General features: G+C 71.7%; 88 protein-coding genes and 2 pseudogenes. 36 read left to right on the forward strand and 54 right to left on the reverse strand.

The features are described from left to right. From ABD371_RS17350 to ABD371_RS17360, 3 genes and pseudogenes are all read left to right on the forward strand, one after another. The coding region (locus ABD371_RS17350) for a type I polyketide synthase (protein ID WP_344477862.1) at nt 1-3599 on the forward strand (3599 nt) is incomplete at its 5' end. A gap of 5 nt (nt 3600-3604) precedes the next feature. Continuing rightward, nucleotides 3605-14413, forward strand: coding sequence for a type I polyketide synthase (locus ABD371_RS17355; protein ID WP_344477865.1), 10809 nt, complete (start codon nt 3605-3607; stop codon nt 14411-14413). A 38-nt stretch (nt 14414-14451) separates the two neighbouring features. Continuing rightward, nucleotides 14452-20982 (forward strand): annotated as a pseudogene (locus ABD371_RS17360) (thioester reductase domain-containing protein); the annotation flags it as partial. Between the two features lie 16 nt (nt 20983-20998). Here ABD371_RS17360 and ABD371_RS17365 read toward each other — a convergent pair. After that, nucleotides 20999-21958 (reverse strand): AraC family transcriptional regulator, encoded by a 960-nt coding sequence (locus ABD371_RS17365; protein WP_344477869.1) that lies wholly within the window; start codon nt 21956-21958, stop codon nt 20999-21001. Nucleotides 21959-22067: 109 nt separating this feature from the next. On the opposite strand from ABD371_RS17365, the gene ABD371_RS17370 reads away from it, so the two are divergent. Both ABD371_RS17370 and ABD371_RS17375 read left to right on the forward strand, forming a co-directional pair. After that, nucleotides 22068-22892, forward strand: a complete 825-nt coding sequence (locus tag ABD371_RS17370; protein ID WP_344477871.1) for an NAD(P)H-binding protein — start codon at nt 22068-22070, stop codon at nt 22890-22892. Between the two features lie 68 nt (nt 22893-22960). Then, entirely contained in the window at nt 22961-24595 is a 1635-nt protein-coding gene (locus ABD371_RS17375; RefSeq protein ID WP_344477873.1) for an MFS transporter, read from the forward strand. A 105-nt stretch (nt 24596-24700) separates the two neighbouring features. Here the strand turns inward: ABD371_RS17375 and ABD371_RS17380 are convergent, their stop codons facing one another. The 21 genes from ABD371_RS17380 to ABD371_RS17480 form a co-directional block, all read right to left on the reverse strand. Continuing rightward, a complete protein-coding gene (locus ABD371_RS17380; RefSeq protein ID WP_344477875.1) occupies nt 24701-25441 on the reverse strand; it encodes a 2-hydroxychromene-2-carboxylate isomerase in 741 nt (246 codons plus the stop codon). Next, entirely contained in the window at nt 25434-26183 is a 750-nt protein-coding gene (gene fabG / locus ABD371_RS17385; protein ID WP_344477877.1) for a 3-oxoacyl-[acyl-carrier-protein] reductase, read from the reverse strand. Before fabG ends, ABD371_RS17380 begins: the two co-directional genes overlap by 8 nt. Nucleotides 26184-26190: 7 nt before the next feature. Beyond that, a complete protein-coding gene (locus tag ABD371_RS17390) occupies nt 26191-27168 on the reverse strand; it encodes a 3-hydroxyacyl-ACP dehydratase FabZ family protein (protein WP_344477879.1) in 978 nt (325 codons plus the stop codon). After that, nucleotides 27168-27431: an acyl carrier protein gene (locus tag ABD371_RS17395; RefSeq protein ID WP_190123804.1), complete on the reverse strand. Its 264-nt coding sequence runs from the start codon at nt 27429-27431 to the stop codon at nt 27168-27170. Before ABD371_RS17395 ends, ABD371_RS17390 begins: the two co-directional genes overlap by 1 nt. Before the next feature lie 45 nt (nt 27432-27476). Beyond that, complete coding sequence (locus ABD371_RS17400; RefSeq protein ID WP_344477881.1) at nt 27477-28415, reverse strand: ACP S-malonyltransferase; 939 nt, start codon at nt 28413-28415, stop codon at nt 27477-27479. 48 nt (nt 28416-28463) lie between these two features. Beyond that, nucleotides 28464-29573, reverse strand: coding sequence for a beta-ketoacyl synthase N-terminal-like domain-containing protein (locus tag ABD371_RS17405; protein ID WP_344477883.1), 1110 nt, complete (start codon nt 29571-29573; stop codon nt 28464-28466). 65 nt (nt 29574-29638) lie between these two features. Continuing rightward, nucleotides 29639-30031, reverse strand: a complete 393-nt coding sequence (locus ABD371_RS17410; protein WP_344477885.1) for a hypothetical protein — start codon at nt 30029-30031, stop codon at nt 29639-29641. A gap of 2 nt (nt 30032-30033) precedes the next feature. Beyond that, nucleotides 30034-30453 carry a hypothetical protein gene (locus ABD371_RS17415; RefSeq protein ID WP_190123800.1) on the reverse strand — a complete coding sequence of 140 codons (420 nt, stop codon included), beginning with the start codon at nt 30451-30453 and terminating at the stop codon, nt 30034-30036. Beyond that, nucleotides 30453-30776: a hypothetical protein gene (locus ABD371_RS17420; protein WP_344477887.1), complete on the reverse strand. Its 324-nt coding sequence runs from the start codon at nt 30774-30776 to the stop codon at nt 30453-30455. Before ABD371_RS17420 ends, ABD371_RS17415 begins: the two co-directional genes overlap by 1 nt. Then, on the reverse strand, nt 30769-31782 hold the full coding sequence (locus tag ABD371_RS17425) for an alpha/beta hydrolase (protein WP_344477888.1): 1014 nt from the start codon (nt 31780-31782) through the stop codon (nt 30769-30771). The genes ABD371_RS17420 and ABD371_RS17425 overlap by 8 nt, the downstream gene beginning before the upstream one ends. Then, on the reverse strand, nt 31779-32576 hold the full coding sequence (locus ABD371_RS17430; protein WP_344477890.1) for an SDR family oxidoreductase: 798 nt from the start codon (nt 32574-32576) through the stop codon (nt 31779-31781). Before ABD371_RS17430 ends, ABD371_RS17425 begins: the two co-directional genes overlap by 4 nt. A 52-nt stretch (nt 32577-32628) precedes the next feature. Beyond that, nucleotides 32629-33666, reverse strand: a complete 1038-nt coding sequence (locus tag ABD371_RS17435; protein ID WP_344477892.1) for a beta-ketoacyl synthase N-terminal-like domain-containing protein — start codon at nt 33664-33666, stop codon at nt 32629-32631. Continuing rightward, the gene (locus ABD371_RS17440; protein ID WP_344477894.1) at nt 33663-34850 is read right to left on the reverse strand and encodes a beta-ketoacyl-[acyl-carrier-protein] synthase family protein; all 1188 of its coding nucleotides are present in this window, start codon (nt 34848-34850) and stop codon (nt 33663-33665) included. The genes ABD371_RS17435 and ABD371_RS17440 overlap by 4 nt, the downstream gene beginning before the upstream one ends. Nucleotides 34851-34918: 68 nt before the next feature. Then, entirely contained in the window at nt 34919-35926 is a 1008-nt protein-coding gene (locus ABD371_RS17445) for a hypothetical protein (protein WP_344477896.1), read from the reverse strand. A 17-nt stretch (nt 35927-35943) separates the two neighbouring features. Next, nucleotides 35944-36786 carry an alpha/beta fold hydrolase gene (locus ABD371_RS17450; RefSeq protein WP_344477898.1) on the reverse strand — a complete coding sequence of 281 codons (843 nt, stop codon included), beginning with the start codon at nt 36784-36786 and terminating at the stop codon, nt 35944-35946. Beyond that, a complete protein-coding gene (locus ABD371_RS17455) occupies nt 36786-37796 on the reverse strand; it encodes a beta-ketoacyl synthase N-terminal-like domain-containing protein (RefSeq protein WP_344477900.1) in 1011 nt (336 codons plus the stop codon). Before ABD371_RS17455 ends, ABD371_RS17450 begins: the two co-directional genes overlap by 1 nt. Next, the gene (locus ABD371_RS17460) at nt 37793-38992 is read right to left on the reverse strand and encodes a beta-ketoacyl-[acyl-carrier-protein] synthase family protein (RefSeq protein ID WP_344477902.1); all 1200 of its coding nucleotides are present in this window, start codon (nt 38990-38992) and stop codon (nt 37793-37795) included. The genes ABD371_RS17455 and ABD371_RS17460 overlap by 4 nt, the downstream gene beginning before the upstream one ends. Then, nucleotides 38989-40257: a beta-ketoacyl-[acyl-carrier-protein] synthase family protein gene (locus ABD371_RS17465; protein WP_344477904.1), complete on the reverse strand. Its 1269-nt coding sequence runs from the start codon at nt 40255-40257 to the stop codon at nt 38989-38991. The genes ABD371_RS17460 and ABD371_RS17465 overlap by 4 nt, the downstream gene beginning before the upstream one ends. 79 nt (nt 40258-40336) lie before the next feature. Further along, nucleotides 40337-40591, reverse strand: a complete 255-nt coding sequence (locus ABD371_RS17470; protein WP_190123790.1) for an acyl carrier protein — start codon at nt 40589-40591, stop codon at nt 40337-40339. Nucleotides 40592-40890: 299 nt separating this feature from the next. Next, complete coding sequence (locus ABD371_RS17475; protein WP_344477906.1) at nt 40891-41733, reverse strand: helix-turn-helix transcriptional regulator; 843 nt, start codon at nt 41731-41733, stop codon at nt 40891-40893. Between the two features lie 108 nt (nt 41734-41841). Next, on the reverse strand, nt 41842-42549 hold the full coding sequence (locus ABD371_RS17480; RefSeq protein ID WP_344477908.1) for a helix-turn-helix transcriptional regulator: 708 nt from the start codon (nt 42547-42549) through the stop codon (nt 41842-41844). A 653-nt stretch (nt 42550-43202) separates the two neighbouring features. Between ABD371_RS17480 and ABD371_RS17485 the strand changes: the two genes are divergently transcribed. Then, complete coding sequence (locus ABD371_RS17485; protein WP_344477910.1) at nt 43203-43973, forward strand: 4'-phosphopantetheinyl transferase family protein; 771 nt, start codon at nt 43203-43205, stop codon at nt 43971-43973. 196 nt (nt 43974-44169) lie between these two features. On the opposite strand, the gene ABD371_RS17490 is transcribed toward ABD371_RS17485, so the two are convergent. The 5 genes from ABD371_RS17490 to ABD371_RS17510 form a co-directional block, all read right to left on the reverse strand. Next, a complete protein-coding gene (locus ABD371_RS17490; RefSeq protein WP_344477912.1) occupies nt 44170-45624 on the reverse strand; it encodes an amidase in 1455 nt (484 codons plus the stop codon). Continuing rightward, complete coding sequence (locus ABD371_RS17495) at nt 45621-46826, reverse strand: MAB_1171c family putative transporter (protein WP_344477914.1); 1206 nt, start codon at nt 46824-46826, stop codon at nt 45621-45623. The genes ABD371_RS17490 and ABD371_RS17495 overlap by 4 nt, the downstream gene beginning before the upstream one ends. A gap of 5 nt (nt 46827-46831) precedes the next feature. Next, nucleotides 46832-47383: a hypothetical protein gene (locus ABD371_RS17500; RefSeq protein WP_344477916.1), complete on the reverse strand. Its 552-nt coding sequence runs from the start codon at nt 47381-47383 to the stop codon at nt 46832-46834. Nucleotides 47384-47392: 9 nt separating this feature from the next. Beyond that, on the reverse strand, nt 47393-47830 hold the full coding sequence (locus tag ABD371_RS17505) for an XRE family transcriptional regulator (protein WP_190123782.1): 438 nt from the start codon (nt 47828-47830) through the stop codon (nt 47393-47395). 407 nt (nt 47831-48237) lie between these two features. After that, on the reverse strand, nt 48238-48789 hold the full coding sequence (locus ABD371_RS17510) for an ATP-binding protein (protein WP_381733961.1): 552 nt from the start codon (nt 48787-48789) through the stop codon (nt 48238-48240). 207 nt (nt 48790-48996) lie between these two features. Between ABD371_RS17510 and ABD371_RS17515 the strand changes: the two genes are divergently transcribed. From ABD371_RS17515 to ABD371_RS17525, 3 genes are all read left to right on the forward strand, one after another. Beyond that, nucleotides 48997-49845 (forward strand): helix-turn-helix domain-containing protein, encoded by an 849-nt coding sequence (locus ABD371_RS17515; protein WP_344477920.1) that lies wholly within the window; start codon nt 48997-48999, stop codon nt 49843-49845. Beyond that, a complete protein-coding gene (locus tag ABD371_RS17520; protein WP_344477922.1) occupies nt 49845-50036 on the forward strand; it encodes a DUF397 domain-containing protein in 192 nt (63 codons plus the stop codon). The genes ABD371_RS17515 and ABD371_RS17520 overlap by 1 nt, the downstream gene beginning before the upstream one ends. A 101-nt stretch (nt 50037-50137) precedes the next feature. Then, nucleotides 50138-51019, forward strand: coding sequence for an NAD-dependent epimerase/dehydratase family protein (locus ABD371_RS17525; RefSeq protein ID WP_344477924.1), 882 nt, complete (start codon nt 50138-50140; stop codon nt 51017-51019). 48 nt (nt 51020-51067) lie between these two features. Here the strand turns inward: ABD371_RS17525 and ABD371_RS17530 are convergent, their stop codons facing one another. Genes ABD371_RS17530 through ABD371_RS17540 form a run of 3 tightly spaced genes read right to left on the reverse strand, consistent with a single transcriptional unit; the run spans nt 51068 to nt 53687 of the window. Then, on the reverse strand, nt 51068-51250 hold the full coding sequence (locus ABD371_RS17530; protein ID WP_344477926.1) for a hypothetical protein: 183 nt from the start codon (nt 51248-51250) through the stop codon (nt 51068-51070). Then, nucleotides 51247-51798, reverse strand: a complete 552-nt coding sequence (locus ABD371_RS17535; protein WP_344477928.1) for a hypothetical protein — start codon at nt 51796-51798, stop codon at nt 51247-51249. Before ABD371_RS17535 ends, ABD371_RS17530 begins: the two co-directional genes overlap by 4 nt. A 59-nt stretch (nt 51799-51857) precedes the next feature. After that, complete coding sequence (locus ABD371_RS17540) at nt 51858-53687, reverse strand: hypothetical protein (protein ID WP_344477930.1); 1830 nt, start codon at nt 53685-53687, stop codon at nt 51858-51860. 826 nt (nt 53688-54513) lie between these two features. Between ABD371_RS17540 and ABD371_RS17545 the strand changes: the two genes are divergently transcribed. Next, nucleotides 54514-56349 (forward strand): transglycosylase domain-containing protein, encoded by a 1836-nt coding sequence (locus ABD371_RS17545; RefSeq protein WP_344477931.1) that lies wholly within the window; start codon nt 54514-54516, stop codon nt 56347-56349. Here the strand turns inward: ABD371_RS17545 and ABD371_RS17550 are convergent. The 4 genes from ABD371_RS17550 to ABD371_RS17565 form a co-directional block, all read right to left on the reverse strand. Then, nucleotides 56343-57080, reverse strand: a complete 738-nt coding sequence (locus ABD371_RS17550) for an ABC transporter ATP-binding protein (RefSeq protein WP_344477933.1) — start codon at nt 57078-57080, stop codon at nt 56343-56345. The two genes, ABD371_RS17545 and ABD371_RS17550, sit on opposite strands and share 7 nt — an antisense overlap. Continuing rightward, nucleotides 57077-57661 carry a hypothetical protein gene (locus ABD371_RS17555; protein ID WP_344477935.1) on the reverse strand — a complete coding sequence of 195 codons (585 nt, stop codon included), beginning with the start codon at nt 57659-57661 and terminating at the stop codon, nt 57077-57079. Before ABD371_RS17555 ends, ABD371_RS17550 begins: the two co-directional genes overlap by 4 nt. After that, nucleotides 57658-58932: a hypothetical protein gene (locus tag ABD371_RS17560; RefSeq protein WP_344477937.1), complete on the reverse strand. Its 1275-nt coding sequence runs from the start codon at nt 58930-58932 to the stop codon at nt 57658-57660. The genes ABD371_RS17555 and ABD371_RS17560 overlap by 4 nt, the downstream gene beginning before the upstream one ends. Before the next feature lie 188 nt (nt 58933-59120). Continuing rightward, nucleotides 59121-59561: a hypothetical protein gene (locus ABD371_RS17565; RefSeq protein WP_344477939.1), complete on the reverse strand. Its 441-nt coding sequence runs from the start codon at nt 59559-59561 to the stop codon at nt 59121-59123. A 543-nt stretch (nt 59562-60104) separates the two neighbouring features. On the opposite strand from ABD371_RS17565, the pseudogene ABD371_RS35865 reads away from it, so the two are divergent. The 8 genes and pseudogenes from ABD371_RS35865 to ABD371_RS17600 all read left to right on the forward strand — a co-directional run. Beyond that, nucleotides 60105-60323: pseudogene (locus tag ABD371_RS35865) on the forward strand (ABC transporter); the annotation flags it as partial. A 141-nt stretch (nt 60324-60464) separates the two neighbouring features. Further along, nucleotides 60465-60632 carry a hypothetical protein gene (locus tag ABD371_RS17570; protein ID WP_344477940.1) on the forward strand — a complete coding sequence of 56 codons (168 nt, stop codon included), beginning with the start codon at nt 60465-60467 and terminating at the stop codon, nt 60630-60632. Nucleotides 60633-60829: 197 nt separating this feature from the next. Continuing rightward, nucleotides 60830-61525, forward strand: coding sequence for a TetR/AcrR family transcriptional regulator (locus tag ABD371_RS17575; protein ID WP_344477941.1), 696 nt, complete (start codon nt 60830-60832; stop codon nt 61523-61525). A 127-nt stretch (nt 61526-61652) separates the two neighbouring features. Then, nucleotides 61653-62510 carry a lipase family alpha/beta hydrolase gene (locus ABD371_RS17580; protein ID WP_344477942.1) on the forward strand — a complete coding sequence of 286 codons (858 nt, stop codon included), beginning with the start codon at nt 61653-61655 and terminating at the stop codon, nt 62508-62510. Between the two features lie 64 nt (nt 62511-62574). Further along, nucleotides 62575-64365: a sensor histidine kinase gene (locus tag ABD371_RS17585; protein WP_344477943.1), complete on the forward strand. Its 1791-nt coding sequence runs from the start codon at nt 62575-62577 to the stop codon at nt 64363-64365. Next, nucleotides 64362-65147, forward strand: a complete 786-nt coding sequence (locus tag ABD371_RS17590) for a response regulator (RefSeq protein ID WP_344477944.1) — start codon at nt 64362-64364, stop codon at nt 65145-65147. Before ABD371_RS17585 ends, ABD371_RS17590 begins: the two co-directional genes overlap by 4 nt. A gap of 197 nt (nt 65148-65344) precedes the next feature. Further along, entirely contained in the window at nt 65345-66112 is a 768-nt protein-coding gene (locus tag ABD371_RS17595) for an ABC transporter ATP-binding protein (protein WP_344477945.1), read from the forward strand. Between the two features lie 62 nt (nt 66113-66174). Beyond that, nucleotides 66175-68754 (forward strand): ABC transporter permease, encoded by a 2580-nt coding sequence (locus tag ABD371_RS17600; RefSeq protein WP_344477947.1) that lies wholly within the window; start codon nt 66175-66177, stop codon nt 68752-68754. A gap of 7 nt (nt 68755-68761) precedes the next feature. Here ABD371_RS17600 and ABD371_RS17605 read toward each other — a convergent pair whose 3' ends face one another. Continuing rightward, on the reverse strand, nt 68762-69202 hold the full coding sequence (locus tag ABD371_RS17605) for a hypothetical protein (protein WP_344477949.1): 441 nt from the start codon (nt 69200-69202) through the stop codon (nt 68762-68764). Between the two features lie 431 nt (nt 69203-69633). Between ABD371_RS17605 and ABD371_RS17610 the strand changes: the two genes are divergently transcribed. Further along, entirely contained in the window at nt 69634-69789 is a 156-nt protein-coding gene (locus ABD371_RS17610; RefSeq protein WP_344477951.1) for a hypothetical protein, read from the forward strand. Between the two features lie 90 nt (nt 69790-69879). On the opposite strand, the gene ABD371_RS17615 is transcribed toward ABD371_RS17610, so the two are convergent. Both ABD371_RS17615 and ABD371_RS17620 read right to left on the reverse strand, forming a co-directional pair. Then, a complete protein-coding gene (locus ABD371_RS17615; protein WP_344477953.1) occupies nt 69880-70053 on the reverse strand; it encodes a CsbD family protein in 174 nt (57 codons plus the stop codon). A 284-nt stretch (nt 70054-70337) separates the two neighbouring features. Next, complete coding sequence (locus ABD371_RS17620) at nt 70338-70976, reverse strand: TetR/AcrR family transcriptional regulator (RefSeq protein WP_344477955.1); 639 nt, start codon at nt 70974-70976, stop codon at nt 70338-70340. A gap of 236 nt (nt 70977-71212) precedes the next feature. On the opposite strand from ABD371_RS17620, the gene ABD371_RS17625 reads away from it, so the two are divergent. The 4 genes from ABD371_RS17625 to ABD371_RS17640 all read left to right on the forward strand — a co-directional run bounded on the left by ABD371_RS17625 (nt 71213) and on the right by ABD371_RS17640 (nt 77725). Then, a complete protein-coding gene (locus tag ABD371_RS17625) occupies nt 71213-72715 on the forward strand; it encodes an APC family permease (RefSeq protein ID WP_344477957.1) in 1503 nt (500 codons plus the stop codon). Further along, complete coding sequence (locus ABD371_RS17630; protein ID WP_344477959.1) at nt 72715-73815, forward strand: alcohol dehydrogenase catalytic domain-containing protein; 1101 nt, start codon at nt 72715-72717, stop codon at nt 73813-73815. Before ABD371_RS17625 ends, ABD371_RS17630 begins: the two co-directional genes overlap by 1 nt. Before the next feature lie 91 nt (nt 73816-73906). Then, nucleotides 73907-75250 carry an NAD-dependent succinate-semialdehyde dehydrogenase gene (locus ABD371_RS17635; RefSeq protein ID WP_381733952.1) on the forward strand — a complete coding sequence of 448 codons (1344 nt, stop codon included), beginning with the start codon at nt 73907-73909 and terminating at the stop codon, nt 75248-75250. 288 nt (nt 75251-75538) lie between these two features. Continuing rightward, on the forward strand, nt 75539-77725 hold the full coding sequence (locus tag ABD371_RS17640) for an IPT/TIG domain-containing protein (protein WP_344477961.1): 2187 nt from the start codon (nt 75539-75541) through the stop codon (nt 77723-77725). A 71-nt stretch (nt 77726-77796) separates the two neighbouring features. On the opposite strand, the gene ABD371_RS17645 is transcribed toward ABD371_RS17640, so the two are convergent. Genes ABD371_RS17645 through ABD371_RS17655 form a run of 3 tightly spaced genes read right to left on the reverse strand, consistent with a single transcriptional unit; the run spans nt 77797 to nt 83038 of the window. Then, a complete protein-coding gene (locus tag ABD371_RS17645; protein WP_344477963.1) occupies nt 77797-80013 on the reverse strand; it encodes a bifunctional serine/threonine-protein kinase/ABC transporter substrate-binding protein in 2217 nt (738 codons plus the stop codon). Nucleotide 80014: 1 nt separating this feature from the next. Further along, nucleotides 80015-82246 carry a bifunctional serine/threonine-protein kinase/ABC transporter substrate-binding protein gene (locus ABD371_RS17650; protein ID WP_344477965.1) on the reverse strand — a complete coding sequence of 744 codons (2232 nt, stop codon included), beginning with the start codon at nt 82244-82246 and terminating at the stop codon, nt 80015-80017. 9 nt (nt 82247-82255) lie between these two features. Continuing rightward, nucleotides 82256-83038 (reverse strand): hypothetical protein, encoded by a 783-nt coding sequence (locus ABD371_RS17655; protein ID WP_381733982.1) that lies wholly within the window; start codon nt 83036-83038, stop codon nt 82256-82258. A gap of 202 nt (nt 83039-83240) precedes the next feature. Here ABD371_RS17655 and ABD371_RS17660 point away from each other — a divergent pair, with 202 nt between their 5' ends. Both ABD371_RS17660 and ABD371_RS17665 read left to right on the forward strand, forming a co-directional pair. After that, nucleotides 83241-83624, forward strand: a complete 384-nt coding sequence (locus tag ABD371_RS17660) for a BlaI/MecI/CopY family transcriptional regulator (protein WP_344477967.1) — start codon at nt 83241-83243, stop codon at nt 83622-83624. 7 nt (nt 83625-83631) lie between these two features. Beyond that, complete coding sequence (locus tag ABD371_RS17665) at nt 83632-84570, forward strand: M56 family metallopeptidase (RefSeq protein WP_344477970.1); 939 nt, start codon at nt 83632-83634, stop codon at nt 84568-84570. 83 nt (nt 84571-84653) lie between these two features. On the opposite strand, the gene ABD371_RS17670 is transcribed toward ABD371_RS17665, so the two are convergent. Next, nucleotides 84654-85646: a sporulation protein gene (locus tag ABD371_RS17670; protein ID WP_344477972.1), complete on the reverse strand. Its 993-nt coding sequence runs from the start codon at nt 85644-85646 to the stop codon at nt 84654-84656. Between the two features lie 88 nt (nt 85647-85734). Continuing rightward, nucleotides 85735-85956: a hypothetical protein gene (locus ABD371_RS17675; RefSeq protein WP_344477974.1), complete on the reverse strand. Its 222-nt coding sequence runs from the start codon at nt 85954-85956 to the stop codon at nt 85735-85737. A gap of 437 nt (nt 85957-86393) precedes the next feature. Between ABD371_RS17675 and ABD371_RS17680 the strand changes: the two genes are divergently transcribed. The 4 genes from ABD371_RS17680 to ABD371_RS17695 all read left to right on the forward strand — a co-directional run bounded on the left by ABD371_RS17680 (nt 86394) and on the right by ABD371_RS17695 (nt 90892). Then, nucleotides 86394-87623, forward strand: a complete 1230-nt coding sequence (locus tag ABD371_RS17680; protein WP_344477976.1) for a cytochrome P450 family protein — start codon at nt 86394-86396, stop codon at nt 87621-87623. Nucleotides 87624-87987: 364 nt separating this feature from the next. After that, on the forward strand, nt 87988-88137 hold the full coding sequence (locus ABD371_RS17685) for a hypothetical protein (protein WP_190123751.1): 150 nt from the start codon (nt 87988-87990) through the stop codon (nt 88135-88137). Between the two features lie 25 nt (nt 88138-88162). Continuing rightward, nucleotides 88163-89356, forward strand: a complete 1194-nt coding sequence (locus ABD371_RS17690; protein ID WP_344477978.1) for a glycosyltransferase family 2 protein — start codon at nt 88163-88165, stop codon at nt 89354-89356. Nucleotides 89357-89653: 297 nt separating this feature from the next. Beyond that, on the forward strand, nt 89654-90892 hold the full coding sequence (locus ABD371_RS17695) for a nucleotide sugar dehydrogenase (RefSeq protein ID WP_425575810.1): 1239 nt from the start codon (nt 89654-89656) through the stop codon (nt 90890-90892). Nucleotides 90893-91067: 175 nt separating this feature from the next. On the opposite strand, the gene ABD371_RS17700 is transcribed toward ABD371_RS17695, so the two are convergent. Then, nucleotides 91068-91451, reverse strand: a complete 384-nt coding sequence (locus ABD371_RS17700; RefSeq protein ID WP_344477980.1) for a hypothetical protein — start codon at nt 91449-91451, stop codon at nt 91068-91070. 473 nt (nt 91452-91924) lie between these two features. On the opposite strand from ABD371_RS17700, the gene ABD371_RS17705 reads away from it, so the two are divergent. Then, nucleotides 91925-92911: a tyrosine-type recombinase/integrase gene (locus ABD371_RS17705; protein WP_344477982.1), complete on the forward strand. Its 987-nt coding sequence runs from the start codon at nt 91925-91927 to the stop codon at nt 92909-92911. Nucleotides 92912-93442: 531 nt separating this feature from the next. Here the strand turns inward: ABD371_RS17705 and ABD371_RS17710 are convergent. From ABD371_RS17710 to ABD371_RS17735, 6 genes are all read right to left on the reverse strand, one after another. Continuing rightward, a complete protein-coding gene (locus tag ABD371_RS17710; protein ID WP_344477984.1) occupies nt 93443-94330 on the reverse strand; it encodes an alpha/beta fold hydrolase in 888 nt (295 codons plus the stop codon). 761 nt (nt 94331-95091) lie between these two features. After that, nucleotides 95092-96546, reverse strand: coding sequence for a YVTN family beta-propeller repeat protein (locus tag ABD371_RS17715; RefSeq protein ID WP_344477986.1), 1455 nt, complete (start codon nt 96544-96546; stop codon nt 95092-95094). 373 nt (nt 96547-96919) lie between these two features. Continuing rightward, on the reverse strand, nt 96920-98263 hold the full coding sequence (gene allB, locus ABD371_RS17720; RefSeq protein WP_344477988.1) for an allantoinase AllB: 1344 nt from the start codon (nt 98261-98263) through the stop codon (nt 96920-96922). Between the two features lie 91 nt (nt 98264-98354). Next, nucleotides 98355-98828, reverse strand: coding sequence for a GNAT family N-acetyltransferase (locus ABD371_RS17725; protein WP_344477989.1), 474 nt, complete (start codon nt 98826-98828; stop codon nt 98355-98357). Continuing rightward, nucleotides 98828-99874 (reverse strand): malate dehydrogenase, encoded by a 1047-nt coding sequence (locus ABD371_RS17730; RefSeq protein WP_344477991.1) that lies wholly within the window; start codon nt 99872-99874, stop codon nt 98828-98830. Before ABD371_RS17730 ends, ABD371_RS17725 begins: the two co-directional genes overlap by 1 nt. Then, nucleotides 99871-101046: an FAD-dependent oxidoreductase gene (locus ABD371_RS17735; RefSeq protein ID WP_344477993.1), complete on the reverse strand. Its 1176-nt coding sequence runs from the start codon at nt 101044-101046 to the stop codon at nt 99871-99873. The genes ABD371_RS17730 and ABD371_RS17735 overlap by 4 nt, the downstream gene beginning before the upstream one ends. A 565-nt stretch (nt 101047-101611) precedes the next feature. Between ABD371_RS17735 and ABD371_RS17740 the strand changes: the two genes are divergently transcribed. Then, nucleotides 101612-101932 carry a thioredoxin family protein gene (locus tag ABD371_RS17740; protein ID WP_344477995.1) on the forward strand — a complete coding sequence of 107 codons (321 nt, stop codon included), beginning with the start codon at nt 101612-101614 and terminating at the stop codon, nt 101930-101932. Nucleotides 101933-102168: 236 nt separating this feature from the next. Here the strand turns inward: ABD371_RS17740 and ABD371_RS17745 are convergent, their stop codons facing one another. The 3 genes from ABD371_RS17745 to ABD371_RS17755 form a co-directional block, all read right to left on the reverse strand. Continuing rightward, on the reverse strand, nt 102169-103746 hold the full coding sequence (locus ABD371_RS17745; RefSeq protein ID WP_344477997.1) for an AMP-binding protein: 1578 nt from the start codon (nt 103744-103746) through the stop codon (nt 102169-102171). A gap of 376 nt (nt 103747-104122) precedes the next feature. Continuing rightward, nucleotides 104123-104662, reverse strand: coding sequence for a hypothetical protein (locus ABD371_RS17750; RefSeq protein WP_344477999.1), 540 nt, complete (start codon nt 104660-104662; stop codon nt 104123-104125). Continuing rightward, nucleotides 104659-105681 carry an amidohydrolase family protein gene (locus tag ABD371_RS17755; protein WP_344478001.1) on the reverse strand — a complete coding sequence of 341 codons (1023 nt, stop codon included), beginning with the start codon at nt 105679-105681 and terminating at the stop codon, nt 104659-104661. The genes ABD371_RS17750 and ABD371_RS17755 overlap by 4 nt, the downstream gene beginning before the upstream one ends. A gap of 343 nt (nt 105682-106024) precedes the next feature. Here ABD371_RS17755 and ABD371_RS17760 point away from each other — a divergent pair, with 343 nt between their 5' ends. From ABD371_RS17760 to ABD371_RS17770, 3 genes are all read left to right on the forward strand, one after another. Then, nucleotides 106025-107587: an alpha/beta fold hydrolase gene (locus ABD371_RS17760; protein WP_344478002.1), complete on the forward strand. Its 1563-nt coding sequence runs from the start codon at nt 106025-106027 to the stop codon at nt 107585-107587. 80 nt (nt 107588-107667) lie between these two features. After that, entirely contained in the window at nt 107668-108366 is a 699-nt protein-coding gene (locus tag ABD371_RS17765; RefSeq protein ID WP_344478004.1) for a response regulator transcription factor, read from the forward strand. Beyond that, nucleotides 108366-109766 carry a HAMP domain-containing sensor histidine kinase gene (locus tag ABD371_RS17770; protein ID WP_344478006.1) on the forward strand — a complete coding sequence of 467 codons (1401 nt, stop codon included), beginning with the start codon at nt 108366-108368 and terminating at the stop codon, nt 109764-109766. The genes ABD371_RS17765 and ABD371_RS17770 overlap by 1 nt, the downstream gene beginning before the upstream one ends. 419 nt (nt 109767-110185) lie before the next feature. On the opposite strand, the gene ABD371_RS17775 is transcribed toward ABD371_RS17770, so the two are convergent. Together ABD371_RS17775 and ABD371_RS17780 are read right to left on the reverse strand one after the other, a co-directional pair. Further along, nucleotides 110186-111523, reverse strand: a complete 1338-nt coding sequence (locus ABD371_RS17775; protein ID WP_344478009.1) for a class I SAM-dependent RNA methyltransferase — start codon at nt 111521-111523, stop codon at nt 110186-110188. Between the two features lie 135 nt (nt 111524-111658). Next, a complete protein-coding gene (locus tag ABD371_RS17780; RefSeq protein ID WP_344478011.1) occupies nt 111659-113707 on the reverse strand; it encodes an APC family permease in 2049 nt (682 codons plus the stop codon). Between the two features lie 210 nt (nt 113708-113917). Here ABD371_RS17780 and ABD371_RS17785 point away from each other — a divergent pair, with 210 nt between their 5' ends. Both ABD371_RS17785 and ABD371_RS17790 read left to right on the forward strand, forming a co-directional pair. Then, a complete protein-coding gene (locus tag ABD371_RS17785) occupies nt 113918-114586 on the forward strand; it encodes a potassium channel family protein (RefSeq protein WP_344478013.1) in 669 nt (222 codons plus the stop codon). Next, a complete protein-coding gene (locus ABD371_RS17790; RefSeq protein ID WP_190123745.1) occupies nt 114586-115254 on the forward strand; it encodes a potassium channel family protein in 669 nt (222 codons plus the stop codon). The genes ABD371_RS17785 and ABD371_RS17790 overlap by 1 nt, the downstream gene beginning before the upstream one ends. Nucleotides 115255-115343: the final 89 nt, after the last annotated feature.

The following is a 115343-nucleotide window of genomic DNA, read 5'->3' on the forward strand; positions in this document are numbered from 1 at the left end:
AGTCGCTGGGGGTGCGTCCGGCGGCGGTGGTGGGGCATTCCCAGGGTGAGATCGCGGCGGCGCATGTCGCCGGCGCGCTCAGTCTGGAGGACGCCGCCCGCGTCGTCGCCCTCCGCAGCCGAGCCCTCGCCGGACTCTCCGGCACCGGGGGAATGGCGTCCGTTCCGTTGCGCCACGACGAGGTGGCCCGGCGGCTCGCCGACCACGGCGGCGCCCTCTCCGTCGCCGCCGTCAACTCCCCGTCCTCCGTGGTCGTCGCGGGCGACACCGACGCCCTGGACAAGCTCCTCGCCGCCTACGCGGAGGAGGGCGTCCAGGCCCGGCGCATCCGGGTCGACTACGCCTCCCACTCGTCCCATGTGGAGGCGGTGCGCGCCGAGATCCTCACCCTGCTCGACGGGATCGCCCCCCGCGCGGGCGACGTCCCCTTCCACTCCACCGTCACCGGTGACGTCCTCGACACCACCGGACTCGACGCCGACTACTGGTACACCAACCTCCGGGAGACCGTCGGCTTCGAGAAGGCCGTCCGGGGCCTGGCCGAGCGGGGACACCGTGTCTTCCTGGAAGTCAGCCCCCACCCGGTGCTCACCTCAGGCATCGGCGAGACCCTGGAGGAGGACGGCGTCGACGGGGGAGCGGCCGTAGGCTCCCTCCGCCGCGAGGACGGCGGATCCGCCAGGCTCCTCGCCTCCGCGTCCGAGCTGTACGTGAGGGGCGTCCCGGTCGCCTGGCACGCCGCGCTCCCCGGCCGCCCGAAGCAGTGGCTGCGGCTGCCGACCTACGCCTTCCAGCACCGCCGCTACTGGCTGACCTCCCAGAGCACCACCGCGGACGTGAGCGACTTCGGCCTCGAAGGCGTCGAACACCCCCTGCTCGGCGCGGCCGTCGGCCTCGCCGGAGCGGACGGGATCCTCTTCACCGGCCGGCTCTCCCCGCACACCCGGCCCTGGCTGGCCGACCATGTGGTGCGGGACACGGCGGCCCTCCCCGCCGGCGGCCTGGTCGAACTCGCCCTGCGCGCCGGAGAGGAGGCAGGCGCGCCCGTCCTCGACACCTTCGAGGTCGTCGAGCCGCTCTACCTCGCGGAGGACACCGCCACCCTGGTCCAGGTGTCCGTGGACGCCGAGGCCGACGGCGGCCGGGCCGTCCGCGTCCACTCCCGCCCCGACACCGGCGACACCGCGTGGACCCTCCACGCCGAGGGCCGGCTGATCGCGGAGACCGGGACACCCGGCCCCGACCCGGAGGCCTGGCCGCCGAAGGACGCCACCGCCCTCGATGTGACCGACGCCTACCAGCGGCTCGCCCGTCGCGGACTCTCCTGCGGCCCCGGCTACCAGGGCCTCACCGCGGCATGGGAACGCGGGGGCGAGCTGTTCGCCGAGATCGGCCTCGCCGAGGAGTCCGCGGCCGACGCGGCCCTGTTCGGTATCCACCCCGCCCTCGCCGAGGCCGCGCTGCACCCCGCCGCGCTGGCCGCCCCCGACGACGGCACCCCCTTGATGGCCGCCTCCTGGCGCGGTGTGGAGCTGTACGCCACCGGGGCCACCGCCCTGCGGGTGACGCTGAGCCCCGCCGGCGAGGGCGCGGTGTCCGTACTGCTGGCGGACGAGAGCGGCCGTACGGTCGCCCGCGCCGCCTCGGTGGCCCTGCGGCCGGTGCCCGAACGCCGGGCCACCGCCCCGCGCACCCACCACGACACGCTGTTCCGGCCCGACTGGACGCCGCTGACCGTCGCCGAACCCCGTGAACCCCTCCGCTGGGGCGTGCTCGGCGCGGCCGAGGCCCCGGCCGGGATCCCCGGCGCCCGCCCGTTCCCCGACATCGCCGCCGTCGCGGCGGCCGTCGCGGCGGGCGAGCGGATCGACGCGGTGCTCCTGCCCCGCCCGCTCTCGCCCGACACCGGCTCCGGCACCGTCGAGAAGGTGTACGAGGCCGTCAACGGGACACTGGCGCCGCTCGTCGAGTGGATCGCCGAGGAACGCCTCGCCGACACCCGGCTGGTGGTCCTCACCGGCGGCGCGGTCGCCGCCGCCGGGGGCGACATCACCGATCTGGCCGGATCCGCCGTCTGGGGCCTGACCCGCTCCGCGCAGTCGGAGGCCCCCGGCCGCATCCAGCTCGTCGACGCCGACACCGTGACCCCGGCACTGCTCGCGGGCCTGGTGCACACCGACGAACCGCAGCTGATGATCCGTGAGGGCGGCGTCTTCGCGCCCCGCCTCGCCCGCGCCGCCGTGGCCGCCGCCGACGCGCCCCGGACCCCGGCCTGGAACCACGAGGGCACGGTCCTCATCACCGGCGGCACCGGCACCCTCGGCGGCTTCGTCGCCCGCCACCTCGTCACCGAGCACGGCATCAGGCATCTGCTGCTCACCAGCCGCCGGGGGCCGTCCGCCGAGGGCGCCGCCGAGCTCGCCGCCGAACTCACCGGGCTCGGGGCGCAGGTGCGGATCGTCGCCTGCGACACCGCCGACCGCGAGGAACTGGCCGCCCTGCTCGCCGGGATCCCGGCCGGCCACCCGCTCACCGGAGTGGTGCACGCGGCGGGCACCCATGCCCCCGGGCTGCTGTCCACGCTGACACCGGAGATGGTGGAGCGGGTGCTGAGGCCCAAGGTGGACGCCGCCTGGCATCTGCACGAACTGACCCGCGACGCCGACCTGGCCGCCTTTGTGGTGTTCTCCTCCATCGCCGCCGTCTTCGGCGGCCCCGGCCAGGCCAACTACGCGGCGGCCAATGTGTTCATGGAGGCGCTGGCCCAGCACCGCGCCGCCCACGGCCTGCCCGCCACCTCCCTCGCCTGGGGCCTGTGGGAGCAGCTGACCGGCATCACCAGCCAGCTCCAGGACGTCGACCTCGGCCGGATCGCCCGCGACGGATTCCGTCCCATGCCCACCGAACACGGCCTCGCCCTGTTCGACGCGGGACTCGTCTCCGACGAGCCGGTCCTCACCGGCACCCCGCTCGACCTCGCGGCGCTCCGGGCCTCCGGAGAGTTCTCCTCGCTGCTGCGCGGTCTGATCCGGCTCCCCGCGCGCCGCGCCGCCTCCCTGGCGGCGAAGGACGAGGGCGCCGGCGACACCCTCGGGCGGCGGCTGGCCGGGCGTACCCCGGCCGAGCAGCGCGAGATCCTGCTGGAACTGGTCCGGGGCGAGGTCGCCGCGGTCCTCGGACACTCCGGGGACCTCGCGGGAATCGGCGCCGAACAGCCCTTCCAGGGGCTCGGCTTCGACTCGCTGACCGCCGTCGAACTCCGGAACCGGCTCAAGAACACCACCGGGGTACGAGTGCCGACCACCCTGGTCTTCGACCACCCGACCCCCGGGGCGGTGGCCGAGTACCTCCGTACCGAACTCGCCCCCGACGACACCCTGACGGAACTCACCGTGCTGACGGAACTCGTGGCCCTGGAAGCCCGGCTGTCCGCGTTCGCCCAGGACGAGGACCAGAAGGCGCTGGTCGCCGGCCATCTGCGGGACCTCACCGCCCGATGGCGGGAGCCGCGGCCCGACGACGACGCCGATGCCTCCGAACTCGCAGCCGCCACCGACGACGAGCTCTTCGAGCTCCTGGACGCCAAGCAGAGGGACTGAACGACATGGCCAACGAGGACAAGCTCCGCGAATACCTGAAGCAGGCGATCGCCGACACCCGCCGCGCCGAGCGACGGCTGCGGGAGCACGAGGACGCCGCGGGAGAGCCCATCGCCGTCGTCGCCATGGGATGCCGCTACCCCGGCGGCGTCCGGTCCCCCGAGGACCTGTGGCGGCTGGTCGCGGACGGCCGGGACGCCGTCTCCGAGTTCCCCGAAGACCGCGGCTGGGACCTGGAGAGTCTCTACGACCCGGACCCCGAGCACCACGGCACCTCGTACACCCGGGAGGGCGGCTTCCTCTACGACGCCCCCCTGTTCGACCCGGCGTTCTTCGGGATATCCCCCCGTGAGGCGCTCGCCATGGACCCCCAGCAGCGGATCCTGCTGGAGACCTCCTGGGAGGTGTTCGAACGCGCCGGGATCGACCCGACCACGCTGAAGGGCGGCTCCACCGGCGTGTTCATCGGCGGCGGGGCCCACGGATACGGGCCGCGGCTGCACGAGTCCACCGAGGAGGTCGAGGGCTATCTGCTCGTCGGCGGCTCCCCGAGTGTGCTCTCCGGGCGGATCTCCTACTTCTACGGCTTCGAGGGCCCCGCGGTCACCGTCGACACCGCCTGCTCCTCCTCGCTCACCTCCCTGCACCTCGCCGTCCAGTCGCTCCGCAGCGGAGAGTCCTCCCTCGCGCTGAGCGGCGGCGTCCTGGTGATGCCGCTGCCCGGCACCTTCATCGAGTTCTCCCGGCAGCGGGGGCTGGCCGCCGACGGCCGCTGCAAGTCCTTCGCCGCGGCGGCCGACGGCACCGGCTGGTCCGAGGGCGTCGGCATGATCCTGCTGGAGCGCCTCTCCGACGCCCGCCGCAACGGGCACCCGGTGCTCGCCGTCGTCCGCGGCTCCGCCGTCAACCAGGACGGCGCGTCCAACGGCATCGCCGCGCCCAACGGCCCGTCCCAGCAGCGGGTCATCAGGAAGGCCCTGGCCAACGCCCGGCTCTCGCCGGGCGATGTGCACCTCATCGAGGCCCACGGCACCGGCACCCGGCTCGGCGACCCCATCGAGGCCCAGGCGCTCCTGGCCACCTACGGCCAGGACCGGCCCGAGGGCAGCGTCGCCCACCTCGGCTCGCTGAAGTCCAACATCGGCCACACCCAGGCCGCCGCCGGGGTCGGCGGCGTCATCAAGACCGTGATGGCCCTCCGCCACGGCCTGCTGCCGAAGACCCTCCACATCGACGAGCCCACCCCGCACGTCGACTGGTCGGAAGGCGCGGTCGAACTGCTCACCGAGGCCAGGCCCTGGCCGGAGACCGGAGCGCCCCGGCGGGCCGCCGTCTCCTCCTTCGGGGTCAGCGGCACCAACGCGCACGTCATCCTCGAAGCGGCCGGGGAACAGCCCGCGCCCGCGGGCGACGAACCGGTGAAAGCGCCGCCCGTCGCTCCCTGGCTGCTGTCCGCAGCCTCGCCCGCAGCACTCCGCGACCAGGCGGACCGGCTCCTCGCCCTCCTCGACGCCGACCCCGGCGCGGACCCCACCGACATCGCCTACTCGCTGGCCACCGGCAGGGCGAGGCTGGAGCACGGGGCCGCCGTCGTCGCCGACGGCCTCGAAGCCGCCCGGCGCGGGCTGCGCTCCCTCGCCGACGGCGGCACCCCGGCCGCCGTCGCCCCCGCCGACGGCCCCGGCAAAATCGCGTTCCTCTTCACCGGACAGGGCGCCCAGCGCATCGGGATGGGCCGCGAACTCCACGCGGGCTTCCCCGTGTTCGCCGACGCCTTCGACGCGGTCTGCGCCGAACTCGACCCGCACCTCGACCGGCCGCTGAGGGAGATCGTCTTCGCCGGCGCCGACAGCCCCGAGGCCGAGCTGCTCGACCGGACCGGATGGACCCAGCCCGCGCTCTTCGCCGTCGAGGTCGCCCTCTTCCGGCTGCTCGAACACTGGGGGGTGCGGCCCGACTACCTCCTCGGCCACTCCATCGGCGAACTCGCCGCCGCCCATGTCGCCGGAGTGCTCTCCCTCCCCGACGCCGCCAAGCTCGTCGCCGCCCGCGCCCGGCTGATGCAGGCGCTCCCGGCGGGCGGGGCCATGGTCGCCCTCCAGGCGGGCGAGGACGAGGTCCTCACGCTCCTCGCCGACCACGCCTCCTCGGCCGGCGTCGCCGCCGTCAACGCCCCCTCCTCCGTCGTCGTCTCCGGCGAGGAGGACGCCGTACTCGCCGTCGCCGAGCGGATCGCGGCCCAGGGCCGCAAGACGAAACGGCTCCAGGTCAGCCACGCCTTCCACTCCCCGCTGATGGACGGCATGCTCGCCGAGTTCGAGCGGGTCGCCGCCACCCTCACCTACCACGCCCCGGCCATCCCCGTGGTCTCCAACGTCACCGGCGCGCTCGCCGACCCCGCCCGGCTGGGCACCCCCGACTACTGGGTGCGCCATGTCCGGGAGGCCGTCCGGTTCGCCGACGGCCTCGACACCCTGCGCTCCCTCGGCGTCGGCGCTCTGGTCGAACTCGGACCCGGCGGGGTGCTGTCCGCGCTGGCCGCCCAGAACGCGCCGGACTCCGGCGACGAGGGGGCCGCGCTCGTCACCCCGCTGCTGAGGAACGACCGCACCGAGCCGGAGAGCCTGGTCGCCGCCGTGGCACGGCTCCACCACCACGGGGCGGACATCGCCTGGGACCGCTTCTTCGAAGGCAGCGGCGGCCACCGGGTCGCCCTCCCCACCTACGCCTTCCAGCGCGAACGGTACTGGCTCGACTCCGCCGCCCAGACACCCGACGCGGCGGGGCTCGGCCTCACCGCTGCCGACCACCCCATGCTCGGCGCGGCCGTCGAACTCGCCGGGACCGAGGGCCTCCTGCTGACCAGCCTGCTGTCGGTGCGCACCCACCCCTGGCTCGCCGACCACGTCGTCCTGGGCTCCGTCCTCGTCCCCGGCACCGCCCTGGTCGAGCTGGCCGTCCAGGCGGGCGACCACGTCGGCTGCCCCGTTCTGGACGAACTCGTCGTCCAGGCCCCGCTGGTGCTGCCCCCCGACGGCGGCGTACGGATACAGATCCGGGTCGGCGGCCCCGACGCGCTGAACCGCCGCGAGATCGGCGTCCACAGCCGCCGCCCCGGCTCCGACGGCCCGTGGACCCTCCACGCCCAGGGCTTCCTGGCCCCCGACGGAGCCGCCTCCGACTTCGACCTCACCGCCTGGCCGCCGCCCGGGGCCGAGGAGGTCGCGGTCGACGGCCTGTACGACCTGCTGACCGAGCAGGGGTACGGCTACGGGCCCATGTTCCAGGGACTGACCAGGGTCTGGCGCGCCGAGGGCGAGCTGTTCGCCGAGGTCCGGATGGCCGAGGGCGGCGAGACCGCCGGTTTTGGCCTGCATCCCGCGCTGCTGGACACCGCCCTGCACACGGTGGTCTTCTCCGAGGGCAACGACACCGCCGACCGGGGCACCCGCGCCCCGTTCGAGTGGCGCGGCGTCCGCCTCCACTCCACCGGCGCCACCGTGCTGCGCGTCCGGCTCGTACCCGACGGCAGGGACGCCCTGGCGCTCTGGCTCGCCGACGACACCGGCCGGCCCGTCGCCTCCGTCGAGGCGCTCGTCCTGCGGGAGATCTCCACCGGCCAGATCGACGCCGCCCGCCCCGAGCACGCCGACGCCCTCTTCACCGTCGACTGGAGCCCGGCGGCCCCGGCCCCCGAGACGGCGGACGCCCCGCCGAGGTGGGTCGTCATGGGAGCCGACCCCGGACTCGTGGCCCCCCGCCACACCGGAGCCGAAGAGGTGGCGGCGGCCCTCGCCGCCGGCGAACGCGTCGACGCCGTCCTCACCCGGCCCCTGCCGGCCCCGGCCGACGCCGACGACCCGGTCGCCGATGTCCATCTGGCCGCCCACCGCACCCTGGACCTCGTCCAGCGCTGGCTGGCCGACGACCGCCTCTCGGACGTCCGGCTCGTGGTCCTCACCGAGAACGCGGTCGCCGTCGACGGCACGGAGACCCCGGACCTGGCCGGCGCCGCCGTCTGGGGACTGCTCCGCGCCGTACAGCTCGAACAGCCCGGCCGCTTCGTGCTCATGGACACGGTCCCCGGCGACGCGACGGCCCTCGCCGCCGCCGTCCCCGCCGTACTCGCCTCCGGGGAACCGCAGACGGCCGTACGCGGCGATGCCGTGCTGACCCCCCGGCTGGCCCGCGCGGCCACCGCCCCGGACGAGACCGAGACGGACCGGGGCACGCCGTGGGAGTCCGGGGGCACCGTACTGATCACCGGCGGCACCGGCTCGCTCGGCTCGCTCGTCGCCCGCCATCTGGTCCGCGCCCACGGCGTCACCCGTCTCCTCCTCACCAGCAGGCGCGGCCCCGACGCCGAGGGAGCCGCCGAACTGGCCGCCGAACTCACCGGCCTCGGCGCGCACATCACCCTCGCCGCCTGCGACGCGGCGGACGCCGGCGCGCTGGCCGCGACCCTCGCCGCGATCCCCGCCGAGCACCCCCTGACGGCGGTGGTCCACACCGCGGGCATCGTCCAGGACGGCACCGTCACCGCACTGACCCCCGAGTCCACCTCCGCGGTGCTGCGCCCCAAGGCGGACGCGGCCTGGAACCTGCACCGGCTGACCCGGGACGCCGGGCTCACCCACTTCGTCCTCTTCTCCTCGGCCGCCGGCACCTTCGGCAGCCCCGGGCAGGCCAACTACGGCGCGGCGAACGCCTTCCTCGACGCGCTCGCCCGGCGGCGCGCCGCCCTCGGACTGCCCGCCACCTCCCTCGCCTGGGGCCTGTGGCGGCAGAGCGGCGGCATGGCTGGCCAGCTCGACGAGATCAACCTCCGGCGGCTCGCCCGCGACGGCTATCTGCCGATCTCCGAGGAGACCGGTACCTCCCTCCTCGACGCCGCCGGCCGTACGCCCCACTCCGCGCTGGTCGCCGCGCCCCTGGACCTGGCGGCCATCCGCGCCGGTCACCAGGTGCCGTGGCTGCTGCGCGGACTCGTCCGGGTCCCCGTGCGGCGCGCCGCCGAAGGTGGCGGGCAGGAGGGAGCCGGGTCCCTGGCCCAGCGGATCTCCGCCCTGCCCGAGGCCGACCGGCGGGGGTATGTGCTCGACGTCATCCGCAAGGAGGTCGCCGAGGTCCTGGGACACCAGAGCACCGGCGCGGTCAACACCGACCACCAGTTCCTCCAGCTGGGCTTCGACTCCCTCACCGGCGTCGAGTTCCGCAACCGCCTCACCCTGAGCAGCGGCGTCCGCCTCCCGGCCACACTGATCTTCGACCATCCGACGCCCGCCGCGCTGGCCGAGTATCTCCACACCCGGCTCGCCGACGCCCTGCCGGCCCCGGCCGCCGCTCCCGTCGCCGTCGCAGCCGGCGACGCGGGCCAGGACGACCCGATCGTCATCGTCGGCATGGCCTGCCGCTACCCCGGCGGCGTCACCTCCCCCGACGACCTGTGGGAACTGGTGCGGACCTCCGGCGACGGGATCTCCGCCTTCCCCACCGACCGCGGCTGGGACACCGAGGCGATCTACGACCCCGACCCGGAGCACCCCGGCACCTCCTACACCCGGCACGGCGGGTTCCTGCACGACGCGGCCCTCTTCGACCCCGACTTCTTCGGGATCTCACCCCGCGAGGCGCTGTCCATGGACCCCCAGCAGCGACTGCTCCTGGAGAACTCCTGGGAGGCGTTCGAGCACGCCGGGATCGACCCGACCACCCTCAAGGGCAGCGACACCGGTGTCTTCGTGGGCGTCATGTACCACGACTACGCCGCCCGGGTCCGCCACACCCCCGAGGAGCTGGAGGGCTACCTCGCCAACGGCAGCGCGGGCAGCATCGCCTCCGGCCGGATCGCCTACTCCTTCGGCTTCGAGGGCGCGGCGATGACCGTCGACACCGCCTGCTCCTCCTCGCTGCTCGCCCTCCATCTGGCCGCCCAGTCGCTCCGCCAGGGCGAGACCGGCCTGGCCCTCGCGGGCGGCGTCACCGTGATGTCCACTCCCAACACCTTCGTCGAGTTCTCCCGCCAGCGCGGCCTGGCCACCGACGGCCGCTGCAAGGCGTTCGCGGCGGCGGCGGACGGCACGGGCTGGGCCGAGGGCGTCGGCATGCTGGTGCTGGAGAGGCTCTCGGACGCCCGGCGCAACGGCCACCGGGTGCATGCGGTGCTGCGCGGCTCCGCCGTCAACCAGGACGGCGCGTCCAACGGTCTCACCGCCCCCAACGGGCCCGCCCAGGAGCGGGTGATCCGGCAGGCCCTCGCCAACGCGGGGCTCCGTCCCGCCGAGGTGGACGCGCTGGAGGCCCACGGCACCGGCACCCGGCTCGGCGACCCGATCGAGGCCCAGGCGCTCATCGCCGCCTACGGCCGGGACCGGCCCGCCGACGCGCCCGCCTGGCTCGGCTCGCTGAAGTCCAACATCGGCCACACCCAGGCCGCCGCGGGCGTCGGCGGCATCATCAAGATGGTGCAGGCGATGCGGCACGACACCCTGCCCGCCTCGCTCCATGTCGACGAGCCCACCCCGTACGTGGACTGGGCCGAGGGAGCCGTCGAACTGCTCACCGAGGCCCGCCCCTGGCCCCGGGGCGACCGGCCCCGCCGGGCCGCCGTGTCGTCCTTCGGCGTCAGCGGCACCAACGTCCACGCCATCATCGAGGAGCCGCCGGCCCCCGAGCCCGCCCCCGCCCCGGCCCCCGAGCCCGAGCCTGTGTCCGGGACCGGCGGGGCGCGCGTCGTGCCCTGGACGGTCACCGGCCACACCCCCGAGGCCGTCCGCCGCCAGGCCGACCGTCTCCACGCCTTCGTCGCCGCCGACGAGGAGCTCCGCCCCGCCGACGTCGCCCACGCCCTCGCCACCACCCGCGCCGCGCTCGGCCACGGCGCGGTGCTGGCCGGCGGCGACCGCGACACCCTCCTGCGGCGGCTGCGGTCCCTGGCCGACGGCGGGGAGACGATCCTGCCCAGGACCGCCGGCCGTGTCGCGTTCCTCTTCACCGGTCAGGGCTCCCAGCGCATCGGAATGGGCCGGGAACTGTACGACCACGTACCCGAGTTCACCGGGGCGTTCGACGAGATCTGCGCCGAGTTCGACCGCCATCTCGACCGGCCGCTGCGCGAGGTCGTCTTCGGCGAGCCCGATCTCATCGACCGCACCGAGTACGCGCAGCCCGCGCTCTTCGCCGTCGAGACCGCCCTGGCCCGCACCCTCGCCGCCTGGGGCGTCCGCCCCGATCTGGTCGCCGGCCACTCCATCGGCGAACTGGCCGCCGCCCACATCGCGGGCGTCCTCACCCTGCCCGACGCGGCCCTGCTGGTCGCCGCGCGCGGCCGGCTGATGCAGGCGCTCCCCGAGACCGGTGCGATGGTGTCCCTCCGGGCCACCGAGGACGAAGTCGCACAGGCGCTCAAGGAGTTCCCCCCGACCCTCTCCATCGCCGCGGTCAACGGCCCCCGGGCCGTGGTCGTCTCCGGGGAGGAGGAGCCCGTACTGCGGCTCGCCGCCGATTTCGAGCGGCTCGGCAGGAAGACCCGGCGGCTCACCGTCAGCCACGCCTTCCACTCCCCGTCGATGGACGCCATGCTGGCGGAGTTCGGCCGGCTCGCCGCCGGGCTGGACTACCGCGAGCCGACCGTCCCCGTCGTCTCCACCGTCACCGGCGAACGCGCCCCCGAGGGGCTGCTGACCGACCCCGGGTACTGGGTGCGCAATGTCCGGGAGACGGTCCGCTTCGCCGACGCCGCCCGCGCTCTGGCGGACCGGGGAGCCGCCGCCTTCGTCGAGGTCGGTCCCGGCGGAGTGCTGACCGCGCTGGTCGGCGAGACCCTCGACGAGGGCGACCCGGTCGCCCTCGCGACGCTGCGCGGCGACCGGTCCGAGCGGGAGACCCTCGCCGAGACCCTCGGCCGGCTCCGCCTCGCCGGCGTCCCCGTCGACTGGGACCGCGCCCTCGTCCCCGCCGCACCCGCCGCCCCCGTCGCCCTGCCCACCTACTCCTTCCTCCGCGAGCGGTTCTGGCTCGACGTCCCCGCCGAGACCGCCGACGCCTCGGCGCTCGGACTGACCCCCGCCCAGCACCCGCTGCTCGGCGCGGCGGTCCGCCTCGCCGACTCCGGCGGGGTCCTCTTCACCGGCTCCGTCCAGTCCGGGGAGCACCCCTGGCTGGGCGAGAACCCCGTGCTCGGCGCGCCGCTCCTGCCCACCGGAGCCTTCCTCGACCTGGCCGTACGCGCCGGGGACGAGGTCGGCCACCCGGTCCTGGAGCGGTTCGCCCTGCACGCCCCCCTGGTCCTGGAGGCCGGCGGGACCACCGCCCTCCAGGTCTCCGTCGCCCCCGACGACGAGCCCGGCCGCCGTGTCCTGCGGATCCACGCGGGCGCGCCCGAGCCCGGCGCCGCGTGGACCCTGCACGCCGAGGGCTTCCTCGCCCGGTCCGACGGCGAACCCGCCGCCGAGGACGGCCCGGCCGCCTGGCCGCCGCCGGGCGAGGAGATCCCGGCCGACGAGGTCCGCCGTCTGCTCCTCGCCCACGGCCAGGACCCCGAGCCGAGCGGTGTCGCGCTCACCTCGGTCCACCGCGACGGCGAAACCCTGTACGCCGGGGTGAGCCTGCCGGAAGGGGCCGCGCCCGAGGGGTTCGGCCTGCACCCCGCGCTGACCGAGGCCGCCTGCATGCTGGCGATGGTCGCCGAGGGCGAGCCCGACGGCGGCGGCGTCACCCTGCCCTCCCTCGGCGGCGGGATCCGCCTCCACGCCACCGGGGCCACCACCCTGCGGGTCACCGTCCGCCGCTCCGGCTCCTCCGGCTGGTCCCTGCACCTGGCCGACCCCGAGGGCCGGCCGGTCGCCGACATCGCCTCGCTCGGCCTGGTCCGTCTCCCCGCGGCGGCGTTCACCGTGCCGGAACGCCGGCCGCACGACTCCCTGTACCGGGTCGACTGGACCGAGCGGATCCCCCTCGCCACCGGGACCGCGCTCCGCTGGGGCACGCTGGGCGACGACGGGCTGGTCGCCGTCGGCGACCGCTTCGGCGGCGTCGCGGCGGTCGGCGACGCGATCGCCGCGGGCGTTACCCTTGACGCGGTGCTGCTGCCGTCATCGGGCCGGGCGGGCGTCCCCGACGCCGTCCCGGGCGCCGTGACCGCCGCCACCCACCGGATGCTCGCGCTGGTCACGGAGTGGCTCACCGACGAACGCCTCGCCGACACCAGGCTGGTGGTGCTCACCCACGGCGCGGTGCCCGGCGGCGACGCCGACACCCGCGATCTGGCGGCCGGCGCGGTCTGGGGCCTGCTGCGCTCCGCCCAGTCCGAGAACCCCGACCGGATCGTCCTCGTCGACTCCGACGACCACCGGATGTCCGCCGCGGAACTCTCCGCCCTCGTCGCCTCCGGCGAGGCCAGGATCCGGGTGCGCAACGGCACCGCCTCGGCGCCCCGGCTCGCCCGTCCCGCACCGGACACGGCCCGCCCCGCCGCCGGGCCCGGGGGATGGCGGCCCGAGGGCACCGTACTGATCAACGGCGGCACCGGGGCCCTCGGCTCCCGCGTCGCCCGCCATCTGGCCGCCGAACACGGCGTCCGCCATCTGCTGCTGCTCGGCAGGCGCGGCCCCGGGGCGGAGGGCGCGGCACAGCTCAAGGCCGACCTCGCCGGCCTCGGTGCCCGGGCGACGATCGTGGCCTGCGACACCGCCGACCGGGACGCGCTGGCCGAGGTCCTGGCCGGCATCCCCGCCGACCGTCCCCTCACCGCCGTGGTGCACGCCGCGGGCACGCTCGCCAACGCCACCTTCACCGCCCTCACCCCCGAACGGCTGGACGAGGTCCTGCGGCCCCGGGCCGAGGCGGCCTGGCACCTGCACGAACTCACCCGGGACGCCGACCTCTCCGCCTTCGTCCTCTTCTCCGCCGTCACCGGCGTCTTCGGCGGCCCCGGACAGGCCAACCACGGGGCGGCCACCGGCTTCCTCGACGGACTGGCCCACTACCGCGCCGCCCTCGGACTGCCCGCCACCTCCATCGCCTGGGGCCTGTGGGGCGAGGCCCGCCGATCCGGCGGCGCGACGGCGGAGAGCGACCCCGCCCGGTTCACCCGCGACGGATTCCTCCCCCTCACCGACCGCGACGCGCTGCGGCTCTTCGACGCCGCCGTCGCCCAGTCCGACCCCGCCCCCGTGGCCACCTCCTTCGACCTCAGCCGCGTCCGAGCCCTCGACACCGTCCCCCCGCTGCTGCGCGGCCTGGTCCGCACCCCGGCGCGGCGCACCGCCGCGACCTCGGCCGCGCAGGGCGACTCCCTGGCCCAGCGGCTGGCCGGCCGGAGCCGCGCCGACCAGCGGGACATCGTCCTCACGCTCATCAGGACGGAGGCCGGCGCGGTTCTCGGCCACCCCGACCTCACCGGCGTCGAGAAGGACCGCCCCTTCCTCGACCAGGGCTTCGACTCGCTCACCGCGGTCGAACTCCGCAACCGGCTCACCGCCGTCACCGGTGTCCGCGCCCCCGCCACACTGATCTTCGACCATCCCACCCCGCAGGCCCTGGCCGACCACGTCCTCGCCCACGCCGCGCCCGACGAGACGGCGCAGCCCCCGGTGTTCGACGATCTCGACCGGTTGGAGGCCGGTCTCAACGGCTCCGACTACGACGAGGAGACCGCCGCCAGAATCACGCTGCGCCTCCAGACCCTGCTGTCCAGGTCCATGGAGACCCGGGCCGGCGAGGAGCCGCCCGCGGCGGCGGCCCCGCTGGAGTCCGCGTCCGCCTCCGAGATCTTCGACTTCATCGACAACCAGCTCGGCCGCAACGCCGACTGACCGACCGGTACTCCAGTCACCGAGGGGAATGCATTCCTGTGTCCGAAGAGAGCAAACTCGTCGAGTACCTCAGGTGGGTCACGGCCGACCTGAGCAAGGCCCGCGAGCGCATCGCCGAGCTGGAAGCCGGGCGGGAGGAGCCCATCGCCGTCGTCGGCATGGCCTGCCGCTACCCCGGCGGAGTCTCCTCGCCCGAGGAGCTGTGGCAGCTCGTCGCCGAGGAGCGCGACGCCATCACCGAGTTCCCGCCCGACCGGGGCTGGGACACCGAGTCCATCTACGACCCCGACCCGGACAAGCCCGGCCACACCTACACCCGGGCCGGCGGCTTCCTCGACGGCGCGACCCGCTTCGACGCCGCGTTCTTCGGGATCTCGCCCCGCGAGGCCCTCGCGATGGACCCCCAGCAGCGGCAGTTCCTCGAAACCACCTGGGAGGTGCTCGAACGCGCCGGGGTGCGGCCCGAGACCCTCAAGGGCAGCCGTACCGGGGTCTTCGCGGGCATCGCGGGCCAGAGCTATGTCACCCTCAACGGCCCGCAGGAGCTCGAGGGCTATCTGATGACCGGCAGCCTCACCGCCGTCGTCGCCGGACGGGTCTCGTACACCTTCGGGCTCGAAGGGCCCGCGGTCACCCTGGACACCGCCTGCTCCTCCTCCCTCGTCGCCATCCACCTCGCCGCCCAGTCCCTGCGCCGGGGCGAGAGCACCCTCGCCGTCGCCGGCGGCGCGACCGTCGCGGGCGACCCCGCGGGCTGGGTCGAGTTCTCCCGGCAGCGAGGCCTCGCCCCCGACGGCCGCGCCAAGTCCTACGCGGGCACCGCCGACGGCACCACCTGGGCCGAGGGCGTCGGGGTCGTACTCCTGGAACGGCTCTCGGACGCCCGGCGCAACGGCCATCAGATCCACGCGGTGCTGCGCGGCTCCGCCGTCAACCAGGACGGCGCGTCCAGCGGCCTCACCGCGCCCAACGGGCCCTCGCAGGAACGCGTCATCCAGCAGGCCCTCGCCGACGCCAAGCTCTCCCCGGCCGACGTCCAGGTCATCGAGGGCCACGGCACCGGCACCCGGCTCGGCGACCCCATCGAGGTTCAGGCGCTCCTCGCCACCTACGGCCAGGGCCGGCCCGACGGCGCGCCCGCCCTCCTCGGCTCCCTCAAGTCGAACATCGGGCACACCGTCGCCGCCGCGGGCGTCGGCGGCGTCATCAAGATGGTGATGGCCATGCGCCACGGCCGGCTGCCCCGCACGCTCCATGTGGACGAGCCCACCCCCCTGGTCGACTGGACCACGGGCTCCGTCGAACTCCTCACCGAGGCCAGGCCCTGGCCGGAGCGGAACGGGCCCCGCCGGGCCGCCGTCTCCGCGTTCGGCGTCAGCGGCACCAACGCCCACGTCATCATCGAGGAGCCCCCCGCCCCGCCCCCGGCCCCCGCCGGGAAACCCGCGGCCGGACCCGCCGCCGCGCCCACCCCGCCCCCGGCCCTGGTCTGGCCCCTGTCGGCCAAGACCGGCCCCGCGCTCCGCGACCGGGCGGCCGGCCTGCTCGCCGCCGCCGAGCAGGGCGCCGCACCGCTCGACCTCGCCTACTCGCTCACCACCGCCCGGTCCGTCCTCGACCGGGGCGCCGTCGTCGTCGGGGCCGACCGCGCCGACCTCCTCGCCGGACTCCGGGCCCTGGCCGACGGCGACACCACCCCCCTCCGCCGCCCCGACGGCCGGGTCGCGTTCCTCTTCACCGGCGGCGGCCCCCAGCGGGTCGGCATGGGCCGCGAACTGTACGAGCGGTACCCCGTCTACGCCGAGGCGTTCGACGAGATCTGCGCCGAACTCGACCCGCACCTCGGCCGGCCGCTGCGCGAGGTCGTCTTCGGCGAGCCCGGCCCCATCGACCGCACCGAGTTCACCCAGCCCGCGCTCTTCGCCGTCCAGACCGCCCTCGTCCGCACCCTCGCCGCCTGGGGCGTCCGCCCCGATCTGGTCGCCGGACACTCCAGCGGCGAAGTCACCGCCGCCCACATCGCCGGCGTCCTCTCCCTCCCGGACGCCGCGAAACTCATCGCCGCCCGGGGCCGGCTGATGCAGGCCCTCCCCGAGACCGGCGCGATGGTGTCCCTCCGCGTCGGCGAGGACGAGGTCCGTGAGGTCCTCCGCGGCCACGACCCGGACGTCATCGGGATCGCCGTCGTCAACGGCCCCCGGGCCGTGGTCGTCTCCGGCGAGGAGACGCCCGTGCTGGCGGTGGCCGCCGAGTTCGAGCGCCGGGGACGGCGGGTCAAGCGGATCACGGTCAGCCATGCCTCCCACTCCCCGCTGATGGAGGGCATGCTCCCCGCGTACGGGGCCGTCGCCGCCGAACTGACCTACCACGAGCCGACCGTCCCCGTCGTCTCCACCGTCACCGGCGAACGCGCCCCCGAGGGGCTGCTGACCGACCCCGGGTACTGGGTGCGCAATGTCCGCCGGCCCGTCCGCTTCGCCGACGCGCTGCGCTCCCTCTCCGCCCTGGAGGCCACCGCCTTCGTCGAGATCGGCCCCGCCACGGTGCTCACCCCGCTGGTCGGCGAGGTGGTCGACGGCGACCACGCGGCCCTGCCGGTGATGCGCGCCGGACACCCCGAGCCGTCCGTCCTCGTGGAGGCCGTCGGCAGGCTCCATCTCGCCGGGGCTCCCGTCGACTGGGAGGCCTTCTTCGACGGCACCGGCGCGCGCCTGGTCGATCTGCCCACCTACCCCTTCCAGGGCGAGCGCTACTGGCTGGACCCCGCGCCCACCACGGGCGGGGACCCCGGCCGGTTCGGATTCGACACCGCCGGACACCCCCTGCTCGGGGCGCTCACCCCGCTCGCGGGCGGCGACGGGCTGGTCGCCACCGCGCTGCTCTCCCGCCGCACCCACCCCTGGCTCGCCGATCACACCCTGTTCGGCGCTCCCGTCGTCCCCGCCGCCGTCCTGGTGGAACTCGCCTTCCGGGCCGGGGACGAACACGGCTGCACCACCCTCTCCGCGTTCACCACCGACACCCCCCTCCTCCTCCCGGACGAGGGAGGGCTCCAGCTCCAGATCTCCCTGGGCGCGCCCGACGCCGCGGGCGAACGGCCGCTGACCGTGCACGGACGTCCCCAGGGCGGCGACGCCCCCTGGACCCGGTACGCCGCCGGGCGGATGGGCAACGCCCCCGCCGAGCCCGCCTTCGACCTGGCCTCCTGGCCGCCCGACGCCGAACCGCTGCCCGTCGGCGAGCCTCTCGGCGACGACGGCCCGCACGGCCCCGCGCCCACCGGAATCCGCGCCGCCTGGCGGCGGGACGACACCGTCTTCGCCGAGATCGCGCTCCCGGACACGGTCGACTCCGACGGCTACGGTCTCCACCCCGCCCTGCTCGACGCCGCGATCCGCCTCGCCCTCCCGAACGAGAGCGGGGACGGGGACGGGGACGAGAACGGCCGTACCGTCACCGTCCCCGTGCGCTGGGACGGGACACGTCTGTACGCCGACGGGGCCCGCGAACTGCGCGTCGCCGTCCGGGAACTCCCCGACGGCGACCTCGTACTCCGGATCGCCGACCAGGACGGGCAGCCCGTCCTGGAGACCCGCGCCCTCCGCCCGGCCCCGCTCACCGAGGACCGGATCGACCGGATCCGCACCCGTCCGTACGACTCCCTGTTCGGCCTGGACTGGATCCCGCTGCCCCTGTCCGAGCCCGAGCCCGCGACCGAGACCCGCTGGGGTGTCCTGGACCTCAAGGACACCGCCTCCGAAACCTCCGAAACCTTCGCGGCCCCGCCCGGTGCCGCCCGGTTCGCCCACCCCTCCGAGGTCGCCGACGCCCTCGCCGCGGGCCTGCGCGTCGACGCCGTCCTGGTGCCGCCGCCCGTGCCCGGCGACCCGGACCGCATCCCCGAGGCCGCCCATGAGCTGACGCACCGGGCGCTGGCCCTGGTCCGAGCCTGGATCAGCGAGGAGCGGCTGGCCGACACCCGTCTCGTGATCCTCACCCGGGGAGCGGCGGTCGCCGCCGACGAGCCCGTCGCCGACCTCGCCGCCGCCCCCCTCTGGGGACTGCTGCGCTCCGCCCAGGCCGAGAACCCGGGCCGGATCGTCCTCGCCGACCTCGACGCCTCACCGGCCTCCGCCGACCGGCTGCCCGCCGTGCTCCTCGCCGGAGAACCCCAGGTCAGGATCAGGGACGGCCGGATCGCCATCCCCCAACTCACCCGCATACCCGAGCCCGAGCCCGAAACTTCGGCCGTGCCGCAGGACACCCCCGCCGGCCCCTGGCGGCCCGGCGGAACGGTGCTCATCACCGGCGGCACCGGTGTCCTCGGCGGCCTGATCGCCCGCCATCTCGCCGCCCGTCACCGGGTCGGCCACCTCCTGCTGCTGAGCCGCAGCGGCCGGGGCGCGCCCGACGCCGCGCGGCTGGAGGCGGAACTCACCGCCCTCGGCGCGAAGGTCACCATCGCGGCCTGCGACGCCGCCGACCCCGAGACGCTCGCCGCGGTTCTCGCGGACATCCCCGCCGAGCATCCCCTCACCGGCGTCGTCCACGCCGCGGGCCTCATCCGCGACGGACTGCTGACCACCCTCACCGCGGACGACGTCGAGCGGGTGCTGCGCCCCAAGCTCGACGCCGCCTGGCAACTCCACCGGCTGACCCGGGACGCCGACCTCTCCGCCTTCGTCCTCTTCTCCTCCGTCGCCGGTGTCTTCGGCGGCCCCGGCCAGTCCAACTACGCCGCCGCCAATGTCTTCCTCGACGCCCTGGCCCAGGACCGACGGCACCGCGGCCTCCCCGCCACCTCCATCGCCTGGGGCCTGTGGGCCCAGGCGAGCGGTATCACCCAGGAACTCGGCGAGGCCGACCTCGCCAGGATCGCCAGGGACGGTTTCGGCCAGGTCTCCTCCGAGGCCGGACCCGAACTCCTGGACAGGGCCGTCGCCCTGGACCGCTCCGGAGCGATCGCCACCCCGCTCGACCTCGCCGCGATGCGCGCCCACCCCACCAGGGTCCTGCCCGTCCTCCGCGACCTGGTCAGGCTCCCCGGCCGCCGCACCGTCCCCGTACCCGGGACCGGAACCGGCGGCGAGGGACTCGCCGACCGTCTCGCCGGACTCGACCCCGCCGGGCGTCTGGAACTCCTGCGCGATCTGGTCGTCTCCCGGGTGGCCTCCGTCCTCGGCCACCGCGACACCGCCGTCGACGGCGAACCCAGGTTCACCGACATCGGCTTCGACTCGCTGACCGCGGTCGAACTCCGCAACGAACTGAACACCGCCACCGGACTGCGCCTCCCCGGCAGCATCGTCTTCGACCACCCCACGCCGTCCGCGCTCGCCGCCCATCTCCTCGGCGAACTGGTCGCCGAGCCGCTCCCCGACGCCGAACCGGCCCTGCCGGAGATCGACTTCGCCTCCGAGGTCCGGCTGGCCGACGACATCGTCCCCGCGGACGAGGTGGTCCACACCGCCCACGACCCCCGGGAGGTCCTGCTCACCGGCGCGACCGGCTTCGTCGGCGCGTTCCTCCTGCGCGATCTGCTCCGCACCACCCGTGCCAGGGTGCACTGCCTCGTCCGGGGCGAGGACACCGAGAGCGCCACCCGGCGGCTGATCGAGCATCTGGAGTGGTACGGCATCGCCGGCGAGATCGACAGAAGCCGGATCTCCGTCGTCCTCGGCGATCTCGCCCGGCCCTCCCTCGGCCTCGACCCCGGCGTCCACGAGGACCTGGCCCGCCGCGCCGACGCCGTCTACCACGCCGGCGCCTCGGTCAACTGGCTCTACTCGTACCCGACCGTGAAGGCCGCCAATGTCACCGGCACCGAGGAGGTGCTCCGGCTCGCCGCCCTGCACCGCACGGTCCCGGTCCACCACATCTCCTCGACCGGGGTCTACACCAGGACCGTCGCCGACGGCGTACCGCTCCGCGCCGACGACCCCACCGGTCCGCCGGAGGACATGCACAACGGCTACCGGCAGAGCAAGTGGGTCTCCGAGGGCATCATCGGCCTCGCCCGGGAACGCGGTCTGCCGGTCACCGTCTACCGCGTCGACGCGGTCTCCGGCGACAGCGTCAACGGAGCCTGCCAGACCAGGGACTTCGTCTGGCTCAGCGTCAAGGGGCTGGTGCAGGCCGGCGCCGTCCCCACCGGGCTGGCCGGTACGTTCCACCTCGTCCCGGTCGACCATGTCGCCGCCGCCGTCACCCGGCTCTCGCTGCGGGAGGAGGCCGCCGGGCGCACCTTCAACGTCTCCGGCGACAGCGCCCTCACCTACCCGGAGATCGTCGGCCATCTGAGGTCCTTCGGCTATCCCCTGGCCGAACTGGAGTGGTCCGACTGGCTGGACCGGGTCAAGTCCGACCGGGGGAACGCGATCATTCCGCTTCTCGACACCTTCGAGGCGTTCGCGACCTTCGGCGACGACACCTATCTGCCCGTCGACGCCACGGAGACGAACGAGGCGCTCGCCGCCACCGGGGTCGTCTGCCCCGAGATGACGAAGGAGCTGTTCGAGCGGTACGTCCAGTTCTTCGTCGGGGCCGGGCACTTCCCGCCCGCGCCGTGACGGCCGCCGCCGGAGTTCAGAGGAGCGCGGCCTCGGCGTCCGCGACCGCCGCCCTCCGGTGGTCCGTCGGGCGCACCCCGCGGATCCGCTTGAACGCCGCGCTCAGCCCGAACGCGTCGGCGTAGCCGACCTGGCGGGCGACGGACGCCACCGTGGCGTCCGTCGCCCGCAGCAGGTCACCGGCGAGCGACACGCGCCACGCCGCCAGATAGGCCATCGGCGGCTCGCCCACCAGTGTGGTGAACCGATGGCCCAGACTCGACCGGGAGACCCCCACCTTGTCCGCCAGCATCCGCACCGTCCACGGCCGCGCCGGGTCGTCGTGCATCAGCCGCAGCGCCTCGCCGACCACCGGATCGCTGAGCGCCCGGTACCAGCCGGGAGCCTGCGCCTCGGGCCGGGCGAACCAGGCCCGCAGGGTGTACACGAGCAGCAGGTCGAGCATGCGGTCCACGACCACCTGCTGCCCCGGGTCGATCTGCCTCACCTCGGCCGCGACCAGCTCCAGCATGGGATGGTGGCGGTCCTCGCCCGGGACCAGGAGCACCGGCGGCAGCTCTTTCAGCAGCCGGTCGCTGATCTCCCCGCCGACCTGGTACGCGCCGGTGAGCAGCATCGACGAGCCTTCGTACCGCTCGCCGCAGGTCCGCAGGTCCAGCCGGATGTCGTCGGTGACATCGACGCCGTCGGCCGTCAGACACCGCTCGGAGCCGTGCACCTGGATCGCCGCCGAGGCCGTCGGCGCGTCGGCCACGGTGTGCGGTACGGAGCCCGTCACGATCACCAGATCCCCGGGCTCCACGCGCAGCGGCTCCGCGTGGTCCGGCCAGACCCAGGCGGTGCCCGACAGCATGGTCATCAGCGTCAGGGGGGCGCCGCCGACGAACCGCAGCGACCACGGCGGATTGAGGACCGACCGGCCGAAGACGGCACCCCGGGCCCTCGTCTCGTACAGAAGATTGGCGAGCGCGTCCATCACACGATTCTACCGTCCGAACACACAGGGTGGGCGGCCTGGACGCACACGTATCGTTTCCGGCGTCATGGCCATCGGCCCTGCATTCTCAGGGGGGTTGACTGGATGCATGACCATCGACTCCATACTTGTTCTCGGCGGTACCGGAAAGACCGGCCGCCGTCTGGTGGCCCGACTCCGGTCCCAGGGCGTGACGGCGATTCCCGCCTCCCGCTCCGGCGAACGCGGCTTCGACTGGGCCGACGAGCCGACCTGGGCCACCGCCCTGAGCGGGGTCGACGCCGTGTATCTGGTGGACGACGGCTCGGCCGACCCGGCCGTGACCCTCGCCCCGTTCGTGGAACTCGCCGTGGCCTCCGGGGCCCGCCGCCATGTGCTGCTCTCCGCCCGGGGCCTGGAGACGCCCGACGCGCCGCTTCCCGCCGAGGCGGCGCTGCGGGCCTCGGACGCCGAGTGGACGATCCTGCGCCCCACCTGGTTCGCCCAGAACTTCAGCGAGGACCTCTTCCTCGACAGCATGCTGGCGGGGGAGTTGGCGCTCTCCACCGGCGAGGGCCCCGACCCCTTCATCGACGCGGAGGACATCGCCGCGGTCGCCGCCGCCGTGCTGACCCAGGACGGCCACGGAGGAGAGGTGTACGAACTCTCCGGCCCCCGTCTGATGTCCTTCGGCGATGCGGCCCAGGAGGTGGCGAGGGCCACCGGCCGGAGCATCGCCTTCCGGCCGGTCTCGCGCGAGGAGTGCGTGGAGCGGATGGTGGCATCGGGCGCGGACCCGGGTGCCGCCGCCTTCGCGGCGGATGTGTTCGACGGCATCCGGGCCGGACGGAACGCCTATCTCTCCGACGGCGTGCAGCGCGTTCTGAAGCGTGAGCCGCGCGACTTCGCCGAGTACGCCCGTGACGCCGCTGCGACCGGCGTCTGGCGGCCGTGAGCCCCGTGCGACCCGGGGCGCGCCGCGCCCTCCTCCCCCCGTCAGCGAGTTTTCTGTGAGGACCCCGAGTGGACACTGATACTTCGACCGGTCCCGGCCTGCGCGCCGGCCGGCGGGAGTGGATCGGCCTGGCCGTTCTGACCCTGCCGACCCTGGTGCTGGCCCTGGACATGAGCGTGCTGTACCTCGCCTCCCCGCACCTGGGCGCGGATCTGGGGCCGACCAGCTCCGAACTCCTGTGGATCATGGACATCTACGGGTTCATGATCGCGGGCTTCCTGATCACCATGGGAACCCTGGGCGACCGCATCGGCCGCCGGCGGCTGCTGATGATCGGAGCCTTCGCGTTCGGCGTGGCGTCGATCGTGGCGGCCTATGCCAGCAGTCCGCTGCTGCTGATCCTGGCCCGCGCGCTGCTGGGTGTCGCCGGCGCGACGCTGGCCCCGTCGACGCTGTCGCTGATCAGCAACATGTTCAAGGACGCGGGCCAGCGGGGCGTGGCCATCTCGATCTGGATCTCCTGCTTCATGTCCGGGATGGGCGTCGGCCCGGTGGTGGGCGGCGTCCTGCTGGAGTGGTTCTGGTGGGGGGCGGTCTTCCTGCTGGCCGTTCCGGTGATGGTGCTGCTGCTGGTGGTCGGTCCCAAGGTGCTCCCGGAGTACCGCCCGGCGGAGGCGGGCCGGCTCGACCTGGTCAGCGTGGCGCTCTCCCTGGCGGGCATCCTGCCGACGATCTACGGTCTGAAGCTGATGGCCGAGAGCGGCTTCGGGCTGGTGCCGGGCCTCGCGATCGTGGTCGGCGTGGTGTTCGCGGTGCTCTTCGTGCGCCGTCAGCACAGCCTGGAAGACCCGCTGCTGAACCTCAAGCTCTTCAGCGACCGTTCCTTCCGCTCGGCGCTTCTGATCATCCTCGTCTCCACCGCGGCGGGCGGCGGCCTCTATCTGTTCGCCACCCAGTACCTCCAGATGGTGGCCGATCTGCCGCCGCTGAAGGCCGGGTTCCTGCTGATCGGGACGGCCGTGGCGAGCGCCGTCGGCTCGCTGATCGCCCCGTCCCTGGCGCGCAGATTCCGCCCGGGCCATGTGGTGGCGGGCGGTCTGACGGTGGCCGTCGTGGGCTATCTGACGCTGGCCGCGGCCGACGCCGAATCCGGGCTGGTGATGGTGGTCGTGGGCATCACGCTCGTCTTCTTCGGCGCGGGCCCGATGACGGCGCTCAGCACCGACATGGTGGTGGGCTCCGTGCCGCCGGAGAAGGCCGGTTCGGCGGCTTCGATGTCGGAGACCAGCACCGAGCTGGGCATCTCGGTCGGTGTGGCGCTGCTGGGCAGCCTGGGCACCGCCGTCTACCGCAGCCAGATCGACGGCTCCCTGCCCGAGGGGCTCCCGGCGAAGGCGCTGGAGCAGACCGAGGACACCCTCGCGGGGGCGACCGCGGCGGCGGAGGATCTCTCCGGCGCGCTGTCGGAGGAGCTGCTCTCGGCGGCGCGCGAGGCGTTCACCGCCGGTATGAACGTCTCCAGCCTCGTCGGCGCGGCGATGGTCGCGACCCTGGCCGTGATCTCCGCCGTCGCCTTCGGCCGTGCCCGGCCGACCGGCGAATCGGACCCGGAGCCCGCTTCCGGGCCCGAGCCGCAGCCCGAGCCCCAGCTGTCCGGGAAGGGTTCCGCCGCCCCGGCGGAGCGCGTCGGCGACGCCGACTGAGCACCCCGGGCCGGGACGGTCCGCCCCGGACCGTCCCGGCCCGGGGCTCTCCCGCTCCCCCCGCCGTCGGACCGGTCCGCGCACCGGCCGGCGGCGGAGCCGGTCTCAGCCGCAGCCGCCGGCATGTCCCCGGTCGCCCCCGCCTCCGGTCTCCCCGGCCTGGTCGGGCCTGTCGCTCCCACGGCCTGCCGCCGGACGCGTCCCCGCGGAGCCCCCCACCGTCTCGGCGAACTCCGCGAGCCGGTCCACGCCCCAGAACTTGTCGTACCGGTGGACGAAGAAGGGCACCCCGAAGACACCGTCGCGGTGGACGTCCAGCAGCGCCGAGACCCCCCGGGCGCGCAGCCCGGCGTCCAGCGCCGCGCCGGCCATCCGGTCGGCGGGCAGCCCGAGCGCGGCCCCCAGCTCCCCGACGACCGCCGGATCGCAGATGTCGCGCCCCTCCTGCCAGCGCGCCCGGCAGGCCAGCTCCACATACTCCCGGCCGAGCCCCGCGTCCGCCGCGAGGAACCAGGCCAGATGCGGCACCTCCCAGACGGGGTCCCGGTCCAGGGGCCAGCTCATCTCCAGCTTCCGCGCCCGGGTCAGCCGCCGTACGTCCTGGAGGATGTACAGATGCTTCTCCCGGGACATCGCCACATACGGGAAACCCCCGCCCGCCTCGGCCAGGGCCCCGGCGCTGCTCTCGTCGGGCTCCCAGAACGGCCGCCACTCCACGGCCGCCGCGAGATCCGGGTGGTCCGCCACCAGATCCCGGCAGGCGATCCAGGAGTACGGGCTGCGCAGCGAGAAGTAGAACCGGGGCGGCTGCCTGCGCGCCCCGGACCGGCCGGCCGTGTCAGACAACGAGGCCTCCGTCGATCTGGAGCACCGCGCCCGTCACATACTCCGCTCCGACCAGGTACGACACCATGTCGGCGACCTCCTCGGGACGGCCGAGCCGGCGCAGCGGAATGGTCTTCACCGCCTGCTCCCTGACCTTGTCGGGCAGGGCGGAGGTCATGTCGGTGTCGATGAAGCCGGGGGCGATCGCGTTGGCCCGGATGCCGTAGCGGCCCACCTCCTTGGCGAGCGCCTTGGTGAAGCCGATGATGCCCGCCTTCGACGCCGAGTAGTTGCTCTGGGTGGCGTTGCCGTAGACCCCGGCGACCGACGAGATGTTGACGATGCAGCCGCTCTTGCGCTTCATCATCTCGAAGACCACCGAACGGCACAGGTGGTACGTGCCGTCCAGATTCACCCGCTGGACCCGCTGCCAGTCGTCGTCCGACATCATCAGCAGCGGCTGGTCGCGCACGATGCCCGCGGAGGTGACCACCGTGCCGACGGTGCCGAGCCGCTCCTCGGTCTCGGCGACCAGGGCGCGCACCGCGTCCGGGTCCGACACGTCCGTCTGCCGGGAGTAGACGCGGACGCCGAGTTCGGACACCTCCTTCTCCAGCTCGACAGCGGCGTCCGGCCGTGAGGCGTAACAGAAGGCGACGTCGTGCCCGTCGCGGGCCAGCCTGAGCACGGTGGCCCGGCCGATGCCCCGGGTGCCGCCCGTGATCAGCGCGACCCCGCGCTCGCCCGCCGATGTCTCGTTCATCCCGACCTCATCCCTGGTGAGCCCCGGCGGCCACGGCCGCGGGGGCGGCCGGCAGCGCGCCGGTGAGTTCCCCGGCCGGGCGCATCGCCATGACGACGCGGCCGACCTCCATCACGATCTCGCCGGCCGACAGGCACTCGCCCTCGAAGATCACGGTGTCGCTGAGGGCGCGGACCAGCCGCACCCGGTGTTCCAGCACCTCGCCCGGGAGCACCGGCCGGCGCAGCACGACGTCCGAGATGCTGCCGAAGAGCATCACCTGGCCCGAGAGCACATCGGGGTTGGGCCTGTCCCAGGCGGCCAGCACTCCGGCCGCCTGGCACCAGGACTCGACCAGCAGCGCCTGCGGATAGGCGTGCCCCTCGTCCCCGGCCTCCTCGCCCAGATCCTGGTACCAGGGTTCGTTGCAGGTCACGGCCTTGACCGCGGTCAGCCGCTCGGCGGGTACGAGTTCATCGACCCGGTCCACCAGCAGCATCGGATAGCGGTGCGGCAGCACCTTCTTGATCTGACCGATGGTCAGCGCGCCGACGCCCGTGCCCGTGCCCGTGCCCGGACGCGGTGCGCCCCCGGCCTCGGCCTCGGTCGCGGGTCCGGGCTCCTCCGTCGCCGCGACGAGCCGCAGCCGCACGGTCGCCGCACGGCCGCGCCCGGTCGACGCGACCGCCTCGCAGCGCCAGGCCCCGCCCCGGGGCGACCACTTCAGCTCCACGGTCAGCCGGTCGCCGGGGAAGACGGGGGAGAGGAACCGGGTGGACTCGATGGCCCGCACGATCACCTTCCCCGCCTGGTCCGGGACGGTCGCCAGCGCGCTGCGGCGCACCTGCTCGACCACACAGACCCCCGGGAAGATCGGGAACCCGGGGTAGTGACCGGGGAAGACCCGCTCGTCCGCGTCGACCTGGACGGTGGTGCGCGGCGGTTCGCCCGGCCCGGACGAGATCTCGGGCACGGCCCGCACCGGGCCGGCGTCGAGCGCGGCCATCAGAGGGCCTTCAGCTTGGCGTCGAGCAGGTCGTGCGCCTTCTGGAGGGAGGTGACCTCCTTCAGCTCGGACTCGCCGAGCTTGACGCCGTACTTCTTCTCCAGGACGACCATCACCTCCAGGGCCATCAGGGAGTCCACGCCGAGGTCGTTGACGAAGTGGGCCTCGTCGGTCAGCTTCGCCTCGTCGACGTCGAGCACTTCGGCGACGGTCTCCCGCAGGTCTTCCTTGTCGAGGACGGCGGTGTTGGCGTTGTCGGACATGAGATGTCTCCTTCGTGAGTGATGCGGGCTTGGTTCGGATGTGGTTCAGGCGAGCGCGGCGACGGCGGCGGCGCTGTTCAGCGCGGTCGCCCCGACGCTCTTGTCGATACGGCGCATCAGCGAGGTCAGGGTGGTGCCGGGCCCCAGCTCCAGCAGCCGGGCGCAGCCGAGTTCGCCGGTCAGCGTCCGTACGCTCTCCTCCCAGCGCACCGGGGAAGTGAGCTGGCGGGTCATCAGGTCGGCCCAGTCGGCGTCCTTCGTGTACGGCCGGGCGTCCACATTGGCGACGACCGTCCCGTGCTCGGCGGCGAACCGGGCGTCCGTCAGCGCCTTGGCGAGATCGTCGGCCGCCGGACCCATCAGCGGACTGTGGAACGCGCCGCCGACCGGGATGCGGATCACCTTCACACCGGGGACCGCGATCTTCTCCGAGAGCAGCTCCAGCCCCTCCGGGACACCGGAGCACACGACCTGACCGGGGCAGTTGAGGTTGGCGACCCACACCCCGGGGCCGCCGTCCGCGCGGATCGCGGCCGTCTCCTCCTCGACCGCCGCGAGCTCCACGCCCAGCAGCACGGCCATGGTGCCCGGCCGTGCCCCGGCGGCCTCCCGCATGCCCCGGCCCCGGGCCGCCACCAGACGTACCGCGTCCTCGTACGGCAGCGCGCCCGAGGCCGTCAGGGCGACGTACTCGCCGAGGCTGTGCCCGGCGTACGCGACGACCCCGCCCAGCACGCCCAGCGCGGCGGCCTCCCGGTACGCCATCAGCGAGGTGGTGAAGATCGCCAGCTGGGCCAGATCGGTACGGCGCAGCGTCTGTTCGCCGGCGGTCAGCAGCAGCTCCGCGACATCGGTGCCGGAGATCTCGGAGACCGCCGCGACAAGGTCCCAGGAGGCGCAGTCGCGCCAGGCCCCGCCCATGCCCGGACGCTGCGCGCCCTGCCCGGGGAAGAGCAGTCCCACCCGGGGTGCTTCCGTGCTCATGTCCCTGCCTTCCTCTCGTGACTTCTGCGACCGGATCGGGTACGCCGCTCAGCCCAGCCGGAGCACGGCACAGCCCACGACCCCGTCCCGGTCGACGGAGGTGACCAGACCCACCGAGCCGGTCATCCCGCCGGCCGCGCGGGCGGCCGTGAGCAGCGCCGCTGTCTGGAAGGTCGCGGAGGCCGCGTGGGTGTCGCCGATCGGCTCGGCGCAGGCGATGCGCTCGGGGCAGTGGTCGCCCAGGACGTCCCGCAGCGCGGCGCGCTCGCCCAGGCCCCGGACGCCGTGCGCCTGGGAGTCGGCGGCCAGCGCGATCTCGTCCACCCGTACCCCGGAGCGCGCCAGCGCCCGGCGGACGCTGTCCGCGAGGACGGTGGCGACCTGGTCGTCGGAGTGGAAGACGCCGAACTCCAGGGCCAGCACCTCGGCGAGCCCGGAGCGGCCGTGCTCCGCCGCGTCCTCGGCGGACTCCAGCAGCAGTACGGCGGCGCCCTCGCCCAGCACGGAATCGGCCTCGTCCGCGCGCCGGGTGTGCACCTCCAGCCAGGCGCGGGCCGCCGAGAACTCCTCGACCGCCCCGCACAGCACGGTCCTGGCCCGCCCCGACCTCCGCAGCCGCAGCGCGTAGTTGAGCGCCAGCAGACCGGAGGCCCTGCCCCCGGCGACGGTGGTGTTGGGGCCCTTGAGCCGGTGCCAGATGGCGCACTGGCCGGCCGCGCAGTTCATCACCGTGTTGGGGAAGCGCATCGGGTCGACGAAGAACGGCTTCTCCTGCACCAGCGAGTCGCGGGTGAAGTCCATCATGCTCTGCGCGCTGCCGGTGTTGGTGCCGAGCACCAGGGCGGCGTCCTCGCCGACACCGGCGATGCGCTCCCCGTCACCGTCGCGCAGCAGCTGCCCCACGGCGGTCACCGCGAGACCGGTGACCCGGTCCATGGAGCGGGTGCCCTTGCGGCCGAGCACGGCGGCGGGGCTGAAGTCGGGGACCAGGCAGGCGGTGTCCACGGGGGCCGACCAGATGGCCTGGTCGAGCGGGGCCGCGGTGGTCCTGCCGCTGCTCAGCCCGGCCGCGAACTGGGCGCTCTCCAGACCGTAGGGCGAGACGACGGACCAGGCGGTGATGAGCGGTCCTCGGACGGCGGTGGTGGTGGTGGCCATGGGACGCGGTGCTCCTCTCGGTTGCTTCATCGGTTCATCGGTTCATCGCTGAGTCGGTTCGGCGGTCAGAGGAAGTGCACGCTCCGGTAGCCGGGCCAGTCGGGGAAGGCGGCGTCGCTCGTCGGCCGGACGCCCTCCAGCAGCCACCCGGGACCCGCTCCCAACCGCTCCAGTTCACCGTCCTGGGCCCAGATCCCCGCCCCCTCCGCGAGGAGGGTGCGCACGGCCGCCCTCGGGTCGGGCAGGGTGTCCAGCTCCCGCCCGGCGAGGTGGATCACGGGCGTCGGGGCCGGGTCGGCCGCCGCGAAGGTGACCGCGAGACCGCGCAGCAGGATGTCCAGACCGCCCTGCTGGCGGTTGAGTTCCCGCGCGAAATACAGCACGTCCGCGAACTGGGTCTCCACCCCGCCCCGGTAGGCCCGCTCGATGATCAGCAGACGGCGTCCGGTGTCGGCCATGGTCAGCACACCCCCAGGAAGAACGACTTGTCGGCGGCCTCCAGATGTTCGGTGAACTTGAACGGGGCGCGCAGTCTGATGCCCGGGATGTGCGCGTCCGCCCCCCGCTCCTGGCTGCAGAAGCGGCAGGCGAACCAGTGCAGCTTCGCCGGGTGGGCGGCCAGCAGCTCGGCGGCCAGGGCCGCGGTCGTCGGATAGGCGCGGGCCCAGTCCACGACATTGCGCGGCTTCTCGTCCCCCAGCGACGTCCGCGTCAGCCCGGTCGCGTGGCCGCAGGTCCACAGATGGACCGAGGCCCCGCGCTCCAGCAGCGCCTGGGCCAGCCGGAACGCGGAGGTCACCAGATCGCCGGTGTGGGGCGCGCCCATGATGGCGATCAGCATGTCCGCGCGCGGCAGTTCCCTGCCCGTTCCACCGCCCATCAGTGCCACACTCCCTGTACGGCGGGCCTCAGCAACTGCTCCGCCACCTCGTCCATCCCCACCTGGCGGACCCCCGGCCGCAGCAGCGCCGCCAGGGCCCGCTGCTCCAGCGAGAAGCCGTCCGCCCAGACCCGTGCCCCCGCCTCCAGCAGCCGCTCGACCGCGTCCGATCCGGTTCCGACGCCGTCGGTCACCCCGTTCTCGATCAGCAGCACGGTCACGGTGTGGCCGGCCGCGGCCAGCCGTTCGGCGTCGCCGAGGAAGTCCCGCGAGCCGGGGCCGGCGTACCGGCCCTGGGACTCGACGAGCAGATACTCAGCCATGGCCCTGCGCCTCCTTCGTGTTCCCGGCGCCGGCTGCGGCGGTGAAGGCCTCCGCCAGAAAGCCGAGCACCCGGGTGCGGTACTCCTCCGCGTCGAAGCGGACCGCGTTCATGTGCAGCGCGTTCGGGGCCGTCCAGCGCTCCGCGCGCGGGTAGCGGGCGGCCACCGCGAGGACCTGCGCGGCGGGGACGACGGGGTCCTCGCCGCCCGCGATGAACATCAGCCGGGTGGGCACGCCGTCGAGCTTCGGCGGCCAGTTCCGCACGGCGAGCATGTGCAGACAGATCCGGGCGAAGAGATCGCGGTAGACCGCGAAACCCACCCCCTCCCGCAGCCGCTCGGGCAGGGTGGAGCGGCGCAGCCGCGCGAAGTGCCGCAGCCCGCCCGCGGTGTCGTCCATCGGGCCGCTGTCGCAGATCACCGCCGCGAGCGGGACCGGGAGCCGGTCGAGGACGTGCAGGGCGACCCAGGTGGAGAAGGAGAAGCTGATCACGGCCAGCTCGCCCCGGTTCAGCTCCGGGTCCGCGCGCACCGCCGCGATCACGTCCGCGAGATCGCCGGTGTAGCGGTCGGACATGCTCCCGTACTTCCGCTCGCGCCCGCTCTCGCCGTGGTTGCGCATGTCATAGGCGACGACATGGTGACCGGCCTCGTGCAGCAGCTTGATGTGGCCCAGCACCATGGAGCGGGTACGGCCCATGCCGTGGCAGAGCACCACCGTGTGCGGGCCGTCGGCGGGCACCGCCCACGCCTTGAGCGTCACCCGGTCGCGGGTGGTGGTGATCCGCAGATCGCGCACCGGCAGCCCCTTGTCGGCGGGGGTGCGGCCCGGGGGCGCGGCCTGCGGGTGGTACAGCTCGAACGCGTGGCGGGCGGCCAGCGACGCCCCGGCGCAGACCGTGGAGAGCGTCCCCGCCGCCGTGCGCAGCGCCGTGCGCAGCACCCGTTCGGCCCGGCTCCCGGCTCCCGGTCTCCCCGCCCTCGTACCCGCTCCCGTACCCGTCACGAGGTCAGCGCCTCGCCGCCGTCGACCCCGATGACATTGCCGGTGATCCACGACGAGTCGGAGCGGGCCAGGGTGACGACGGCCTCGGCGACATCCTCGGGGAGGGTCAGCCGGCCGTGCGGATTGCTGCGGTCCGCCAGTTCGATCAGCTCGCGGTGGCCGGGGATCCGCTCCAGCGAGGGGGTCACCGTCACCCCCGCCCGGAGCGAGTTGACGGCGACGCCGCGCGGGGCCAGCTCCAGCGCCAGCTGCCGCACATGCGATTCGAGCGCGCACTTGGCGGCGGAGACCGCGCCGTAGGCGGCGGTGACCTTCTGGTCGCCCGCGCTGGTCATCGCGAAGACCTTGGAGCCCCGGCCGAGGAGACCGGCCTCGGTGAGGGACTGCGTCCAGTAGACGAGCGAGTGGGCCATCACATCGAGCGTCATGTTCATCTGGCGCGAGGTGATGGCAGGCCCGCCGTCCACCGGGAGGTAGGGCAGCAGCGTGCCGAAGGCGAGCGAGTGCAGCAGCACGCGCAGCGGCTCGCCGCCGGTCAGCTCCGCGAACCGCGGCACCAGTTCGGCGCGGGTGGCCGGACTGGCGGCGTTGGCGTTGAAGAAGTGCGCCCGCACCCCGGCGGAGCGCAGCTCCTCGACGGCGGCCTCGGCCTTCTCCTGGCCCTCGGCCGTGTCGAAGTGCACCCCGAGGACATGGACGCCCTCCCGGGCCAGCGCCCGGGCGTTCGCCAGCCCGATGCCGCTGGAGGACCCGAGGATCAGGGCCCAGGTGTCCTTGAGTGGTGTGGTGGTCATGGCAAGTCTCGCTTCGTATCCGCGTATCTGGTGGACAGGGGTGGCGCGCCGGTCAGCGGCCGTCTTCGCCCGCGGGCGGGGTGAGCAGGGCGAGGGAGAGGTTTCCGCCGGGGGCGGTGGCCACCACCAGCACGGGGGCGGTCAGCTCCGCCAGCGCTCCCGCGACCTGGAGGAGCGGTTCCAGCGCGCCCGCGCCCGCCGCCACGAGGGTGGCCCCGGGACCGGCCGCGCTCGCCACCGCCCGCCCGACCGCCGACTCGTCGACCACGGCGATCACCCGGGGCCCGCCGGCCCCGCCGAAGCCCGCCCCGCCGAAGCCCGCCCCGTCGAAGACTGAGCCGGAGCCGACCCCCGCCACGCCCCGCGCGATCAGCCGCCGGGCCCGCTCGGGCCCCTCGGCGGACGCCGCGACGGCGGGCGCGAGGAAGTGACTGCTGACCCGGCAGCCGCCGTACACCCGCCCCCCGCGCTCCCGCACCGCGCCGGCGGGCTCCAGCACCAGGGCCACCGCACCGCGCTCGGAGCGCTCATGGCCGGGCAGCCCCTCCGGCAGCGCCTCCTCCGTCGCACCCGCGAGCAGCCAGGACGCCCGCCCGGCGGCCACCGCACGGGCCCCGGTCTCCAGCGATTCGAGCCCCGCGACCCGGGGGGTGGTGAGGGTGAGATTGAACCCCTTCAGCCCGTGCTCGGTGGCCAGCCGGCTGCCGAACAGATTGATCGAGAAGTACGGGGCCGACGCGGGGCTCAGCGCGGCGGCGCTCTCCTGGAGCACCGTCCGGTCCATGGAGTCGTGCAGCGCCACCGCCGAACTGTTGGTGCCCACCGCCGCCCCGCGCCGCTCGGCCGCGTACCGGGCCGGGTCGTCGTCGGAGTCGGCCAGCGCGTACTTCGCCGCCGCCAGGAAGAACTGCGAGGCGGGCGGCAGATACTTGTAGCCGCGCGGTCCCAGCCGGGCGCGGTGGTCGAACCACTGGCCCGGCACGGCCGGCCGGTCGGCGAGGGCCGCCTTCTCCGGCTGGTCGGTCCAGGGGGTCACCACCCCGATGCCCGAGACCACCGGTTCACCGCTGTCGTACGGGCGGGCGGTCATGCGCGGGCCTCCTTCAGGACGAGCGATACGTTGTTGCCGCCGAACGCGTAGGCGTTGACGAGGGCGAAACGGCCCTCCAGCGGGACTTCGGACTCCGGAAGCCGCACCCGGCACTCCGGGTCCAGCTCCGCGACCGGACGGTTCGGCGGCACCTTCCCGTGGTGCAGCATCAGCGCCGCGGCCACCGTCCCCAGCGCCGCCGCGGCCCCGCCGGTGTGTCCCACCAGGGCCTTCAGGCTGTAGAGCGGGGTCCGCGCGGCCCGCTCGCCGAGCACCGTGTGCAGCGCCCCGCTCTCGACCACGTCGTTCAGCTCGGTGCCGGTGCCGTGCGGCACCACGCACCCGACCTCGTCGGCGCTCGCGCCGGCCTGCTCCAGCGCCGCCCGCATGGCCCGGACGATCTGGGTCCCGGCGGGCTCCGGCGCGGTCGCGTGGTGGGCGTCGCAGCTCCACCCCTCGCCCGCCAGCTCGGCGTAGACACGCGGGGCCCTGCGGGCCCGGGCGTGCTCGGCCGACTCCAGGATCATGATCCCCGCGCCCTCGCCGAACACCGTCCCCGCGCGCCGCGCATCGAACGGACGGCACCGCTCCGGGTCGACCGCCCCCAGCCGGTTGAAGCAGGCCAGCGCCACCCGGGAGTACGCCTCCGCGCCGCCCGCGACCACGACGTCCGCGACCCCCGTACGGATCAGGTCCGCCGCCGCCGACAGCCCGAACCCGCTCGCCGCACAGGCGTTGCTGATGCTGCTCACCGGCCCCTCGGCCCCCAGCCACGCGCCCAGCGCCGAGGCCACCGAGAAGACCGGGGCCCACGCGCCGTCCGCGTCGGGGCGGCCGTCCGTGCGCCACTGCTCGTGCAGCCCGGAGTCGCCCATCCCGGTCCCGATGACCACCGCCGTACGCTCGGCGGGCACCTCGCCGAGACCGGCGTCCGCGAGCGCCTGCCGGGCGCCCTCGATCGCGTACCGGGAGGCGAGCCCCGGCGGGACCCCGCCCCCGTCGAACGAGATCTCCGGGAGCGGCTGCTCCGGTACGGAGTACATCAGCGGGACGGACATACGGGCGTGGGGATCGGCGACCTCGCCGGGGCTGCTCCCGGCACGCAGCAGTCCGTGCCAGAACGCGTCCGCGCCATGGCCCAGGTGCGAGATCGCGCCCACTCCAGTGATCAGCACTTCTTGCATCGATCGTCTCCGGTGCACAGGGGATGAGGGGATGCGGGGCCCGGCTCGGCGGCCGGGCCGGGGGCCGGCTAGGACGTGCCGCCCAGCGCGTTCAGCACCCGCTCGTCGAAGTTGACCAGGCTCCAGTCGCGGCGGTTCTCGAACACCGCGTAGCCGTGGGTGATCCGGCCGGTGGCGGTCTGGACGAGACGGCCGTCCCGCACCACGTAGAAGTCGGTGCGCGCGGTGTAGGTGAAGTCCTTGAAGACCTCCTCCACGGTGAAGACCGTGTACAGGTCCTCCTCCATCAGCGCCTCGTCGAGCAGCTGCACCCGGGAGTGCGGGACCACCGGGATCCACCGGCGGTCGTCCAGCAGGGTCTTGATGGAGATGCCCCGGTCGGCGAGGAAGAGGTCCACGACCTCCTCCACCTGGCGCAGATAGCCGGAGAGCTGGAGACGCTCGTTGAAGTGGCAGTACGGGTAGGGGATCCGCCACTTCCAGCCGAAGGCGTTCGCGCCCGAGGTCAGCAGCTCCAGCACCGGGTCGTCACCGGTGGTGCCGCGCCCGTCGGAGAGCGGGGTGGCGGGCAGCGCCGAGACCTCACGGCCGTCGTGCTCGCTCTGCCCGGTCAGACCGCTGATCCTGGGCACGGCGAACTGCTCCAGCTCCGCCGGGAGCCCCTCGGCGGGGAGGTAGCTGTCGATCCGCAGGGAGACCCGCACCTTGGAGGTGACCGCCTTGACCTCCTTGCCGTCCCGCTCGACGAAGAGGGTGACGGCGAGCCCGATCCGGGTGTCGCCGCCCTCGGTGGCCGGGCGGACGGTCGCGCGGGCCACATCGTCCTGGTGGAAGGCGTGCAGGATGCGTGTGTCGAGATCGACCAGGTCGAGCCCGAGGCCCAGCTCCTCGAACAGCTCCCGGGACGGCAGTCCGGCGGAGCGGAAGTGCTCCAGGACCGCTTCCTCGACCATGTAGTTGACGTGCTTGAAGCCGATCCACGTATTGATGTTCGACCCCTCGTAACGGGGGCGTACATGAACGGTGGTCTCGGTCTCCAGGAGGGCCTTGAGGCCCGTACCGGTCTCCAGGGTCATCGGTGGTGCTCCCTTTGTCAGTGTCGGTCGGTGCGGTCGCCGTCCGGGGCCGGAAGGGGCCCGACGGCGGTGCTGATGAAGTCCCGGGTGAGGGCGGCGAACTCGGCCGCCCGCTCGGCCATCGCGAAATGGCCGGCCTCGGGAAGGATGCGTACGGTCGCGCTCGGCAGCGCCGCGCCCAGGGCGTGGGCGTCGCCGGGGAAGGCCGCGAAGTCCCCCTCCCCGCCGACGATCAGGACCGGCACGGTCAGCAGGTCGCAGCGGAGCCGGGGGGTGCGGAGATAGGTCTCGAAGAAGCTCATCCAGCCGTACGGGCCGATCCGGTCGCGGACCTTGAGCGCCATGTCCCGGCGCAGCTCGTCGGAGAGCCGGCCGCCGGAGCGGACCCGCAGTCCGTCGGCGAGGATGCGGTCGAAGTCATTGAGGTAGTACGCGATCGAGTCCCAGCCGAACTCCTCGGCCCGCGCCCGGTAGAACGGCGAGACCAGCACCACGGCGCTCGGCGTCCGTACGCCCGGGGGCGGCCCGGAGGCGTCGGCGAGCAGCGAGAGCAGGGCGTTCGCGCCGAAGGAGTGGGCGATCACCACATCCGCGCCGCCGGGCACCAGCTCCAGCGCCTGCCGCGCCCAGTGGGCGGGGGAGTGATCGGTCCAGCCGGTCGACTCCGTTCCGCGCCAGGGGAGTTCGGCGGTCCAGCTCTCCTGGTCCGCGCCGTCGGTGCCGTCGGTTCCGTTCGTCCGCTCCAGATACGCGTCCCAGACATTGCCGCCGCTCGCGAGGCCGTGCAGCAGCAGCACCCGGGGCCGGCCGGGCGCGGCCTTGCCTCTTCTGCGTACGGAGACCGGAGCGGACGAGGACATCACGCGGACGCCTCCACGGCCAGCAGCACCAGCCCGGCGGAGGCGTCGTCGCCGTCGGCGCCCGAGGTCACCAGGGCCGTGCCCGGCTCTCCCGCCCCGGAGAGCGCCAGCCCCCGCGCCGCCGTGGCGCACTGGAGCACGCCGAGCGCCCCGGACGCGCTGCCGAACCGCTCGGTGAGATCGGTGCGCGCCACCCCGGACAGCGCCGCCGGGGACGCGTCGCGGTGGCCCTCGGGGACGTACCACGAGCCCGGCCGGCCGCCCGAGGCGGACAGCAGCCGTCGTACGCAGTCCTCGACCCCGGCCTCGCGGGCGTACGGTCCCAGCGCCGCGATCCCGGCGGCCCCGCGCTCGGCGGCGGCCGGGGCCCGCTCCAGCAGCAGGGCGACGGCCCCGTCGAGGAGTTCGTCCGCGGGGCGGCCGAGCAGCCACTCCACCTGGCGGTTGTGCGTCTCCACCCCGATGACCAGGGCCCGCTGGGCGCGGCCGGCCCGGAGCATGGCGGCTCCCCAGTGCACGGCGTCCACCCCGGAGGTGGCCCCGTTGCAGACCATCAGATTGGGGCCGCGCAGACCGTGCCGGATGGCGACGGACGAGGCGATGACATTGCTGGAGGCGTTCGGCAGGCCCATGGGGCTGATGCCGGTGACGCCTTCCGCCTTGATGCCGTCGGCGACCTCGCAGACCGTGTCGAGATTGCCGAGGTTGGAGCTGACCACCACGGCCACGGAGGCCCCGGGGACGGTGAGCGCGCCGTCCGCCGCCGTCGCGCCGTCCAGCAGCCCGGCGTCCAGCAGCGCGGCCCGGGCGGCGCACAGGGCGAGCTGGGAGGCGCGGTCCTTGTACCGCAGTCCGCGCTTGCCGATGAGGGCGGCGGGATCGACGGCGGGGGCCGCCGTGTCCCGGGGCGGGCCGGCGGCCCGCAGCAGGTCGGAGGGGCCTTCCACGCCGGGCAGGGCCGTACCGATGCCGGTGATCAGAATGCCGTCGGTGCTCACGGTGCCGCTCACAGTGCTGCCCTCTCCACCACGGCGACCGCGTTGACGCCGCCGAACCCGAACGCGTCCACCTGGGCCAGGACCGGCTCGGCGAGCAGCTGTTCGTCCCTGACCAGCCGGAATTTCTCGGCCTCCGGCACCGGCTGCCGCAGCCCCACCACCGGCGGGACGCGCCCGCCCTCCAGCGCCTGGAGCGCCACGATCAGGCTGAGCAGCCCGGAGCCGCCCGAGGTGTGACCGGTCATCGATTTGATCGCCGTCATCAGGGGGCGGGAGACATGCGGTCCGAAGACCTCTCCCACCGCCGTGGCCTCGGCCTCGTCGTTGAGCAGTGTGCCGGTGCCGTGGAGCATCACCAGATCGATGTCCTCGGGCTTGACCCCGGCCTCCCGGTGCGCGGCGCGCACCGCCTCCGCGATCCCGCCCGGGTCGGGCGCGGTCACGTGGTACGCGTCGCAGTTCACCGCGACCGAGCGGAGCCTGCCGCGTACGGGGGCGGCGGCGGTACGAGTGTCGGCGTCGGCGTTCGCGTCCGCCCGGCGCAGGACGACGGCCGCGGCGCCCTCGCCCATCAGCACGCCCCGGCGGTCCCGGTCGAACGGGCGCAGCTGCTCCGGCGGTTCCATGTGGACGCGGTCCAGCAGCCCGTACATGCTCTCGGTGAGCGTGTCGACGCCCGCCACGACGACGGTGTCCGTCTCGCCGGAGAGCAGCAGATCGCTGCCCATGGCGAGCGCGTACAGGGAGGCGGAGCAGGCGTTGGAGAAGGTGTGTGTGCGCACCGCCCCGAAGCGCTCGCGCAGCGCGGTGCCGAAGTGCAGGCGCCCGGCGTCGAAGGCCGCGCCGTCGCGCCAGCCCAGCTCGGCCGAGCGGAGTTCGCGCAGCCCGGTGCCGATGAGGATCGGCACCTCGGCCAGATCCTCGCCGAGCCCCGCGTCCCGGACGGCCTCCTCGATCGCCGCGAGCAGCCAGCGGGTCGCCCGGCCCGGCTCGTCCTCGCCGGACGGCGGGCGGTCGTCGATCTCGTAGGCGTGCCGGACCCGGTAGCGGTCGCGGTCGAAGGAGCGCAGCTCGGCCAGTCCGCTGCGGCCCGCGCACAGGGCGCTGAAGATCTCGTCGGCGGAGCCGCCGACGCTGGCGACCGCGCCGATGCCGGTGAAGACCAGCTCCGGCCGGTCCTCGGCGGGGGCGGGGGAGTGTGCACTCATACCCGTGCCGCCTGCTCGGTCCGGTCGGTCCGCTCGGGCCGGTCCGCCTGGTACTTGCCGAAGATCACGACCGAGTTGTTGCCGCCGAAGGCCAGCCCGTTGTTCTGGACGACCCGCAGATCCGCCTGGACCGCGTGGTTGGGCACGCAGTCCACATTGCACTCGGGGTCGGTCTCGACATGGTTGATGGTCGGCGGGATGAAGCCCTCGGTGAGGGCGAGGGCGCAGCCGATCGAGGCGAGGGCGCTGGCGGCCCCCATGCTGTGCCCGAGCATCGACTTGATGGAGATCGTCTTCGGGGTGCGGTCCCCGAAGACCTGCCGGATCGCACGGGCCTCGGTCACATCGTTGGCCTTGGTGCCGGTGCCGTGGGCGGAGATGAAGTCCACGTCCTCCGGGGTGACCCCGGCGCTGTCGAGCGCCAGTTTCATGCACTGCGCGATGCTGTCCTGGTTGGGCGCGACGGGGTGGTGCGCGTCGCAGTTGAGGCCGTATCCGAGCACCTCGGCGTGGATGGTCGCGCCCCGGGCGAGGGCGGACTCCAGGCTCTCCAGCAGGAGTACGCCGGCCCCCTCGCCGGTGAGGATCCCCTTGCGGTCGATGTCGAAGGGCTGGCACATCTCCGGCGCGATGGTGCCGAGGCGGTAGAAGCCGGTGAAGGTCTTCCGGCAGAGCGCGTCGGCCCCGCCGACGAGGGCGTAGTCGATCTCGCCGGTGCGCACCGCGTCGTAGCCGTAGCCGATGGCGTAGTTGCCCGCGGCGCAGGCGGTGGGCAGGGTGACCGCTTCGACCTGGGTCATTCCGAACTCGTGGGCGATGGCCGCCGACAGCCGTCCGGCCGGCACCCGCGCGGTGACCACGGGGTCCATCCGCTCGGGGCCGTGGCGCACCTCGGTCTCGACGAGCTGGTCGAGATCGCGGGACTCCCCGTCGGTGGTGCCGATGGAGATCAGACAGCGCGCGGAGCGCAGTTCGGCCTCGGAGAGCGCCGCGTCCTCGACCGCCATGCGCGCCGCGGTCACCGAGAACTGGCTGGCGCGGCCGAGGGTCTCGACTTCCAGGTTCTTGATCCACTGCCGGGCGTCGAAGCCCTCGATCTCGCAGGCGTTGGCGTGCTCGTAGCCGGTGGTGTCGAACGAGGTGATCGGCTTCGCGGCGCTCTGTCCGGATCGCAGACCGGAGAGGAATTCGGTGGCTCCCAGGCCGATGCTGGAGACCGCGCCGAGACCTGTGATGACAACTCTGTTCGCCGGTATGTCAGACATGTTCATCCCGTTATCTGGCAGGCCGGCGAACCGGCCATTCCTGAGGTTGCGTGTCCGTGGCGCTCGCGCCCGTCCGGCCTTACTTCCAGTCGGCGGCTTCCGCGACGACCTCGTACACACCGTCCAGGTTCACCATGCGGCCCAGCTCGCTCTGGTTGATGACGACGTTGTAGGTCTTTTCGAGGGAGGCGAGGATTTCGATGGCGCGCAGCGAGTCCGCGTCGTGGTCCTCCTTGAAGAGGCTCGTCGCCGTGACGTCGGAGGGCTCGATCTCCAGAATGTCGCAGACGATTTCCTTGATGGTCTCGCGGCGTTCCGTGATGGTCGAGGACATGTCGTTTCCCGCTTCCTTGTCGGAATTCAATGAACGATTCCGATGCTATTCAGACGGGGGAAAGAGGCTCAAGGCCGTGACCATTTGCTGCCACCGGCCGGGGGCGGGACCCCGGTGGGCGGCCGGGGCTGACACTTTCCGGCCGCCGGATGTGTTCAACCATCGGGAACCGCTCCGGGCACCCCGGCTCCGGGTCTCCCTGCTCCGGGTATCTCCGCCCGGACATGCGGAAGGCCGCCCGGAGGGAACCTGAATCCCTTCGGGCGGCCCGGTGCCCGCGGCTCAGCGGCGGGGCGCTCTCACTGGCAGGAGGCGGTCCCGGGGGTCAGCCGGGTGAGCTTCAGGGGCCGGTGGACCGCCCCTTTCGCGCTGCCGCCGTGTGCCAGCCGGAGCACCGCCGCCTCGGGGCGCGCCGGGCGGTGGGACGAGGACGGCGACAGCCGGGGCTCGGCCGCCGCCGCCTTGCGGTGCGAGGGCTGGAGCAGCCCGGCCTCGGCCGCGAGGACGCCCGCCTGGAAACGGGACTTGGTTCCCAGGGCGTCCAGGATCCCCGCGACATAGCGGCGGTAGGTCCGCACCGAGACGCCCAGCTCGCGCGCCGCGGCCTCGTCGGTGCCACCCGCGTTCAGCCGCTCCAGGATGGCCGCGGCCAGGTCCGGACGGTCCGCGCTGCCGAGGTCGATCCGGTCCCGCGGCACCGTGCCGTGCCGCCAGGCGCTCAGGAACAGCCCGTGCAGCGCCTCCAGAACGGGCCGCGCGTGCACCAGCGAGGCGTTCCAGCCGGGCTCGGTGCGCACCAGCACGACCTCCCCGTCCACGATGATCGTCTCCAGATAGGGCACCCGGGCCACCCGGATCTGGAGCCTGTCGTCCCGGCCCAGGAATTCACGGAACGCGCCCTGTTCGAGCGCCGCGTGCGTGCACACCACCCGGGCGCGCACCGCGCTGCCCTCCGTGTCGAGCAGATTCCGGAGCGCGGCCAGCAGCCGTACCGTCTCCTCCCTCTCGGAGGCGATCACCACGTCGATGGTGTGCCGGGCGCTGTTGATCAGCTGTCCGATCGCCTGTCTCACCACATCCGCACCGGGGCCGACGGGCACCACCAATCTGCTGCGTCGCGCCCATTCCCGGTATTTGGACACGGCGGTGTCGATGAGATCGCGAACTTCCCCAAGCGCCGCATCGAAATCTTCCCCCACGGTTCTTCCCCCAAGTCACTCGCGCCGGCCGGCGGTGCGGCCGGATCGGACCTACGCATTCGTGGTCCCGCGATTCGCTCCGTCACTCTCCTGAGGCAACAGGCCCAGCTGCACGGCTCGCGCCCCGGCCTGAAAGCGGGAACTCGCGTCGATCTCCCGCATGATCTCGGCGACATAGCGCCGATACGTCCGCAGCGGGATGGCCAGCTCCCGGGCCGCCGCTTCATCGGTGCGGCCGTCGCGGAGGGACTCCAGGATCCGCCGGCCCGTCTCGCTGCGCGCCCGGCCGGCCTCCGCCCCGGGCTTCGCGGGCGCGGCGGTCAGCCACCCCGTGGCGAACAGCGAGGAGAGCGCCCCGGCGGAGGCCGCGTCCGAGATGAGCGACGCCTGCCGCCCGCCCCCCGGGCGGTCCGTCCAGAGCACGGCCGCGCGGGAGTCGACCACCACGGTCTCGCTCAGACAGGCGTCGGCCACCCGGATCGTCTGCGAGAGGGCCGAGTCGGCGAGGGCGGCCCGGAACGCTCTCGAGTGCACCACATGGGCGGCGCACAGCAGCCGCATCCGCGCCTGATGTCCCGAACGGCTCAGCAGCTCCAGCGCGATGGCCTCCACCTCGGAGCCCGTGGCCTGGACGATGATCCCCACATCGGACCGGGCCGAGTCGATCAGCTGACCGGAGACATCGACCGCGCTCTCTCCGGAATCCAGGACGCGAACGGCTCCCGAGACTTCCTCGCCGTCGCCCTGGGTGGACTTCATCAGCTCTTGCAACCGTAATAAAGCCCGGCTGACTTCATCGTCCACCGGGTTCCTTTCCGGAGGTCCCGGCAGCGACTTGGACTCCCGATTAACCACTGTCCCCCGCCCGTTGTTTCGAACGTTTGAACGTCGTATAGAGGCTAACTCCTCATGCTGACCAGGGTCAATGAGGATTGTTTGGCGAAGTGTCAACAAGGGGCCCGCTATTGTCTATCGGGATCCGCCGGGCAAAGGTATTCGCATAAGTGCGGCAGCGTATTTGTGCCGCCTGAAATGTATAGTTTGAGGCTTGTGTGCTCTCGCTGCAAAGCGGAGTGAAGCATTTCGCGACGGTCGCGGCGACGGGAGGGGGTGACACCTGCCACCGGACACAGGGCAACCCTCAATTTATGGGCCCGTGCCACCAGGCGTGAATATTTCGCAGGAAACTGCCGCCGACTCGCGGTGACCTCGCCGACGGTCGCCCCGATCGTCACTCATGGTCATGGGATCGGGTGTCAACTCGGCGCGCCGTGACACCTCGTGATGTCCTGTCATCTCTCGCCCCGTCCCATTGGCAGGCAGGTGCCACACGCTTCACCCGCTCAACCGTCGCGGCTAGGCTTGCCGCGCGCCCTCACGGCCCTTTGCGGGCGGCAACGGAAGTGGATGGCATGATCACGACAGTCGAATCGTCCGCGATGCCCGCGGTGCCCGCCGCCGTGGACATCTGGTGGTGGCTCACCTCGGGCCCCGACCGCCCCGGCGATCCCTCGGTCCTCGGCCCCGCCGAGCACGCCGCCGCCGCCCGGCTCCCGCCGCACCGCGCCGCGGAGTACATCGCCTACCGCTCCGCCGTACGCCACACCCTGGGCCGTCTCCTCGACGCACCCCCCGCGAGCCTGGCCTTCGGCCGCCGCCCCTGCCCCGAGTGCGGCGACCCCGACCACGGGCCGCCCCGGGTCACCCACCCGGACAACTCCCTCTGGATCAGCATCTCCCACACCCCCGGCTGCGTCATGCTCGCCGTCGCCCCCCACGAGATCGGCGTGGACGTCGAAAAACAGCGCCCCCTGCGCTCCCCAGACCTCGCCGCCCGCGTCCTCACCCCCTCAGAACGCGCCCACCTCGCCCAGGCCCCCGACCCGGCCCGCCACGACCGCGCCTTCCTCACCTGCTGGACCCGGAAGGAAGCCACCCTCAAAGCCGTCGGCATCGGCATCGCCACAGACCTCTCCGCCCTCGACTCCCACCCCGCCACCCCCTCCCCGGCCCACCTCACCACCACCGTCCAGGGCCCCCCGACCTCCTGGCACGTCCACGACCTGGCCCTGCCCGACCCGTACATCGCGGCGGTGGCGCTGCCGGCGGACGCCGGCAGCGTACTGAGACTCCACGAGGGCGTCAGGACGCCTTCAGCCGCCGAACCGCCTCCAGTGAGCTGATCCTGCCCCTGCGCCGCCGCATACCGAGAAAGACCAGAGCGGCCACCCCCGCGACGAAACCGGCGGGCGGGAACAGGGTGCCCGCCCGCCGCCAGGCCGTACAGCCGGCCGCCGCCCGCCGCCACCGGAGCGATGATCCCGACCAGCGCCGCCCGCGCGTCCTCAGCCGCTTCAGGCATCGGCCCCGGCCGGGCCGTCAGTTCAGCGCCGCGTCCAGCAGTGCGGCGACGCGGGTGACGGTCCGGTCGTGGAGGTGGGGGCCGATGATCTGGATGCTCAGGGGGAGACCGTCGGAGGTGGTGCCGACGGGGAGGGTGGCGGCGGGGAGGCCGACGGGGCCGACGAGGTTGAGCCAGGTGGTCTGGTCCCAGTAGCCGCGGCGTTCGCCGTCGACGGTGATGTGGCGGTCGGGGAGAGGGAGGGAGGTCTGGTCCGGGACGGCGGCGGTGGGGGCGGAGGGGGTGATGAGGACGTCGAGGTCGGCGAAGTAGCCGGCCCATCGCTCGCGCAGTTGGCGGCGTTCCTCGTGGGCGAGCATCCAGTCGCGGTGACGCATGGTGCGGGCCCGGAGGAAGGCGGCCCCGGGGGAGCGGTCGTCGGGTGTCAGATGGGCGGCGGCGGCGGTCTCGGCGGCGAAGGCCTCGGGGGAGGCGCTCGCGGAGGAGCCGGCGTACATCAGGGACTGGAAGAGGCGGTCGGAGGAGGCCATGTCGGTGGGCCGGGTGGTGTCGTCGACGGGGGAGCCGAGGTCGTGGAGGGTCTTGGAGACGCGCTCCAGCAGGGCCCGGGTCTCGGCGTCGACACGGCAGTACGGGTCGTCGGCCCAGACGCCGACGCGGTACTCGCGCAGCCGCCGACGCCGGGGGGCGGGCAGCTTCAGCCGCCAGGCGGGGCTGTCCTCGGGGGACGGACCGGCGAGGGCGTCGAGCGCGAGATCGAGGTCGGCCGCGCTGCGAGCGAGGGGGCCGATCGCCAGCATGTCCGAGGTCGTGAGCCAGCCGGGCGGACGGGGGACGTGCCCCCGGGCCGGCACGATGCCCCGGCTGGTACGGAGGGAGTGGACGCCGCAGTAGTGCCCCGGCAGCCGCAGCGACCCCGCGAGGTCGCTGCCGATGGCCAGCGGACTCAGATACGAGGCCACCGCGGCGGCCGAGCCGCCCGAGGAACCGCCTGCCGTACGGGTCGGGTCGTGCGGATTGGGCGTGGTGCCGAAGAGCGGATTGCCGGTCTGGATGTCCTGGCACATCGGCGGGGTGTTGGTCTTGCCGAGGACGATCGCGCCGGCCGCGCGCAGCCGCGCCACGGCGTCGGCGTCCCGGTCGGGCACATGGTCGGCCAGCTCCGTCGACCCGCAGGCGGTGCGCAGCCCCTCGGTCTCCAGCGAGTCCTTGACGGTGACCGGCAGCCCGAGCAGCGCCCCGCCCGCCCGCTCGCCGTTCCGCTCGCCGTCCCCTCCGCGTTCCCGCGCGCGTCGCTCGTCCGCCGCCTCCGCCGCCGCCAGCGCTCTGTCGCCGTCGAGGGTGACCACCGCGTTGTACTCCGGGTGGGCGGCGATGCGTTCCAGATGCGCGGCGGTCAGCTCCCGGCTGGAGATCTCGCCCGTCTCCAGGGCTCTCAGTTGCTCGCCGGCGGAGAGGTGGGTCGGGTTCATGAGAGAACGGCCTCCTGTTCGGCGGGTGCGGTGGAGAAGTGGGCGGCGATGCGCAGCAGCGCGCGCAGATCGTCGTCCGGGGTACGCAGACTCTCACGGCTGTCCGCGTCGGCGTACTCGGTCGGGGTACGGGGGGTCCCGTCGCGGCGGTGGACGCCCAGCGCCGCGCGGAGCTGGTCCGCGGTGACGGCGGCGACCAGCTCCTCGCCGGTGAGACCGGCCGCGCGGTGGCGCTGTTCGGAGGCGTGACGCACCGACTCCTCCAGGCGGTGCCGCAGCGCCCATTGGGCGTCCCGGATCTCCACACCGCGCCGGTACAGATACCAGCCGGTGTTCCAGACGAGCGGGAGGGAGGCCGGACGGGCGGGCTGGAGCGCGATGGTGGGCACGGCCTTGCGCAGCGCGTCCCACAGCCGGGCCAGGCTCCGGTGGTCGCGGCGCGCGCGCCGCCAGGCCCGTGCCTGCGGGACGGCGTGCACGGCCAGGGTCGGGATGAAGAACCCGGTCAGGGCGAGTGTGGTGCCGCCGTCGGCGCAGAGCCAGGCGAAGCTCTCGGCCGCGGGCGGGGGCGGGGCGAGGTCGAACAGCGCGGCCCCGACCCCGGCGAGACGGACGGCGCTGTAGCCGAAGGTCAGCACCGCTCCGGCCGCGACGACGCGCAGCCCACGGGCGATCCACACCTGGTCCGTCCGGCGGGCGGCCTTCCAGCAGCCCACGGCGAGGACGGTTTCGCCGATCAGGTAGACGACGGCGTAGAGGGCGAGATACGCCTGATACGCGCCGGTGTGGATGTAGTTGGCGGTGAAGCCCTGCGGGGTCGTCCGGCCGGCGGGGGCGAGCTGGAAGAAGAGCACCGTCAGGGCCAGGACGACGAGCGCCCCGGCCGCCAGGGACACCCGGCTGTGCTTGCGGGCCCTCTCCGGCGGCAGTGCCCAGTGGGCGAGGACGACCGGCTGGAGGGCCAGCAGCGCCACCACGGAGCAGAACGCGACGAGGATGCCAGTGGAGGGGCGGCCGGTCAGATCGTCCAGCACTCTCCACACCGGTTCCATGGAGACGAGGAAGGAGACGGCGGAGAAGCCGTAGACACCGGCGAGCGCGGCGAGGGCCGGGTCCCGCCGCAGCTGTCTCGGCGGGCAGAGCAGAAGGAGGAAGCCGCTGACGGCCAGGGCGAGACACAGCGGATGGAGTAACTGCTGCACCGGCTCTACCTCTTCCCTCGGAGCGGGTTCCCTCTGAGCAAGGTCTCCGCCACCCGGCCGTGGCCCCCGGCGCTCCGGCCGGGGCCCCGGCCGTGGACATGGCGCTGGAGATAGGAGCCGATCAGCTCGGCCTCCCGCTCGTCCCGGTACTCGTAGCTGGTGCGTCCCAGCATCATCTTCACCACCGCCGGGTCGATGGTGGTCACGAGCCGGTCGGCCACCGGATTCTGCTCGGGCAGGGAGGCGGGCGGGAGCAGCGGCAGGCTTCCCTGGTGGTCGCGGAGGATGTGGGCCATCTCGTGCGCGAGGATGTGGTCCTGGTGCGCCCGGCTGGTTCCCTCGTCGACGAAGATGTAGTCGATGCCTTCCGTGGTCCTCAGCCACATGCCGCACAGCCCCTCCCGCCCGCCGTCCGAGGGGGCGGGCAGGAGCCGGATCGGGTACCCCGACAACTCCTCGACGACGGGGATCAGATCCCGGACGCTCTCCTCCGGCGGCAGGTCCAGGTCACGGACGAAGCGGCGACAGTCGCGCTGTAACCGGTCCGGCCGTCTCACGGGTCCTCCTCACAGCTCTTCGCCAGGGCTCTCGTCGTCGGCGAGGGCCGGTCTGCCCTCCCTCTCACGGATGTGGTCGATCGCGGCGAGGATCTCCTCCATGCTCTGGGGCGACAGCCCGGCGACCCGGGTGGCCACCCGCTGCACACCGCTCTCGCGCAACTGCCGGACGAACCGCAGCTCGGCACCGACCTTCTCCGCGACGTCGTCGTCGAAGAAGTACGTCACGGGGACGCCGAAGAACGAAGCCAGCGCCTCCAGATGCCGTCTCGTGGGATTGTCCCGCCGGCCGGTCCGCAGCTGCCACAAGTAGACATGGGAAAGGGAGGGGCCGCCGCGTTCGCGGAGCAGTGTGGCGACTTCCTGGTTCGTGTACGGACCACGACCTGGTGGATGAATCGTTTCGAAGAGCCTGTTCAGGCGCAGGTTGAACCCGTCTTCCGCCATGGCAGCCTCCCTTCTGCGATTGGCCTGGGCTTGACTCTGTAACAGCGGCCGTGCCAGATTAGCTGAGATTAAAGGGGCGATCCAGAGGGGCCAACTCCGGCTGCTCAGAGGGCGATTCGCCCGGTCCGTCCCCGTAGCCCACCGCCCTCGCGGCGACAGGCTTCATCACCGTACCGCCAAGGGCTTTCGCTGTGTCTGTGCGGGCACGGCGAATCGCCCGCTGAAAGACGGCATCCAGTCGATTCGGACCGGGATGGGCATCGCGCAGGGCTGATCGGGCCGCTGCGTAAAGCGCCACGGGTGAATTGTTAACGTAAAACCGAGCTAGGGGGAAATGATGTTCTCAGCCACCTTCTCAGCCATCGAGACGCCAGGCCGGGCGCTGCTCGACTCCACGCCCCGGGAGGTCAAGCGCCAGTGGGACCCGGGCTATACGAAGCGTGACGACCTTCTGTCCGTGCTCGCCGCCGGACGGCTCCATTTGTAACCCCCCGGACCTCCTGCTCCACTCCGCCCGCGTCCGGGTGGGGCCGATGGGCGCACTCCGCCCATACCGTCTTCCCCGGCCCCACCCGGTCACCCACACCCCACCGGTCGGCGAGCGCCTCGACCAGCACCATCCCGCGCCCCCGGTCCTCGTCCGGCCCGGGGGCGGCCCGCACCGGCAGCCCGGAATGCGCGTCCGACACCTCGATCCGGACGAACCCCTGCTCCTCGTCCGAGATCAGCCGCAGCATGAAGTCCCGCCCGGCCACCCGCCCGTGCAGCACCGCGTTCGAGGCCAGTTCCGCGACCACCAGCGCCACCCGGTCGGAGAACTCCGTCCCGAGCGGGTGCCCCCACTCGGTGAGCTGATGCACGGCGAGCAGCCGCGCCAGCCGGGCGCCGCGCCGCGTTGCGGAGAGCCGCTGGACAAAGGCGGGGGCAGGGATCAGTGCGGGGATGTGAGGGGAAGTCATGAGCGTAGATTTCCGCGCCGTCCTCCCTGGTGAACAGGGACGCCGCCGGTACAGAAATCGATGTCCCGGCGTACCGATACAGATCGGCCTGTACTGGTTGACTCACTGGACTGGGTGAGTCACTGCCCGTAACCATGTTGCCCGTCAGCGTTGTACCGGACAGAACAGTCGGGTACAGGTACGGGTACGAAAGGCAGGCAGGCTGCTATGGCGGCGGAAAATGGAGCCGGGACCGGGCGCGCCGGCGAACCGGAGTTGTCCGACAGCCTCAAGACCTTCGGCGCGGTACTCAAAGCACTACGGGACGAAGCCCATCTGACTCAGGAGCAGTTCGCCCCCCGGGTGAAGTACTCGGTGGCCTACATCGCCAAGATCGAGCAGGGCAAACGTTTCCCACCGAGTGACCTGATGGAGCGCTCGGCGGAGGTACTGGGCGCGTCGGCGGCGCGGGTGCTCGCGGCGGCGGCGGAGAGTCTGACGCGGAAGAAGGGGCTGGCGTCATGGTTCCAGCAGTGGGCGGGGATCGAGGAGGAGGCGATCGCTCTGTGCACATACGAGTGCAGTGTGATTCCCGGCCTGTTGCAGCCCGAGTCCTACATCCGGGCGCTCTTCGAGCGCCGTTTGCCGCCCCCGACACAGGAGCAGTTCGAGGAACGGGTGGCAGCCCGTCTGGACAGGCAGCGCCTGCTGACGGACCTCCCGAACACCAGTTTCAGCTTCATCATCGAGCAGGCCCTGCTGGAGCGTGGAGTGGGCGGACCCGAGGTGACCAGGGACCTGCTGGACAACCTGCTGGCCAAGGGCCGTCTCCGCAATGTGGAGATCCAGATCATGCCCCTGCACCAGGAGGACCACTCCGGTTTTGAAGGGCCTATGTACCTCGCCGAGACGGAGGAGAACCGCTGGATCGGCTACATCGAAGCTCATGGCAACAGCATCTTGATCACCGACCCCAAAGCTGTCAGCGCCATGCAGCAGCGCTATGGCAAGATGCGCGCACAGGCTCTCAGCCATCAGGCCACCACGAGCCTGCTGGAGCAGATGCGAGGAGCATGATGAGCACCACGGAACTGACCTGGTTCAAGAGCAGCTACAGCGATGGCGGTGGCGGCAACTGCGTCGAGGTCGCCGTGAGTGCCGATGCCGTCCTGGTCCGGGACTCGAAGGACACCTCCCTGCCCCCGTTCACCGTGTCCCCGGCCGCGTGGTCCGTCTTCACCTCGCTCGCGGCCGGCTCGCGCCACTGAGCAGGGCGGCTCGCGCCGGATCTCATGCCGCTTGACGTCCCGTCGACCGCGTTCAGCTGTTCCATCTCAGGAGACCGGTTCCACGCCGTACAGTCGAACGCGTGCACTCAGCGACGAGAAGGGCCCCCGCTGGGCGGGTTACGGTCACCGGAAGTTCGGGGCAGGTCGGAGCGGCCCTGGCCGAGGCGCTGGACGCGGCCGGCTGGGCGGTCCGCGGCGTGGACCGGATTCCCGGCCGCTGGACGAGTGTGGTCGGGGACCTGCGCGACCGGCCGGTGCGACGGGCCGCGTCGCGGTCGGCCGATGTCCTGGTCCATGCGGCGGCGCTGCACGCCCCCCATGTCGGTCGCCTGCCCGATGAAGAGTTCCGGGCCGTGAACGTCGATGCGACCGCGGGCCTGCTCGACGACGCCGACCGCCTCGGCGCCCGGCGGGTCCTCTACATCAGCAGCACGAGTGTCTACGGACACGCCCTGGAGCCCACCGACCGTGCCGTCTGGGTGGACGAGCGGCTCACCCCGCTCCCCAGGGACATCTACGACGAGACCAAACTGGCCGCGGAGGAGCTGGTCGCCGACTGCGCCGTTCCCTCGGTCACGCTGCGCATATCGCGATGCTTTCCGGAGCCGCCGCCGGTGCGGGCCCGCCACCTTCTTCACCGGGCGGTCGACGTCGCCGACGTGGCGGCGGCGGGGGTTCTGGCCGTGGCACACCCCACCGTTACCGGCAGGTTCAACATCTCCGGGCCCCACCCGTTCCACCGCGAGGACTGTCCTGCCCTGTCCCGCGACGCGGGCGCGGTCCTCGCCGAACGGGCTCCGGACGTCGTCCGGGCATTCCGCGACCGGGGCTGGCCGGTGCCCGACCGCCTGGACCGGGTGTACGACTCGACCGCCGCGGCGAACGCGTTCGGTTACCGACCTGTTCACGGAGTCCGGCAACTACTGCGACGCGATACCGCGGGTGGTTCCGGGCCCGAGTGATCGGACGGCTCAGCTCGGGTGGAAGGTGTCGGTGTCCCGGAGGGGCGCTCATGACCAGAGGTGCTGTGCTGTGAGCACCATGCCCCCGATGGTCACGGTTCCCAGGACCACCGCCGCCAGCGCGATGGCCGCCGCGCGCAGCCTCCGCTCCAGTACACCGGCGCGGTCACGGTGGATCTCCTGAGACCGGACGGGGTCCCATTGCTGGTTCTCCGCGTCCCACTTGGTCATGCCAGCATTCCCATGATGGTCTCGGCGGCCACTCCGGCCGCCGTCTGACCTGCCACGGCCGCGGCGGCGACGCCTGAGAGGGAAGCGATTCTCCGCAGCCTCCCCTGCTCCACCCTGCCGTCTGTCCGGACCTCCTGTTCGGCCAGAGCGGCTTCCTCCCGCAGTTCGCCCGTCTCGCCGCGCAGCAGCGCCAGCGCCTCCATCAGTTGAGGGGTCGCCTCGATGAACTGCTCCGACCGGTCGGTGGCTCGTGCGCCGGGGCCCGAGGCCGCCGCCCCACCGGTCATCAGGCCGATGGAGATGCCACCGGGGAGCGGTGCCACCACCGCGGGGGACTGCGTACGGGTGTCGCGTGTGCCGAGTGTTCTCCCGCTGTCCTCGGCGGTCGCCTGCCTCCCCGCCGCCACGGCTCCTCCCGCGAACTCGCCGATGACGATGCCTCCCGGCGGCTCGGCGCCGGCCGTGTCCGTGCCGACCGGATTCGCGCCGGTCCCGGGGTCCTGGCCTCCGCCGTCCCTCTCGTCCTGCCCGCTCGTCTCCCCGCTCATCGCGAACTCCTTTCCGTCCTTCGTTCCGGTCGTGAGCCGGACTGTCCTTTGAGGTCCTGTCACCGGTTGCTCCGGAAGGCCGCCTTCACCCCACGCCCCGAGCGGAGGGAGCTGCTGCCGGCGCCCATGGCGCGAGTGCCCCGGGCACGGGCACCCGACCCGGACGCCACCGCACCCCCCTGCATGGACGTGATGTAGATGCCTCCATTACTCACCTGGACAACCTGCTGCTCCAGCTGCCCCGTTCGATATCCCTTCGCTTTCATGGTCCGGAGCACCCCGGTGGCGACACGGTCCTGAATCGTCTTGAGAGTGCGGTTGGCATCCAAATCCCGCAACAGCGATTCCTGCTGCGACGCGGCGATTTCGCGCACGGATGTCACGGCTCCCTCGGAGGGGACCACCGCCCGGGTGCCCCCATGCTTCAGCCTCAGCCTCATCGTGGTGGCCGCGCGGGCCGCCGAGGCCAGGACGGAGAGAACCGCCGGTACTCCCGCCGCCGGAGCGACGAGAAGGGCACGGCCCACCGACAGCGCAGGGAAATCGCGGCCCTCCCCGACCAGGTCGTCGACTCGGCCGAAATGCGGCTTCAGCGGGCCCAGCACATGCGGGACGAATTCCACGGCCAGCGTCTCGCCCTCTGTCTGCACCCCGACCAGGACGGAGACCATCTGGAGTTCCGAGGAGCCGACCCGGATCCGCAGGAAATGCCGCCTGGCCTCGCCTCCCTCCCCGATCGATTCGCTCAGCTGCTTGGCCGCCGCGTCCTCCCCGTGATCGACTTCATCCCGCGGCGGCCCCGCCGGAAGGTAGACCACCTCATCGATCTCCATGTCTCTGATGCGACTCCGGCTCGCCGGGGATGCCGAGGACACCGGGCTCCGTGTGAGAGCGTCCAGCTCGCGTTTCACGCTGTCCAGCACCTCGGCGGTGGTGAGAGGCAAGGGCTCGGCACCCGGCTCGGGGTCGAGTCCGATCACCATCGACCAGGGCTCCATGGCCTGGCCCAGCCCGGCGAACGGGCTGTCCGGGTCGTACAGGATGATGCTCGAACGCTGTTCCCGGTCGATGGACCGGCCGATCCTCCGCAGCCAGGCGGGCCCGCTGATCTCCTCCCGGGGCCGCGTCGGGAAGACCGTCCGGCCGAGCTGTTCGCAGACCACCCTCTCGACAGCGCGGCGATGCGCCCACACGGGGATGGAGAGCAACAGCGGGAACACCACCGCCGCCCAGTGCGCGGAGTTGTTCCAGACGGCGGCGAGCGCCGACACCCAGTACGCATACAGCAGGCCGACGGGCCCGATGAACCGCAGGGTGAACGTGCCCCGGGGCGTGAATGTCAGGAACTTCCTGGAGTACATGCCGCTGCCGTGGCCGGCCATGCTGTTGATCAGCCACAGCAGCAGACTCAGGACGGCGTAGCTCAGCACCCATGCAAAGGAACCGGGCTCGGAGACGGGTGGGCCGATGGGAATAAAGGGGGGGTCCAGGAAGAACGTCACGATGCCGGGAAGGTGGAGACTCTCCTGAGTGAGGCGCACACCGTATGCCTCGGACAGGCTCCACTCGGCCATCCGGCCGAAATCGCTTTCCGCCGTCTCCACCAGCAGGAAGAGCCCCCAGAGCAGAACGATCCAACGCCCCGTCCGGTACTCCAGTCTGCTCGCGCGCAATGCGTGTGCCAGCACCGCGGTCGCGTCGACGCCACCCGACGGGGCCACCGATCTCTCACCGCGCTCGACCAGTTCCTTCACGACGCCGCGCTGGAAGGCGCGGTCGAGGTAGACGCCCCCGCAGAGCAGCCGGGTGGCTTCCGAGGAGGAGCGCGAGCTGTCGGCCGGAGCCGGTGGCGCCGCACCGGACGGGGTGGGCTGCGAGGGAAGCCTCACGGTTCATCGATCCCTTGCCACTGCGGCAGGCCACACGGAAGAGGCACCTGGTCCTCTTCCGCGGAGATCCGGTAACGCTGTGTTCCGGGATCCGGGTGCAACACGCGCGTCGGCGTGCCGTGCCCGACCGGCGGGGTCGGGCACGGCACGGAGAAACACCGTGCCGGGTCGGTGGGCGGAAGCGTTCACCACACCATGGTGCCCCCGCGGCCCCCGGGCCGGGGGGAGAACCGCGGGATCGGCCCCGTGCGGGGACGGCGGTACGGGATGAGGAGGGGTATGAGTGATCGCGAGGGGAGAGCGGAACGTCCCGCGCGCACGAGCCACCCGTCGCCGGTCGTCGCCGACGACAGTCAACGGCACACCCGGACCAATGATCAGATGATTCGAATAAAACGGCCCGGGAGCCCGACGCCCCGATCCGTGCGGACGAGAAAGCGGAGGAGTAGCCGGTCTGCCGGGAATGCCGCCTCCTGTCCGACTTGCGGAAGCGGAATCAACTCCTCAGCGCCTGTGGAGATTTTGTGAATGACTCAACCGCAGCCATAGTCTGAACATCATTCCGGCCGAGCCCATCACCGCGTCGTAGCGACGGCTCGTGATCGAGGAGAGGTCCGCGTACCGCATGAGGCTGACCCGTAATCGCCGCACGAACCGCAGGAAGCGCGCGAGGCGTACCACCGGAGGTCCGGAACGGACGGAGGGCTCGAAGCACGGGCGGCATTCCTCGGGCAGGGCGAGGAGCCATCGGAGGAGGGCTGTTCGGACGGCCCGGCGGCTCCGTATCGACTATCCCAGGCGGGGCCGGCGGGGCTGGCGGCGCTGGATGCCCTCGTGGAAGCTGGTCTGCGGGCTGTTCCTGCTTTTCTTCGGCAGCCTTGTGGGTCTTTTCACGGCGATCTACATACAGGTGGAGATCCCGAACCCGCACGACTCCGCGCGCAGGCAGGCGACCGTCTACTACTGGGCGGACGGGAGCCGGATGGTGAGCGTGGGCGATGTGAACCGGCAGGATGTCAGGCTCTCCCAGGTTCCCCGGTCGGTGCAGCGTGCCGTCATCGCGGCGGAGAACGCGGACTTCTACAGCGACTCGGGCGTCTCGGTGACGGGCATCGGCCGGGCGGCCGTCAATATCGTCAAGGGCAAGGAGACCCAGGGCGGTTCTACGATCACGCAGCAATATGTGAAGAACACCTATCTGAGCCAGGACCAGACCGTCCAGCGCAAGGTCAAGGAACTCTTCCTCTCGCTGAAGGTCAGCAATCAGCGGCCCAAGACGGAGGTCCTGGAGGGGTATCTCAACACCTCGTGGTTCGGCCGGGACGCGTACGGCATCCAGGCCGCCTCGTACGCCTACTACGGCATACCCGCGAAGGAGCTGGACCCCGCGCAGGCCGCTCTGCTGGCCACCGTCCTCAAGGGTGCGGAGAGCTTCGACCCCTCGCTGAGCGCCGCCAATCACGAGCGGGCCGAGGACCGCTGGAGCTGGGTGCTGGACCGGCAGGTCGAGACGGGCGCGATGAGCGCGGAGGAACGCGCGAAGTACACGAAGTTCCCCGAGCCGAAACCGCCCGTCAAGCCGACCAGTCAGGCCGGGCAGATCGGCTATCTCGTCGACCTCGCCAACAAGTACGTCAGGGGCCGGAGCGGGCTCACCGGCAAGGATCTCGCCGGCGGCGGGTACCGCATCCACACCACCTTCGACAAGGCCAAGGTGTTCGCGCTGACCAAGGCGGTCGAGAAGGTGCGCGGGGAGAACCTGGACCCGAAGGAGCGCGCGGACGACCGTCATGTGCAGGTCGGCGCGGCCTCGGTGCGCCCCGAGGACGGAGCGATCGTCGCGGTGTACGGAGGCTCCGACGCGATCGAGCACTTCAGCAACAACGCGGACACCTCGGGCGTCCCGGCGGCCTCGGCGTTCAAACCCTTCGTCTACGCGGCCGCTCTGGAGCAGGGGATCGCCGAGGGGGAGCGCTCCGGCGGGGGCACCGGCCCGGTCCCGCTGACGCCCGGCCAGGAGGGAGCGCCGTCGATGCTCATGGACCTTCACTCCTCCCTGGTCGAATCGGACCACACCGCGTTCGTGGAGACGGGCAAGAAGGTCGGGCTGAAGGAGGTCAAGAGGATCGCGGTCGCGTCGGGACTGCGCGAGGAGAGCATGGCCAAGCTGGAGCCGACCTTCTCGATCGGCACCTCCACCCCCAGTGCCGTCCGGCTGGCCAGCGCCTATACGACCTTCATCAACGAGGGCCGGGCCACCGAGCCCTACTCGGTGACCAAGGTCGAGCACGACGGCGGCGCGGTCGAAGGCTTCGAAGCGCCCCAGAAGCGGCGGGCGATGAGCTCCGAGACCGCCTCGATCGTCGGCTCGGCGCTCCGCCAGGTGGGCTGGACCACCGTCGGAGCGTCGAAGGATCCGGAGGGCCTGAGGCACTATTTCCCGCCCTGGGCCGGCAAGACGGGCCCGAACGATCGTATGAAATCAGCCTGGTTCATCGGTATGAACGAGGAACTGAGCACCTCGATCGCGATGTTCCGCACCAAGCCCGATGTGCCGCACCTTCTGCCCATGCAGGGGGTCGGCGGCGAGGACTCCGAGCGGGGCAGCGCCTTCCCGCCGCTGATCTGGGCGGCCTACGAGCGGGAGATCGACGGTCAGTGACGGGTCGTGAGCGCGGTATAGGCGGACTCGGCGCGTCGCCCCTCCGGTGTTCCCGACACGGCATGGCTCAGAAAGTCCTGTGTCGTGCCGTCGTGGCGGACCTGTCCTTCGAGGAGCACCGTGACGTGGTGGGCGTCGTCCGCGAGATCGGCCACATCATGGGTGGACATGAGGATCTGGATGCCCTTTCTGTCGACAATATTCGTCAGGATGGTGCGGAAGGTGCGACGCTGGGTGGGGTCCATTCCGGCGGTGGGCTCGTCCAGCAGCAGGACACGGCATTCGTGGACGAGCGCGGACGCCACCCCGAGGCGTCGGAGCTGGCCCCCTGAGAGCGTGTTCGCCTTCGAGTCCGCCTTCTCCGCCAGATCCACCATGCCGAGAGATTTCTTGGCGTGCTCCCAGGCGTCGGACCGGTTCATCCCCTTGAGCCAGCCCGCATAGGCGACTTGCTCGCGACTGGTGAGGCCGGCCATGGCCGTGATGCTCTGAGGCATCCAGGCGACATGCTTTCGGTATTCCCGACTGCGTGAACCGACTCCGTTGACACTGATTCTTCCCGACTGCGGTCTGATGACCGAGGCGGCCAGCTTGAGGACGGTCGACTTTCCCGCGCCATTGGGTCCCAGGAGAATCGTCACCCCGTCGGGCGTCCGGTAGGAGAGATCGTTGAGAACGGGCCGCAGCTTGCGCCCGTAACGGTAGGTGCAGCCGGTGAAGGCGATACTCATAGCGGAATCCTCGTGCGATGGGTGAGGGCGATTCCCAGTCCAAGGGAAGCCACGGCCGCGACAGCGGCATGGAGTGTGTCGATGGGGAGTGCTGTGACGGCCCAGTCGTGGTACTTGGTTCCGGTCTCACGCCCGGCCAGGACGACAGCGAAGATCCAGGCCAGCGGGAGAATGACGCCCGAACGCCCGATGAAGAACCGGGCCACCAGCATCAAGCCGGTGAGGAAGCAGACATCGCGCCCCGCTTGCATCGCGTTCTCGGAGTCGGTTGTCCAGCCGCCGATCAGGGTCGCGACCGTCACTGTCCCCAGGGTGGACAGGATCAATGCGCTGTCCAGTGAGCGTATGGACCGGATTCCGGATTCCTCGGCTTCGGGCAGCCGGTTTTCGAGCGTCTGGGCGATGGCTCCGACCACGATGACCGGAGTGAACAGGGACAGAGCGGTCATGTTTCCGCCGGAGAGGCTCAGGGCGGGGAGGACCAGCGACATGTCTTGAAGGAGGACGGTGAGAAGAACGAAAGCCCCGACGCCGTATGTGAGCGTCGGGTGGATTCGGCGAGCCTTGAGCCACCACGTCACGGGCGTCCCTCACATGCCTTCTCCGCCGTCTCCCTGTACCAGCTCTTCTGTCCTGCGGCAGAGAGACCGGACACTTTTTTCACTTCGCCCATGATGGCCGAGTGCTTCTCGCGAGTGTAATAAGGGTCTCCGGTCGAGACGGACTCGAACGTCGGAGTCTGATTCACCTTGAGGTCCAGCCAGAAGCGGATCTTTCGCGATTCTTCCGTCGTCGGGATACGGCAGGCCGGGCGGGCCGAATCCTTGATGATGTACTTCTCGATCGAACCTTCCCGCTGCGCTGTGGAGAGCGGTAGATACCGAGTGGCCGCTGTGGGTTTCTGAGTGAATCGCCCGAAAAGCATGGTGTCGTGGACGGCCTCCGGCGGAGCATCAATGATGCCGTAGGACATCAACATCCTGTAGGTCTCGTCGGCTGCCCTCTTCGCCTGGTCCACCCGCTGGGCACCCTCGGGCATACAGATGCGCGGACCCTCTCCCACGCACTTCCTGTCGATGGAGACACTCACCGGCGGGTTGGAGCCCCAGTCCTTGACGATCAGGTACGACGAAGCGGTGCAGAGCGCCACCACGGAGGCCCCGACGGCCAGTCGTGCGACGGTGGACAGGCCGGTCCAGAACGCGGCCGCGGCCACCGCCAGCGAGGTGGTGGGCAGGATCTGCGCCAGCATCGAGAGCAAGGTCGCACTCTCCCCGAAGCCCAGGGCCGCCGAGTACTCTCCCGCCAGATGGCGGAGCCACGTGGTCTCCACCGCATGCGAGAACGCCACGGCCACGAAGGTCAGACAGAGAAGAACCGGTGCGGCGACGAGGGGTTTGACCTTCTGCCCGACGGTGAAGCCGATGAGTGCATGTGCCACGGTGAGGGCCATCCCCAGGAGCAGGGGAAGGAGGCTCCGGACGGTGGGCACCGCGGGGGTCTGGACGAAGGCCATCACCACCGGAGTGAGAAGCATCAGCCAGCCCAGTGCGGCGATGGGCACAAGGGCCGCCGCGATGATCTGCCAGGTCTTACGGTACGGTGCCGACTCCCATACTCTCGCTTCCTTGAGGCGTGCGCCCTGCCATGCGGCCGTGGCCGACACCACGGCGTAAGCGAACGCGTACATCGATTCAATGGGGCGCTGGACCAGAACCGAAGCATCGGGGTACATGCTGAAGAAGTCGATTTGGCTGTGGGTGTTCTCGGTGTAGTAGAGAACGACAAAGCCAAGGGCTAAGGGGAGCGCCGGCAGGGCGCTGGACGTTCTTATGCGTGTGCGAATTCTCAAAGATCGCTCCATGTGAAACGGAGAGTCGGTGGCCGGAGCATAACTTCCGGGTGCCGACTCTCCGTTCGGACTCACTCTCCAGAGGTGCCGATCAAGCCAGCGTCAAGGCAACTTGGCGAGTTCTCGCTTGGGTGTGGTACTGGTGTGCCTCTGTGTCCGATTTGGCGACCGAGGGTTCCTTCGGGTCGCTAGTCTGCCTTGGACGTGTCGACCTTGACTTCGCTGACGAACAGCAGGCAGCACGAACCGCCGTTGCCGACCTTGTCCGCCTCGAAGTACAGGGTGTTCGGTCCGGCCGGGACGTCCGTCCACTCGCCATTGCTCCAGGACGTGTTGCCGTTGAAGCAATTGGTGAAGGTCTTGGTGTCGAGTTTCTTGTCGGGCGCGAGGGCGATGTGGGACCACATGATGAGGCTGACCTTCTGCGCCGAACTGCCCGCGTTCTGCGCGTAGCAGTCACGGAACTGAACCTGACTGTAGGTTCCATTGTCGGACCAGCGGCGGGACTCCTGGCCATCGGTCCAACTGTCGATGTGGCTGGACCAGTTGGCCGACGCCTGCGGGGCGCCGATGAATACGAGAGCGCTTGCCGCCGAAGCGGCGACGCCGATCTTCTTGAAGCGAGACATCCTTTTCACTTTTCCCCCAACTGCATCTCTTTGTCGAGCAATTGATGAGGCCGAGCCTAAAGTCCGCCCCGGGGCGCGAGCAACGAATATGCGCCTCGCAATCGGATGATCAAGGGTGCTTTCTTGTTCGGTGGGGTATATGCCGCGATACGTGTCAGAAGTTTGGTTATGGGTGACTCCATGTCCGACCCGATGTCCCTGACTTGCGGATATGCCTCGGTGTCGGAAGTTCGCCATGCCGTTTTTCCGGCCCTGAGGAGTTCCTCTTGAACACGTGATATCCCCTCAGGGAGGGTGATACGGCGGAGGATTTACTGATTCCGGGTGCCGGTCGCCGGAGATCCACTGTCCTCGGCGGTCTCGACGGCAGCGCCGCCGCCCTGAGCCGGAATCGGCGGAACCGATACCGGGCCCAGCGTGTCGATCTCCCCCGACCCCCGGGAAACGCCTGTGTCGCCGCGCTATACGGATTGCACTGCCGGCTCTCGAGCCCGTACCCCCGTCCTGGACTCGCTCACCCTGGAGTTCCCCACCGGCCATACGGTGCTGTTCGGGCCGAACGGCGCGGGCAAATCCACACCGCTCTCCCTCGGGTCCCCGGCCCTGGCCCCCAAGACCGTCCGGGTCGCCTGGAGTTCGCTGGACAGCGCCCGGTCGCGCGACAGAGGCGAGTGCCGACGCGGGATCGGCCGGCTGCCGCGGCGGATCGAGCCGGTGCCCGGACTCACCGTCCGGGAGAAGGCGGCGTACGCGGTTACGCCGCCTCGGCATCGCCCAGGCGCTGGTGCACCGGGCGGAGCTGATCCTGCTGGACGAGCCGACGGCCGGACTCGACCCCGTACGGCGCGGCGTCTTCCGCCCTTCGTCCGCTGGTCGAAAGAGGCCGGCGACAAGCTCCGAAGGGTGGGCCTCACCCCGGCCGAGCGCGTGGAGTTCAGCCTGCTGGTCCCGGACCGCGAGACCGTCCTGACCGTGGGCGCGATGCCGACCGAGGCGCAGAAGACCTGGTTCCAGCGCAACCTGCGCTCCGTGCAGGACTGCTCGTACGAGCCCGAACTGTCGCCCTCGTGATCTGGTGGCTGCGCGCCCACGCCGCCGTCACCTGCGTGGCGGCGCTCGTGGCCTGTCTGGTGGTGCGCCGATGCTCGCCACCTCCGGCATACCCACACTCGCGCTGTTCGGCGGGGCGAGGGGGAGCATTCCCGTGCCCCTCGTCCTGCCGGTGCTGCCCGTCTGCGTACTGCTGTAAGGGCCTGTATGTTGGGCCGATGGCTGGTCAGGCGGGGGAGGACGAGGGTGTGAAGGGCCGGCGGATCCGGGGGCTGAACGCCGTGGAGCGGCGGGCGAGGCGTCGTGAGGATCTGCTCGACGCGGGGCTGGAGCTGTTCTCCGGCCAGGGGTTCCAGGACACCTCGATCGAACAGATCTGCAAGCGGGCGTTCGTCGGGACCAAGAGTTTCTACGAGGTCTTCACCGGCAAAGAGGCCCTGTATCTGGCGCTGCTCGACCGTATCGTCGTGGACGTGACCGGACGCCTCACCTCGGCGCTGGACGAGCTGGACCAGCTGGACGAACGCGGCGATCGGGACGAGAGCGGGGCCGCGCGGGCTCTCATCCGCCACTTCGCGGACGCCTTCGTGGACGATGTGCGGGTGGCGCGGGTGACGTTCGGCGAGGGCCGGGCCGTGACACCGCTGGCCGAGGCCCACCGCCGTACCAACCGCCGGTGGGCGGCCTCCTTCGTCGAGACGGTCTGGCAGCGGCTGGGCATCGCGACCGGCCCGCACGCGCACGCGGTGGCCATGGGGCTGATCGGCGGCCTCTTCGACATCATCGCCGACTGGCTTCTGGACACCGGCGCGGGCGCGGAAGCCGATGCCGCGCGGCCCGCCGATCGCGCGGCTCTCCAGGACGGGCTCGACCGCTTCTACACCGTGGTCAGTTCCGGACTCGGCGACTCCTGACACCTTCCCGGAACCTTCCCGGACGGCGGGTCGAATCGGCACGCCCTTTTTGGAAACGATGCCTTGTTCCTAATAAGGGTGCGTGCTCTACTACCGGGTAACCACTCGCTGAACAAGGAGTCGCCCCATGGCCAAGCTCCGCACGCTCCTGGCAGCGCTCGCGCTGTCCGTACTCGCCTCGACCACCCTGACCGCGACGGCCTCGGCCGACACCCCGCCCCGTTCGGGGTGGAACAACTGGTCCTGCCGGCCCAGCGCCGCCCACCCGGAGCCGGTGATCCTCGTCCATGGGCTCGGCGGCAACAGCTGGGACAACTTCCTGACCCTGGCCCCCACCCTGCGCTCGGCCGGCTACTGCGTCTTCTCCGAGACGTACGGCAGGACCGTGCTGGGCGGACTGGCCGGCGGGCTCGCCCCGATGGCGGACAGCGCCGCCGAGGTGGGCGGCTTCGTCGACCGGGTGCGCGCCGCGACGGGGGCGGCGAAGGTCGACATCGTCGGACACTCCGAGGGGACCACCGTCCCCGCGTACTACATGAAGTACCTGGGCGGGGCGGCGAAGGTCGACGACTTCGTCGGGTTCGGCTCCAACTTCCGCGGCACCACGCTGAACGGTCTCGCGAGCCTGGCCGCCGCGCTGAAGCTCCAGGGGCTGCTGACCGGCGTCGGATGCGGAGCCTGTACGGACTATCTGCCCGGCTCCGCCTTCCTCGCCAAGCTCAACGACGGTCCCGTCGCCGTACCCGGGCCGACGTACACCAGCATCGTCACCCGTTACGACAGGGTCGTCACCCCGTACACCAACGGCCTGCTCACGGGGGACGGCGTCACCAACATCGTGCTCCAGGACAAGTGCGGGCCGGACTCGGCCGGGCATCTCGGTCTGGCCATCGACCCGAATGTGGCCCAGCTCGTCCTCAACCGGCTCGACCCCGAGCATTCCCAGCCGTTCCGGTGCCGCCCCTTCACCACGGTCGGCATCTGACCGGCAGCCGACCGGCACCGGCAGGTGATGAAGGGTGTTGGCCGGCACCCTTCATCATTATTTGATGACCTTCACCTCACGCGGCCCCTTCGCTGCTCCCGGCGAGAAGAGCCGGGGCATGTGGCGAGCGCTCGCCGAAGTGACCGGCGGCGCGGTGCTGATACTGCTCCCCGACCCGCTGAACGAGTGGGACCTGAGCGGTTCGCTCCCCGGCGCCGCGCAGCTCCTTCTGGCGGCGGTCGTCCTCACCCTGCTCGCCGTCCGCCGCCGCCATCCGATCGCGAGCCTGCTCGGCGCGGCCATGGTCCTCGGCCTGCTGCCGGCCGCCGGACTGCCGGTCGCGGTGATCGCGTACACCACGGCCAGACAGCTGGCGTCCCACCGCCGCCGGACCGCCGTGCTGCTGGCGTCGGCCGCCCTGACGATGCTGGTCTGCGTGGTCTCCGCGCCGCGCTACGGGGTGGGCGTCCATGACTTCGCCCCGCGCCAGGGCCTGGGCGGCCACGCTGTCGGGCTCGTCCTCGGCGGCATGCTCGCCGCCACCGTGCTGATCGTGCCCGCCCTCGTCGGCATCGCGAACGAACAGCAGAGCAGGCTGCTGCGGGCCCTGCGCGAACGCGCCGTCGCCGCGGAGACGGTCCGCCGTCTCACGGCCAGCGAGTCCCGGATCCACGAGCGGTCCCGGATCGCCGCGGAGATGCACGACCTGGTCGGCCACCGTCTCAGCCTGGTGTCGCTGCACAGCGGCGGTCTGGAGATGGCGCTGCGGAAGGAGTCGCCCGAACTGCGCGACGAGGCGGCGCGGGTACGCCGGGCCGCGGGCGAGGCGTTGCGCGAGCTTCGGGAAGTGCTCGGCGTGCTGGGTCCGCTGGGGCGGGACACCGGGACCGGGGCGCTGACCGACACCACGGGCACCCGGTCCGACATCGAGACCCTGGCCGAGGAGTCCCGCCTCGGCGGCATCCATCTCGACCTCACCTGGGACGGCCCCGATCTCGGCGATCACCCCGCCCTGGTCCGGCGCGCGGTGCACCGCGTGGTGCGCGAGTCCCTGACCAATGTGCACCGGTACGCCGCCGGAGCGCATGTCACCGTGGCGGTCACGCACGCCGACGACCGGGTGGAGATCCTCGTACGGAACGGGCTGCCGCCCGTGACCGGCGACGCGCCGGCCGGTCTGGGCACGGGGCGCGGACTCGTCGGGCTGCGGGAGCGGGTGTCGCTGCTCGGCGGCACCCTGGAGGCGGCCCCGACGCCCGTGGGAGGCTTCGCGGTCACGGCCCGCATCCCGGCGCGACCGGATCCGGAGACGGCGATCGCCGGCCCGGGGGACGTTCCGCGGGCCGAACCGCCGGCCGGGCCCGGACTCGGGGCCGGTCCCGACCGGGAGGCCCGAGGCGTCCTCCGCGTGGCCGTGACCGCTCTGACCGGGCTGTTCGGCCTCGCGGGCGTGGGGCTGATGATGATTCTCGGTCTGATCCTGGTCGGCCAGCTGCGGACGGAGGACCCCGTCGACTACGACGAGCCGCCCCGGATCGGAATGTCCCGCCAGGAGATGGAGGCCCGCGGGGACGGGGACCACTCGCTGGCCCGAGCGGCGGCCACGGGCCACGAGCCGGCCCGCCCGAAGTCCGTGACGAGCTGCGTCTACCCGTGGGTGAAGGACGAAGTCCTCGTGCCCGTGCCCGGGAGCGCCGCGCCGAAGACCATGGGGCCCGCCGCCGCCGGACGGGACGCCGAGGGCCCGGGGCACATCAGGATCACCCGATACTGTTTCCGCGGCGACACGCTGGCCGCGATCGACCACTTCACCGTGCCGATGGTGTCGCAGACACCACCGTGGGAGTCCCCATGACCGAGTCCATCGAGATCGCCGAGTCCGCCGAGTCCGCCGAGTCCGCCGAGTCCGCCGAGGTTTCCGCTTCCGGGAACCGCCCCGTCAGGGTGCTGCTCGCGGACGACGAAGAGCTGATCAGGCATGCCGTCCAGCTGATTCTGCGCCATGCCGAGGGCATCGAGGTGGTCGGTGAGGCGGTGAACGGCGAGGACGCCGTACGGGTCGCCACCGAGACCCGCCCCGATGTGGCGCTGGTCGACATCCGGATGCCCGTGCTCGACGGGCTCGCGACGGTCGAACGGCTCCTGGCCCTCCGGCCCCGCCCCCGGGTCGTCATGCTCACCACCTTCGGCGACGACGAGAACGTGACCCGCGCGCTGCGGGCCGGTGCCACCGGTTTCCTTCTCAAGGACGAGGGGCCGGAAGAGTTGATCCGCGCGATACGGGCCGCCGCCGTCGGCGACGCGGTCCTCTCGCCCGGGGTCACCGGCACCGTCATCGAGCGGATGCTCAATGGCACCGCCAGTGCCGCTGGTACCGCCGCCGCCGCAGCTACGCCCGCGGCGGCCGGGAAGGCGGCGGACGACGGTGCCGATCAGCGCCTGGCGGCCCTCACCGGCCGGGAGCGCGATGTCCTGGCGCTGCTGGCGCGGGGCCTCGCCAACGCGGAGATCGGCCGGCGGCTGGGCATCGGCGTGGGCACGGTGAAGACCCACGTCAGCGCCATCCTGGAGAAGACGGCCACGGAAAGCCGGGTACAGGCGGCGGTACTGGCGTACCGGGCGGGGCTGCTCGCCTGAGCCGGGGCGCGGGAGGGGGCCGCGCCCGGCTCTGCCGAAAGACAGAGAGGGCCGAGAGGGCCGTACGACCGGAGTACTACGCGCGCCCGTCGGCCCGCCTTTCGGCAGACGCTCCCTTCACACCCTGAGGCCGACGGTTCGGACCCGCGGCGCGCCGAGGATGGAAGCACCCCCTTCCCCTCACCGCTGGAGCCGCAATGCCGACGCAGACAGCCGCGTCCGTGCCCGCCCGCCCACCGGCCGTCTCCGCCGCCGGAGCCACCGCCCTGAGCAAGGTGTACGGCCAGGGCGAGGCCCGGGTCGTCGCCCTGGACTCGGTCTCCGTGGAGTTCGAACGCGCCCGTTTCACCGCCATCATGGGCCCGTCCGGTTCCGGCAAGTCGACGCTGATGCACTGCGTGGCCGGCCTCGACTCGGTCTCCGGGGGCTCCGCGCGCATCGGTGACATCGAACTGTCCGCGCTGAACGACCGGCAGCTCACCCGGGTACGGCGGGAGCGTGTCGGTTTTGTCTTCCAGGCGTTCAATCTGCTGCCCACGCTGACGGCGCTGGAGAACATCACCCTGCCGATGGCCATCGCCGGCCGCGAACCGGACCAGCGGTGGCTGGACACGATCGTGGCGAAGGTCGGTCTCTCCGAACGGCTGGGCCACCGCCCCGCCCAGCTGTCCGGCGGACAGCAGCAGCGCGTCGCGGTGGCCCGCGCCCTCGTCTCCTGCCCGGAGATCATCTTCGCGGACGAGCCCACCGGCAACCTGGACTCCCGTGCGGGTTCCGAGATCCTGGCCTTCCTCCGCGATTCCGTACGGGAGCTGGGCCAGACCGTCGTGATGGTCACCCACGACCCGGTGGCGGCCTCCTACGCGGACCGCGTGATCTTCCTCGCCGACGGCCGGATCACGGACGAACTCCTCGCCCCGACCGCCGAGAGCGTCCTGGATCTGATGCGCCGTTTCGGCTCCTGACCCGCTCCCGTCGCCACCACCGTTCGGACAACTCCCTCACGTACCCCAGAACCGGGAACACCATGCTCCGTACCGCCCTGCGCAATGTCCTCGCGCACCGAGCCCGATTGAGCATGACGGCCCTCGCGGTCATGCTCGGCGTCGCCTTCGTCTCCGGCACGCTCGTCTTCGGCGACACCGCCGTCCAGGCGCTGCGCGGCGCATCCGCGAAGAGCCTTGAGGACGTGGCCGTATCCGTACAGGCCGAGACCGAGATCGAGACCACACCGGACGGCGGGGCGGGCGGCGGGCGCACCACCGCGCTCACCAGCGATCTGGCCGACCGGATCCGTACCGTACCCGGTGTCGCGTCGGTGCACCCCGTCGTCAACGGCACCGCCACACTGGCGGCCCGCGACGGCCGGCCGCTCAACGCCGACAACAGCCGGCAGAACCTGGCGACCAACTACGCGCCGGACACCGGGCGCGGCGGCCGGGACAGCCGCTTCCCCCTCGCCGCCGGACGCGGCCCGGTGAACCCCGGCGAGATGGCGCTGGACCGCCGTACCGCCGAGAAGGCCGGCTACCGCGTCGGCGACACCGTGCGCTTCGCCGTCGACGGCCCCACCCTCACCAAGAAGCTGGTCGGCACCGTCGACACCGACGACCCGCGCGTCACCGCCGGCGGGACCCTGGCGCTCTTCGACACCGGGACCGCGCAGCGGCTCTTCCTGCGGGCGGGCCGGTTCGACGAGTTGGCCGTCGGTTCGGCCCCGGGCACCGACAACGAGGAACTCACCCGAGCGGTCGGCGCGCTGCTGCCCGCCGAGGGCATCACGGCGACCAGCGGCGCCCGGCTCGCGGACGAGCAGGCGAGGCAGATAGCCGAGGGCACCAAGGGGCTCACCCGGATGCTCCTGGTCTTCGCCGGGATCGCGCTGTTCGTGGGCGTCTTCATCATCGCCAACACCTTCACCATGCTGATCGCGCAACGCGGCCGGGAGACCGCGCTGCTGCGCGCCGTGGGAGCCTCCCGCCGCCAGGTGGTCCGCGCGGTACTGATCGAGGCCGCCCTCCTCGGACTCCTCTCCTCGGCCGCCGGGTTCGCCCTCGGCCTGGGAATCGCGGCCGGCCTCGGCCCGCTCCTCAACACGGGCGGCGCGGGCCTTCCGGACGGCCCCCTGGTGATCTCCACGAACGCATGGGTCTGGTCCCTCGTGGTCGGCGTCGGCGTCACCGTGCTGTCCGCCTGGCTCCCGGCCCGCAAGGCCGCGCGGATCGCGCCGGTCGAGGCGCTGCGCGGCGTCGACCAGGCCCCCTCACCCTCCGGCACCCTGCTCCGCGACATCCTCGGAGGGCTGCTCGCCGGCCTGGGCGTCCTCATCATGCTGTATCTCTCCGCCCAGAAGGACGGCAGCGAAACCAACATCTTGATCGCCGGGCTCGGCTCGGTGCTCACCCTGACGGGCGTGATCGTGCTCGCGCCGCTGCTCTCCCGCCCCCTGGTCCTGCTCATCGGCGCGGTCACCACCCGGCTCTTCGGCGTCACCGGGCGGCTCGCCCGGGAGAACGCGCTGCGCAACCCGCGCCGCACCGCCGCCACCGCCTCGGCCCTGATGATCGGACTCACCCTCATCACCGGCCTCAACGTGGCCGGCGGCTCCGTCGAGGCCGCGCTCAAGGACGAGGCCGTACGCGGGCTGACCGCCGACTACAAGGTGTCCAACGCCGGGTCCGGCGGCATCGAGCCCGCCCTGGCCACCCGTGTCGCCAGGATCCCGGGCGTCACGGACACCGCGCCCCTCGCCTCCTCGGTCCTGGACGTACGGGGCGAGTTCACCACCCTGGCCGGTGCCGAACCGCGACGCCTCGGCGAGGTGTCCGACCTGACCTTCCGTACCGGCTCACTCGCCGACCTCGGCCCCGGCCGGATCGTCCTCTCCGACCAACTGGCCGAACGGACGGGCCTGTCGACGGGCGACACCTTCACCGGCGGCCTGGGCTTCGACGCCCACCGCACGAAGCTGACCGTCGCCGGCGTCTACCAGTACACCCGTGCCATCGGCCACGCCGTCGCCACCATGGACGACGTCCTTCCGCACGCCGACGGCGGGAAACTCGACAGCGTCCTGCTCAAGGCCGCCCCCGGCCACCGCGCGAGCGGCCTCGACCAGGACATCCGCCAAGCCCTCGGCAACAGCCCCCTCCTCCAGGTGCGCGACCAGGAGCAGCTGATCGAGGCCGAGTCCGGCATGATCGACGAGATGCTCGGCATGATGTACGGCCTGCTCGCCATGGCCGTCGTCATCGGAATCCTCGGCGTCGTCAACACCCTGGCCATGTCCGTCTTCGAGCGGACCCGCGAGATCGGCCTCCTGCGCGCGATCGGCCTCGGCAGCAGGGGCGTCGGACACATGGTGACCCTGGAGTCCGTGGTCATCTCCCTGTTCGGCGCTCTCCTCGGCATCGGCACCGGAGTCTTCCTCGCCTGGACCTGCGGCAGCCTCGCCGGAGCGGCCCTCCCGGCCTACGAGACCGACCTCCCCTGGGCCCGGCTCGGCCTCTACCTCCTCCTCGGCCTCACCGTCGGCGTACTCGCCGCGATCTGGCCGGCCCGCCGGGCGGCCCGGCTGAACATGCTGCGATCGATCGGCTCCCACTGACGCATCGTCACCCTCCGGCGGCCCGGCCGGATACGGCCCCGAGCCGCCGCGCACGCGAGAACACGAGCAGCCACGCGGCGGGCAGCTGGAGGGTGAGCAGGGCGAAGATCGCCACGGCGAACGCGTCGTCGGCCGGCGCCTCGGACCCCACCCACCAGGCGGAGAGACCGGCCGACAGCAGCAGAACCAGCAGGTATACGCCACCGTCGATCAGCGAGACACGCCACACGGGCCCGGGAGCGGCGAAACGGCGGACCAGGGTCAGGGCCATGACGGTCACGGCCAGGGACACATGAGCCATCGAGTTCGTGATCCACCAGGACACCCAGAACCCGAAGCCGTCCCACACGGCGACCGACCAGGAGAGGCCGACCAGCGCTCCGGCCGCCCAGGACCCGAGGGTCACCACCAACGCGTAGAAGACGGCACCACGCCAGGCAACAGCCATTCTCCCGCTCCTCCGCCGGCGGACCGAGGGGCCACCGCCGTGCGGTGACCCGCTTGCACGGACAGTCTCCTTCACCTCTCCCGCACCGCCGTCGGCGGGCACCGGGTGGGAGCCCTTGAGGACGTCCGAGCGGCCCTCGTCACCGAGGGCTGAGAGAGGCGGCCGGCCGCGCGCCTGCTGAAGTGTGGGCCGCCGGCCGCCTCGGCGATCCGCGCGCCTTGGCCGTCGCGTGCGCACACGGTCGTTGTTCGCGGGTTCTCCCGGGGCCTCGATGAACTCCTTGAACCCGGGCGGGGCCGTGAACCGGCCCGGTGCCCTCGAACGCCGCTGTGAAGCGGTGGGAGACCCCCGTGGGGTTGGCCGAGCTGTTGTGCCGCGAGGGAAACGGGTGAACCCTGGAGCGAGGGGGTTGCTCCACGATCGGAGACGCCATGATCATTCTCGGCCTTGTGCTTCTGATCATCGGTCTGGTGGCCGGCATCGGAATTCTGTGGACGATCGGGATCATCCTGGTCGGGATCGGCGTGGTGCTGTGGGTTCTGGGAGCCCTGGGGCACGCGGTGGGAGGCCGACGCCACTACTGGTAGCCGTACCCCCTGCCTTCGAGGGCGCGGAGGCGCCCGCGGCAGCGCCGGTACGGGCCGTGCGGCGGGGAGCCGCCGGCCCGGGCCGGGACCTCAGTGCTTGAAGACGTCCTTGATCTTCTCCTTGGCCTGACGCGCGTCGCCTTCGGCCTCCTTGGCGCGGCCCTTCGCGGCCGTCTTCTCGCTGCCGACCGCGCGGCCGGCCTCCTTCTGGATCTTTCCCTTGATCTGCTGAGCCCTGGCGCGGGCCTTCTCGTCCTTGGCCATGACGGACTCCCTCCGATTCCTGGGAGGTGGCGGGCCGCCGGATCCGGCCGGATCCCGGGTCCGCGCCTCCGGGGGACACTCACCAGGCTCCCACGCCGGGCCATGGCGCACCTGCCGACTTCCGCGCGGTCGCGAACCCGGCCCGGCGAACCCGGCCCGGCGAACCCGGCCCGGCGAACTCGGCCCGGCGGACCGGGCCCGCCGCCCGCCGCCCGCCGCCCGCCGGGCCGTCCCCGGGGTCCGGGGGGCGGTGCGGGAGCCGGTGCGAGTCGGCGTCCGGGGCCTCAGGGGGTCGCCAGGGCGTCGGGCGGCAGTCCGAGCTCCCTCTCGGCGACGGTGCGGGCCAGGTCCGCTATCGGGGCGGTGCGGGCGTCGGCGCTGGTGTTGATGTAGGCGCTGCTTCCGTCGATCGCGACGAGGACGCGTACGGCCGCCTCCCACGGGTTCTCGCAGCGGAAGAGCCCCGCGCCGGTGCCCGCCGCGATGAGGTTCTCGACGCGGCGGCACCAGAGCAGCTCCTGCTCGACGACGTGGTCGCGGAGCACGGGGCGGTAGCGCGACAGATGCCGTGCGTTCAGCCAGAGCTTGCTGACGTTGTCGAACTCGGTGCTCGCGATGAGGACGAAGAAGCGCCGCAGAGTGCTCAGCGGGGTCTCGTGCCCGGGGCCCGCGGGCTCCTCCGGGAGGAGGCCGTCGAGCTCGGCCCCGGTGGCGCTGGTGAACGCCTCCGCCACCAGGGCGTCGGCGGCCGGGAAGTAGTGGCTGACCAGCCCGGGCTGGACCCCGAGCGCGTCGGCGACCCGCCGCAGCGTGATGCACTCCAGTCCTTCGGCGAGCCCGACCAGCGCGGCGGCGCGGACGATCTCCTGGCGGCGCTCGGTCGGCGCTTTCCGGGTTCGTGTGCCGGAATCCCTTGACGTCATGGGGCGAATGTTATTGAGTGAGTGACCAATCAGCAATTGGCCAGGTGACCAATAGCGGGTGGGGTCGCGGAGAGCCGCGGCCCGGGGCGGCATCCCGCCCGACACCGGGGGAGCGAATCCCCGCTCCGCCTCGTAACCGGCGCCTGGGGCTGTGCCCGTGCCGACCCTCGGTCCCACGGCACGGGCGCGGCCCCACGTACGCGGACCGGCGCACAGCACCTGTACAGGAGACCAACGTGCACGACACTCACACCGACGCCGGGGAACTCGCCGAGTACGGCTACCGGCAAGAGCTGAAACGGACCCTGTCCGCGTGGGCCGTGTTCGCGATCGGATTCGCGACGATCTCCCCCGTCGTCGGGGTGTACGCCGTGGTCCAGCTGGGCTTCGTCTTCGCGGGCCCCGCCTGGATCTGGGCGGTCGTCGTCGCCTTCCTCGGCCAGCTGCTGGTCGCCCTGGTCTACGCCGAGCTGTCGTCCCAGTTCCCGGTCACGGGCGGGGTCTACCAGTGGGTGCGCCGGCTGGGCGGGCCACGGCTCGGCTGGCTGGTCGGCTGGATCTATCTGGCCTCCGCCGTGGCATCCCTGACCACCGTCGCCTATCTGGGGGCCGCCTGGCTCCACATGCTCTTCGGCGAAGGCACTCTGTCGAGCACCACCCATGTGCTCCTGGGCGTGGTCTTCGTCGCGGTGGCGCTCGGGATCAACCTCCTCGGCGTCAACCCGGTGAAGCACTTCCTCAACGCCGGCATCATCGCCGAGGGCGTCGCCTCGATCGCGGTGAGCGTGTTCCTGCTGCTCTTCGTGCACAACAACGGCTTCGGGATCCTCTTCGAGACGCTCGGCGCGGAATCGGCCTCCGGCGGCTCCGCCCTGGCGGGCTTCCTGACCGCCCTGGCCGTCGCCGGCTGGGCGTTCCTGGGCTTCGACGCGACCACCCAGGTCGCCGAGGAGACCGAGCAGCCGCGACGCAATGTGCCCAGGGCACTGCTGCGCGCCTACCTCTTCGTCGCCCTCACGGTCCTGCTGACCGGGCTCGCCGTGACGCTCGCGCTGCGCAACCCCGAGGACGCGGTCTCCGGAGCCCTCGCGGACCCGGTCTTCACCGCCGTCACCGAGGGGCTGGGCGGCTGGAGCGAGAAGCCCTTCATCCTCCTCGTCCTGATCGCGTTCATCGCCTGCGCCATCTCGATCCAGACGTACATCGGCCGCGCCGTCTTCTCCTTCGCCCGCGACCGCCAGCTGCCCTTCTCCGCGAAGCTCGCCACCGTCGGGCCGCGCCAGATCCCCTACGTCTCGCTCATCGCGACGGCCGTGCTCGCCTGCCTCGGACTTCTCCTCGGGCTGAACGGCAACGCCGCCGCGACACTGATCGCCTTCGGCTCCGGCGGCTTCTACTTCATCTTCCTCACCGTCGCGGTCGTGGCGCTCGTCGCCCGGCTGACGGGCCGCTGGAACCCCGCCGCAGGACAGCTCAGGCTCGGACGGGCCGGCCTGGCGATCAATGTGCTCGCCGTGGTGTGGCTGCTCTTCGAGGCCGTCAACATCGCCTGGCCCCGCGTCGAGCTCGCCCCGGCCGGCGGGAGCTGGGTCCAGGTCTGGGCCGTGATCCTGGTCTTCTCCGTCCTCCTCGTCGCCGGCCTGGTCTACATCCTGATCGCCAAGCCCCACACCAAGCTCCCCGCCGCCGCGATCCCCCCACCCGCCACCCCGACCTCCGAAAAGGTGAAGGCGTCCTGATGCCGTCGAAACTCTCCCCCGCCATCGTCTTCGATCCCGCCGAGGGGCTGGCCTCCCGCGATGTGTCCATCCGGCCCGCCGGGCCGGGCGAGGTCGAGATCGAGGTGCGCGCGGCCGGCGTGTGCCACTCCGACCTGCATGTCGTGACGGGCGACTGGCCCAGCGACCGCCCCCTCGTCCTCGGGCACGAAGCGGCCGGGGTGGTGACCGCGGCCGGGACCGGCGTCACCTCGCTGAAGGCCGGCGACCATGTCGTCCTGTCCTGGTTCGCGCCGTGCCGCCGCTGCCGCGGATGCGTCGCCGGAACGGCATGGCTGTGCACCGGCACCAAGGCCGTCGCCAACACGCTCCCTGACAGCACCACCGCGTTCGCGGACGACCGGGGCGAGCCGGTGTGGCCCTACCTCGGGCTGGGCGCTTTCACGGAGCGGCTGATCGTGCCGGAAGTGGCCGCGGTGAAGGTCCCGGACGCGCTCCCCTTCAGCATCGGCGCCCTCCTCGGCTGCTCCGTCACCACCGGCGTCGGCGCCGTGGTGAACACCGCGGGCGTCCGCCCCGGCGAGTCCGCGGTGGTCATCGGCACCGGCGGAGTCGGGCTCTCCGTCGTGATGGGCCTGCGCCTGATCGGGGCCGACCCCATCATCGCCGTCGACCTCTCGGCCGAACGCCTCGCCACGGCACAGCGGTTCGGCGCGACCCACATCCTCGACGGCGCCGGGACCGATGTGGCCGCCTGGTGCCGGCAGGAGTTCGGCGGGGTGGACTACGCCTTCGAGGCGATCGGAAGCCCCAAGGTCATCGGCACGCTCCCCGCCATGCTCGCCCCGGGCGGGGCGGCGGTCCTGGTGGGCATGGCGGCGACCGGCGCGACAGCCTCCTTCGACCCCTTCGACCTGGCCGACCAGGGCAAGCGGATCCTCGGCTGCAACTACGGTTCCAGCATCGGGGAGATCGACATCCCGAAACTGGCCCGCCTCTATCTCGCGGGCCAACTGCCCCTGGACGACCTCGTCGGCCGCACCCGGCCCCTGCACGAGGCGGCGGCGGCCTTCGACGATCTCCGGTCGAACATCGGCGTCAGAACTATTCTCGAACCGTGAGACACCCCCTCACCCGGCGCGGCACGCCACAAGCGTCCACACCAGCGGGAGCGACGGAGGCCGCGGCCGTCCCCCACCAGTACCCGGAGGCATGATGTACGCCGTCACCGACCCGACCACCGGTGAGGTCACCGCCACCTACCCGACCGCCACGGACGCCGAGGTGGCGGCGGCCGTCGAGGCCGCCCACACGGCCACCGCCCGGTGGCGCACCGGCTCCGTGGCCGAGCGCGCGGCACTGCTGCGACGCCTCGGCGATCTGCACAACGAGCACCGGGCCGAGCTGGCCGCGAGCATCGTCCAGGAGATGGGCAAGCCGCTCCCGGAGGCCGAGGGCGAGATCGACTTCTGCACCGACATCTACCACTACTACGCCGACCACGCCGAGGAGTTCCTCGCCGACGAACCGCTCGACGTCCTCTCCGGCCCCGGAACCGCCGTCGTCCGGCGCAGCCCGGTGGGCGTACTCCTCGGCATCATGCCGTGGAACTTCCCCGCCTACCAGGTCGCCCGCTTCGCGGCCCCGAACCTGGCGCTCGGCAACACCATCGTGCTCAAGCACGCGCCGCAGTGCCCGGCCACCGCGGCGCTGCTGGAGAAACTGTTCACCGAGGCCGGCTTCCCGGCCGGTGCCTACGTCAACGTGTACGCCACCAACGAGCAGGTCGCCGACATCATCGCCGACCCCCGTGTCCAGGGCGTCTCGCTCACCGGATCCGAACGTGCGGGCGCGGCCGTCGCGGAGATCGCGGGACGGCACCTCAAGAAGGTCGTCCTCGAACTCGGAGGCTCCGACCCCTTCATCCTCCTGTCCACCGACGATCTCGACGCGGTCGTCGACGCCGCCGTCGCCGCCCGCCTCGACAACACCGGCCAGGCGTGCAACGCCGCCAAGCGGTTCGTGGTCCTCGACCACCTCCACGACGCGTTCGTCGAACGGTTCACCGCCAGGCTGCTCGCGAGCGAGACCGGTGCGCCGCTGTCATCGGCCGCCGCCGCCGAGAACCTGGGCCGCCAGGTCGACGCGGCGGTCGCCCAGGGAGCCACCCTGCACAGCACCGGGAAGCGAGACGGCGCCCACTTCCCGGCCGGGGTCCTGACCGGTCTCACCACCGACCACCCGGCGGCCCGGGAGGAGCTGTTCGGCCCGGTCGCGATGGTCTTCGCCGCCGCCGACGAGGAGGACGCCGTACGGCTGGCGAACGACACCCCCTACGGTCTCGGCTCGTACCTCTTCACCACCGACCCGGCACAGGCCGAGCGGGTCGCCGACCGGATCGAGGCCGGCATGGTCTTCGTCAACGGCGTCGGCGCCGAGGGGGCCGAACTGCCCTTCGGCGGCGTCAAGCGCTCCGGGTTCGGGCGCGAACTCGGACGGCCCGGGATCGAGGAGTTCGTCAACAAGAAGCTCATCCGGACCATCGCCCCACGGTGACCGGCGAGGGCGTACGGGCGCGTCCGCTCCGCGCTCCCGCCGTTCCGGCCCTCAAGCCGTAGGTGACTTGCTAGCCTTTTTTAGGGTTCCTGCACCGCGCTTGGCGGGTGACGCTGTGATGCCGCGTCACCCGCCACGTGCTGGTGGTGGGTGCTGCACGAGACGGCCAGAACCGTCGGTGGTCCGGAGGTGTCCGGTGCCGGCGGGTACTCGTGCCGCGCTCTGATGGAGCCGACCCCACCCGGGGGCCTGCCAGGCGCGGCGCATCCTCGGGAAGAGGGTTTCCTCATGCTTGACTCCATCACGCGTCACGGCCCGGTCCGTGTCAGGGCGCGCACCGTGCTGGCGGCGGTGATCGCCGGTCTCCTCGCGATCGTCGGTCTCGGCGCGGTCACCCCGGCCGGGGCCGTTCCGGCCCCGGCAGCGCCGGTGACGCACCAGTTCGTGTACGTCGCCAACGGCAACTCGGTCACCGCCTACGACACGGTGACCGGTACGACCGCGGCCACCATTCCGGTCACGTCCCCGATCAGCGTGGTCGCCTCCGCGGACGGGACGACCGCCTACGTCACCAGGTACAGCGGCGGCGTTGCGGTGATCGACACCGGCACCAACACGGTGACCTCGACCATCACCGCGGGAACCAACCCCTTCGGGGCGGCTCTTTCCCCGGACGGCTCCAGGCTGTATGTCAGCAACGCCGGCTCCAACACGGTCTCGGTCATCAGCACCGCCACACAGACGGTGACCGCCACCATCCCGGTCGGCATCGCTCCGGGGGCCGTCGCGTTCAGCCCTGACGGGGCCACCGCCTACGTCTCGAACAACGGCAACACCACCAACGCCGGTGGGATGACGGTGATCGACACCGCCACCAACACGGTGACCGCCACCGTCAACGCCGGCGGCCGTCCCGTCGACGTGGCCGTGTCCACCGACGGCACCCAGGCCTATCTGCTGCAGAACAGCGGCGGCAAGGTGGCCGTAATCAGCACCGCGACGAACACGGTGACCACGACCGTCACCATCGGCGGCAACCTCAACGGCATGGCCCTGAGCCCCAATGGGGCCGCCCTGTACATCGCCAACGCCCCGGGCAACTCCGTCGTGGTGCTCTCCACCGCCACCAACACCGTCACCGCGACCATCCCGGTGGGCGCCGGCCCCAACCGGGTGGCCTTCACCCCGGACGGCTCCACCGCCTATGCCGCGAACAACGGCACCAACACGGTGTCCGTCGTGGACACCGCCACCAACACCGCCACGGGAACCATCACGGTCGGCTCCCGTCCGGGCGGCCTCGCCGTGGTGAATGTGCCGCAGCCGGTGGTCACCTCGATCAGCCCGGCCTTGGGACCGATCACCGGCGGCACCACGGTTGCTGTCACCGGCACCGGCTTCACCGGCGTCACCGGCGTGAAGTTCGGCACCACCGCCGCGACGTCCTTCACCGTCAACAGCGACACCTCGATCACCGCCACCGCACCGGCGGGCGTGCCCGGGACCGTGCACATCACCGTCACCAAGTCCGCCGGCACCAGCGCCACCTCGCCCGCCGACGAGTTCACCTACTTCGACCCGGGTGCCGATCTGGCGGTCGCGGTGGCGGACTCCGCCGACCCGGCGCCGCTGGGCGGCACCTTCACCGACACCGTGACGGTGACCAACAACGGGCCCGCCAACGCGACGGGTACCACGGCCGACGTCACCCTGTCCGGGGTCCCGGCCGGCATCGTGTCCGCCGTCCCGTCCCAGGGCTCGTGCGGCATCGCCGCCCCCGCCGTCTCCTGCACCCTGGGGAGCCTGGCATCCGGGGCGAGTGCCACGGTCACCCTCACCCTGTCGCCGACCGCCACCGGCACGGTCACCGCCACCGCCACGGTCGACGCCACCCAGCCCGACCCGACGCCCGGCAACGACACCGCGACGCAGAACACGACCGTCGACAACGCCCTCGGGTGCACGATCACCGGCACCAACGGCAACGACACTCTCTCCGGCACCAACGGCGCCGACGTCATCTGCGGCCTGGGCGGCAACGACACCATCAACGCGGGCAACAACAACGACACCGTCCACGCGGGCGGCGGCGACGACACCGTCGACGGCGGCAACGGCAACGACACCATCCGGGGCGGCGACGGCAACGACGGTATGGGCGGCGGCAACGGCGACGACCACCTCTACGGCGAAGCAGGCAACGACACCAACGACGGCGAAACCCTCATCGGCTCGCTCCTGCACCTGTTCGACAACGGCGCCGACCACATCTACGGCGGCCCCGGCGACGACACCCTCGACGGTCAGAACGGCAACGACGTCCTGACCGACCACGACGGCACCGACGACATGAGCGGCGGTCTCGGCAACGACGCCATCGACGTCCAGGACGGCGTCGCAGGCGACACCGCCAACGGCAACCTCGGCAACGACATCTGCGCCGCCGACACCGGCGACACCACCACCAGCTGCTGACCCCACCACACCGACCCGGGGCCGGGCCACCACAAGGAGGCCCGGCCCCACCCCGGCCGCGGCCCCCGGTCTCAAACCTCCCGGTACGGGCCGAGGAAGCGGGGGCGGCCGTTCTCGATCCTGTACAGGTAGATCCCGTTCTCGTACCGCACCAAGCGGGTTGTCGCGTGGAAGGCGAGAGGTCGCACGATTCCCCGGTGCTCGGTCCGTACGAGCCGTTGGCCGATGCCCCGGCGAAGCTCTCCCGACGCCCCGGTGGTCCCGGTGGCGCGGGCGATCAGGCCGACGGCGTCGTACGCCTCGGCGGCCCAGGTGGCCGGCGGTACGCCGAAGCGCCCGCGATGGGCGGCGGTGAAGGCGCGGGCCGATGCGAGGGCGGTGGGGTCGGCGTACGGCTCGGCGAAGACCCAGCCCTCGGCGGCTGCGCCCGCTTCGCGGAGGAAGGCGGGCCCGAGAGCGGGTCCGGCGCCGACGCGGGTGCCGGTGAAAGCTTCGTCCGCCAGGGCGGTGGCCAGGAGGGCGGCCCGGGAGGCGGTGCCGCCCGCGAACACCACGGCGTCCGCCCGGCCGGACACGGCCTTCCGGGCCGCCGCGGCGAAGCCCGAGCCTCCCCGGGCGAGCCGCTGCCGCATGAGCGTGGCGGTGGCCGGGAAGGCGTTGCGGAACCCCCGTCCGAGGTGGCCGCCGAGCCCTGAGTCGGCCGTGTCCTCGACCAGCAGGATGCGCTCGGCGGGGCGGGTGTGGGCCAGATAGCTGATCAGGCCAGGGGTGAGTGCCTGGTCCAGGGGGCGGGTCACACAGTGGTGAAGGCCGGTGCCGGACTCGACGGTGCTGGTGCCCGCCGCGACGACGACCAGGGCGAGCCGGGCCGCGCCGTACCGCGCGACCAGTTCCTCGCGCAGTTCGTGGCCGGTCGGCCCGACGACGGCGACGACGGCGGGGTCCGCCGCCAGCCGGCCGGCTGTCCGGAGCGCTGTCGCCGGGTCCCCCGCGTCGTCCTCGGTGCGCAGGGCGAGCCGGAACGGCTTGTCCTCGCGGGCGTTGTGGTCGGCCATGGCGAGCCGCATGCCGCGCTGGTGAGCCAGCCCGGTGGCGCGGCCGGGTCCGCTGAGATCGGCGTGGAGCCCGATCGTGTGGGTGGGTGTCCTCGCGGACCCGGCGGGCGGCCCGCCCGCGGTGGCGCCGTGTTCCCGCAGGGCGAGCCAGGCCATGGTGGGGCCGCCGGCCAGCAGGACCGCTCCGGCCGTCAGCAGCCCCCGGCGGGAGCGACGGGAAGGGCCGGCCGCCGGGGCGGGTGCGGCGGACGGCCGCTCGGGCTCGGGGCCGGGGCCGGGGTCGGGGAGCGCGAGGGCGGCCGCGGACCGGTCGGCGATCAGTGCGGGCAGCCCGGCCGGCATCCGCCAGGGAGCCGGAGCGGTACGGGGGGACTCGCGCGGGTCCGGCGCCCCCGGCCGGCCCGGGTACTCGCGTGGGTCTCCGGGATCCTCCTCGCCCGCCGCCAGCGTCTCGCGCACCCCGCTCGCGGTCGGCCGGTCGGCCGGTTCCTTGGCGAGGCAGGCGCTGATCAGGGGAACCAGACCCGGCGGGACGCCTGTCAGCTCCGCCTCCTCGTGGATCGTCCGGAACAGGACGCCCGCGCCGCCGCCGCTGCCGAACGGCCCCCTCCCCGTCGCCGCGTACGCGAGGACGCAGCCGAGCGAGAACACGTCGGACGGCGGACCGGGCGCCCGGGCCGACGCGTGTTCGGGGGAGAGGAAGCCGGGTGTCCCGATGACCGCGCCGGTGGCGGTCAGCGCGGTGGCGCTCTCGTGACGGGCGATCCCGAAGTCGATGAGGCGGGGGCCGTCGAGGGCGAGGAGCACATTGCCGGGCTTGACGTCGCGGTGGACCAGCCCGGCGTGGTGGACCGCGACGAGGGCCTCGGCGAGCCGGCTCCCGAGCGCCCGGACGGTGGCCGTGGGCAGCGCGCCGCCGGTGCGCACCACCTCGCCCAGCGAGGGCCCGGGGACGAACGCGGTCGCCAGCCACGGCTCGCGGGCCTCGGTGTCCGTACCGAGCACCGGCACCAGCCAGGGGCCGGTCACCCGGGCCGCCGCCTCGGCCTCGCGCCGGAAGCGCGCCCGGAAGCCGGGGTCGGCGGCGTGCTCGGCCCGGATCACTTTGACGGCGGCGAGCGCCCCGCCCGCCGAGCGGGCCAGATAGACGACTCCCATGCCGCCCGCGCCGAGCCGGACGAGCGTGCGGTACGGGCCCACGGTGCGCGGGTCCTCGGAGGTGAGGGGCCGCACGTCAGCTCTTCCACTCCTGGGCCGGGCCCAGATAGCGGTAGCGGCGGTTCTCGACCCGGTACAGATGGGCGTGCCGGCCGACGAGCTGCTGACGCTCCCGGTCGAACGCGTAGGAACGGGAGATCCCCTCGTACCGGGCCGCGGCGACCGCGGCGGTGAGCGCGGACCGGGTGGGCGGGCCGGTCCCCGCCTTCAGGGTGGGCCGGATGGGCCCGGTGGGCCGGGCGGACCCGCCGTCGCCGGAGGGAGTGGCCCTCGCGGTCCCGGTCCCCGCGGTTCCGCCGTCGACCAGGCCGGCCAGCGTGCGGGCGACGAGTCCCGCCGCGTCGTACGCCTCGGCCGACCACGCCGCCGGTTCGGCGTCGAAGCGCCCCCGGTGGGCGGCGGCGAAGGCCACCGCGGCGGGTGCCGTCGCGTGGGTGAACGGCGCGACGAACTCCCAGCCCTCCGCCGCCGCGCCCGCCCGCTCCAGGAACTCCGCTCCCATGACGGTGTGCTGGGCCACGCGCGCTCCGGTGAAGGAGCGGGCGGCCAGCGCGCGGGCGACCCTGGCGGCTCCGGCGGCGTCACCGGCGTAGAAGACGGCGTCGCGGCGGTGGGCGAGCAGGTCGGCGACGACCGGGCCGAAAGCGGTGGTTCCGGGGGGCACCACCCGGGGGTGGGTCGTGGCGTCGGTGAGATCGCGCGCCATCAGGTTGGCCGTGTAGCCCGCCTGATAGGCCGCCTGTCCGCCGGACCGGTCGATCAGAATGCCCAGCCGTTTCGCCCCGGGGCGCTGCAGGATACGGCCGACGACGGGGACGGACAGCGCCGCGTAGGAGGGGGCGGCCTGGAAGAAGGAGCCGTTGGCCCGGGCCGGGAAGGCCATCTGGAGGGCCGAGACGGTCAGGACCGGCAGCGCGGCTTCGTCGTAGGCGGGCAGGGCGGCTCCGGCCGCCGCGTCGCCCGTGGGCCCGATGACCGCCAGGACTTCCGGATCGCGGGTGAACTCCTCGGCGACCCGGGCGGAGCGACCGGCGTCGCCCCGGTCGTCGAGGACCTTCACAGTGAGCCGGAGGGGGTGTCCGTCGCCGGAGTTGAAGCGGTCGACGGCGAGCCGGACACCGCGTTCCTGTGCCCGGCCGGCGGCGGCCCCCGGCCCGGTCAGGTCGGCGTGCACACCGATGACCCAGCTCTTTCCGCTCTCTCCGCGCGGTGCGGCCTCCTCACGGGTGAGGCGCACGGCACCGAAGACGCCCGCGCCGAGGAGCACCGCGCCGCCGGCCGCGAACAGCAGGGCCCGCCGCCGGGTGGGGCCGGGGCGCGGGGGCCCGGGGCGCTCGTCGGCGACGGTGGCGTCGATGCCGGGCAGGGCGAGGAGAGCGACGGAGCGGTCGGCGATGAGCCGGACGACGTCCTCGGGCAGCCGGCCCGCGGCGGCCCCGGCGGGCACGTCCCGGGGTATCAGGGTGTCGAGGCCGGCGGCGGACGGACGCGCGCCGGGCTTCTTGGCGAGGCAGTGCTCCAACAGCGAGCGCAGGGAAGCGTCCTCGATGCCGTCGAGGTCGGGTGCGGCGTGCACCGTACGGTAGAGGACGGCGTCGACGGCCCCACCGCCGAACGGCGTCCGGCCGGTGGCCGCGTACGCCAGGAGGCAGCCGAGCGAGAAGACGTCCCCCTCCGGCCCGGCCGTGCTCCCGGACACCTGCTCGGGCGCGAGGAAGCCAGGGGTGCCGACGAGGAGACCGGTGGCGGTCAGGGCGGTGGTGTCGGCGGCGCGGGCGATCCCGAAGTCGATCAGCCGGGGGCCGTCGGCCGTCAGCAGGACATTGCCCGGTTTGACATCGCGGTGGACGAGCCCGGCACCGTGCACGGCGGCCAGGGCGCGGGACAGCGGCCGGCCCAGGGCCAGCACGCTGCGCACGGGCAGCGGCCCCCGGTGGGCGACGACGTCGGAGAGCGTCGGCCCGGGGACGAACTCCGTGGCGATCCAGGGACGTTCGGCCTCGGTGTCGGCGTCGGTGACCGGAACGGCCCAGGGGCTGTCGACCCGGCGGGCGGCCTCGGCCTCACGGCGGAAACGGGCACGGAAGTCCTCGTCCCCGGCGTGTTCGGGCAGGATCACCTTGATCGCGGCGAGTGCTCCGGCGTCGGTGCGTCCGAGGTAGACGACGCCCATGCCGCCCGCGCCGAGGCGGCCGAGGAGCCGGTGCCCGCCGATCCGGGCGGGGTCGCCGGGTCGCAGTTCGTCCATCGTCCGGCCTCAGTTCTGCTTCTCGACGGCGGATTCCAGCCGGGCCAGCATGGCGGACTGCGCCTGCACGACCAGTCCGTCCACCTCCCGCTCGGTGCGGCCCTTCGCCCCCTTGCCGGTCACGGCGACGGTGAACTGGAGGGTCTGCGCCTGCTGCCAGGAGTAGTGGTGGGGCCCGCCCAGCTCGGAGCTCTGATACTGGCCCGTCTCGCTGAGGGAGTCCTCGGAGTTGGTCTGGGTGGCCTCGCCGCCCAGGAGCGCGGCGGCGAGCAGAGGGCCGATCAGCTCACCCTCGCGCAGCTTCTGGGTGGGGCAGCGCATCGACTCCTCGATCGACTCCGCCATCTCCCAGGTCGCGTCCTCACGGGTGCGGTGGACGGTGACCACGGCGGCGAGGCGCAGCGGGCCCCTGCCCGCCGCGGCGGGCACCTCGAACGACCGGGTGAGGGTGGCCATGACGCTGTCCGCGGGCTTTCGCCGCTGCCAGACGCAGTCCTCGCCGAGCACGGGCCAGGTCGCCGGGTCGCTCTCGTACGGGCTCCGCCTCACCACCTCGGTCCCGAAACTGTCGGTGTCGGCGATGACCCGGTCGATGAGGGCGCGCGCCGCCGCGGGAGTTCTCGGCAGCCGGGCGGTGTCGGGCCGGAAACCCCCCGTCGCGTCGGCCGAGGGCCCGGCCCCGGCGCCACCCCCGGAACCCGGACCCGCCGCCGTCCCTCCGTTCGCCGGAGTGCTCCGCTCCGCGGCCTTTCCGGGGCCGTCCGCCGTACTGGAGCAGCCTGTCAGCACCATGGCGATCAACGCCAAAGGCGGTATCAAGCGGTTTCCCGACAAGGGCACGCGACAGTCCACGGGGCTCCCCTCCTCGACGCCGTGTCGATCCTAGGTCGCGGGCACCGGGGGACGGTCCCGTTCCGGAACTTGTGACCGTGGATCTGGCTACGATGAGTGATCCCGTCTCCGGCGGACGGGGAGGCGGCTGGAGGGAGACGGGGTGAGCGAGCGGGAGCGGCGTCTTCGGCGGGGCCAGGGCGAGCTGGAGGCGCAGGTGCTGGCGGCGCTGGGGAAGGCGCCCGGGCCGGTCGACGCGGCGTGGGTGCGGGCCAGGCTCGGTGGTGAGCTGGCGTACACGACGGTGATCACCATTCTGACGCGGCTGCTGGCCAAGGAGGCGGTGACGCGGGAGAAGTCGGGGCGTGCGTTCGTGTGGTCGCCGGCGGCGGACGAGGCCGGTCTCGCCGCGCTGCGGATGCGGCGGGTGCTGGACGGGGAGAGCGACCGGGAGGCGGTGCTCGCGAGCTTCGTGACGTCATTGCCGCCGGGCGACGAGCGGCTGTTGCGGGAGCTGCTGGAGCGGGCCGAGGAACCGGAGGACTGACGCGGTCATGGGGGTCTTCGTCTTCCTGCCGCTGGTGTTGCCGCTGACCGCGTGGCCGGTCGCCCGGCTGGCGGAGCAGCGCCTGCATCCGCGTACCGCGACGGTCCTGCTGACCGTGGTCGCCGGGGTGCTGGCGGTGTGCAGCACGGTGTGCCTGGTGCTGCTGATGGTGGTGGGCACCGCGCAGTTGCCGGGCAATCCCCTGCCGGACGGCTGGTCGGACCGGGAGGTGCGTGAAGCGGTCCCCTACGACGAGGTGGCGGGACGGGTGGCGATTCCGGTCCTGATCGCCGTCCTGGCGGCGTGCTCACGGATGCTGTGGGCGCACTGGCGGGTTCGCCGGAACGCCGGGCGGGCTCTGGCGGGGCTCGGGAATTCCCCGGTGGCGGTGCTGCCGGATGCGACGCCTTACGCGTACGCGCTGCCCCCGGGGCGGGGCCGGGCGGGCCGGGTGGTCGTGTCGACGGCGATGGTCGCCTGTCTGGAAGGGCCGGAGAGACGGGCGCTCTTCGCGCATGAGCGGGCCCATCTGGCCTGCCGTCATCACCGTTTCCTGCTGGTGGTGCAGGTGGCCGCCCGTGCCAATCCCTTTCTGCGCCCGCTGCGGACGGCGGTGGCGTACACGACGGAGCGGTGGGCCGACGAGGACGCGGCGAAGGCGGTCGGCAGCCGGCGGGTGATGGCGCGGGCCGTGGCCAGGGCCGCGCTGGTCTCCCGCGGCGCACCGGTCTCGACACTGGCTCATTTCGCTGTCGCGGGACCGGTGCCGAGGCGGGTGGCGGCGCTGCTGGAGCCGGCCCCGGCCGTACGGAGGTGGCCGTCGGTGTTCAGTACGGTCGGCCTGGCCGTGTGGACGGCCGCGGCGGGGGCGACCTGCTCCGCGCTGTCCTCGGCGAACGCGGCGTTCACCCTGTTCGTGGTGTTGAAGGCGGCCACCCCTCTGTAGAAGAGCAGGCGGGTGGGTGGGTGGTGCGGGCCGCGGGTGTTCGGCCCGCACCGGGACGCGGCGGTCGTGCCGGGTCGGCGGGCTCAGCCCTCGTCCCCTTCCCCCTCCTCGCCCTCGAAGAAGTCGCCGATCTCGTCGACGGCTTCGGCGGCGACCATTCCGCCCACCACGCCGACGGCGAGACCGGCCGCGCCCGCGGCGATGACCGTGCCAGTGCCGGGGCCGGAGCGGTGACCGCCGTGCCCGTGGTGGTATTCCTGGTGGTCGCCGTGCGGCGCGTAGGGCGCGGGAACGCTGTGATGACCGCGGTTGGCCACCAGCTGGCGGATCCAGGCGTCGACGACCGCGTTCAGATCGCGGTGGGCGGCGCCCTCGTGGCTGAGGACATGCCGGTTGACCGCGTCGTGTCCCGAGGAGAAGAAGCCGGAGGGCTTGTCGGCCTCCAGGATGATCTCCATGTCGCCGGGGCCCGCGATGAACGTCACCTCCAGTTCCGCCATGGCGTGCGCGTACTGCGGGGCGGGAGCGAGTTCGATCTCCTGGTGGAAGGGGAGGTGCTGCCCCGTACCGCCGATGTGCCCGTACTCCAGATCGGCGGACCGGAAGCCGAAGCCCAGCTGCCCGAGGGCTTCGAGAACGGCTTCCTGCGCGGGCAGCGGGGCCACGGTCAGCGGGTCCAGATCTCCCTTGTCCTTCGCGCCCGCCACCCCCAGTCCGGTCCGCACGCCGAGGACGATGCCGAGCGGCCGGCCGTGCAACTCGGTGATCGGCGTCTCCCAGGGCAGCGTGAGAGCGAAGGGAACACTGCGCCGTTCGCCCTCGGCGAGCCGGAACCCGCCCGCGACGGTGAACCGGCCGAAGCCGGCCGTGCCCTCGGACTCGCCCTCGCTGTGCTCCGCCTCGACCCGGGCGACCAGGTCCAGGGTGATGTGCTCGATGTCGAAGGCGGCCCTGCCGCCCTCCAGCCGGATCTGCCCGGAGAGCTCCCCGCCGGGCAGCACGGGACCGGGGTCGAGGACCGTGTCCACGACCGGCCCGCCCACGCCGAGCGAGCCGAGCAACCGCTTGAACACCATGATGGCGTTCTCCTTTTCGTGTGCAGGGGGTGCGCGGTGCCGAGGCCGGGGGGGAACGTCCGGCCTCGGCACCGCGCGGTCGGTGTGGCTACCTGGCCGCGGCGGCGAGGGCGGAGAGGGCCTGGGCCCAGCGGGCGTACTTCAGTTCCGCGAGATCGGCGACGGATGCGACGCCGAACGCCTCCTTCAGGAGTTCGCCGTCACGGTCGGACACCCCCTTCAGGGCGGAAACGGGTGCGTCGAGGATCTCCGGCAGGCTCTTCTCCGCCCACGCCTTGTCCAGCACCTTGTTCAGATCGATCGAAGCCATGTGTGCCCTCCGGGGCCGATGGGGCGAGCGAGGTCTTCCGGCGGAGTGCCCCATGAACCCGGAACACTCAACTCGGCGGCACTGCCCGCAGATTGCGCGCCTCCGCGGCGCGGCCCGGCAACCGCCGGACCACCCTCACTTTCTACACGACTGTAGAAGTTCAGGCTACTTCCCGCTGCCTGTCTGACCTGAAAGGTCCGGAATTCACTCCTGCCGAGTGCGACGTCGAACACCGCGCACACCGCGATTCAGACAAGAGGCCGATTCCCTCTATGCAGTTCCGAGTGGGCGCAGGACAATCCCCGGTACCGATTCCCCGCCGTCGACGCGGAGTCCATCCATCCAACGCACGGGCGCGCCCCGGCGTCCGGGAGCGAGACCGCACCACCGTGGCCGCTCCCGCCGACGGGCCGTCCCCGCGTGACCGGAGGTGTCTCATGACCACCAGCCACGAGGTTTCCGTCCCGGTCCTCGACAGCGACGGAGGTGACCGGCTGTACGAGCAGATCGAGGAACTCCGCGCCACCGGGCCCGCCGTGCGGGTCCGGCTGCCCCAGAACGTCATCGCCTGGTCCGTCACACGAGGCGACGTCGTCAGGCGGCTCGTCACCCATCCCGATGTCACCAGGAACGCCCGTGGCACCTGGACCGGTTACCGGCCGGGTGCCGTCCCCTGGCTCTCCCCCTGGGTCGACGTCCGCTCCATGGCCACCTCCGAGGGGGCGGAGCACACCCGGTTACGGCGGCTGATCGGCCCCGCTTTCGCACCGCGGCGCATGCAGTCGCTGCGGCCCTCGATCGAGTCCGTCGTCACGGACATGCTGGACGGTCTGGAGGCCCTGGACGGCGGCGCGGCGGTGGACCTGCGGGCCCACTTCGCGCACGGTGTGCCGACCCGGGTGATCTGCGACCTCTTCGGCGTTCCCGAGGACCAGCGCCCCGCCATGCTCTCCGTCGTCGACGCGATCCTGGCCACCGACGTCCCCCAGGAGGAGTCGGCGCGGATCGCGAGCGAACTGCACACCGTCATGCACCGTCTCGTGGAGGCGAAGCGGCGGGAGCCCGGCGACGACATGACCAGCCTGCTGCTCACCGCCCACGAGGGGGACCGGCTCACCGAGACGGAGCTGATCTCCACCCTGGTCCTGATGATCGGCGCCGGGAGCCAGACCACGATCGCGCTGATCGGCAACGCCGTCCGGGCACTCCTCACCCACCGCCGGCAACTGAGCGCGACGCTGGCCGATCCCACCCGCTGGGCCGATGTCATCGAGGAGACTCTGCGGCTCCACCCACCGGTCGTCCATCTCCCGCTGCGGTTCGCGATCCGTGACATCGATCTCGGCGAGGGCGTCACCATAGCCGCCGGGGAGGCCATCCTCATCGGGTTCGGGGCGCACGGCCGGGACCCCTCGTTCCATGACGCCGCGCACGGCTTCAAGATCGACCGCGTGGACAGGGACCACATGGCCTTCGGCCACGGCATCCACTACTGCCTCGGCGCCCCCCTCGCCCGGCTGGAGGCCGCCATCGCGCTCCCCGCCCTCTTCGACCGGTTCCCGGACATCGTCCTCGCGGACGAGGGGACCGCGCCCGACCCGCAGCCGTCGTTCATCGGCAATGACGTCCTCGCCCTGCCCGTTCTCCTGCGCCCCGCCGCGCCGTAGGGCGCGGGGGGCGACCGTTCCGGCGACCACCTCACCGATGTCGCCGATGCCACCGGGCAGGGCATCCGCCTCATCAACCGCAATCCGCAACTGCCGCGGTTCTTCGCGGCCGTAGCCGAGTTGTTGGATCTGCCGGGTGGGTGCGGAGGCGTTTGTGCAGCCTTCCGCCGAGTGCTGGATAGGGCTATCTGACTGATATTGGCCTCCTGGATTGCGCAATGGGCGAGTTGTGGGCGAGATCATGATTCTGTGGGACCAGAAGATCACCTGATAGGGAAGATTTCGTTTCCACCCGACGCATCTCAGTAAGCGACTGCCAAGCGTGATGTGCCGTCAGGAACGCTCACCCCAAGGGAACCACGGTATGTATGAAGACCCGCTGCCCAAGACCGGGCTGGCCATCAGTATCGGGGGCGTGTCGATCGGCTTGTCGTGGCTCATCGGCGTCAGTCTGGTGCTGATCGTGATCGGAATTCTCGTGATCAGGTACTGGCGGCGGCGTGAGAACGCGTAAGGCGTTTGCGTGGACGGTCGCGACCATGACGGCCGCCCTGATCGTCGCCTTCCACTGGCAGATGGGGAACACGGCCTGGGACATCACCGGGGTGTTCTACATCGCCGTCGCCGCGACGCTGATGTGGATGCTCGGTTCGTCGGCGCGACGGCGCTCATTCGCCCATCTCCCGGTCGCCGAGGGCCGGGTCGTGGTCGTCGTGCCGACGTACAACGAGCGGCCCGACCTGCTCCGCGCGTGCGTCCGGTCATTGGTGTCACAGACGAAGCCGCCCGAGCGGATCATCGTTGTGGACGACGGATCCGATACACCGGTCGAGCCCTTCGACCTGGCGGGCGTGGTGTGGCTACGGCAGGGCAACGCCGGCAAGAGAGGGGCTCAGATGGCCGGGCTGGCGCATGTCGGCGCAGCCGAGTGGGCCGACTTCGTCGTGACGGTGGACAGCGACAGCGTCATCGCGCCGGACGGGATCGAACAGCTGCTCCGTGCCCTGTCTGATCCAGCGGTACAGGCCGCGACCAGCGCTTCCTGCCTCGTGCTCAACCGCACCGAGTCGATCTGGACACGAGTGCAGGACCTGGAGATCAGCCTCAGCAACATGGTGATGCGCCGAGCCCGGTCCTCGATCGGCGCGGTGGTTCCCACCTCGGGGGCATTCGCGATCTACCGAGCGGGCATTCTCTGGGACAACGCCGAGGATTACCTGACGGAGGGCACCTTCGGTGACGATCGACGGCTGTCCCACTACTCGTTGCAGCGTGGTCAGGTCGTAGCTGTCGATGAGGCCGTGGTGCGGTTCGAGATGCCGTCCACCTACCGTGGCGCATTCCGGCAGCGGACCCGGTGGTTCAAGGGGTACATGCGGTATCTGCCCTGGGAGATCAGGAACTTCACCGGCTGGGCGCTTGCGCTGCGGTGCTGGAACCTGACACTGGTGGCGCTGTATCCGCTGATCGTGGGCTACGTACTCGTGGCCATTCCGCTGTTGGGCGGCCAGGTGTACTGGCAGATGATCGCGTACTGGTTGGTGCTCCTCTACATGCAGACCTCGCTGTATCTCGAACGGCCGGAGATGGCGTTCCGGTCGCGCTTGATGCTGTGGCTGCTGCTCACACCGTTGCTGCTGGCCTATCAAATGATGGTGATCCGACCGGCGATGTACTACGCGGCAACGCAGACGCGCAGGATGGGCTGGGCCACTCGGGGCGTGATGGCGTAGCGCCGCTGATGGAATACATGGCCGATCGTCAAATGCCCTGTCGAAGCGCCGAGTCGGCCACCCGCCACGAAGGGGGCCGGCTGCGGATCCGACCAATTTTCGGTGGATCAGGTCCGCCGGGAGGGAGGCGGTGTTGTTCTCCGTCTTCGACGCACCCGAGAAGCTTGCCGATACTAAACTATTTGTGGTCATGTGTGGGTCATGGTTCAGGAATGCGTAAGTAGTCCGTCCCGTCCGACGGCTTTCTCTGATGCTTCGTCTGGCTCGGATCTCCATGGTCGAGCCCTGCGCGTCCTGATCGCGGGCCAGGGGTACGTGGGGCTGCCTCTCGCCATGGCCGCGGTGCGGGCGGGGCACCGGGTCGTCGCATACGAACCCGACGGCGAGCGTTGCCGGCGACTGAGGGAAGCGGACTCCTACGTGAAGGACGTTCCGTGCCGGCAGCTGAGAACCGCGCTCGCCAGTGGACGCTACCTTCCCGTGTCCGACCCGGCGGCGCTGAACCGCGGATGGGATGTCGCGGTCATCGCCGTGCCGACACCGCTCAGGGACGGGATGCCAGACCTCGGCCATGTCCGCACGGCCGGCTCCCTGCTGGCGCGCGGCCTGAGGCGCGGGCAGGGCCAGATCGTGATCCTTGAGTCCACCACGCACCCCGGAACCACGCGCAAGGCCCTCGTCCCCCTCCTGGAGGAGGAGTCCGGACTCACCGCGGGTGAGGACTTCCACGCCGGGTACAGCCCCGAACGGATCGACCCCGGCAACCGGGAGTGGACGTTCGCCAACACCCCCAAGGTGATCTCCGGCCTGACACCGGCCTGTACCGCACGGGTCCGCGACTTCTACCGGACGGTCACCGCGACCGTGCACGAAGCGGGAACGCTGGAGAGCGCGGAACTGGCGAAGATCCTGGAGAACACCTTCCGACACGTCAACATCGCCCTGGTCAACGAGCTGGCCCGCTTCGCCCACACGCTCGGTATCGACTTGTGGGACGCGCTCCGGCTGGCAGAGACCAAGCCCTTCGGCTACATGAAGTTCACCCCGGGCCCCGGAGTGGGAGGTCACTGCCTGCCAGTCGACCCCGTCTATCTCAGCCATCACGTCAGAACGACATTGGGCGAGTCATTCCGCTTCGTCGAACTCGCCCAGGACATCAACGAGCAGCAACCCGCCTATGTGGTGCGGCGCCTTCAGGACGGCCTCAACGCCCGCGGGAAGCCGCTCAAGGGCTCGACGATCGCCGCCCTCGGGCTGTCCTACAAAGCCGGCAGCGCCGACGTACGGCAGAGCCCCGCCCGTGTCGCCATCGACATCCTCCGCGCCAAGGGCGCCATCGTCACCGTCGTCGACCCGCACGCGGCGGCAACCGAGCCCGGGATCCTCGGCGAGATGAACCCCGCAGGCGACTACGACGCCGTACTCATCCTCACCGCCCACCCCGAGTTCGACCTCGGCAAGGTCGTTGCCGAGGCCCCCTACGTGCTCGACACCCGCGGCGTCGCACCGGCCGCCTCCTCCGTCGAGCGTCTGTGACTCCGCTCGAACGGGCCGGCTGCCGATCAGCAGCACACCCGCGCGAGAGCCTCGTATCCGTCGGAGCCGTACCTCGCGGCGGCCTCGGGTCACATGCTTCGCCGGCCCCCTCCGCACGGGCGTGCGGAGGATTCCTTCTGCCTGGCGGCACATGCCGCCGGGCAGAAGGGCCGAACTAGAGCACGGCGACCGTGAACCATGTGTCGGCGTAGTATCCGGCGTTGTACGTGTAGACCGTGATTGAACTTGCGTCGAAGCCGCAGGTGCCGGTCGGCGCGCGGCGGACATCAAGGGTGGTCTGTCTACCGCTGTTGGGCGTCGCCAGGACCACCGCGTTCCTGAGCGAGACGGTGCTGTTCACTCTGACGCAGTAGCGCCCCTTCGCGACGCGTTGGGACGACACGACATTTTTGCCCGAGACGAGAGTGCCGGCGGCGCTGACCTTGGCAGCCGCGCGGGCGTTGGGGGCGTCCAGGTCGGCGGCCGTTGCCGATGTGACGGTCAGGGGCAGCGAGATCGCTGCGCCGACGGCGATGGCCAGTGAAGTACGTCTTCTCAACGACACGGAGACTCCTTCCGATTGCCTGCCAACCATGGGGGAGGCAGGGAAGGCAGTGGCGAGAGAGATCGCCGTCCGCCTATTCCGATAATGCGATCTTGACCGGATACTGCACCGATCCAGGCACGGTGACCGCGTCATTCGTCCCAGGTTCGCCGCTCTTCACCCGGTCAGCGCACCCCCACAGGCCGGCGCCCACCATCCCCGGAGACCCGTCCGAGTGACCCCTCCGGCGGCCCCGGTGACCGGGGCCGCCGGCAATGAGGTTCCGGTCACCGCGCGCGGAGCCGGAAGAAGGCGGGAACGGCCGAGGTCCCCCTCCCGCCCCATGCGCTGGAAGCCCTCGGCGCATCCACCGCCATCCGCCTGCGCGGGGACCACCCCCTTCACCACGTCGGTGGGGCCGGTTCGCCGGGAACATCCCCGTCTGAGCGGGGACCACGAAAGAGAAGGCCCGCGCCTGGGGCCTGGACATGGAAGCCAAGCTCCGACGCGGAATGCTGCGCGACCCCCATCTCGGCAAGATGAAGTTCGCTGAGTGGTACCGGAAGTGGTGGAACGCCCGAGTCGTCGAGCCGCATACCCTGCGCGGCGACGCCTCCAGCATCAAGAACCACATCACGCCGTACTGGGCCGCCTGGGAAATGCGGGCCATCTCCCGCATTGACGTCCAGGGCTGGATCCGCGCCCTGGTGGAGAAGGGTGCAGGGGCCTCGGCGATCCAGCGTGCCTACAACCTGATGTCCTCGGTCATGCGCGCGGCCGTCGACGACGACATCATCGCGGTAAGCCCCTGCCGCGGCATCGACCTGCCCACCATCGTCACCAAACCGCCGCAGTGGTTCACCGTCGACCAGGCGCAGAGCATCCTGGACGAACTCCCCACCCCGTGGCGGACCATGTGCCTGCTCGGCTTCTACACCGGACTGCGCTGGGGTGAACTCACTGGACTGCACCACCACCGCATCGACCGCCGCCGCTCCCGCCTCTTCGTCGTCGAAGTCAACACCAAGAGCGGCATCAAGGAGTACCCCAAAAGCTCCAAGAGCCGACGCGAGGTCCCCCTTCCGCCCCATGCGCTGGAAGCCCTCGAACGGCACATCCACCGCCTTGAACGTGACGCAGTGGTCTTCACCACCCTCGCCAAGGGCCGCGCCGGCCGACTCCCTGACGACGGCAACTGGCGACGCCAGACCTGGTGGCCCGCAGCCGAAGACGCCCACTACTTCGACACCGACGGCGACCAGCGCCTAGTACCGCACTACCCGCCCCACTCCATGCGCCACACCTGCGCCTCCTGGCTCGTCCAAAGAGGCGTCTCCCTCTACGAGGTCCAGCACCTCCTGGGCCACGAGAGCTTCCAGACCACCCAGCGCTACGCGCACCTCCAGCCCGATGCCCACCGGGCCGTCCTCGGAGCATGGGAGCGGCTGGAATCGCCCCTGACCCTCGCCGTATAGAGCACGACGAACCGGCCCCTTCTTCTTACTCCCGGAGCGAGAAGAAGGGGCCGGTTCGTCGTTCGCCGTGCTGCGGTAAAACGCCCGGAGAGGACGTCCAGCCGATGGCAGTACTCACTCTCGGTAGCGAAAACCGCTGGCCAGAGTGGGTTTCAGACCATGATCAACGAGCGTCAAATGAGCGTCACGAGCGTCATTTCAGCGTCAAGATATCGCCCGTAACGCCCGCAACGCACATAACGCACATCGGCAAAACCGCAGGTCAGACGTCCTTCTTGATCGGCTCAAGGATCGCGACGCACTCCACGTGGTGCGACTGGTGAAACAAATCGACCTGCGGCGATGCCGCTGGCACCAGGTGTTGAAACGGGGACCACCTATGAAACGCTGCCGTCGATCTTGACGACGCCGTGGCTCACGCTGAACCCACTGAGATGTCGACGCCGTCAGTGATCAAGCGCTGTTGTGCCTGTTCCTCGGCGGCGTCAAGTGCGGGTTCGAGTTCGGCTTTGCGGGAAGCTCCCCTGTGGCTTAGGTCCGGTCGCGGTTGGTGCTTCCCGAGCTGTCCCCGGGAGGCCGGGGTCTGTCGTGGCCGGCCAATGCAGCCAAGTGATGGGGATGTTCCTCGACGAGGAGATGCCCGGCCTCGGCCATGACGTCCAGTTTCAGCCCCAGGCGGGTGCGGACCGCGCGGCGCAGCCGGTCGGCCGGGAGGAAGACGTCGTGGGCGCCCGAGACGACCTGCCGGGGGTACGTGCTCCGCGAGGGTTCGGCCATCGCGGGCGCTCCGCTGGAGCGGGAGTGCCGCGCGACCAGGGTCATCCACTCGACCAGTTCCTCCCTCGGCTGCCGGCCCGGTACGTGCATGGCCCTCAGGAGCCCGCGGCTGCTCGCCGCCGTGGGGCGGAGGAACCAGGCGGCCGAGGCGGCCAGCAGGCGAGGGGGCACGCTGAGCCTGGTCAGCCCGCCGGGCGACACCAGAATCATCCGCTCGATACGCGAGGACGTGGACGAGAGGGCGATCGCGGCGCCGAAGGAGTGCCCCATCACCGTGACGGGTCCGGTGGCGGTCTGCTCGATGACCTCGCTCAGCCAGGTGCCGTACCAGGACATTCTCCCCGCCGCGGGGCCGCGTTCGCCGGAGCTGAGGCCGGGCTGCCCGGGGATGTCGGGCAAGAGGACACGGTGTCCCGCATCGACGAGTGCCGAGGCGAGGGGAAGCGACGCGGCAGCGCAGAAGTTGGTCCCCGGGACGAATACCACCGGGGTGCCCTCCGGCCCGGCGGTGGTGACATGGGTTCGTGAGCCGCCGGCCACCACAGTGATCCGCTCGTGCGGTACCGGCCACGTCCGAAGGCGGTCCGCGCACCAGCTTCTGATGGTGTCCCGCCCCCGGGCGCTGCGGTATATCGATGGCATCCGGCCAGTATCACGCTCCGCACGGCAGCAGGGCAGTGCCGGCGGTGATGCGCTCCGTCAGGGAATCGCCAACGACGCGGTGAACGAAACCGCGGGTGGTGGCCGTCGGGCAGGTGCTGTGCTGCTTGTTCGGTGCGAGGCCGGTGGGCGGCGTCCGCGATCAGCCACCGTCAGGAGGACAGCTCCGTCCCTGGGAGGAGGCTCCGCTGATCGGGCTTCCCCTGCTGTGAGTTCGCTGTCGTTCATGGAGTCACCGGGGCGCGGTTGTCTGGAGCCGGTGCCCGTGTGCCGGGCGGGAAGGGGGACCCCGGTGGGGTGGCGGTGACGGTTCGGAAGGGATATGACGCCACGATCACGTCGGGAGGCGGGAGCGAGGTCTCCCCCGGGGTACCCCGCAATGCCGGGAGCTGGCGGCGGTGCTCAACTGGGCCGGTGGAGGGGCGTGAGGGCGTTCATGCTGGGCCGGGCTGGTGCGGCTGGGTCCCGGTCGGTGCCCGGCGCGGTGACGGTGAGCCTGCCCGCGTACTCCGAGGAGGCGGTCTCGTCGGGCAGTCCGGCTCCGCTTGGTCCCGGAAGGGCGTGGAACTGCGTCGGCGCGTGGCCCCCTGAGCGGAAGGGGCGGTTGTCGGCTGCCCGTCCCGGGGGTGGGTGGGCCTCGTCTGGTGCGTGCCGCTCGGGCGGCGGGTCTCTTCGTGCGGTGTTGCCGGTCCCGGCATCCGCGCAGGGGCCGGGACCAGCGGTCGGGTGCTTCAGTGGTTGTTCTATGCGCAGTTGATGATGAGGGGGGTGAGGGCGGTGCAGGTGCGGGTGGCGGTGTCGTTGGCCGAATTGGGGTCGGCCGGGGAGGACGTGGTGCGGGTCGCGGTGACGGTGTAGGGGGTGCCCAGGCTCAGGAGCGCGACCGGGACCTGGAGGCGGCGGGTTGTCGACGCGCCGGGCGCGAGGGTTCCGGTGGTGCAGGTGGCGGTCGCGCCGGTGACGGTGCAGTCGGGGCTGGTGGCGGTCAGCGGAGTGGGCAGAGCCGCGGTGACCGTCGCGGAGGTGAGGGCGTGCGGGCCGTCGTTCGTGAGGGTGAGGGTGTAGTTGATGCGTCCGCCGAGGCCCGGGGCGGGGGTGGCGGCGAGCTGAACCCTCAGGTCCGCGGTCGGCACCGTGCCGACCGTGATGCCGTTGGGGCTGCTGCCGACGCTCACGGTGGTGGTGACGGAGGGTACGGAGGTGTCGACCACCGACACGGAGGAGCCGTTGTTGTTGGTGACGTAGGCACGGTCACCGCTCGGGGACAGGGCCACCCCAACGGGGCGTGAGCCCACCCCGGTGGTGCCGGTGACGGTGTTGGTGGCCGTGTTGATCACGGCCAGGGAACCGGTGGCCGCGTTGACGGCCGTATAGGCGCGGCTGCCGTCGGGTGAGACCGCGATGCCGTACGGGGTTCCGCCGGGGATCGGGATGTTGGTGACGACGGTGTTGGTGGCGGTATTGATCACCGCGACGGTGTTCGCGCGTGACCGGGAGACGTAGAGGCGGGAGCCGTCCGGGGAGACGGCGACCCGCTCTGGGAAGTTGCCGACGCCGATGGTGGAGGTGACGGTGTTCGTGGCGGTGTCGATCACGGACACCGAGCCGGTGGACCGCGCGACGTAGGCCCTGGATCCGTCGGGGGAGAGCGCGATGTCGGAAGGGCTCGCCACGGTGACCGTGGCGGTGACCGTGTTGGTGGCGGTGTCGATGACGGACACCGTCCCGGTATCGGATCCGGGGCCCCGGCTGCCGATGTAGACAGTGCCCCCGCCGGGGTGAACCGCGACCGGGCCCGGGTCGATGTCGACACCGACGGTGGAGGTGACGGTGTTCGTGCTTGTGTTGATCACGGAGACGGTGTCGTCGTACGCGTTGGCGACGTACGCGCGGGTGCCGTTGGGCAGCAGCGCGATCGACCGCGGGCCGTTACCCACGGCGATGGTTCCGGTGACCGTGTCCGTGGCGGTGTCGATGACGGACACCGAGTCACTGCTGAAGTTCGCCGCGAGGGCCGCGGTGACAGGGGCCGCCGCGGCGGAAGTACCGGCGTGCGCGGGTATGGAGAAACCCGAGACACCGGCCACCGCCAATAGCAGAGCCGCGGCCGCGGAACCGGGCACCCGCACGGGCGAGCGGGACGTACGGGGTGTGCGAAGCCGTGCCATGAAAGGGTCCATCCTCTCGTCGGACAACATCGTCGTGACCGGGGCGACCCCCCAGGGGTCACGCCGGTTCAGGACACACTCCACGCAATCCCACCCGTGCCTGTTGTCAGTTCATCGGGTAATTCACCCGTGAGAGTGAACGGTCTGTGCCCCCTGCGGCTTGCCACACGCACGGACACGGCACCGGAACGCCGCTGCCGGATCGGCCGGCCGCCCGCGTCGGCAGCGCGGCCACGGGTACCACGAGCGGTCTTCGGAGCGAAGGGCGACGCGCCGCCGCTCGGCCTCCGTCCCGTACGGACGGTCCCGCTCCCGCAGCCTCGCTTGCCACTGCCCGCGGGCACAGCGCGCCTGCGCGGTGCAGCGGTTTCGGGATGGCGGAGTTCACGGCATGCGGATCGGCTTACTCGGACCTGTGCGGGCGTGTCAGCAGTGCGCCGCGGGGATGACGGAAATCGATGGGCTGCCCGCGCAGCCATGTCTGGCGGACCACCCCGTACAGGGTTTCGCCGGCATAGGCGGTCACCGGCAGGAGGTGAGCGAGCTTCGCCGGGTCAACGGTGAATGTCTCGTCCGGGGCCAGGAAGCAGAGGTCCGCGTCATGGCCGGGTGCGATGAGCCCTTTGGCGGGCAGCCCGGCGAGTTGAGCGGGCCGGGTCGACATCCAGTACGCGATCTCGGGCAGCGAGACCTGCCGCTGCCGTGCCGCTGTCCATGTGGCCGCCAGGCTGATCTGGAGCGAACTGATGCCGCCCGGAGCGGCGGCGAAGTCACCGCCCTCGATGCGTTTGCCTGGAGCGGGAAACGGCGAGTGGTCTGATACGACCATGTCCAGCTCTCCTCGTCGTAGGCATTCCCAGAGCCGTGTGCGATTCTCGGTGTTTCGTATCGGCGGACAGACCTTGAAGACCGTGGCGCCGTCGGTGATGTCGTCTGCGCTGAGTGCGAGGTAGTGGGGGCAGGTCTCCGCGGAGATCGTGATGCCGTCGCTCCGGGCCCGGGCGATCAGCGCTGCCGAGTCGGCGTCCGAGACGTGCACGATATGCAGCCTGCCGTGCTTGATGCGGGAAGCGATGTCGATGACGCGTTCGACTGCCTTGGTTTCCGTCTCCGGCGGGCATCGGGTCAGGTATGCGTGGTAGTCGCTCACGGGAGAGGGGTCCGGGTGGAAGTGGCAGGGGTCTTCGGCATGGACCAGCAGCGTCGCGCCGATCGATCCCAACTCTGCCATCGCGGCTGCGGTCTCTGCCGTATTGAGGGGTGGGAATTCTTCCATCCCCGTGTCCGTCAGAAAGCATTTGAATCCGAGTGCTCCCGCGTCGTGCAGATCCCGCAGCATGTGCATGTTGTAGGGGGTCACCCCTGCCCAGAACCCCACATCCACATGGCAGCGCCCCGCCGCGGCCCGCCTCTTCTCCTCAAGGGCGGGAACGGTGACCGTTACGGGAAGGCAGTCCAGGGGCATGTCGACGAGTGTGGTGATCCCCCCTGCGGCGGCGGCGCGAGTGCCGGATTCGAAGTTCTCCCACTCGGTGCGCCCCGGGTCCTGGAGGTGTACGTGCGTATCCACCAGACCTGGCAGTACGACGATGTCGTCCGGCAATCTGACATCGGCTTCCGCCGGGATGGCCGCCTCGATGTCCTCCACCAGCACAATGCGGCCTTCCGAGATGCTGATTGCCGCAGGAACCTCTCCCTCGGAGGTGATGACACGTGAGGCACGGACCACCCTGCTGATGCCCACCATGCCCCGCCATCTCCTTCGGTGGAGGTTGGTCTTTCCGGTCCGCCCCGTTGCGGCGAGATCAATTCAAGGGACGGCTGAGCCCGTCGACCCCCTAGAGTGCGCAGGAAAATTCCAGTTCGTCGTGATGGCCGATGCCGGATTCCCCGATCACGGGAATCCTCGGTTTCGCCTCCCGGGCGATGTCGACTGCTCCGCGTCGTACCCTGTCGATGCGAAAACCACGGCGCTGGAGCAGTTTCATCGCTGTGAGCTGGTCATTGGTGACCGTGGCCAGCACTCGCCGCACGCCGCTTCCCCGCGCATCGGCCATGAACGCGTCGATCAGCGTCCCGCCCACGCCCTGCCCGGGTGCCAGCGCGTCGAGGGTCAGCAGTTCGATCTCACCGTCTCCGTCGGACCAGGTCAGCACACCCAGCAGGGCATCGTCTCGGACCGCCATCAGACCGGGCAGGCCGATGAGGTCGAACCTGGTGTAGTGCTTGATGATGAACGATCCGTCCCAGCGGTCGGTGAGGAGGGGGAGCAGCTTCTCCCAGTCGGGCGTGGTGATCTTCTTGATGGCCATCACGAGTTCGATTGCCCTCTTCTCTCCCTTTCGGGCGCATCCTGCTCGGACGCGGTCAACAGTGGTGCGAGGATCTCCCTCTGTTCGGCCCTCAAGATCTTTGCCGCTGCGGCCAGAGCCATGTATTCCTCTTCGGGCAGAGCCAGTTCAACGATCTCCTGAACCCCATTCCTTCCCAGCCGGGCAGGAACACCGAGCCAGGCGTCGCGAATTCCGTAGGCACCTTCCAGGTAGGCGCACACAGGAAGGGCTGTTTCGTTGTCGTCCTTCACTGCGCGCACCATGCGGGCCGCAGCGGCCGACGGCGCGTAGAAGGAAGAATGGGTGTTGAGCATTCTCGCGACGTCGGAGCCTCCCCGGCGTGTCGCGGACACCGCAGTGTTGAGCTGCGCGCCGTCGAGCATCGAGGTGAGGGGCACGGCATCGACGGTGGCTGAGGACAGCAGCGGCATCATGGACCGGTCGTGCGCATGTGAGCCCACGACGATGGCATTCACGGATGACCGGAGAACGCTCAGCTGCTCCGCCACGAAATCGGCGAACCTGGATGTGTCCAGCAGGACTGACTGGCCCATGACGCGGCGGGGAGGAAACCCGGTGGCCTCATGGGCGATCGCCGTCATGACATCGACGGGATTGGTCATGACGATGACGACGGCGGAGGGCGCACCGTGGGCGATCAGCCCGCCTGAGCTGCGGACGATGGGCTCGTTCGCTCGGATCAGCTGCTTCACGGACCAGTGAGGTTCGGGGACCGCGCCGGCGGCGATCACCACGATCTCGGCGTCGGCGATCAGCTCATGGTCATGATCACCGATGCGTATCGTCCGCCCCACCACAGTGGTTTCGAATCCGACGATGGCCCGTGACTGATTGATGTCGAGGGCGATCCCCTCGGCAAGGCCGTCGATGACATCGACGAGGAGTACGGTCTCGAAGACATCGGACTCGGCGACGCGCTGGGCCGTCATCCGTCCGCACTGGCCGGCACCGATGACGGCGACGGTGCCCCGGCGCTCCTGCGCTTCGGTGGTCGGTGTGGTCACTTAGACGTCACCGCCCGTGCCGGCGCCCGCACCGCCCGATCGCGGAGCCAGCGCGACAGTGGGTTTCGGGTCTGCCCTCGGAAGCCGATCCGCCGTGAGTCCCGCATCGCCCGGTACGCACAGTCCCGGCGATTCGTTTCGTAGTCCGAAAACGCGTCGGCCAGGTCACTGCCGTGGCTGCCCAGGGACTCGGCCAGGACGACCGCGTCCAACAACGCCTGGTTCGTGCCCTGTCCGAGGAACGGTGACATCGGATGAGCCGCGTCGCCCATCAGCGTCACGGCGCCGCGGGACCAGCCGGTCCTTCCGGGGCGATCGTGCAGCGCGGTCACGATCATGTCCTCCGGACGGGCCGCGGCGATGATCTCCCTGACACACGTGGGCCACCCCCAATCGCGGGCCAGCAGATTTCTCCGCAGGTTCACACGCTCTCTCAGCACCGGGTGGGAGGAGCGCAGGGTCACGTCCCAGTAGAGGATGTCCGGCCCCAGCGGCGAGCAGAACACCTGATGACCCCGGCCGAACAGGACGAATCCGCCCCACAGGCGGGGATCGTCGTGGACCAGACGGACAACCGATCTCACCGAGGTGAGGCCCATCGGTCTCGGACCGCCGTCGGCGAGGAGCTGGCGGCGGACCACGGACCGCATCCCATCGGCTCCGATCAGCACGTCCGCCGCGAAGTCCTGAACGTCCGGATCCCTGGACAAGGGCGGCTGGCAGAGACTGCCGGTACGCGTGCCGATTCGCTTCTCGGTGACGAAGACCTGTAACGAGGAGCCCGACTCGGCGTACTGGAGAAAGGTGCTGCCCAGTCGTATGCGAGTCCTTTCGGACCTCTCATGAAGCAATCGGCGGAGTTCTGCCCGCCGAATGGTGACCGAGCGCTCGGAAGGTGCGGGAACCCACTCCCTGATGGTGGCTCCATCGCCGGCGAGAACGAAGGTCGGAGTATCGTCGGGGATTGCGTATCCGGCTGCCGTCACCACGGCGCGAAATCCGGATTCGATGCGGTCCAGAGCGTCCAGACCGTTCGGGTGCAGAACCAGTCCCGATCCCTCGGTGGTGATGTGCGCACGCCGCTCGTGGACGATGTAGTCGGCGTCGTTGCGTTGAAGGATGGCGGCCAGGGCCAGCCCGCCGATGCCCGCACCGATGATGACAGTCCTCAATGCCCACCACCCTCACTCGTCACGTTCAGGGCATGGAACTCGACGAAATCGAATGCTGACACATCCGAGTCGTCGGCCGATGTGAATGTGGCGCACGAATCCTCGGTGGTCGACAGAAGTGAACGGCTCCACAACGGTAGGAAAGAGTGCCGCGAGCGTCAACAGGCCCCACTCTCCACCCCACCGGCTGCGGGCGAGATGCGACAGGTCTCGCGGGGCGGGCCGGTGATTGCCCGGGCTCATGTGGGTTCGCGGTCGGCGGTGGGCGATGAACAGCTGCGGGTCGGTGGCTCCGGTGAGGGTGGCTGGTCGGTGGTGGGGTTGCTGCAGACGAGGACGGCGGGGGTGTCGCCGCTGAGGTGGTCGGGGCCGGCGAGACGTCGCCCCCGAGACCCCAAGGGGGCTGGGGCAGCGCGTCTGCCTTCCGGACCGCGGCACCGACGCTCCGACCGGTGAGCCCACCTGCGCGGTGCGATCAGCGTGCGTTCTTGACAGGCGTGTCATGCGTGAAAACCTCACCAGGTTGCCTCTTTCACGGCTGACCGGAACAGATCGGAGTCACGCAATGGCCCTTGTCACCGTCACCGACGCCTCGTTCGACACGGCGGTTCGCCAAGCCGGTGAGCCCGTACTGGTCTACTTCTGGGCGGAATGGTCAGGGGCCTGCAGAATGATGACGCCCACCCTGGAGGCGATCTCGGCCGAGTACGCCGCGAAGCTCACCGTGGCGGCCCTCAACATCGACCGCGACCCCGCCACGCTGCCCCGCTACCAGGAGACCGCGATTCCCGCCATGCTGCTGTTCAGGAACGGCGCCGTCGCCGGCAAGAGGATCGGCCCGCACAGCAAGGCCCAGATCCAGGAATTCCTCGACTCCCACCTGTGACCGGCGCCCCGACCGGGCCCACGGGATCGGCTGCCTCCGCCTCCGCGCCGTAAGTACGGACGCGCGAGGCGGAGGCCCGGCCGGAGTGGGCAGGGCCCGCTTCGGAGGACGGACGAGCGGCACGGCGAAGGGGAAGGCATAGACCGGTTGCGTACGCGCTGTCTGGCCCGCGCCCGGTCCGCTTCCCTCCGGGCCCGTGGTCCGGCTTCCTCAACGACGTTGCCCGGGAAGGCTGGTCAGCTCAGGGTGCCGGCCCCGGACCGCAGGAGTTTTTTGTCGGGCTTGCCCGCGTCGGTCAGTGGAAGGGCGCTGGTGAAATCGACGTGGTCGGGCACGTACATCGCGCCCCGGCCATCGCGCACCCAGGTTCGGAGCTCGTCCGCGGTGACGGTGGTATCAGGGGCGGTGACGACCGTGGTGTGGATGCGTTCGTGACCGCCGTCGCCCTTGACCCCGTAGACGGCGCTCTGTCGCACCGCGGGGTGGGTGTTGAGGAAGTCTTCGAGTTCGGTGGTGTACACATGGCCGCCGACGACTGCGATCATGTCCTTGATCCGGTCGACGACGGTGAGGTAGCCGTGTTCGTCGAGGGTGCCCAGGTCGCCCGTGAATACCCAGCCGTCGCGCAGGACCTGGGCGGTCAGTCCGGGGTTCTTCCAGTAGCCCTCGAACGCCCTGTCGGAGCGGACGCAGATCTCCCCGGCCTCGCCCAGTGGCAGTACACGGCCGGTCTGGTCACGGATCTCGACTTCGACGCCCGGGACGGGCCGGCCGGCCGTGCGCAGGATGTCGAGGCGGTCGGGGTCGTGTTCGGCGGCGGGCAGAATGCTGACGGCGCCCGCCTCGAACTGTCCGTACCCCTGTTGGAGGACGGGGCCGAAGCGGCGCACGGCCTCGGCGATGCGTGCCGGGGACGAGGAGGTGCCGCCGTAGGTGATCTGCCGGAGGCTGGAGGTGTCCGTGTCCTCGGCGGCGGGGTGGTCGAGGATCTGGTAGAGCAGTGGGGGCAGCAGCATCATGTTGGTGATGCGCTCGCGGGTGATCGTGTCGAGGACCTCGGCCGGGTCGAAGGCGTAGTGCAGCACGACGGTGCCGCCCGCGGCGAGCGTGGCGTCCGCGATGAACCCGGCGGCATGGGACAGCGGCGTGCACACCAGATCGCGTCGGCCTGCTCCGCTGAACAGCAGCCTTGTCTGCTCGATGCCGCCCTGCATGCGGCCGAAGGTGGACCGGACGCCTTTGGGGTGGCCGGTCGTGCCGCCCGAATGCCGGATGAAACATAGATCCTCCGGGCTTGCGGCACTGGCTATCGGCGCATCGGGCTGATGCGCGGCGAGAGCGAGGAGATCCTCACCCGCCGCCGTTGCGCCATCCCGGTTTTCCCCGGTTCCGGGGACGTCTCCGAGGAGCAGGACGTGTTCCACCGGAGGCACCGTCCGGAGCAGCTCGGCGGCCCGGTCGGCCAGCCGGGGGTCGACGACGAAGGCGTACGTCTCGACATCGGCCATCATCAGGGCCTGCACATCGGACGCGAGCCGGTTGTAGAGGTGGTTGAAATGCGCACCCAGCAGGTTGACCGCATAGCGCACCGCGATGGTCTCGGGCAGATTCCCGCACAGCAGGGTCACGGTCCGCCCGGGGCCGACCCCGCGCTCGCGCAGCGCCCTCGCCAGCCGGTGTACCAGAGACCGGAATTCGTCCGCCCTGATGCGGCGCTCGCCGCTGATGAGGATCTCCGTGCCCGGCCCGCGGGCCAGACCGTCGAGGATGATCTCCACATAGTTGCGGAACGGTGGTTGGGCTGTCGACGTCATGCTTCCCCTTCCCTCTGAACAGCACGCACCCGCGAAGGCGCCCATCATGTCGAGCGGCCCGCCTCCGGGACCGAGATCCTGCCGCAGCCCCCCGGGTTCACGGGGTTGGCCCGTAGGGCGACCGCACACGAGGTTACGGCGTGGCTGTATGCAACGACGTTGCCCGGTATGCCCATTGACCCCGGAGATTCTCTCGGCGAAGTGGAGTGAACCACCGCTCCTCCGAAGGCGAAGCGGACGAGTCACACGAGATCGCAGCCGCATGTGAAGCCCTGCTTGGACAGCTCCCCGCGGCCGGCCGCGGGCTCGCCGCAGGAGCGGTGCGCACCTGTTCCCCGGGGGGAGGGAGGCGTACTCCGTCCGGTGCTGCTGTCGGTCACGGGCGGGTGAGGGTCCAGGTGTCGAGGCCGTTGAGCGTGGTCAGGCCCTGGGGGGTGGAGCAGGCGGAGAGGTCGAGGTTGGGGAAGGTGATGGTCTGGGTCACCTCGGCGCCGGCGAGGGTTCCGGAGGTGATCGGTCCGGTGGAGGTGCCGACCTTGGTGCCGTTCACGTTGGAGAAGCTGTTGGTGTACGCCCAGGTGCTGGTCGTTCCGTCGCTCCAGTGCAGGGTCTCGGTGCCGGAGCCTCCCGCGAAGAGGCTTGTGCAGGACTGGGTCGCCGTACCGGAGAACGGGGCGACGAATCCGGTGAGCTGCGGGTGGGTCGGGCTCACGCACAGGTTCGCGGTGTCCTGGCCGCTGACGGACACGGTCCGCTCCGTGTTGGTCAGGCCGGGCGAAAAGGCGACGGTGGTGCTGCCGGCGCAGGTCACCAGGGCGGGCGACGCACTCGCCGCCGCCGGAGCGGCGGGGGCTGCGGCGACGGTCGTGAGGGCGATCACCAGCGCGCCGGCGGCCATTGGGATTCTCTTTGTCATGGGAAGCGCTCCGTGGCTTTCGGGGACAGGTGCGGCCGGGAAGGCGTACCTCCCGCACGGATTTCCGTACGGACGCCGATGCCAAGGCCGACGATTCGCTCTGTGACTGCCCGTCCTGCACGCGGTCCACGCGGAGCAGCGGTCCGGTCTGCCTCAACGGATGACGCCGCGCCGGCTCTCCCGCCCTGCGGCACGGTGCTCATGCCCCGCTGGAGTGTTCGTCTCCCGGCGCGCAGGGCAGGAAGCACGCCGGCCCGGGTGCTCGCCGTGTCATCCCTTCCGGGCGTACCCTCCGCACGGTGCCGGTCCGTGCCTGCGGGGCGCCGTGCCGTCGCCGCCGCTGTGCGGGCTCGTGCGGCCTTTCCGGCCGCCGTGCCCTCCTCGTACACCGGCACACCGTTCACCAGGGGCAGCCGCACCTCCGTACCGCTGATCTCCGGCACCGGAACCCGGCTCACATCGCGCTCCAGGAGTACGAGAACGGCGGCCCGGCCCCGGCCTCGGGTCAGGGTCCCGGTGCGGTGGTCCGCGCGCAGTTGCCGCGCGGCGCCGGTGGTGTGCATCCGAAGCGCCGATGTCCGGGCGACGCCCTCGCGCTCGGGGCGCAGGGGTCCCTCGGAGTCAACCCCTTCCCGGTCGATCGCGGTACGGATCTGGCTCCAGACGCCGAGCGGAGCCATGGGACAGTCGGACCCGCCCGCGAGCAGCGCGCCGTGTCGTTCCAGGCTCCGCGCGGGGAAGAGCCGGCGGTGCCGCTCGGGCCCCATGTACGGCAGGAGGGCGTCCACCGTCCAGGTGTCCCGCACCGCCCACTGGAGCTGCATCGAGGCCACCACGCCGAGACGGGCGAAGCGCCGGAGGCCGTGGGGGTGCACGAGCTGGAGGTGGCTGATGCTGTGCCGGTTGTCGTGCCGTCCGCCCGCGCGCAGCGCGACCTCGTACCCGTCCAGGGCCACCCGTACGGCGCGGTCGCCGATCGCGTGGGCGTGGATCTGCCGGCCCTTACCGTCGAGCAGCACCGCGAACCGGGCGAAATCGGCGGGTTCGAGCTGAAGCTGCCCCCAGTGGCCCGTCGGGCACCGCTCGCCGTCGAGACAAGGGCTCCAGGAGAGCGGCGGTCCGGGCCGGATACTCCATCACCCCGTCCACGAACACCTTCGCCGTCCGCAGACCGATCCCGGGGACCTCGGCCGACTGCGGGAGCCGGGAGCGGAGCTGGTGCTCCCATAGTCCCTTCCGCATTCTTACGTGGCTCTGTCATTGCTCTGCCGTCGCTGTGAAACCTGCCCGGCAATGTCGTCCTCGCAGCCGAGGGCAGCGCGGCGGGGAACGGCCTCGCCGGAACGGACACAAGGAGTGGACATGAGGCTTGGGAACGACGGAAGGGCGCGGCGGGCGGGGCTGGCCGTCGCCGTCACGGCGCTGCTGGCAACCACCGCGGCCATGCTGCCCGTGGGCGGAACGGCGGCTTCGGCAGCTCTCGCCGCGCCTCGGGCCGCGGCCGCCCCGGCGTGGTGCCCCACCGTCCCCGGGCACCGGGTCGACTGCGACACGCTGGACCGTCCGCTGGTCGCGGGCCAGTCCGCTCTGGGGAAGGTCAAGGTGAGCTACGCGGTCGTACGGCACAGTGCACCCGGCGCCGCCAAGGGCACCGTGGCCATCAACACCGGAGGCCCCGGCGAGGTCGCCATCGAGCGGGCTCCCGTCTTCGGACACGTACTCGGCGACCTGCTCAAGGACCACGATCTCCTCCTCGTCGACCCACGCGGCACCGGCCGCTCCGAGCGGATCCCCTGCGGGGTGACCGACGCCGAATACCGCTTCGGCACCCGCGCCCAGCAGCGCGACGCCGTGAAACGGTGTGCCGCCAACCTCGGCCCCAAGGCCGCCGCGTACACCAGCGCGGCCACCGCCGACGACATCGACGCCGTCCGCGCCCGCCTCGGCGTGCCCCAACTCTCCCTGTACGGGCTGTCGTACGGCACGTACCTGATGCCCGTTTACGCCTCCCGGCACCCGGAGCGGGTCCGCTCGATCGTGCAGTCGGGCGCCTACCCCCTCGCCTTCGACCCGCTGGCACGCCCCCAGGCCCAGGCCGTCTCCACAACTCTGCGCCGGGTGTGCGACCGCAGCGTCCCGGCCGCCTGCGACGGGAAGCAGGCCGTACGGGATCTCGCGACCGTAGCCGCGCGGCTGCGGGACCGCCCGATGACCGTCCCGGTCACCACCGAGCATGGCACGTACTCCGTACGGTTCACCGAGGGCAAGCTCGCCAACCTGCTGTACGAGGCGGCCAGCCGCGAGGTCGGGGCGGCACCGGGCGAGCCCTCGCTGCTGGGACGGCTGCCCGGGGCGCTGAACCGGTTCGCCCACGGCGACGTGTCGGCGCTGCGCACGCTGATCCAGGAGGACGGCGCGTCCGGCGGTCTGGAGGACCAGGCCCCGTACATCGGCGTCGTGTGCAACGACTACCGCAAGCCTTGGTCGGCGAAGGCACCGCTGTCCGTGCGGTGGCGCCAGTACCGGGCGGCACTGGCGGGAGCGGACCGCGGTGAGCACGGCGCGTTCAGCGCCGAGGGCTTCAACGAGGGCCCCACGGACGGCGGGGACGTATGCATCGACTGGCCGCGCGAGAACACCGCGCCCGAGCCGCAGCCCACACACCCGAAACTGCCCGACGTCCCGGTCCTCGTGCTCTCCGGCGACCTCGACGCCAACACCCCCGACGCGAACGGGGTGCTGGCCGCACGGCAGTTCCGGGACAGCGGCTTCATCTCCGTGCCCAACACCGGTCATGTCCCGGAGTGGGAGCCGACCGGCTGCGTCACCGGCATATCCACTCGCTTCCTGCGCACCGGCGGCCCCGGCGACACGTCCTGTCTGCGCGGCCTGGCTCCGATCACGGTCGAGCCCGTACTCAAGTGACCCTGGAACACGGTGCGGGCAGCCGGCCGCACGAGCAGGCCGGCACCACGCCCGGGCCTGTCACCGGCGAAGATGATCACATGAGAGCCGCAATGGAACACCCTCGCACGGTGCTCGTCGCCGAGGACGATCCCGGAGTGCGCAGCACCCTGGACCAACTGCTGCGCTTCGAGGGCTACGAGGTGCTGCTGGCCGCCGATGGACTGGAGGCCCTGGGCCTCCTCGAACGGAAGCGGCCGGATGTCGCTGTGCTGGATGTGGGCATGCCGAACCTGGACGGCCTGGGCCTGTGCAGAATGCTGCGCAGGCGCGGCGACCGTCTGCCTGTACTTGTTCTGACGGCACGGCACGAGGTGGGCGACCGAGTGGCCGGACTGGACGCGGGGGCCGACGACTACCTCGCCAAGCCGTTCGCCACCGAGGAGCTCTTCGCCCGGATACGAGCGCTGCTGCGCCGCACCGAGCCTGCCGGGACGGGCGGAGCGCCGGCGGTCGCGGACCTGATCCTGGACCCGGAGGCGCGACTGGCGTTCCGCGGTGCCCGGCAACTCGACCTCACGAAGACCGAGTTCGACGTACTGGAACTCCTCCTCCGCCATCCGGGCGTGGTCCTCACCCGCTCCCAGATCTACGAGAGCATCTGGGGCTACGACTTCGACACCACCTCCCGTTCCCTGGACGTCTACATCGGCTACCTCCGCCAGAAGACCGAACAGGGCGGCGAGCCCCGGCTGATCCACACCGTGCGCAGCGTCGGCTACACCGTGCGGGCCTGCTGATGGCGCGCACGGCCGGCGCGGGCCGTCCGGGGCACGTCACACTCCGCAGCAAGATCACCGCAGTCGTCGTCATGGCCGCCGCGCTCGCCATGGCTCTCGCCGCCGTCATGTCGTACCGGGGCGTCAGCGACCTCGTCCGCGCCGAACTCGACCACGGCCTGGGGGACCGTATGCACACGGTCCACTCCCTGGTCGCCGCCGGTCTGACACCCCCGCCCCGGCCGGGCATGACGGACCAGGTCCTGTCCGACCGGGGGACCGTGCGCCGCCTCACCCCTGATGGCCCGCGCATTCCCGTCACGGCGTCCGCCCTGCGGGTGGCCCGGACGGGGCAGGGCGGGCGTGTGGAGGATCTCGTCGTCGACGGAATCGAGTACAGCGTCCTCACCCGGCCGCTGCCCGGCGGGGGCGCGGTCATGGTGGCGCAGAGCTACGAGGGCGCCGCCCGCGTCGACCACGCGTTCCTGTGGCGGGTCACCGGCACGACCGCCGCCGCCCTCGCCCTGTCCGCCCTGCTGAGCTGGTTCGTCCTGGGCCGGATCCTGCGGCCGGTCCGCAACCTCGCCCGCACCACCGCCCGCATCACGGCCACCCGCGACCTCTCCACCGATCTGCCACCGGCCGGCTCCGACGAGGTGGGCCAGCTCACCCGGAGCTTCGCCACCATGCTCACGGCACTGCGCCGCTCCCGGGACCAGCAGCACCGGCTCGTCCAGGACGCCAGCCACGAACTGCGCACCCCGCTCACCTCGGTACGCGGCAGCGCCGAACTCCTGCAACGGGCCCGCGGCAGACTCGCCCCCGAGGACGAGGAACAGATCCTGGCCACCCTGGTCGCCGAGACGGCCGCCCTCGACGACCTGGTGCGCGAACTCGTCGAACTGGCCACCGACCGGTACACCGACGAGGCCCCGGACACCGTCGATCTGACGGTCCTCGCCGAGGACACCGCACACCGCCACCGCGCCCGCACCGGCCGCACCATCACCGTCACCGCCGAAGCCCCCCTTCCGGTACGGGCCAGACCCCGGGCGCTCCAGCGCTGCGTCGACAACCTCCTCAGCAACGCGGTCAAGTTCAGCCCGCAGGACACCCCGGTCGCACTGCACGTCGAAGGCTGCCGACTGTCCGTACGCGACCGGGGCCCCGGCATCGACGCGGCCGACCGCGACGCCGTCTTCGACCGCTTCTACCGGGGCTCGCGTACCCAGGCCACCCCCGGGTCCGGACTCGGCCTGGCCATCGTGCACGACAGCGTCACGGCCGACGGGGGCACGGTGTTCGCGACGGACGCCGACGGCGGCGGCGCCGAAGTCGGCTTCGCCCTCCCACCGTACGAGCCCGGCCCGGACACACCGGCCGTCGGACGACGGCTCCGGAAAAGGAACCAGTCGGAATGAGGGATTCGCAGCGCCCCAGCCCTCCACAGGGTCCTGGAAGCCCGCTCGGCCGGGACGAATCCTTGGCGCCGCCGCCGCACCCTCGGCCGCTGTCTGAGCGCGGCAACCACCCGGCATCAGCTCCGCGCCGGATCGGGTACCTGAACCGGTATGGCGCGTGAGCGGGTGCGTCGGCCGCCTTCTCCCCGTCCCGGACGGGAAGAAGGGGCCGGTTCGCTGTCCGCCCATCGCAGCAGGGACGCCCACAGGAGAATTCTCCGAGCGTCAGCATCAACACTCAGTAACAGAAATCCGCTGGTCAGCGCGGCGCCGGACCATGATCAACGAGCGTCAAATGAGCGTCACGAGCGTCATTTCAGCGTCAAGATATCGCCCGTAACGCTCACAACGCACATAACGCACATCAGAAAAACCGCAGGTCAGGAGCCCTTTGCCGCCGGCTCCAGAATCGCCACGCACTCCACGTGGTGCGTCATCGGGAAGAGGTCGAAGGCCCGCAGCGTACGCGGCCGGTACCCCGCCTCGCGGAAGTAGCCGAGGTCGCGGGCGAGGGCCGCCGGGTCGCAGGCGACGTAGGCGATGCGGCGGGGGGAGAGGGCGGCGAGCTGGCGGACGGTCTGCTTGCCGGCGCCGGCGCGCGGGGGGTCGAGGACGATGAGGTCGGCCTCGGTGATCTGGGTGCGGGGGAGGACCTGGTCGACCTTGCCCTGTTCGACGCGGACGCGCTCCAGGTCGCGGAGGTTGTGGCGGGCGTCCTCGACGGCGCGCTTTGAAGACTCGATGCCGAGGACGGCGCCCTGGTCGCCGACGCGCTCGGCGATGGCACCGGCGAAGAGGCCGACGCCGCAGTAGAGGTCGAGGGCGGTCTCGCCCTTGCGGGGCATCAGGCCCTGCATGACGGCCTTGACCAGGACGTCGGCGGCCTGCGGGTGGACCTGCCAGAAGCCTCCCGAGCCGACGCGGTAGGTGCGGCCGTCGGCGCGCTCGCGGACGAAGGCGCGGCCGTGGACACGGTGGACTCCGCCGTCGCGCTCGTCGACGCGCATCACCGAGACGGGCTTGTCCAGCTCGACCAGGGGGAGCCGGCCGCCGGGGGCGGGGGTGAGGATGACCTGGCGGTCGCTGGAACCGGTGGCGGCGATCGCCTCGACGGAGGCCATCTGCGGCCAGACGCGCTTCTCGATGCCCAGCTCGCTGACGCCCGGAGCGGCGATCATGCAGTGGTCGACCGGCTCGACATCGTGCGAGCGGTGCTTGCGCAGACCGGCGCGGCCGTCCTCGTCGATCGCGTACTGCACCCGGGTGCGCCAGGCGGGCACCTCGCCGGCCGGGACCTTGTCACCGGGGGCGGGCATGACCGTGCCGTCCCAGCCGGCCTCCTCGGGGGTGAGCCCCGCGAGCCGCTGGAGCTGCTCGGCGATCACCTCGCCCTTGAAGCGGCGCTGCGCGCCGGGCTTCACATGCTGCCAGTCGCAGCCGCCGCACTTGCCCGGACCCGAGAACGGGCAGGGGGCCTCGATGCGGTCCTTGGCCGGCTCGATGATCCGGACCGCGTCGGCGCGCAGAAAGCGGGAGTCCTCGTCGCCGTCGGTGACCCGGGCGACGATCTTCTCGCCGGGCAGGGTGTGCCGTACGAAGAGCACCCGGCCGCCGTCGGTGCGGGCGATGCAGTGCCCGCCGTGCGCGACGGGGCCCACCTCGACCTCGTACTCCTCCCCGATGAGTGAGGAAAGCGAAGAATCGGAGGCGTTCTGCATGGCGGGGTGACTCCAGAGTTTCGATGTACGGGAGGTACGGGGGCGGACCGCGTCGGCGGTCGCGCGCGGGCTGCGGCGGGCCCGGAGGGAGGGACAGCCCACCAGTCTACGTCGGCGCGGAGGAACCGGCCGACGTCATGGGCGGGAGCTGGGCTCCCTGGGCCGCTCGTCCACCGGCCCCCGGCGCACGGCCCCCGGCGCGCTCCAGTTCTGGCGCTTGCGCGCCCGCTTCCGCGCGGCCTCCGAGGACACCAGCTGGTACGGCACCGAGGTCACCATCACGCCCGGGGTGAAGAGCAGCCGGCCCTTGAGCCGGAGCGCGCTCTGGTTGTGCAGCAGATGCTCGTACCAGTGCCCCACCACATACTCGGGGATCACCACGCTGACGACATCGCGCGGGCTCTCCCGCCGCAGCCCCCGCACATACTCGATCACCGGGCGGGTGATCTCGCGGTAGGGCGAGTCCAGGATCTTCAGCGGCACATTGATGCGCCGTCGCTCCCACTCGGCGCGCAGCGCCCTGGTCTCGGCCGGGTCCACATTGATGGAGAGCGCCTCCAGCTTGTCGACCCGCATCAGCTTGGCGTACGCCAGGGCCCGCAGGGTCGGCCGGTGGATCCGGGAGACCAGCACGATGGCGTGCACCCGGGACGGCCGTACGCTGTCGTCGCTCGGCCCGTCGGAGGCCGCGATCTCCTCGGCGACCCGGTCGTAGTGCCTGCGGATCGCGCTCATCGTGCCGTAGAAGATGAGCATGCCCAGCAGCGCCACCCACGCCCCGTGGGTGAATTTGGTGGCCAGCACGACGACCAGCACAAGGCCGGTGAAGAAGGCCCCGAAGGCGTTGATGGCCCGCGAACGGATCATGTGGCGGCGCTTCGCCGGATTCTTCTCGGTCCGCAGATGGCGGTTCCAGTGGCGCACCATGCCGGTCTGGCTGAGGGTGAACGACACAAAGACGCCGACGATGTAGAGCTGGATCAGTTTGGTGGAATCCGCGCCGTACACCCACACCAGGAGGGCGGCGGCCCCGGCGAGCAGCACAATGCCATTGGAGAAGGCGAGCCGGTCGCCCCGGGTGTGCAACTGGCGGGGGAGATAGCGGTCCTGCGCCAGTATCGAGCCGAGCAGCGGGAATCCGTTGTACGCGGTGTTCGCGGCGAGGAAGAGCACCAGGGCGGTGGCCGCCGCCAGGAGGACGAAGAAGAAGGTGCCGTCACCGAAGACGGCAGCCGCGACCTGCGAGATCACCGGGTCCTGTACGTACTCTCCGCCGACCGGGACCCCGTTGTGGAGGAGGTCCTCGGCGGGCCGCTCGGCCATCTTCACATCGGTGGCCATCGCCAGTCCGATGATTCCGCAGAACATGGTGACCGCCAGCAGTCCCATCAGCGCGAGCGTGGTCGCCGCGTTCTTCGACTTCGGCTTCCGGAAGGCCGGCACCCCATTGCTGATCGCCTCCACGCCGGTGAGCGCGGCACAGCCGGAGGAGAAAGCCCGCAGCAACAGAAAGACCAGTGCGAAACCCGCCAGTCCCTGATGTTCCGCCTTGATCTCGAAATCGGCGGTCGGGGCCTTCATCGTCTCGTCGAGCACCAGGCCTTTGTAGGCCCCCCAGGCGATCATCAAGAAGACGCCGGTGACAAAGACATAGGTCGGAATGGCGAAGAGCTTGCCCGACTCCCTGACCCCGCGCAGATTCATCACGGTCAGCAGCGCGATGATCACGACCGCGCACAGCACCTTGTTCTCGACCACGAAGGGGACCGCCGAGCCGAGATTCTCCACCCCGGAGGAGATGGAGACGGCCACGGTCAGCACATAGTCGACCAGCAGGGCGCTCGCGACCGTGAGACCGGCCTTGGGCCCCAGATTGGTGTTGGCGACCTCGTAGTCCCCGCCCCCGCTCGGGTAGGCGTGCACATTCTGGCGGTAGGAGGCGACCACGGTGAACATGAGCACCACGACGGCGAGGGCGATCCACGGGCTGAAGTGGTAGGCCGACACACCCGCGATGGAGAGCACCAGGAGAACCTCGCCGGGCGCGTACGCCACGGACGACAGCGGGTCGGAGGCGAAGACAGGCAGCGCGATGCGCTTGGGGAGGAGTGTTTCCCCCAGCCTGTCACTGCGCAGCGCCCTGCCGATCAGAATCCGTTTGGGCAGGTCGGTCAGTTTGGACACGGAGAGGATCGTAAGCGCTCGATAAGGGCGTCGCCCACCCACCACCCCCCGCGCTACGGCGGAATCTGACACTCCTCCCGATACCCGGTGCCCAGTCCCCACGGGGTATGTGTAGCTTGGGCGAAGGTCTGAGACCCTTTAAGCCAGAGCACCGTTAAATACTGAGCAAAGAAATGCCACGTCACGGCAGTGGCAGCCGGAAGGACGGTCGTGCACATCGTCATCATGGGATGCGGGCGAGTGGGAGCCGCTCTCGCGCAGACCCTGGAGCAGCAGGGGCACACGGTCGCGGTGGTCGACCAGGACCCCACGGCGTTCCGCCGGCTGGGCTCCTCGTTCGGGGGCCGCCGGGTCACCGGTGTGGGATTCGACCAGGACACCCTGCGCGAGGCGGGCATCGAGGAGGCGGGGGCCTTCGCCGCCGTCAGCAGCGGGGACAACTCGAACATCATCGCGGCCAGGGTCGCCCGTGAGATGTTCAACATCGAGAACGTCGCGGCCAGGATCTACGACCCGCGCCGCGCCGAGGTCTACCAGCGCCTGGGCATCCCGACCGTCGCCACGGTCCGCTGGACGGCGGACCAGATGCTGCGCCGGCTGCTGCCCTCCGGCGCGGAGCCGCTGTGGCGCGACCCGAGCGGCGCGGTGCAGCTCGCCGAGGTGTACACCTCGCCCGCGTGGATCGGTCACAAGGTCAGCGAGCTCCAGGACGAGACCGGTGTACGGGTCGCGTTCCTGACCCGGCTGGGCGAGGCGGTGCTGCCCACCTCGCAGACCGTCCTCCAGGAGGGCGACCTGGTGCACGTGATGATGCGGACGGGCGAGATCGAGAAGGTCGAGGCGTCCTTCGCCGAAGGCCCCGAGGAGGACGGTCACTGATGCGGGTCGCTATCGCGGGCGCGGGGGCGGTGGGCCGCTCCATCGCCGGGGAGCTGCTGGAGAACGGACACGAGGTCCTGCTGGTCGACAAGGCGCCGACCGCGATCTCGGTGGAGCGGGTGCCGAGGGCCGAATGGCTGCTGGCCGACGCGTGCGAGATCACCTCGCTCGACGAGGCCGCGCTCCAGCGCTGCCACGTGGTGATCGCCGCGACCGGCGACGACAAGGTCAATCTGGTCGTGTCGCTGCTGGCGAAGACGGAGTACGGGGTGCCCAGGGTGGTGGCCCGGGTCAACAACCCGAAGAACGAGTGGCTCTTCAACGAGTCCTGGGGCGTGGATGTGGCGGTCTCCACGCCGCGCCTGATGTCGGCGCTGGTGGAGGAGGCGGTGAGCGTCGGCGACCTCGTACGGCTCTTCCGCTTCAGCCACGGCGACGCCAACCTCGTCGAGCTGACGCTGCCGCCGGAGTCCGGGCTGGCCGGCACCCCCGTGGGGGATGTCGCCTGGCCGGAGGACACCTCGCTGGTCACGATCATCCGCGGCACCCGGGTGCTGACCCCGACCCCCGAGGAGACGCTGGAGGCCGGCGACGAACTGCTCTTCGTGGCCGCGCAGGCCCGGGAGGAGCAGCTGGAGGAGCTGCTCTCGGTACGCCGGGAGATGTAGCGCCCCGGTCTGCCGCCGCCGACCGCCCGGGGAGCCCGGGGAGCCGGGGGCACGCCGGGGGCGGGGCCCGCTCGGTATGCCCGGAAGGC

Source organism: Streptomyces amakusaensis (assembly GCF_039532665.1).
Lineage (GTDB): Bacteria > Actinomycetota > Actinomycetes > Streptomycetales > Streptomycetaceae > Streptomyces > Streptomyces amakusaensis.

What these genes read in the sequence shown, in the direction of transcription:
- ABD371_RS17355 (WP_344477865.1), top strand. Translation starts at nt 3,605, where the DNA reads ATGGCCAACGAGGACAAGCTCCGCGAATACCTGAAGCAGGCGATCGCC.
- ABD371_RS17365 (WP_344477869.1), bottom strand. Translation starts at nt 21,958, where the DNA reads ATGGACGCGCTCGCCAATCTTCTGTACGAGACGAGGGCCCGGGGTGCC.
- ABD371_RS17370 (WP_344477871.1), top strand. Translation starts at nt 22,068, where the DNA reads ATGACCATCGACTCCATACTTGTTCTCGGCGGTACCGGAAAGACCGGC.
- fabG (WP_344477877.1), bottom strand. Translation starts at nt 26,183, where the DNA reads ATGAACGAGACATCGGCGGGCGAGCGCGGGGTCGCGCTGATCACGGGC.
- ABD371_RS17390 (WP_344477879.1), bottom strand. Translation starts at nt 27,168, where the DNA reads ATGGCCGCGCTCGACGCCGGCCCGGTGCGGGCCGTGCCCGAGATCTCG.
- ABD371_RS17395 (WP_190123804.1), bottom strand. Translation starts at nt 27,431, where the DNA reads ATGTCCGACAACGCCAACACCGCCGTCCTCGACAAGGAAGACCTGCGG.
- ABD371_RS17400 (WP_344477881.1), bottom strand. Translation starts at nt 28,415, where the DNA reads ATGAGCACGGAAGCACCCCGGGTGGGACTGCTCTTCCCCGGGCAGGGC.
- ABD371_RS17405 (WP_344477883.1), bottom strand. Translation starts at nt 29,573, where the DNA reads ATGGCCACCACCACCACCGCCGTCCGAGGACCGCTCATCACCGCCTGG.
- ABD371_RS17410 (WP_344477885.1), bottom strand. Translation starts at nt 30,031, where the DNA reads ATGGCCGACACCGGACGCCGTCTGCTGATCATCGAGCGGGCCTACCGG.
- ABD371_RS17415 (WP_190123800.1), bottom strand. Translation starts at nt 30,453, where the DNA reads ATGGGCGGTGGAACGGGCAGGGAACTGCCGCGCGCGGACATGCTGATC.
- ABD371_RS17420 (WP_344477887.1), bottom strand. Translation starts at nt 30,776, where the DNA reads ATGGCTGAGTATCTGCTCGTCGAGTCCCAGGGCCGGTACGCCGGCCCC.
- ABD371_RS17430 (WP_344477890.1), bottom strand. Translation starts at nt 32,576, where the DNA reads ATGACCACCACACCACTCAAGGACACCTGGGCCCTGATCCTCGGGTCC.
- ABD371_RS17435 (WP_344477892.1), bottom strand. Translation starts at nt 33,666, where the DNA reads ATGACCGCCCGCCCGTACGACAGCGGTGAACCGGTGGTCTCGGGCATC.
- ABD371_RS17440 (WP_344477894.1), bottom strand. Translation starts at nt 34,850, where the DNA reads ATGCAAGAAGTGCTGATCACTGGAGTGGGCGCGATCTCGCACCTGGGC.
- ABD371_RS17445 (WP_344477896.1), bottom strand. Translation starts at nt 35,926, where the DNA reads ATGACCCTGGAGACCGGTACGGGCCTCAAGGCCCTCCTGGAGACCGAG.
- ABD371_RS17450 (WP_344477898.1), bottom strand. Translation starts at nt 36,786, where the DNA reads ATGTCCTCGTCCGCTCCGGTCTCCGTACGCAGAAGAGGCAAGGCCGCG.
- ABD371_RS17460 (WP_344477902.1), bottom strand. Translation starts at nt 38,992, where the DNA reads ATGAGTGCACACTCCCCCGCCCCCGCCGAGGACCGGCCGGAGCTGGTC.
- ABD371_RS17465 (WP_344477904.1), bottom strand. Translation starts at nt 40,257, where the DNA reads ATGTCTGACATACCGGCGAACAGAGTTGTCATCACAGGTCTCGGCGCG.
- ABD371_RS17470 (WP_190123790.1), bottom strand. Translation starts at nt 40,591, where the DNA reads ATGTCCTCGACCATCACGGAACGCCGCGAGACCATCAAGGAAATCGTC.
- ABD371_RS17480 (WP_344477908.1), bottom strand. Translation starts at nt 42,549, where the DNA reads ATGAAGTCCACCCAGGGCGACGGCGAGGAAGTCTCGGGAGCCGTTCGC.
- ABD371_RS17485 (WP_344477910.1), top strand. Translation starts at nt 43,203, where the DNA reads ATGATCACGACAGTCGAATCGTCCGCGATGCCCGCGGTGCCCGCCGCC.
- ABD371_RS17490 (WP_344477912.1), bottom strand. Translation starts at nt 45,624, where the DNA reads ATGAACCCGACCCACCTCTCCGCCGGCGAGCAACTGAGAGCCCTGGAG.
- ABD371_RS17505 (WP_190123782.1), bottom strand. Translation starts at nt 47,830, where the DNA reads ATGGCGGAAGACGGGTTCAACCTGCGCCTGAACAGGCTCTTCGAAACG.
- ABD371_RS17510 (WP_381733961.1), bottom strand. Translation starts at nt 48,789, where the DNA reads ATGACTTCCCCTCACATCCCCGCACTGATCCCTGCCCCCGCCTTTGTC.
- ABD371_RS17515 (WP_344477920.1), top strand. Translation starts at nt 48,997, where the DNA reads ATGGCGGCGGAAAATGGAGCCGGGACCGGGCGCGCCGGCGAACCGGAG.
- ABD371_RS17520 (WP_344477922.1), top strand. Translation starts at nt 49,845, where the DNA reads ATGAGCACCACGGAACTGACCTGGTTCAAGAGCAGCTACAGCGATGGC.
- ABD371_RS17530 (WP_344477926.1), bottom strand. Translation starts at nt 51,250, where the DNA reads ATGACCAAGTGGGACGCGGAGAACCAGCAATGGGACCCCGTCCGGTCT.
- ABD371_RS17535 (WP_344477928.1), bottom strand. Translation starts at nt 51,798, where the DNA reads ATGAGCGGGGAGACGAGCGGGCAGGACGAGAGGGACGGCGGAGGCCAG.
- ABD371_RS17545 (WP_344477931.1), top strand. Translation starts at nt 54,514, where the DNA reads ATGCCCTCGTGGAAGCTGGTCTGCGGGCTGTTCCTGCTTTTCTTCGGC.
- ABD371_RS17550 (WP_344477933.1), bottom strand. Translation starts at nt 57,080, where the DNA reads ATGAGTATCGCCTTCACCGGCTGCACCTACCGTTACGGGCGCAAGCTG.
- ABD371_RS17565 (WP_344477939.1), bottom strand. Translation starts at nt 59,561, where the DNA reads ATGTCTCGCTTCAAGAAGATCGGCGTCGCCGCTTCGGCGGCAAGCGCT.
- ABD371_RS17575 (WP_344477941.1), top strand. Translation starts at nt 60,830, where the DNA reads ATGGCTGGTCAGGCGGGGGAGGACGAGGGTGTGAAGGGCCGGCGGATC.
- ABD371_RS17580 (WP_344477942.1), top strand. Translation starts at nt 61,653, where the DNA reads ATGGCCAAGCTCCGCACGCTCCTGGCAGCGCTCGCGCTGTCCGTACTC.
- ABD371_RS17585 (WP_344477943.1), top strand. Translation starts at nt 62,575, where the DNA reads ATGACCTTCACCTCACGCGGCCCCTTCGCTGCTCCCGGCGAGAAGAGC.
- ABD371_RS17590 (WP_344477944.1), top strand. Translation starts at nt 64,362, where the DNA reads ATGACCGAGTCCATCGAGATCGCCGAGTCCGCCGAGTCCGCCGAGTCC.
- ABD371_RS17595 (WP_344477945.1), top strand. Translation starts at nt 65,345, where the DNA reads ATGCCGACGCAGACAGCCGCGTCCGTGCCCGCCCGCCCACCGGCCGTC.
- ABD371_RS17600 (WP_344477947.1), top strand. Translation starts at nt 66,175, where the DNA reads ATGCTCCGTACCGCCCTGCGCAATGTCCTCGCGCACCGAGCCCGATTG.
- ABD371_RS17605 (WP_344477949.1), bottom strand. Translation starts at nt 69,202, where the DNA reads ATGGCTGTTGCCTGGCGTGGTGCCGTCTTCTACGCGTTGGTGGTGACC.
- ABD371_RS17610 (WP_344477951.1), top strand. Translation starts at nt 69,634, where the DNA reads ATGATCATTCTCGGCCTTGTGCTTCTGATCATCGGTCTGGTGGCCGGC.
- ABD371_RS17615 (WP_344477953.1), bottom strand. Translation starts at nt 70,053, where the DNA reads ATGGCCAAGGACGAGAAGGCCCGCGCCAGGGCTCAGCAGATCAAGGGA.
- ABD371_RS17620 (WP_344477955.1), bottom strand. Translation starts at nt 70,976, where the DNA reads ATGACGTCAAGGGATTCCGGCACACGAACCCGGAAAGCGCCGACCGAG.
- ABD371_RS17630 (WP_344477959.1), top strand. Translation starts at nt 72,715, where the DNA reads ATGCCGTCGAAACTCTCCCCCGCCATCGTCTTCGATCCCGCCGAGGGG.
- ABD371_RS17635 (WP_381733952.1), top strand. Translation starts at nt 73,907, where the DNA reads ATGATGTACGCCGTCACCGACCCGACCACCGGTGAGGTCACCGCCACC.
- ABD371_RS17640 (WP_344477961.1), top strand. Translation starts at nt 75,539, where the DNA reads ATGCTTGACTCCATCACGCGTCACGGCCCGGTCCGTGTCAGGGCGCGC.
- ABD371_RS17650 (WP_344477965.1), bottom strand. Translation starts at nt 82,246, where the DNA reads ATGGACGAACTGCGACCCGGCGACCCCGCCCGGATCGGCGGGCACCGG.
- ABD371_RS17655 (WP_381733982.1), bottom strand. Translation starts at nt 83,038, where the DNA reads ATGGTGCTGACAGGCTGCTCCAGTACGGCGGACGGCCCCGGAAAGGCC.
- ABD371_RS17665 (WP_344477970.1), top strand. Translation starts at nt 83,632, where the DNA reads ATGGGGGTCTTCGTCTTCCTGCCGCTGGTGTTGCCGCTGACCGCGTGG.
- ABD371_RS17670 (WP_344477972.1), bottom strand. Translation starts at nt 85,646, where the DNA reads ATGGTGTTCAAGCGGTTGCTCGGCTCGCTCGGCGTGGGCGGGCCGGTC.
- ABD371_RS17675 (WP_344477974.1), bottom strand. Translation starts at nt 85,956, where the DNA reads ATGGCTTCGATCGATCTGAACAAGGTGCTGGACAAGGCGTGGGCGGAG.
- ABD371_RS17680 (WP_344477976.1), top strand. Translation starts at nt 86,394, where the DNA reads ATGACCACCAGCCACGAGGTTTCCGTCCCGGTCCTCGACAGCGACGGA.
- ABD371_RS17685 (WP_190123751.1), top strand. Translation starts at nt 87,988, where the DNA reads ATGTATGAAGACCCGCTGCCCAAGACCGGGCTGGCCATCAGTATCGGG.
- ABD371_RS17690 (WP_344477978.1), top strand. Translation starts at nt 88,163, where the DNA reads ATGACGGCCGCCCTGATCGTCGCCTTCCACTGGCAGATGGGGAACACG.
- ABD371_RS17705 (WP_344477982.1), top strand. Translation starts at nt 91,925, where the DNA reads ATGGAAGCCAAGCTCCGACGCGGAATGCTGCGCGACCCCCATCTCGGC.
- ABD371_RS17710 (WP_344477984.1), bottom strand. Translation starts at nt 94,330, where the DNA reads ATGCCATCGATATACCGCAGCGCCCGGGGGCGGGACACCATCAGAAGC.
- ABD371_RS17715 (WP_344477986.1), bottom strand. Translation starts at nt 96,546, where the DNA reads ATGTTGTCCGACGAGAGGATGGACCCTTTCATGGCACGGCTTCGCACA.
- allB (WP_344477988.1), bottom strand. Translation starts at nt 98,263, where the DNA reads ATGGTGGGCATCAGCAGGGTGGTCCGTGCCTCACGTGTCATCACCTCC.
- ABD371_RS17725 (WP_344477989.1), bottom strand. Translation starts at nt 98,828, where the DNA reads ATGGCCATCAAGAAGATCACCACGCCCGACTGGGAGAAGCTGCTCCCC.
- ABD371_RS17740 (WP_344477995.1), top strand. Translation starts at nt 101,612, where the DNA reads ATGGCCCTTGTCACCGTCACCGACGCCTCGTTCGACACGGCGGTTCGC.
- ABD371_RS17745 (WP_344477997.1), bottom strand. Translation starts at nt 103,746, where the DNA reads ATGACGTCGACAGCCCAACCACCGTTCCGCAACTATGTGGAGATCATC.
- ABD371_RS17750 (WP_344477999.1), bottom strand. Translation starts at nt 104,662, where the DNA reads ATGACAAAGAGAATCCCAATGGCCGCCGGCGCGCTGGTGATCGCCCTC.
- ABD371_RS17760 (WP_344478002.1), top strand. Translation starts at nt 106,025, where the DNA reads ATGAGGCTTGGGAACGACGGAAGGGCGCGGCGGGCGGGGCTGGCCGTC.
- ABD371_RS17765 (WP_344478004.1), top strand. Translation starts at nt 107,668, where the DNA reads ATGAGAGCCGCAATGGAACACCCTCGCACGGTGCTCGTCGCCGAGGAC.
- ABD371_RS17770 (WP_344478006.1), top strand. Translation starts at nt 108,366, where the DNA reads ATGGCGCGCACGGCCGGCGCGGGCCGTCCGGGGCACGTCACACTCCGC.
- ABD371_RS17775 (WP_344478009.1), bottom strand. Translation starts at nt 111,523, where the DNA reads ATGCAGAACGCCTCCGATTCTTCGCTTTCCTCACTCATCGGGGAGGAG.
- ABD371_RS17790 (WP_190123745.1), top strand. Translation starts at nt 114,586, where the DNA reads ATGCGGGTCGCTATCGCGGGCGCGGGGGCGGTGGGCCGCTCCATCGCC.